The organism is Ralstonia mannitolilytica, assembly GCF_000954135.1.
GTDB lineage: Bacteria > Pseudomonadota > Gammaproteobacteria > Burkholderiales > Burkholderiaceae > Ralstonia > Ralstonia mannitolilytica.
The window spans coordinates 2034856-2148589 of record NZ_CP010799.1 but is presented as its reverse complement, the minus strand read 5'-3'; the positions used below and the strand labels follow the sequence as shown (position 1 = coordinate 2148589).

Here is a 113734-nt window from a genome sequence, read left to right as displayed (position 1 = left end):
GGTCGATATCGAGCAGCGTGCCTTGCGCGCCTTCGAACATCAGGTTCTTGCCGGCGGCGTTGGCAGCGAACAGCTCAGCCGACACGTCAGCCACCATCGGCTTCAGACGTTCCGCGTACGACAGCATTTCGTCCAGCGTCTGCTGGAAGTCCAGTGCCGGATGGTTCAGGTATTGCGTGAGAACGAAGTTGTGGAAGTCCAGGTTCTCGCGCAGGCGCTCGGCAAAATAGCCCGGGTCGAACAGATCCTGCACACGCAGCGCGCGGCGCGCAACCTTGTCCTCGTATGCCGGGCCGATACCGCGGCCGGTCGTGCCGATCTTGCTCGCGCCGCGCTTGAGTTCGCGCGCCTTGTCGATGGCAACGTGGTACGGGAGGATCAGGTTGGTCGCTTCGGAAATGCGCAGGCGGTTCTGCACCTGCACACCGGCCGATTCCAGCTCGTCGATTTCCTTGAACAGCGCCTCGGGCGAGAGCACGACGCCGTTACCGATATAGCACGCAACACCATCGCGCATGATGCCCGATGGAATCAGACGCAGAATCGTCTTCTTGCCGCCGATGATGAGGGTGTGGCCTGCGTTATGTCCGCCCTGGAAACGAACCACGCCTTGCGCATGATCGGTCAGCCAATCGACGATTTTCCCTTTACCTTCGTCACCCCACTGGGTGCCGATGACGACGACGTTGCGTCCTTGGCTCACTGCTGGTGCGGACATGTTGAATTTGCAGATGGGTTAAAAACGTATTCTACCCTTGTTGCCGGGGGCTTCCCCGAAATTGCAGGGTACTTACAGAACGTTATGCAACACCTTCAGGCTGAAGCGTTGCGGGGCTTGACGATCCAGCGGCCACCCTCGTCCACCAGTTGGCGGTCGTAGGCGAACTCATCCAGATCCTCAGGATGACCTGGGAGCGACTGGATGACGATCTCGCCGGCCGCACGCAACGCGGCAATCGCCTCGCGCAGCTTGGCGTCGCCAGACCAGGGTGCGTGGATGGCGGCGGCGCGCGCCTCGACGGGGGAAATTCCGGCGACTTCGCGCAAGTCCAGCGAGAAGCCGGTTGCCGGGCGAGCACGGCCGAATGCCTGGCCCACCTTGTCGTAGCGGCCGCCGCGCGCCACGGCGTTCGGCACACCGGCGACGTAGGCCGTGAACATCACACCGCTGTGGTAGTGGTAACCGCGCAGGTCGGCCAGGTCGATGTTGACCGTAGCTCCGCCGGCGCGCTCGGCCAGCGTCGCCAGATCGTCCAGCGCACGGCTGATCGCCGGGAGGGGCGGCAGCCGCTTACGTGCCAGATCGAGCACATCGAGCCCGCCGTACAGGGACGGCAGCAGGTTGATCGCATCGCGTTGCGCGACCGGCAACTCCGCCGTAACGGCACGCAGCGCCGGCGCGTCCTTGGACGCGAGCGCGGCGAACAGATCATCCCGCATGCTGGACGCCACGGGAGATTGCTCGAGCAAGGCCGCGACCACACCCACATGGCACAGATCCAGACGCACGTCCGCCAAGCCGGCCGCCGACAGCGCGGCCAGCATCAGATCCTGGATTTCCAGGTCGGCTTCCAGACCGGCGTGCCCGTAGATTTCGGCGCCGATCTGCAGCGGCTCGCGCGTGACGTGGAAGCCGCTCGGACGCGTATGGAGCACGGACCCTGCATAGCAGAGGCGCGTCACGCCGGCGCGGTTCAGCAGGTGGGCATCGATACGGGCGACCTGCGGCGTGATGTCGGCGCGCAAGCCAATCGTGCGTCCCGAAAGCTGATCGACGAGCTTGAAGGTCTTCAGATCCAGATCGTGGCCGGTGCCCGAGAGCAGCGACTCGATGTACTCCAGCATCGGTGGCATGACGAGCTCGTAGCCGTAGGTGCGGAACAGGTCGAGCATGCGGCGGCGCAACTCTTCAATCTTGCGCGCCTCGGAAGGCAGCACGTCGGCAATGGATTCAGGCAGCAACCAATTGGTCGGCATGGCGGTCTCGCTCGGGAATCGAGGGTCAGCGGAAATTCGTGAAAAGGCAGGAAGTTGGCTAGCGATGCAGCAGCCGCAGCAGGATCAGCCCCGCCGCCATCGACACCAGGCCAACCACGCGCAGCTTTTCATCGGGCAGCTCGGTCAGCATCTGGAAAGCACGGCGCCAGGCCTGCGGCGCCACGAACGGCAGGATGCCCTCGAACACGAGCACCAGCGCGCAGGCAGCCAGCAAGACGGAGGGGAGTGACTCTTCCATGGGATACAGGGGGCGAACGAACAAAACCCCGGCAAGCCGGGGTCTGTCCGCCTCAATCGATCAACAGCGCATTGTACTAGCGATGGCGCCCCGTCTGGGCAGCCGGCGCCGCCGCGTTGCCGCCGTTGGGGCTGCGCATGTACTTGAAGAAATCGCTGTTCGGCTGCAGCACCATCACGTCCTTACGATCGCGGAACGATGCGCGGTACGCCTCCATGCTCCGCCAGAACGCGGCGAACTGCGGGTCGCGGCCGAAAGCCTCGGCATAGATGTCGGCGGCGCGCGCATCGCCTTCACCCTTGATCTTCTGGGCATCCCGGTACGCATCGGCAAGCACGACCTCGCGCTGGCGATCGGCATCGGCGCGGATCTTCTCGCCTTCGGCGGCGCCCGTGGAGCGCAGCTCGTTGGCCACGCGCTTGCGCTCCGCCTCCATGCGGCGGTAGACGGATTCGGTCACGCTCGCCAGCAGGTCGACGCGCTTGAGCCGCACGTCGATGATGTCCACGCCGACCGACTTTCCATACTCCTGCACGCCCTTGAGGATGCTCTGCATCACGGCTTCGCGGTCTGTGGAGACCACGTCGGACACCGTGCGCCGCGCAAACTCATCGCGCGCGATGGAGTTGATCTTCTGCGTCATGCTGTCCTGCGCGAGGCGGTTGTCGCCCTTGAAGCTGACATAGAACAGCCGCGGATCCGACACTCGCCACTTGACGAACCAATCCACCAGCAGGTTCTTCTTCTCGGCCGTGATGAAGCGGTCGGCCCCGGCCACATCGATGGTCTGCAGGCGCTTGTCCATGAACACCACGTTCTGCAACGGCGGTGGCAGCTTGAAGTGCAGGCCCGGCTCCTTGATGACCTGCTTGATCTCACCAAAGGCGAACACGACGGCGTAGCGCCGTTGATCCACCACGAATACCACCGACGACAATATCGCCAGGGCAATGACCAGCGCCACGAAGGCGGAAATCAGACGGTTCATGTGCCCTCCTCTCAGCGCGAATCGCGGTCACGGTTGCGCAGCGCCTCGCGCGAGCGCGAGTCGGCGTCGGTTGCCGGTGACGGATTGGAAGGCGTCGGCACACTCTGCGCCGAGCCGCTGTCCTGCGGCGAAGCCCCGGGTGTCGTGGGCGGATGCGAGCCACCCTGCGTCTGCGCGATGAGCTTGTCCAGCGGCAGATACAGCAGGCTGCCATTGCTCTGGTCGACCATCACCTTGGTCGCGTTGGCGTAGATGTCCTGCATGGTCTCCAGATAGATGCGGTCGCGCGTCACTTGCGGCGCCTTCGCGTACTCGCGCTGCACTGAGGCAAAGCGCGCGGCATCGCCTTCGGCACGCGCGGTCACACGGGCCTTGTAACCCTGCGCTTCCTCAACGAGCCGCGCAGCCGTACCCTTGGCACGCGGCACGACGTCGTTGGCGTACGCCTGGCCTTCGGAAATCGCGCGCTCGCGATCCTGTCCGGCCTTGGTCACATCGTCGAACGCGGCCTGCACCTGTTCAGGCGGCTGCACGCTCTGCACGTTCACGCTGAGAATGCGGATGCCAGTCTTGTAGGCCGACAGGATGCGCTGGATCGACTCCGCCAGATTGCGGCTCACGGCATCGCGCCCCTCGTACAGCACGGCGTCCATCTTGTTGCGACCGACGATCTCGCGCACGGAGGTTTCGGCGGCCTGCGTCACCAGTTCCTCATCGCCGCCGCGATCGGTGCGGTTGTAGAACAGGTATTCGACCGGATCGGCAATGTTGTACTGCACGGAGAAACGCACGTCGACGATGTTCTCGTCCTGCGTGAGCATCGAGGAATCCTTCAGATTCGTGTCCTTGATCTGCGTGGTGCGGCCGATCTCGAGCGTACGCACGCCCGACAGGTTGACGATCTCGTGCGACTCGATCGGATACGGCAGGCGCCAGTTGATACCCGGCGTCGCCAGGTACTTGAACCGGCCGAACTGCAGGATCACGCCCGTCTGGCCTTCCTGCACGATGAAGAAGCCGCTCGCGAGCCACAGGCCCACGAGCACCGCCACCAGCACACCGACGCCCAGGCCGGAGGTACCGCGCCCGCTACCCGGGCGAAGCGGCGTCGGACCGCCGTTGCCGTTGCCGCCTTCCTTGCGGCCGAACAGGTTGTTCAGCCGGCGGTTGAAGTCGCGCCACAGCTCGTCGAGGTCAGGCGGGCCATCCTGGGGCGGCTTGCTTTGACGCTTCGGTTCGTCCTTGTCTTCGCGCTCGGCATTGTCGTCGCCGCGACCCCAGCGGGGATCATTCAGCGAAAGCAGCACGCGCAAGCGGTGCCACAAGCCTCGCACCGGCTTGGGCGGGACCATGGAAGAAAGCTGGGTCGAAATCTCGGGCATGAGCGGTCGGGCTTGTCCTGATTGTCTGACTGCGAAAGAGTAACGGGGCATTCTATCAGCCCTGTTCGTCACCTTCGGCGGAAGCGCCGTGGCGCCGCAAGCTTTGCGACAGTTCGTCACGCTGCTCCGAAGACGCATCGCGACGGCTGTCGAAGCGCGGATCGAATTCACCACCGTCGGGCGCCGGATGCTCGCGCAGGCGAATGGCGGTTTCCACCAGCGCTTCGCGCAGCAGATCCAGCCCCGCGCCCTCGATGGCAGACACGAACACGCGGCGCACCGCCCCCGCTTCGTTGCGTTCGATGCGTGGGCCCTGGGCGCGCAGTTCCTCGGCGGCGTCGATCTTGTTCATCACCAGGATCTGCGGAATGCCGCTGGCGTCGATTTCTTCGAGCACGCGGTCCACCTGCTCCATCTGCTCATGCTTGACGGCGCTGGCAGCATCCACCACATGCAGCAGCACATCGGCGTGTACGGTTTCTTCCAGCGTGGCGCGGAAGGCCGCGACCAGCTGCGTGGGCAGATCGCGAATGAACCCCACCGTGTCCGACAGCACCACGTTGCCGAGCCCTTCCAGATAGAGCCGCCGGGACGTCGTGTCGAGCGTGGCGAACAACTGGTTGGCGGCATAGGCGCGCGCCTTGGTCAGCGCATTGAAGAGCGTCGACTTTCCCGCGTTGGTATAGCCGACCAGCGAAACCGAAAACGCATCGTTGCGGCTGCGCGCGCGGCGCTGCGTATCGTGTTGGCGTTGCAGCTTGTCGAGCTCCGCCGAGAGCCGCTTGGCACGTTCGTCCAGCATCCGGCGGTCGAGTTCGAGCTGACGCTCGCCGGGGCCGCCACGCATGCCGATCCCGCCCTTCTGGCGCTCCAGGTGGCTCCAAGCCCGCACCAGCCGCGAGGCCTGATAGCGCACGCTCGCGAGCTCCACCTGCACCTTGCCGACGTGGCTCTGGGCGCGCTGGCTGAAGATGTCGAGGATCAGGCCGGTCCGGTCCACGACGTGGCGACCGAAGAAGCGCTCAAGATTGCGCTGCTGGGCCGGGCTCAGGGCATGGTTGAAGATGACGATCTCGGCATCTTCCTCGTCTGCGGCGATCTTGACCTCTTCCGCCTTGCCGGCGCCGATGAACAGTGCGGCATCGGGCCGGGAACGTTTGCCCGTGACCGCGCGCACCGGGTCAGAGCCGGCCGTGGACGCCAGCAGCGCCAGTTCACTCAGACTTTCCTGGAAATCGTGTTTGCCGAAATCGACGGCGACCAGAATGGCGCGTGTCGGCTCCGAGCTGGAGGTGGGATGAGATGCCAAGCGGGGAAATGAAGTACGGGAGAAGCAGGGATGGGAGCGTCCCGCCGCGCGGACGGCGGCGGGAGCGAGGCAGAATCAGGCGTCGGACGCTTCGTCCACGCGGAAATTCACGGCACGAGCCGGCACCACGGTGGAGATCGCATGCTTGTACACCATCTGCGTCACGGTGTTGCGCAGGAGGACGACATACTGGTCGAACGACTCGATATTGCCTTGCAGCTTGATACCGTTGACGAGATAGATCGACACCGGCACATGCTCCTTACGCAGCGCATTCAGAAACGGGTCTTGTAGCAATTGCCCTTTGTTGCTCATGGCACACTCCAGATTTATAGGTTTAGTGATGGGTTATGGGGCTCGGAAGCCCTGGTTCAAGCAGGCGACGCAAAAAAAGTTCGTCAAAAGAGTCGGCCAGACGCGTCCAAACGACGCCGATGGCGCCTGAGGCGCCATGTCTCGAGAATTTAGCCTTAGAAATCAGGGAAAGCAAACGGAAAACCGGCGACTCCGCCATGTGAAATGGCTCAGCCGGTCGGCGGGTCCCCCTTTTGATCGCCCCTTCGTCACACGCTCCTCTTGTCGAGCGCCTCCTGCCCGGTGCTCAATCCTTGGATTGGGCGTAGGGGTTTTTGTTCGTGCGGAATTCAATTCGCAGCGGGGTGCCCTTCAGCTGGAACGCATCGCGGAAGCGGCCCTCGAGGTAGCGTCGATAGGTTTCCGGGATGTTCGACAGCGCATTGCCGTGGATCACCACGATCGGCGGATTGGAGCCGCCCTGGTGCGCATAGCGCAGCTTCGGGCGCGAAACGCCTGCGCGGCGCGGTTGCTGGAACTCGACCGCCTCCTGCAGCACGCGCGTGAGCTTGGGCGTCGGCAGCTTGATCATGGCGGCCGCATAGGCGTCGTCCACCGACTTCATCAACGCGCCGATGCCCGTGCGCTGCTTGGCGGAAATGTAATGGACGTTGGCAAACGACAGGAACTGCAGCTTGCGCTCCAGATCGTGCTTGATGCGGTCACGCGCATGGCCGGACAGGCCGTCCCACTTGTTCACCCCGATCACCAGCGCGCGGCCCGATTCGACGATGAACCCGGCGATGTGCGCGTCCTGGTCGGAGATGTCCTGCTGCGCGTCGAGCAGCAGCACGACTACATTCGCGTCTGCAATGGATTGCAGCGTCTTCACCACCGAGAACTTCTCGATCGCCTCGAAGACCTTGCCGCGCTTTCTCAGCCCTGCCGTGTCGATCAGCGTATAGGGCTTGCCGTTGCGTTCGAACTCGACGTAGATGGCATCGCGCGTGGTGCCGGGCATGTCGAAGGCGATCACCCGCTCTTCGCCGATCAGCGCGTTCACCAATGTCGACTTGCCCACGTTCGGGCGGCCGACGATGGCGATGCGCGTGCCGTGATCGTGCGCGTCCGCTGCCTCGGCAAGCTCGGGGCGCTCCGCGAACGCGAGATCCAACGCTTCGTCCACGAGATCACGCACACCGTCGCCATGCGCCGACGAAATCGCGTGCGGATCGCCCAGGCCCAGCTCATAGAAGTCCGTGGCCACGGCGGTGTACTTCATGCCCTCCGCCTTGTTCACGGCCAGGAGGATGCGGCGGCCGGTCTTGCGCAGGTAGTCGGCAATCACGCGGTCCTGCGGCGCGAGGCCCAATCGGCCGTCGACCAGGAAGATGACCACGTCGGCCTCGACCACGGCCTGGCGCGTCTGCTTGGCCATCTCCGCCACGATGCCTTCCTTGGCGACGGGCTCGAAGCCGCCGGTATCGATGACAATGAACGGACGTTCGCCTACGCGGCCCTCACCGTAGTGGCGGTCGCGCGTCAGGCCCGGCATGTCCGCGACGAGCGCGTCACGCGAACGCGTCAGGCGGTTGAACAGGGTCGATTTGCCGACATTCGGCCGCCCCACGAGGGCAATGACTGGTTTCATGCTTGTGTGCCGCGCGCGAATGGCGCCACGGCAAATTCGGGTTGTTGCAACTGCGGTTGGCACCTGCGCGGCCGACGGCACGGATGGCACAGATGCAAGACGCCCGCGGGACACGCGGGCGCAGATCCGAGGCGGCATCGCCGCCCCATGTGATTCGCTTGCCGCCGCCGCGCCATGCAGCGACGGCCGGCATCACTTCGGCAGGTAACCGTACACGCCGCCGCCGCGCGTCTGCACGACCAGCGTCTGCCCGGCCACCACAGGCGCCGCACTGATGGCGCTGCCATCGGTCTTCACGCGGGCCACAAACTTGCCATCATCGGCCGACAGGAAGTGCAGCCAGCCTTCCGAATCGCCGACGATGACCGTGTGCCCGAAAGCCAGCGGCGCACCCAGATCACGCCACAGCAGCGCGTCGTTCTTCCAGAGGTCTGCGCCATTCTGAGCGTTGAAGCCGTACACGACCGACTTCTCATCGGCCGCGAACAGCCCGCGGTCCGCCTGCGTCACACCGGTCGGCGACGAGAAATCGCGTGCCCACTGCGGTGCCCCGTTGCTGAGATCAAAGCAGGCCACGCGGCCCTGGAAGCTGGCGGCACACACCTGCTGCTGGCCGTTGATGGACGGCGCACCCGTCACGTCGTTCAGGCGCTCGATTTCCGACACACCACGAGGATAGGACACCGCAGCCTCCCAGCGCAGGGCACCGTTGCTTGCGCCCAGCGCACCCAGCTTGCCACCCGGGAAGCCGAGAATGATGCTGTCGCCGGCAAAGACCATGGGCAGGCTGCTGCGCAGGTTCAGCGCAGACGGAGAGCGTTGATAGATCCACTTGCGCTCGCCATTGGCCGGATCCAGCCCCAGGATGCGGCCGTCGGTCGTACGCACGACCACGAGGCCCTGCCCGACCAGCGGTGCGGTGAGGATTTCGCCGTTGACGGCGATCTTCCACTTCTGCGCTCCCTTCTCGTCGAACGCGATCACGGCGCCCTTCTCACCTGCCACGGCGGTCAACGTGCCATCGCTGCCGGGGCCGGAAGTCAGGTCGACGTCGGCCTTGCCCTGCCACAACGTGCGCCCGGTCGCCCCATCCAGCGCCGTCACCGTGCCCCCCGCAGACGACACGTAGACGTTGCCGCCAGCCACCACCGGTTGCATGACATAGCGCCCGCTCTTGCCGACGCTGACGCTCCACACCTGACGCACGGCGAGCACCTGCTGGACTTCCTGCAGCTTGGCAGGCTCATGCTTGTTCTTGCTGCTGAACAGTGAACAGCCGCCAAGGACAGCCGTGGCTGCCAGTGCCAGCACTGCAACGCGCGCCGAATGCGCGACACCGCGCGCGACACCACCCTGCTCAAGTGCGTGAGTCATGAAATCGGAATCCTTGTGTTATGCGTTGAAATGCGCGCTGGTCAGGCCGATCAGGCACCGCCCAGGGCATCGAGCTTGAACTGAACGATCTGGCGCGCAGCCGCGTCGGCCGGACCGAACTTCTCGAGCGCCAGCTTGTATGCCGCGCGCGCGTCTTCGATCTTGTTCTGTGCCGTCAGCAGGTCGCCACGGCGGTCTGCATACAGCCCTGCAAACGCGGGGGCCGCCTCACCCGACACCAACGCGAGGCCCTGATCGTAGGCCTTCTCATCGAGCAGCAGGCCCGCCAGGCGAAGCTTGGCGAGCGCCTTGTACTCGTCGTCGCGCGCATGGTCGACGGCCCACTGCAGCTGGGCCTTGGCTGCGGCGACGTCGTTCGCTTCGTACAGCGCCTTGGCAGCCGCCAGCGCCGTCATCTCGGCATACGCAGTGCCACCGAACTTGTCTTCCATGTCGGCGGCGGCGCGCTTGATCTTCTCGGCGTCCTTGCCTTCGACAGCCTTCTGCACTTGCTCGTACAGCACGGAAGCCTCGCCCGCCTGCTTGCGCTGCCAGTTCTTCCACCCAAACCACGCGGCCACGGCCAGCAGCACCACGATGGCGATCCACGTCACCATGTTGCCGTTGTCGCGCCACCAGTGCTTGAGGCTCTCTAATTGTTCCTGTTCTTCGAGATCGTAGGCCATGCTTCGCAGAGCTTGAGGGATTGTGGGTTAGTCGCTATTCGCCACCATGGCGTCAATCAGGCGGTCGACCAGCTGGTCCGACGGCACGGTCTGCTGGGCATCGGTGGCAGGATCGCCGCGCAGCGGCTTGATCTGTGCCACGCCTTGAGCGACTTCGTCGTCGCCAATGATAACCGCATAGGATGCGCCACTCGCGTCTGCGCGCTTGAACTGCGACTTGAAGCTGCCGTTGCGCCCTTCCGGCGAGGCATGCAGGATGACGTCGAGTCCGGCATCACGCAGCCGCTCGGCCGCCACCAGGGCCTGGACCTGCGCCTCGTCGCCCTGGTGGACGATGTAGACGTCGCAGCCCTGCGCTTCAGGCTCGAGCTTCTCCTCGCGCAGCAGTTCGATGATGCGCTCGACGCCCATGGCCCAGCCGCATGCCGGGGTCGGCTTGCCGCCGATCTGCTCGATCAGCGGATCGTATCGCCCGCCACCTGCGACCGTGCCTTGGGCCCCCAGCTTGTCCGTCGTCCACTCGAAGACGGTCAGGTTGTAGTAATCGAGCCCGCGCACCAGGCGCGGATTGATCGTGAACGGAATGTTGTTGGCCTTGAGCAGTTTCTGCACGCCCTCGAAGTGCGCGCGCGAGGCTTCGCCCAGGTAATCGATCAGCTGGGGAGCACCGGCAGCCATGTCCTGCAGCGCAGGGTTCTTGGTATCGAGCACGCGCAGCGGATTGGTGTACAGACGCCGCTTGCCGTCTTCGTCAAGGATGTCCTGGAAGCCTTCCAGATACTTGATGAGATCGGCGCGGTGCGCGGCGCGCTCTTCCGCCTGACCAAGCGAGTTCAGCTCGAGCTTCAGCCCCACCAGGCCGAGGTCGTCCCACAGACGCTGGCACATGAGGATGACTTCGGCGTCGATGTCCGGACCCGCAAAACCGAGCGCTTCCACACCGACCTGATGGAACTGGCGATAGCGGCCGCGCTGGGGCCGCTCGTGGCGGAACATCGGGCCGGTGTACCACAGGCGCTTGGGGCCGTCGTACAGCAGGTTGTGTTCAATGACCGCGCGCACGGCCGCAGCCGTCCCCTCCGGGCGCAGCGTCAAGTGCTCACCATTGAGCGCATCGGTAAAGGAATACATCTCCTTCTCGACGATATCGGTCACCTCGCCGATCCCGCGCACGAACAATTGCGTGTGCTCGACGATCGGGGTTCGGATCTGTTGATAGCCATAGGCGCGCAGCATGCTGCGCACGGCGTTGTCGAAGTGCTCCCACAGCGGCGCGTCGCTGGGCAGCAGGTCGTTCATGCCCTTGACGCCCGCGATCTTCTGCGCGCGTTGTTGTTTGGTATCGCTCATGATGTCACGTTAAAAGCCGGCGCCTCTGCGGTGCCGGCCAGTCGATTGTGCTGTGGGCGCTTATGCCGCCGTCACAGCCTGCGCCCCGTAATGGGTGCGCACATATTCGTCGACGATGATCTGGAACTCTTCGGCGATGCGTTCGCCGCGCAGCGTCTTCACCTTCACGCCGTCGACGAACACCGGCGCTGCCGGAGACTCGCCCGTGCCCGGCAGTGAAATGCCGATATTGGCGTGCTTGCTCTCGCCCGGGCCATTGACGATGCAGCCCATCACGGCCACGGTCATCTCTTCGACACCGGGGTACTGCACCTTCCACATCGGCATCTGCTCGCGCAGGTACGACTGGATGCGCGCGGCCAGTTCCTGGAACACGGTACTGGTTGTACGGCCGCACCCGGGGCATGCGATGACCATCGGCGTGAAGTTGCGCAGCCCCATGGTCTGCAGGATCTCCTGTGCCACGATGACTTCCTTCTCGCGCGGCGCACCGGGCTCCGGTGTCAGCGAAACCCGGATCGTGTCGCCAATGCCTTCCTGCAGCAGCACCGCCAGCGCCGCGGTCGAAGCGACGATCCCCTTGCTGCCCATCCCGGCCTCCGTCAGACCCAGATGCAGCGCGTAATTGCAACGGCGCGCCAGCTCGCGGTAGACCGCAATCAGATCCTGCACCGCCGAAACCTTGCACGACAGGATGATCTGGTTGCCCGGCAACCCGAGCTCTTCCGCCTTGCGTGCAGACTGGATCGCCGAGGTGATCAGCGCCTCGACCATCACGGCTCGGGCGTCCCAGGGCACGGTGCGCTTGGCGTTCTCGTCCATGATCCGGGCGAGCAGATCCTGATCGAGACTGCCCCAGTTCACGCCGATACGCACCGGCTTTTCATAGCGGCACGCGATCTCGATCATCTGCGCGAACTGTGTATCGCGCTTGGCGCCCTGCCCCACGTTGCCCGGGTTGATGCGGTATTTCGACAGCGCCTGCGCACACTCGGGGAAATCCTGCAGCAGCTTGTGCCCGTTGTAGTGGAAGTCGCCCACCAGCGGCACATCGACGCCCATGCGATCGAGCTGCTCGCGAATGGCCGGCACGGCTGCGGCTGCGGCCGGCGTATCCACCGTGATGCGGACGAGTTCCGACCCCGCGCGCGCGAGCTCCTTCACCTGGATTGCCGTGCCGATGGCATCCGAGGTGTCGGTATTCGTCATGGATTGCACGCAGACCGGCGCATCGCCGCCCACACGCACAATGCGATCACCCCAGCGGATTTCTGCCGGGCGCGAATTCCGGCGCGGCAACGGGCCGGCCAAGGCGGGAGCGCAATCGAGAGGCGTGGAGATTTCCATGGTCAGACAAAGCGCGCCGCCGACTCAGGCGACGCACCGTTCAAACATAAAACGGTTCAGGGCAACGTAGCCCGCGCCACGCGGTTGCGGGCGTACTTCTGGATATCGATCGGCGCGCCGCCAACCGTCAAGGACTCGACCGCCTCGGCATTGCCGAAGACGACCTTGAACGGCGGCGTCCCCGTCAGTTCGCGTGCATCGCCCTCTTTGGAGAGCCCGCTGCCGATCGTCTTGCCGGACTTGTCCTTGATCTCATACCACGACGCGCCCGAAAAGCGGACCGACACCGTGCCATTGCCAGCCGGTTGATCGGCGGCTTTGGCAGCCTCGCTCGCCGGCCCGGACACCGGTGCATCGACATTGACAACTGCCGCCTTGACGACGCCGGCAGCCGCTGCCGGCGCGGCACCATTGTCCGAGCGCGGCAGCGAGGGCGGTGGCGCAAGCGGCGCCGTCACAACACCGGAGGCCGGCGCGGCCGGTGCAGCGGGCGCCAGCGGCGTGGGCATCGAAGCGGTCGGCGTTTCTGGTGCAGCGGCGGGCGCAGGGGCCTCACCCGCCCGCGTCGGTGCAGGCTGGTCGCCGGCCGGCGCTTCCTTTTCGCCGGACTGCGCGCTCTGCGTTGCAGCGGTCTGCGTGGCGAGCCACGCCTTGAGCTTGTCCATGCCGGCCAGCGCGCCGCCAGCTACCAGTACCGCGAGGAGCACGCCAATGAGCCAGCGGCCACCCCCGCGACGTCTGGCGAAGCTCGGCTTGTCGGAAAACGACTCGCCCAGGCCACCCTCCGGTCGCAAGCCGATGTTGGCTACCGACGCCCGCGCATTCAGGCGGGTGAGTTGATCGTCGACGTCGACCTGCAATGCACGCGCGTAGGCGCGGATCAGCCCCTTGGCAAACGTCATGTCCGGCAAGGCTGCAAGATCTGCCGACTCCACCGCGTACAGCTTGGCAGGCGCCACCTTGAGGCGCGTCGCCAGGTCTTCGACCGTCTGGCGCTGGCGCTCGCGGCCAGCGCGCAGCCGCTCGGCAATCTCACGCAATGCCTCGTCACGCTCCGGTGATGCGGCAGGGGGATTCGAGGCAGGCGCCGTACCGTAAGAGAGATCGGCTGCACCTGCCGCGTCGCGTTCAGTCATCCCATGCTCCTCGTTCGAAAGCCGCCTCTTCGGGCGCATTGGGGAAGCGGCGCTGCAACTGCGCGCTCCATGCGTTCTGCTGCGAGATGTCACCGAGGCGGCGGGCGATGCGCGCGCCCAACCACAGGCTCTCGGCCGTCGGGTTGCCGCGGCCGTTGACGCGTTCGATGAACGGCATGGCGCGCGCGTATTCGCGGCGCTTGTAATAGAGCTGTGCCAACGTGAGGTTGGTCAGCGGATTGTTGGCGTCGATATAGGTGGCGCGCGTGAGGCTTTTCTCTGCGCCATCCAGATCGCCCTGTCGCATCTGGCAGACACCGAGGTTGGTCCATGGTTTGGCGGGGCTGCCCGCCGCGGGTGCCTCGATCGCCCGGCGAAGCATCGCCATGCCCTGCTCGGGCTTGCCGCCCTGCGAGCACAGGAACCACCCGTAGTTATTCAGCAAGTCGCCATCCTGGGGTGCGGCCGCCAACGCCCGTCGGAAACTGTCGTCGGCCAGCTCGTGTTGCCCGAGGTTCATGTAAGCCAGCGCCCGGATGTGATACGCGCCTGGCACGTTCGGATCGATGGCGATGGCGTTCTTGATTTCATCAAGTGCCGTCGCCGCCTGGCCCGCCTCGAGATATTGCGTCGCCAACTGCAGCCGGATCGCGGCACGCCGGCTGGTGTTATCGGTCTGATCGGAGAGCGTCTTGACGTCTTGCGTCTGGGCCGGCGGCGGCAATGCGCACCCGGCGGCTGCCAGCGTGAAGACCAGACTGACAGCAGTCGACCAACGCTTCATGCGGTACCCATACGTTGAGTGGAGTCGGCTCCGACCACGGGAACCGGGACGATCTTGCCGAACTTGCCGCGCTCCGCGAGGCGCGTACGGTCCTTAACCTCACCCGCCAGCTGACCGCAGGCGGCATCGATGTCGTCGCCACGTGTCTTGCGAATGGTGGTCACGATGCCGGCATCCAGCAGCACCTGGGCAAAGCGACGGATCTGCTCGTTGTTCGAACGCTTCAACCCGGACTCCGGGAACGGGTTGAACGGAATGAGGTTGAACTTGCACGGCACGTCGGCCACGACGCGCAGCAGTTCGCGGGCGTGCTCGACCGTGTCATTGACGCCGTCGAGCATGCAGTATTCGAAGGTGATGAAGTCGCGCGGCGCGAACTCGAGATAGCGCCGGCAGGCAGCCATCAGTTCGGCCAGCGGATACTTCTTGTTGAGCGGCACGAGCACGTCGCGCAGCGCGTCGTTGGACGCATGCAGCGACACAGCCAGCGCCACCGGCAAATCGCGTGACAGGCGATCCATCATCGGCACCACGCCGGACGTGGACACCGTCACCCGACGGCGCGAAAGGCCGTATGCATTGTCGTCGAGCATCAGCGACAGCGCCGGCACCACCGCGTCATAGTTCAGCAGCGGCTCGCCCATGCCCATCATCACGACGTTGGTGATGACACGGTCATCCTTGGGACCGCGGCCGAGCTGCTTGCGCATGGCAAATTCAGCCATCCAGAGCTGCCCGATGATCTCGCCCGTGGTGAGGTTGCGTGAAAACCCCTGCTTGCCGGTCGAACAGAACCGGCAGTTGACGGCGCACCCGGCCTGAGACGACACGCACAGTGTGCCGCGCGTCTCTTCCGGGATGTAGACCGTCTCGACGGCATTGCCCTGCCCCACGTCGACCAACCACTTGCGGGTGCCGTCCGACGAGAGGTGATCGGAAATGACCGCCGGCGCCTGGATGACGGCCCGGGTTGCCAACTTTTCGCGCAGCGACTTGGCGAGATCGGTCATCTCGGCAAAGTCAGACGCGCCGGACTGGTGAATCCAGCGCTGCAATTGCTTGGCGCGGAACGACTTCTCGCCCAGGCCCTCGCAGTACGCGAGAAGGCCCTGTGCGTCGAAATCGAGGAGATTCACCACATCGCTCATGAGTTGCAACCCAAAACCGCCAATCCAGTCTAGCGTTGACGCTTAGCGGCTGTAAATGTTCAGGCCCGGGAAGAAGAAAGCCACTTCCACGGCAGCCGTTTCAGCAGCGTCCGAGCCGTGCACGGCGTTGGCGTCAATGCTGTCGGCAAAATCGGCGCGGATCGTGCCCTTCTCAGCCTTCTTCGGGTCCGTTGCGCCCATCAGGTCGCGGTTCTTGGCAATGGCGTTTTCGCCTTCCAGCACCTGAACCATCACGGGGCCCGAGATCATGAAGTCGACCAGATCCTTGAAGAACGGACGCTCCTTGTGCACGGCGTAGAACTGCTCGGCTTCAGCGCGCGACAGGTGGACCATCTTGGCCGCGACGATCTTCAGGCCAGCGCCTTCGAAACGGGCATAGATCTGGCCGATGACGTTCTTGGCCACGGCGTCCGGCTTGATAATCGAGAGGGTGCGTTCGATCGCCATCAAAAACTCCAAAAAATGAAGGTGTTACATCAAAGATAAACGTTGGATTCTAGCACGCGAGCGGCAGGGTTGGATGGCAAACGGTGCAACCGTCCCTTGCCAGAGCAGCTTTCGCGAGAGCCTCGTTAATCACTCAAGCCGTCTGCGGTCGGGCGGGAGGGTGCAGGCTTAGCATCGCCTTACCGTGCGCCCAGAAAAGCACCTCCGCCGGCCGTCCTGCGACGTCAGGATCGCCCGAATGCTGGAACCGCGTGGCATGCTCTTTCCTCGAAGTAGGGACGATGCGGCTTGCAAAAGCTCACCTCGGATGCCACATTCGGTGCGTCGTCGCATTGTCTGCAATGTCATTTACCCAAGGAGTTCGCATGGACAACCAACTCAACACGTACGGTTTTGGCGCTTCCGGCACCGCCGGCGCGTTGGCCGTCCGCAACCGCGTGCTGCGCAATACCTATTGGCTGCTCGCACTTTCCATGATTCCCACCATCCTCGGTGCGTGGATCGGCGTCGCCACCGGTTTCAACCTGATGGGGCGTAACCCACTGATCGGCTTCGTCGTCTTCATGGCGGTGGCTTTCGGCTTCTTCTATGCGATCGAGCGCTTCAAGAACAGCGGCGTGGGCGTCGCCCTGCTGCTCGGCTTCACGTTCTTCATGGGGCTGATGCTCTCGCGCCTGATCGGCATGATCCTGGGCTTTTCGAACGGCGCGTCGCTGATCATGACGGCGTTTGGCGGCACGGCGATCATCTTTGGCGTGATGGCGACGGTGGCCACGGTCAGCAAACGCGACTTCTCGGGCCTGGGCAAGTGGCTGTTCATGGGCGTGCTGGTGCTGATCGTCGGTTCGGTGGCCAATATCTGGCTGCAGTTGCCGGCGATGATGCTGACGATCTCGGTGCTGGCCATTGCGATCTTCTCGGCCTACATCCTGTTTGACGTGCAGCGCATCGTGAACGGCGGCGAAACGAACTACGTCACCGCCACCTTGGCGATCTATCTGGACGTCTACAACATCTTCACGAACCTGCTGGCGATCCTCGGCATCTTCGGCGGCAATCGCGACTGAACCTCGTCGCAGTCAATAGCGAAAAAAAACCGGCGCCCGGTGCGCCGGTTTTTCTTTGTCCGTGCCTGGGGGTCAGCCCCGCTCGAATACAGCGATCGACTCCACGTGGGACGTGTGCGGGAACATGTTCACCACGCCCGCCCCCGCAAGCCGATAGCCGGCCTCGTGCACCAGCAAACCCGCATCGCGCGCCAAGGTGGACGGATTGCACGACACATAGACGATCCGCTTCGGCAGGAGGTCGGCCGCATCGGCGCCGCGTTGCGACAACTCGGCCAGCGCCTTGGACACCGCCAGCGCCCCCTCCCGAGGCGGGTCGATCAGCCAGCGATCAAACTTGCCCAGCGCAGCGATATCATCGGCCGTCACTTCGAACAGGTTGCGGCAGGCAAACGAGGTCTTCGCGTCCAAACCGTTGTGTTTGGCGTTGGCCAGAGCGCGGGTGGTCAGGGCTTCGCTGCCTTCGATGCCGATGACCTCGCGGGCGCGCGTGGCCATCGGGAGCGTGAAATTTCCGATCCCGCAGAAGAGGTCGAGCAGCCGATCCCCAGGCTGCGCGTCGAGCAGTTTCAACGCCCGCGACATCAGCACCCGGTTGATCTGGTGATTGACCTGCGTGAAATCCGTCGGCTTGAACGGCATCGTGATACCGAACTCCGGCAGCGTGTACGTCAGCGCGCGCTCCAGCGGATAGAACGGGTAGACCGTGTCAGGGCCCTTCGGCTGCAGCCAGAACTGGACGTTATGCCGGTCGGCAAAGGCACGCAGTTCGGCTTCGTCGGCGGACGTGAGTGGCTCCAGAACGCGCAGCACCAGCGCGGTCACATCCTGCCCGACCGCCAGCTCGATCTGGGGCATGCGCTGGACGATGGACAAGCGCCCCACCAGTTCGCGCAACGGCACCAGCAGCGCCGAGACGTGCGGCGGCAGAATCTCGCACGACGTCATGTCAGCCACATAGCTGCTCTTGCGCTCATGAAACCCCACCAGCACGCCGCCTTTGGCGGCAACGTGGCGCACCGTCAGACGCGCACGATAGCGATAGCCCCAATCCGGTCCGGCAATCGGCCGGAAGACAACGTCCGGACGCAGCTTGGCCAGGTGCCACAGATCGTCCTCAAGCACGCGCTGTTTGATGGCGACCTGCGCGCGCGCGTCCAGATGCTGCATCGAGCAACCGCCGCACACGCCAAAGAACTGGCATTGCGGCGTCACGCGCGTCGCCGATGCGCGCAGAATGCTCACCACGCTCGCCTGCTCGTACGACGGCTTCACGCGATGGCTGCGGTACGTTACCTGCTCGCCCGGCAGCGCGCCCTCTACGAACACGACCTTGCCGGGCGTGCCGTCTTCATTGGCCAGACGTCCGATGCCCCGCGCCTCGTTGTCCAGCGAGACGACGTCCAGCGGGCCAGCCACCGGCATATCGGGCTTCCTTCGGCCACGCGGCGCCTTGGCGGGCGCACCGGTTGCCGGATCAGGAGACGAAGGCGTGACGTTGGGTGCAGCTTGAGACACGGGCGAGCCTGGGCGGATAAAAGGACAAGGGCGGCATTGTAAGACACCGGAGGACACCATGAGCACCGTCATCCTGACGTGGAACATCCAGTGGGGCCGCGGCGTGGACAGGCATGTCGATCTTGCGCGCCAGTTGGACGAGGCTCACCGCATGAGCCGCTTTGACGTCCTATGCCTGCAGGAACTGACATCCGGGTTCACCGCCCTGCCCGGCCAGCCGGGTCCGGATCAATGGGGCGAGCTCACGGATGCGTTGGGCAGGGAGTACAGCGTCATCGGCGGCTTCGCCCTGGAGCGGCACGACGGCCAGCACGTGCAACGCTTCGGCAACGCGATCGCTTCCCGCCTGCCTGTGCTCCACGTCGTCCGGCACGCGCTGCCTTGCCCGCCCGACGCTACGCCGTTCATGCCCCGCATGGCCATCGAGACGATCCTGCTAGCACCTTTCGGTCCGTTGCGCATCGTGACTACGCACCTGGAGTACTACTCCGAGCTTCAGCGCCTGGCACAGGTTGATGCGTTGCGCGCCGTTCACGCCGAGGGCTGCGCGCGCGCAAGCGAGGCGCAGCAGCTCGGCCCCGAGTCGGCCATCGGCCCGTTCCGCCCGCTGGCACAAACCATGTCGACCGTCATCTGCGGCGATTTCAACTGCAAACCGGATTCCACCCCCAAGCGGCTCGCCACCGTGCCGCTCACACAAGCGCCAGCGTTGCATGACGCCTGGGAAATTGCCCATGGCGCGACACCGCAACCGCCCACCTTCGGCGTCTACGATCGCACCGGCTGGACGGAACCGGCCTACGCATGCGATTTCATGCTGATCAGCGACCCGCTGAAGGCGCGCGTGCTGCGCGTTGAGGTCAATAGCGCCACACAGGCATCAGACCACCAGCCGATGCTGCTGGAGCTGCGAAACGATTGAGGGAGAGAGAGAGGCGGTCTTACAGCACCGCGTCCTTGCGCACGCCCTGCGAGGCGAAGTGGCGCTTGAGCTTGACCAGCGCTTCTTGCTGGATCTGGCGCACGCGTTCGCGGGTCAGCCCCATTTCAGCGGCGAGCTCTTCCAGCGTGGCGGGCTCGATATGGTTCAGGCCGAAGCGGCGCTCCACCACATAGCGATGCTTGTCAGAGAGGCGAGCCAGCCACGACTTCATCAGCTGCGACAACTCGCGATGCGCGACTTCCTGGTCCGGCGACGCGCCGTGTTCGTCCGACAGAAAGTCGAGCAGGCTGGTGCCAGGATCGAGGTCAAACGGCGTATCCAGCGAAGTCGTGTGCTCGTTGAGGGACAGCACATCCTGGACTTCTTCCGTCGTCTTGCCGAGCAGGTGGGCGATATCTTCAAGGCTCGCGTCGCGGCCGTCGATCCCGCCCTTCTCAAGATGGCGCTTGGCGCGCAGCACCTGGTTGAGTTCGCGGATCACGTGCACCGGCAAGCGGACGGTGCGCGCCTGGTTCATGATCGCGCGCTCGATGCTCTGGCGGATCCACCATGTCGCGTAGGTCGAAAAGCGGAAACCGCGTTCCGGATCGAACTTCTCGATGGCATGCATCAAGCCGAGGTTGCCCTCTTCGATCAGGTCGAGAAGCGGAACGCCGCGGTTCAGATAACCCTTTGCAATGCTCACGACCAAGCGCAGATTGCGCTCGATCATGACCTGGCGGGCGGTGAACTCGCCAGCCTTGGCCAGCGTCGAGAAATGCAGTTCCTCGGCCGGCGTCAGCAGCGGCTTGATGCTGATGCGATTCAGGTAGTGCTGGACCGTATCAGCAGCCAGCTCTGCCTGCAGCACCTTGCGGAAATCCTCTTCCGGCGCCGCCTCCTCGGCTTCGCCAGACTCTTCCTCGTCTTCCTCGGGCTCGTCGATGCTGTCGGACACATCGGCAAGGTCGGCCGATTCAGCGCCAGGCGCCTCGTCGACCAGCGTCTCGGCGACTTCAATGTCTTCCGTCGGAGGTTGCGCCGCACCGCGAGCACGCCGCCCCCCGCGCCCGTTACGGGTGCTTTGGCCCTCTACAGCATCGACGTTTTCATCGACGGGGGTGGCGGGCGTGGCGGCTTTCTGGCGCGGCATGCATTCCTCTATTGAGGCGGAAGGAAACGCATCGGATCGACCGGCTTGCCGTTGCGGCGCACTTCAAAGTGAAGTTTCACGCGGTCCGCATCGGTACTGCCCATTTCAGCGATCTTCTGCCCTTTCTTGACCGTGGATTGCTCGGTGACCAGAACCTTGTCGTTGTTGCCGTAGGCGGTCAGGAACGTGTCGTTGTGTTTGATGATGACAAGATTCCCGTACCCACGCAAGGGTCCAACGTGGATCACTTTTCCGTCGCCGGCAGCGAGCACCGGATCACCCCGCTTGCCGCCGATGTCGATGCCCTTGTTGGCCTTGTCGTCGAAGCGGTTGACGAGCGAACCGTGCGCCGGCCATACCAATGCGATGGGGCTGTCGCTTGCCCCGGCAGCAGGCGGGCTCGACGTGGCCGGCGGTGGCGTGACCGGGCCCGAGTCGCTCGGTTGCGTGGTCGTGGTACCCGGGCGGACCGGCGTGACCACGGCGCCCGTGCTGCTCACGTCGGCATTGGGCGGCACCACGCGAATCAGCTGATCGACCTCGATCTGGTTGGGATTCGCGATGTTGTTCCATGCGACAAGATCGCGCGGGGCCTGGCCATTGCGCAGGGCGATGCTGTACAGCGTGTCGCCGCGTTTGACGCGGTAGTAGCCGGGAGGCGGCGGCTCCTGCGATGCGGCGCCGCTGGTGCCGGCACGCGAAGTGCGGTCGAGGACAGGGGCTTGATTGCCGGAGGATGCGCAAGCCGCCAGCAGTGCGGCCGACACCATCGCCACAGCGAGCCGGCCGGCGCGTGCGGGGCTTGGACGGTTCATGGAGCTCCGGGAAGTGAACATGCTAAACAGTTCCTGATTTTAACGGGACAAAGAAAACGCCTTCAAGCGCGGTACTGTGAAACTGGAAGCGGCTGCGGCGCTCGATGAGTATGAGTTGCTGCGCGGGGCCGCCATTGCGCTCAGTTGCCACCGGCGCGATCAGGCGGCCGCCGACAGCGAGCTGGTCGAGCAGCGCCTGCGGCACCTCCAACCCCGCCGCGGCCAGGATGATGGCGTCAAACGGCGCGGCCTTCGGCAGCCCCAGCATGCCGTCGCCGTAATGCAGACGGATGTTTGGCACACGGAGTGGTCGCAAGTTCGCTTTGGCTCTTTCGTGCAGCGGTCGGACGCGTTCGATCGAGTAGACCTCGTCGGCCAGTTGCGCGAGCACCGCGGCCTGATAACCGCAGCCGGTTCCGACTTCGAGCACCCGTGCCAGCGGTGCGCCGTCGCGCCGGGGCCGCTCGCGCACCAGCAGCTCAATCATCCGGCCGACCACCGAAGGCTTCGAGATCGTTTGCTGATGCCCGATCGGCAAGGCGGAATCCTCATACGCCTGAGACGCCAGACCGGCATCGACGAACAGGTGCCGGGGCACCGTGCCGATGGCGGCAAGCACGCGTGCGTCGGTCACGCCGCCGGCACGAACGCGGCCGACCAGCGCCTGCCGCGCGCGATCCGACGCCATCCCCCCCGCCGCTGCATTCGCGGCTTGAGTGCGCGCCTGCACCGCACTGGCGGCGACCGCACCGACCACCGCATCCACGCCCGCCACGCGTTGGGGCGCAGGCGACGGTGCCTGCGGCGCCCGCTCGGCCGACACCGCACGTGCCGGCGCCGGTCGCGATCCGGCATTCGACATGGCGCTCACGCCGGAGGAGATCCGCGTCTCGCGCTGACGGCCCGCAGGCTTGCGTTCGACGACGGCGTCGAGCGTCAACGGAAAGCGCCGATCACGCGGGCGTTCAGACATGGGGCTCCGTCTCTCTCAGGGCGTCTGCCAGCGGCGCACGCTGCGCAGCTGCGCCGTATCGGTCAGATCGAGCTGCAGCGGCGTCAACGAAACGAACCCGTGGGCAACGGCATGGAAATCGGTGCCTTCGCTGGCATCCTTGGCGTCGCCGGCGGCGCCCACCCAGTAAATGGGCTCACCGCGCGGGTTGGCTTGCCGGATCACCGGCTGCGACTGGTGCCGCTTGCCCAGGCGCGTCGCGCGCCAGCCTGCCAGCTCGCCGTACGGTACGTTGGGAATGTTGACATTGAGCAGGACCGATCCCTCCAGCGGGTCGGAGAGATATCGCTCGACGACTTCACGCGCGACGCGCTCGGCGGCATCGAGATGTGTCCATCCCTTGTCGACCTGCGAAAACGCGATCGACGGGATGCCAAACAGATAACCCTCGATGGCGGCCGCGACGGTGCCGGAGTACAGCACGTCTTCGCCCATGTTCTGGCCCTGGTTGATGCCGGACACCACCAGGTCGGGCTTCTCTTCGATCATGCCGGTGAGCGCGATGTGCACGCAGTCCGTCGGCGTGCCGTTGACGAAGCGGAAGCCCTTCTGCGCGCCTTCGGTCGCTTCAAACACCGAGAGCGGCCGCTGCAGCGTGAGCGAGTTGGATGCGCCGCTATGGTTCTGTTCCGGCGCCACCACGGTCACGCGGCCCAGCGGACGAAGCGCGCGGGCGAGCGCCGCGAGACCAGGCGCGAGGTAACCGTCGTCATTGGCAATGAGAATATGCATGGCGCGGATTGTAACCGAGCGGCGTGCGTGGTTCGCGCTCCGGGAACGTTGTACACATCCGCAAAAATGCATCTGCACGCCGAGTCGGCAGGCGCCCCGATCAAATCGAACGATCGTGCTTTTATTCGGTTACACTGCCAGACGGAATCGCGTGCGATGCATGCGAGATGGCGAACAATCCAACGCAAGACTGTCGAGGAGACACTCATGAAAGCCGTCGTCTGCAAGACCTGGGGCCCGCCCGAATCGCTGGTCATTGAAACCCTGCCCGATCTCACGCCGGGCGCCGGAGAGGTCGTCATCGATGTGAAGGCCGCGGGAGTGAATTTTCCCGACGTGCTGATCATCCAGAACAAGTACCAGTTCAAGCCCGAACTGCCCTTCACGCCGGGCTCTGAGGTCGCGGGCGTGGTGCATTCGGTGGGCGAAGGCGTGTCGCATGTGAAGGCCGGCGACCATGTGATCGCCTTCCTGGGCCAGGGCGCGTTTGCTTCGCAGGTGAAGGCGTCGGCCAAGGTCGTCATGCCGATGCCGCCCGGCATGGCGTTCGACACCGCTGCCGCCTTCACCCTGACCTATGGCACGTCGCACCACGCCGTGGTGGACCGCGGGCAGTTGAAGGCCGGCGAAACGATGCTGGTGCTGGGCGCCGCCGGCGGCGTCGGACTGGCCGCCATCGAGATCGGCAAGGCCATCGGCGCACGCGTGATCGCCGCGGCATCGAGCGACGAAAAGCTCGCCGTGTGCAAAGAGCACGGCGCCGATGAACTCATCAACTATTCGACAGAAGACCTGCGCGAGCGCATCAAGGCACTGACCGACGGCAAGGGCCCCGACGTGATCTACGACCCGGTCGGCGGCATCTATGCGGAGCCGGCGTTCCGCTCCATCGCCTGGCGCGGCCGCTATCTCGTGGTCGGCTTTGCGAACGGCGAGATTCCGAAGATGCCGCTGAACCTGGCGTTGCTCAAGGGCGCATCGCTGGTGGGCGTGTTCTGGGGTGAATTCGCGCGCCGCGAGCCGAAGGCGAATCTGGCCAACATGACGCAGATGCTCGGGTGGATGGGCGAAGGCAAGATCCGCCCGCACATCTCGGCGCGCTACCCGCTGGAGCAGACCACGCAGGCGCTGCTCGACATGGCGGCGCGCAAGGTGACGGGCAAGGTCGTGATCCAACCCTGAGCGTTCGCACCGCAGACGGAACAAGAGCCGCGCTGGGTTCGTTGCCCAGCGCGGTTTTGTCTTTGCGGCGATACCGGATCAGGCGGCGGCTTCCAGCGTGGGGTAATCGGTGTAGCCCTTTTCCCGACCGCCGTAGAAGGTCGAGCGGTCCGGCTTGTTGAGCTCCGCACCGGCGCGGAAGCGTGCGACCAGATCGGGGTTGGCGATGAACGGCCGGCCAAATGCCACCGCATCGGCCAGGCCGGAAGCGATCATCTGCTCGCCCTCTTGCGCGGTGTAGTTGCCGCAAACGATGAGCGTGCCCTTGAACGCATCGCGCAACTGGCGACGGAAGTCGGTGGACAGCTCGGGGCCGCCTGCCCAGTCGGGCTCGGCGATGTGCAGATAAGCGATGCCGCGCTTGGTAAGTTCGCGCGCGAGATACAGGGCGCTGGCCTCGGCTTGCGCATCGGCGATGTCATGCGCGACAAAGTGCGGCGACAGGCGAATGCCCACGCGATCGGCGCCGATTTCCGCGATGGCGGTGTCGACCACTTCGAGGATCAGCCGCGCGCGGTTCTCGAGTGAGCCGCCGTACTGATCGGTGCGCTGGTTGCTGTTGGTCGACAGGAACTGGTGAAGCAGGTAGCCGTTGGCGGCATGGATTTCGACGAAATCGAAACCCACGCGCCGCGCGCGCAGCACAGCCTGACGGTACTGGGCAATGATGCCCGGGATCTCTTCCGTGGCCAGGGCGCGGGGCTCGCTGGTCTGCACGTTGGCGGCTGTGCCGTCGGGCTGCACAACGAAGCTCTGAGCGCCTTTGGCGACAATGGCCGACGGCGCGACCGGCGCCTGCCCGTTCTCCTGCAGCAGCGTGTGCGAAATGCGGCCCACGTGCCAAAGCTGCTGCGAAATGCGGCCGCCCTTGGCGTGCACGGCGTCCACCACCGCCTTCCAGCCGGCTTCCTGCGCGTCGGTGTACATGCCGGGCGTCCAGGCATAGCCCTGGCCCTGGCGGGAAATCTGCGTCGCTTCCGTTACGATGAGGCCGGCCGTGGCGCGCTGCGCGTAGTACGTCACGTTCAACTCGGTGGGCACATCGCCAGGCTGGCCTGCGCGGGACCGCGTGAGCGGCGCCATCACGACGCGATTGGCCAGGGTCGTGCGACCGACCTGGATGGGGGACAGCAATTGTTGAGGCATCTCGGCTCCTACAAAAAGGACAGCAGGGTTTGACTATTCGACCGGTCATCTAGAACCGGACGTTTAAAAAAGCGAGGAACGTGCCTCGCGATCAATGCGTCGGGGGCGCCAGCAGTGCTTCGGTCTGCGCCAGGCAACTCCTGAAGGGGGACGTGGACCGGTGAGCCTTTGCCTGAAGCGCGCCGCCCATCCACATGCCGTACAGGCTCTCGGCCAGTGCATGCGCATCGGCCACGGGCGGGAGCGAGCCATCGGCCACACCGGCGCAGATGACCGCCTCGATCCGCGCGACCATGCGCTTCATGCCCGCGGAGAGCACCTTGCGCATCGGCTCCGACAGATCCGACACCTCACCGGAAAGCTTGACGGCCAGGCAGGTGAGTTCACACGCACTGCGCTCGTGCAAGTCGATCCAGGCGGTGAAGTAGCGCAGGAGGCGTTCGCGTGCAGTCAGCCGCGTGTCGTTGAAGAGGCTGACGACACCCGCGTCGTAATCCTGGAAGTAACGCTCGAGCATCGCCGCGCCAAAGTCTTCCTTCGACGCGAAGTAGTAATAGAACGAGCCCTTGGGCACCTGGGCACGCCCGAGGATCTCCGCCAGCCCGACCGCCGAGAACCCGCGGCCGAGGATCAGCTCGGCGCCGGCGGCCAGAATGCGGTCGCGCGTGTCGTGCCGGGCTTCGGCGCCTTCTGCGGTGGCGGGTCCAGGGTGCTTGCTCATGATGGGTTGGATTATAGTAGACCGACCGTCTAGCTGCATGACCCTGCTTTCTGCAGGGTCGATGGGATGTGCGGACGGTCAGAGTTTTTCGGTCTCGCCCGTCTTCGGCTGCCAGCGCATCAGGCGTTTTTCCACCAGGCCCACCAGCCAGTCGAGCACGAGCGCAAATACGGTCAGCACGACGATGCCCGCAAATACGGTGTTGATGTCGAACGTGCCCTCGGCCTGAAGAATGAGATAGCCCACGCCGCGCGCCGAGCCGAGGTACTCGCCCACCACCGCACCCACAAACGCGAGGCCCACCGACGTATGCAGGGACGAGAACACCCAGCTCGTGGCACTCGGCAGATAGACGAAACGCAGCAGCTGCCGCTGCGACGCTCCGAGCATGCGTGCGTTGGCCAGCACCACCGGGCTCACCTCCTTCACGCCCTGGTAGACGTTGAAGAAGACGATGAAGAACACCAGCGTCACCGCCAGCGCCACCTTTGACCAGATGCCCAAGCCGAACCACACGCCAAAGATCGGCGCCAGGATCACGCGCGGCATCGAATTGGCAGCCTTGATGTACGGGTCCAGCACGGCAGACGCCGCCGGGCTCAGCGCCAGCCAGAGCCCTGCGCCGAGGCCTGTCGCCGTGCCGATGGCGAAGGCCAGCACCGTCTCGGCCAGCGTCACGCCGAGGTGCAGGTAGATATCGCCCTCGGTCACGAACCACGCCCAGATGCGCTGAGCCACGATGATCGGCTCGCCAAAGAAGAACGCGACCTGTTGCGAACGCGTAGCGAAATGCCAGACAGCCAGCGTGGCGACCAGCAGGCCAAGCTGCCACGCACGCAGCGAGAAAGAGGAAAGCGGACGATTTGCCATGAGTACGATCGATCGGATTCGGTTCACGCCACGCGGCGATGCTGCGCGTAGCCCTTGAGCACTTCTTCACGCAGCACATCCCAGATGCGCGCGTGCAGGTCGACAAAACCCGCCTGGTCGCGAATCTCTGCCACGTCGCGCGGGCGCGGCAGATCGATCACGAATTCGCCAATCGGATGCGTACCAGGCCCTGCGGCCAGCACGACGACGCGGTCGCTCATCGCAATCGCCTCGTCCAGATCGTGCGTGATGAACAGCACCGCCTTGCGCTTGGCGGCCCAGAGGTCCAGCACCTCGTTCTCCATCAATTGGCGCGTCTGGATGTCGAGCGCGGAGAACGGCTCGTCCATGAGGATGATGTCGGGGTCGAGTACGAGCGTCTGCGCCAGGCTCACGCGCTTGCGCATGCCCCCCGACAGTTGATGCGGATAACGGTCTTCAAACCCGCCCAGGCCGACGCGTGCCAGCCATGACATCGCCAGATCGCGTGCTTCCTTGTCCGGGGTGCCGCGAAATTCCAGCCCCGCCAGCACGTTGTCGAGCGCGCTGCGCCAAGGCATCAGGGCTTCGGACTGGAACATGTAGCCCGCGCTGCGGTTGATACCGACCAGCGGCTCGCCAAACACGCGCACCTGCCCGGACGACGGCTGCAGCAGCCCCGCCGCGAGATTCAGCAACGTGGATTTGCCGCAACCGGTGGGCCCGACGACGGAGACGAACTCGCCGGCCTGCACATCGAGCGTGGTGTCCTTGACGGCGGTGTAGCGCTGGCCCGGTTCGTCGGGTGAGATGAAGGTGCAGGTGATCCGATCGAACGAAAGCGCTGGATGGGACATGATGTGTGGTCCAAAAACAATGCGCCCGGCAGAAACCGGGCGCGTTGCCGAAAGCCTGTGAGGCTTACTTGTACTTGGCGTTGGCCTTCTGCACGAAGGCGTTGGTGAAGGTCTGGTCAAGTTTGATCGCCTTGCCCTTCACCTCTGCATCGAATTCGGACAACGTGCGCAGCGCCGTCGCGGGGCCGTCGGCAGGCATCGTGCCGTCGGGCGAGATGGCCTCGCGCACCTTGTCCCACGCTGCCAGATACAGCGCGCGGTCACCCAGCAGGTACGACTCCGGTACGGTCTTGACGATGTCCGACGGGCCCGCCTTCTGCAGCCACTTGAGCGCCCGCACCATGGCGTTGGTCAGCGCCTGCGTGGTGTTGGGGTTTTTCTGGATGAACGCGGTGGACGCATACAGGCAGCCTGCCGGCATGTTGCCGCCGAACACCGCCTTGGTGTCCGCCAGCGTGCGGGTATCGGACACCACGCGCACCTCGTTCTTCTGCGTGAGCATCGACATGACCGGGTCCAGGTTCGCCAGCGCGTCGATCTGGCCGGCGCGCACGGCGGCGATGGCGCCGTTGCTTGCCCCCACGCCGATGATCGACACCTCGTTCGGCTTGATGCCGGCGCGCGCCAGCACGTAATTCACCATGATGTTGGTCGACGAGCCCGGTGCCGTCACGCCGATCTTCTTGCCCTTCAGGTCACCAATCGACTTGTAGTTGGGCATCGTCTTGTTGTTGACCGCCAGCACGATCTGCGGGGCGCGACCCTGCAGCACGAATTCCTGGTACGCCTGGCCCTTGGCCTGCAGCACCAGCGTGTGCTCATACGCGCCGCTCACCACATCGGCGCTGCCGCCAACCACCGCCTGCAACGCCTTCGCGCCGCCGGCAAAGTCGACGATCTCCACGTCCAGGCCTTCATCCTTGAAGTAGCCGAGGCGTTCGGCGATCGTCAGCGGCAGGTAGTAGAACAACGCCTTGCCGCCCACCGCGATGGTGACCTTGCTCCTTTCAGGCTTGCCCTGCGCCAGGACGGCGGGGCTGGCTGCCAGCAGGCTCGCTGCGCACCACGCCGCGCCAATCCACTTCGCCCAACGGCCGATGCCTCGTGTCCCCATGCTCGTCTCCTGTTCTGCGGCGTTCACTGCCCTGGCGGCGATATTACCGTAATGGCTTGCAACCCAATATGCGGGATCGTCCTAGCTGTTTAACCGTTCGCCTCAGCCACGATGCCTTGCGAGACCAGCGCGTCGATCTGCGCGTCGGTCAGGCCGTGGCCGCGCAGCACGTCGCGCGTGTGCTGGCCCAGGCGCGGAGCGCTGGCCTGCACGACCCCTGGCGTCGCCGAGAGCTTCGGGACGACCCCAGGCATTTCGACGTCGATGCCGGACTGCGTGCGCACAGTCTCGATCACGCCACGTGCGCGGTAATGCGGGTCGGCGGCAATGTCGGCGACGGTGTAGATCGGGCCACTCGGCACCTCGGCCTCATGCAGCGCGGCGAGGACGTCGCCGATGGCCAATGTGGCCGTCCAGGCGTTGATGGCGGCATCGATCTCCTCGGCGCGCGCGGCACGGCCGTCGTTGCGGGCAAGGGAAGGATCGTCAGCGAGATCAGGCCGCCCCATCTTGAGCATCAGGCGGCGGAAGATGTTGTCGCCATTGGCGGCGATCAGCACGTACTCCCCGCCGGCACAGCGATACGCGTTGGACGGCGCAATGCCCGGCAGCGCGCCGCCTGCGGGCTGGCGGATGGCGCCGAAGACCGAATACTCGGGCAGCAGGCTCTCGGTCAGATTGAAGACCGACTCGTACAGGGCCACGTCGATCATCTGCCCCTTGCCGCCGCGCGCGTCACGCTCGTACAGGGCCAGCAGCACCCCCAGCGCACCATGCAGGCCGGCGATCGTGTCGCCCAATGACAGGCCGGCACGTGAGGGCGGGCGGCCCGGCTCGCCGGTCAGGTAGCGCAGGCCTGCCATGGCCTCGGCAATCGCGGCAAACCCGGGCTCGTCGCGCTTCGGTCCGGTCTGGCCGTAGCCCGACACGCGCAGCATGATGAGCTTCGGGTTGATGGCGGACAGCGCTTCGTACGACAGCCCCCACTTCTCCATCGTGCCGGGGCGGAAGTTCTCGATGAGCACGTCGGCCTCTGCGGCGAGCTTGCGCACCACGTCCTGCCCCTGCGGCACGCGCAGGTCCACGCAGACGGACTGCTTGTTGCGCGACTGCGCTTCCCACCAGACCGAGGTGCCCTCATGCAGCATCCGCCATTTTCGCAGCGGATCGCCCTGCCCCGGCGGCTCGATCTTGATGACCTGCGCGCCAAAATCGGCGAGCGTCTTGGCGGCGAACGGCCCGGCGATGAGTTGCCCGAGTTCCAGCACGCGGATGTTCTGCAAAACCTGAGTCGACATGGATCGGTATGGAAAGCGTTGAATTCAGAGCGCAGCAGGGTTGCCGAGCAGATGCGTCATCAGAAGACGCGCGGAACTGGTCAGCGCATCGGGGTCGCGCACGCCCACGAGCAGACGGCGATGCGCCCATTCGTCCTGCAGCGGCACCAGCGCGAGGCCCGCGCCCGGCAGGCTCGACACATGCCCCTGCGCGGCAATGCGCGGCAGCACGCCCACGCCCAGCCCGGAGGCGACCATGCGGCAGACGGCCTCAAAGCTGCGCACCTGGATGCGCAGGCGCAGCGGCTTGCCCATGCGCTGGCTTTCCTCCAGCAATTGCGCCGCGAGCGACGTGCCGGGCGGCAGGCTGACGAAATCGAAGTCCACCGCATCGGCAAAATGCACGTGCTTGCGGCCGGCCAGCGGATGGTTGCGCGGCGTCACGAGGGCGAGGTCGTCCTCGCGGTAGTCGAACCATTGCAGCCCCTCGCATGGCGTGCCGGCCGCGAAGATGCCAAGGTCTGCGCGGTTCTCGCGCAGCGCCGCGACGATATCGCCGCTGTCCTGCTCCTCCAGCGCGATGCGAATGGCGGGGTTGGCCAGCATGAAGGCAGCCAGGTCGTCGGCCAGGAACTGCGTGATCGAGGAGGTATTGGCCCACACGCGCACCAGCCCGCGCGTGCCAGCCGCAAAGTCCGACAGCGCGCCCGCCATGCGCTCGACGTCCTGGAGGATGCCCACGGCATGGCGGAAGCACGCCTGGCCGGCCTCGGTCAGCTCCACGCCCGCTGCGTGGCGATACAGCAGCGGCGCGCCCACGGCCGCTTCGAGGTCGGAAATCCGCTTGCTGGCCGCCGCTACCGCCAGATGCGACTGCCGTGCGCCGGCCGAGATACTGCCCAGCCGAGCCACCGCCACAAACAGGCCGAGGGTGACGAGATCAAAGCGGGCGAGGTTCATCGTGGGAGCTGGAGGTGGAAAAGATGCAACATCAGACGTCAGATCGCGGCACGTTCCATGCTGTTTCATGCGGCCGTCACCCGCCCGTGGTTAACATGGCGGACTTTGGCCGTTCACAGACCGTCTGATTGCAGAAGGATTCTAACGGCGTTCTCACCGCTTCCTGCCATGCTGCTGTTCCCATCACGCCTGCTTTGCCTGACCGCCCTGCCCACCTTGATGCTCTGCGCCAGCCCGGCCTTTGCGGACGACGACGCAACGCATTGGGCGATCAGCGATCCGGACCGTTTCGCCGTGCATGGCCAGGCCACGTACGTGTGGCAGCACGACCTGTCGTTCCATTCGCCGTACAGCGGCCCCAACAGCCTGTCGGGCCGATCGACTGCCAGCTATTCGGTCACGACCACGCTCGACCTCGGCATGCGCCTGTGGAAGGGCGCGGAAGTCCACATCAACCCGGAAATCGCGTTCGGGCAGCCTTTCTCCGGCCTGCACGGGCTGGCCGGCTTCAGCAACGGCGAGCTGGCCAAGACGGCCGGGCCCGACCCGACCGTGTATCGGGCACGCGCGTTCTTCCGCCAGACCGTGGGCCTGGGCGGCGGCAGCGAAGACCAGGAGCCCGACATGAACCAGTTTGCCGGCCCCGTCGACAAGCGGCGGCTCGTCTTCACGGCAGGCAATTTCTCGGTGCTCGATGTATTCGACAGCGTGACGTACGCCCATGACCCGCGCACGCAGTTCCTGAACTGGTCGTTCCTTACGCATGGCGCGTTCGACTATGCCGCAGACGCCCGTGGCTACACCTGGGGCGCCGCGCTGGAGTATTACGACGGCGACTGGGCCTACCGCCTGGGCCGCTTCATCCAGCCGGCCGAATCGAACGGCCTGGCGCTCGATACGCGTATCGGCCGGCACTACGGCGACGTCTTCGAAGTGGAACGCAGCCACACGCTGGCCGGGCAGCCGGGCAAGCTGCGCGTCATGCTCTTCCGCAACAAGGCCGACATGGCGCGCTATGACGACGCCATCGCCCTTGGCCAATCGACCGGCAGCGCACCGGACGTCAACCTCGTGCGGCGCGGGCACGCCAAGGTCGGCATCGGCGTCGGCGCCGAACAGCAGATCAACGACGACATCGGCGTATTCGCACGTGCGTCGTGGGCGGATGGCAAAACGGAAACCTATGCGTTTACCGAAATCGACCGCTCGGTGTCATTCGGCACACTGGTCAAAGGCAGCAAGTGGGGCCGCACGGACGATACGGTCGGCGTAGCGGCCGCAATCAACATGCTGTCGCCGGATCATCGCCGCTACCTGCAGCGAGGCGGCATGGGCGTCTTTCTGGGCGATGGCAAGCTGAACTACGCGCCCGAGCAGATCGTCGAGGCGTTCTACAGCTTCCAGGCGGCCAAGCACCTGTGGATCAGCGCCGACGTGCAGTGGATCCGCAACCCCGGCTACAACGCGGACCGCGGCCCGGCGGTCTTCTTCGGCACGCGCCTGCATACCGAATTCTGACGGCCGGGCGTCAGCCTAGAGCTGGCGCCGATCGAGCACCGCGCGGGCGATGGTGCCCGCATCCACATATTCGAGTTCACCACCGACAGGCACGCCGCGCGCCAGCCGCGTCGCCCTGATGCCGCGCGCCTTGAGCATTTCGCCGATGTAGTGCGCGGTGGCCTCGCCCTCGCTGGTGAAGTTCGTCGCGAGAATGACCTCGGAGCACGGACCGCCCAGCGCCGGGTCGGTCGCGCGGGCGAGCAGGCGTTCGAGATGGATTTCCTTGGGGCCGATGTTGTCCAGCGGCGAGAGCCGCCCCATCAGCACGAAATACTGTCCGCGATAGGTCAGTGTCTGCTCGATCATCATCTGGTCGGCAGGCGTTTCGACCACGCAGAGCAACGATGCATCGCGGCGCGGATCGAGGCAGGTCTCGCAGACTTCCTGCTCGGTAAAGGTGTTGCAGCGGCTGCAGTGGTGAATGGCCTCCGTTGCCTCGGCCAACGCCTGCGCCAGCCGCGAAGCCCCTTCGCGGTCATGCTGCAGGAGGTGGTAGGCCATGCGCTGCGCCGACTTCGGGCCCACGCCCGGCAGCACGCGCAAGGCTTCCACCAGCATCTGCAACGCCGAGGGCGTACCCGGACCCGCGCGCATCACGGATGCTCCGTCACGGCCGTGTAGTGCAGCACTTCCGGCATCGGCTCATAGAAGTGATGCAGCAGCGCGCGCCAGCGCTGGTACTCGGCGGACTGCCGGAAACCGACGGTGTGGTCTTCCAGTGTCTGCCACTGCACGAGCAACAGGTAGTCGCCCGGCTTTTCCAGGCAGCGCGACAGCGTGAGCGAAACAAAGCCCCGCATCGCGCCGATGATGTGGCGCGCCTCGTCAAAGGCCGCCTCGAAGGCAGCCTCCTGACCCGGTTTGACGTGCAGCAGCGCAGACTCCAGCACCATGGCGCAGCGGCTTAGAACGGCAGCTTGAAGCCCGGCGGCAGCATGCCCGCCATGCCGCCCAGGCCCGACGTGACGGAGCCCATTTTCTCCTGCGTGGTGGCCTCGGCCTTGCGCACGGCATCGTTGAAGGCGGCGGCAATCAGGTCTTCCAGCAGGTCCTTGTCTTCGCCCTCGGCCAGCAGGCTCGGGTCGATGGACACGCGCTTCACGTCGTTCTTGCAGGTCATCACCACCTTCACGAGGCCGGCGCCGGACACGCCTTCCACCTCGATCTGGCCGAGCTGTTCCTGCATCTTCTTCATGTTTTCCTGCATCTGCTGGGCCTGCTTCATCAGCCCGGCGATCTGGCCTTTCATCATGGTCGTTGCTCCTTGGAATGGGTCATGCAGGGCGTGCCGCTCGTGCAGGCGCGCCGGTGTTGGGTGTGGAATCCTGAATGCGGGTCAGTGCGCGTGCGGTTGAATCGAACCGGGGATCACCTGAGCGGCAAAATCCCGGACGAGCGCCTGCACGAACGGGTTGGCGGCAATCGCCTCTTCTGCGTCCCGCTGACGCTGGGCACGCTGCTCGGCGTCCACAGCGGCGGCGGTCGCGCGTGCGGCACCGATGTCGCACGCCACGCGCACGGGCGTACCGAAATGCTCGCTCAGCGCAGCCTCGAGCCGTTCGACGACACCGGCCTCGGTCAACGCAGGCAGGGGTACGCGCAGGCGCATCGTCGCGCCCTCCACGGCCACGAGTTCGCTTTGATACGCCAGCTGTTGGGCCAGGCCGCGCATCGGCAGGCGCGCGGCCAGCGCGGGCCAATTGCCATCGAATGCGGGCAGCCCGCTTGCGCTCAGATCCGGGGGCGTCGCCTCCGCCACGGGCTCCGCAACCTTGGCCCGGGCAGGAGCCGATACAACCGCCGGCGCCTGAATCTGCGCCGGACGTGCAGGCTCGGGCGTGCCGGGCCGCGCGCTGGAGGCCGCGTCCCAACCTGCAAAGGCCGCGTCGATGTCCTCCAGAGACGGCGACGCGAATTCGCCCGGCATCTCATCCCACGGCGGTGGGCCATCGTCGGCGGCTGGGGCCGCCGGGGCGGCCGGCGCGCGGGACTCACGGCGCGGTGGCGGCGATGCCGGTGCCGCGACGGGGTTCGGGCGCGGGCCTGCGGTCGCCGGTCGCGCCACGGGTGTCGGGGCCGCGGCGGCGGCCGGCGCGGACGCACCGCCACGGCCGCGGCTCGACGCCTGACGCGCCGCAGCCAATGCCTCCATGGCCGGCGAGCGGCGGACCGGTGCAGCCGGGGCTGCCGCGGGCGCCTCGACAACGGCCGGGGCCGACGCAGAAACCGATGCGGTTGGCTGATACGCCGCACGCGGCGCCTCGACCACCGGCGCCGGGCGCGTCGCAGCAGGCGCTGCCTGAGCAGCCGCCACCGGAGCAGACGATGCCACCGCCGCCGCACGCTCAGACGCGGCCGAGGCCGCAGCCGATGGCACTGCCCGCTGCTTCGCGCCGCCGCCCGAAGGCGGGGGCGCATCGCCCCCGGATTGACCGGGCTGGAACGCCAGCATGCGCAGCAGCGTCATCGTGAAGCCGGCGTACTCGTCCGGCGCGAGGGCAAGCTCATTACGGCCGAGATTGGCAAATTGATAGAACAGCTGCACCGACTGCGCGTCGAAACGCTCTGCGAGGCGGCGCACATCATCTGCCTCCGGCCAGTCGTCCTGCACGGCAGCGGGCACGACCTGCGCCAGCGCGATCTTCTGCAGCAGCGATGCCAGGTCCTGCAGCGCACCCGAGAAGCTCAGGCTGCGGCCCGCCATCTCGTCGGCGATGTCAATGAGTGCAGCGCCGTTCTCGTCGGCAAGCGCATCGAGCAGGCGCACCAGATAGCTTTGGTCGATGGCGCCAAGCATGCCTCGCACCGCAGCCTCGCTCACTTCGCCTGCGCTGTACGCGATGGCCTGGTCCGTGAGCGACAGTGCATCTCGCATCGAGCCCTGGGCGGCGGCGGCCAGCAGGCGCAGCGCATTCGGCTCGTGAGCGATCCCCTCTTCACCGAGAATGCGGTCGAGGTGCGACACGATGTGCCCCGGCGGCATCTGCTTGAGGTTGAACTGGAGGCAGCGCGACAGCACCGTCACCGGGATCTTCTGCGGGTCGGTGGTCGCGAGGATGAACTTGACGTGCTCGGGCGGCTCCTCCAGCGTCTTCAGCATCGCGTTGAAGGCGTGGTTGGTGAGCATGTGCACTTCGTCGATCATGTAGACCTTGAAGCGGCCCGCCGTCGGGGCGTAGACCGCACGGTCCAGCAGTTGCGCCATCTCGTCGACGCCGCGGTTGGAGGCGGCGTCCATCTCGATGTAATCGACGAAGCGCCCGGCGTCGATTTCCGTGCATGCACGGCACACGCCGCAGGGCTGTGCGGTAATGCCGCCGTGCCCGTCGGCGCCCACGCAGTTCAGCGATTTGGCAAGAATGCGCGACAGCGTGGTCTTGCCAACACCGCGCGTGCCCGTGAACAGGTAAGCATGGTGCAGACGCTGCTGTTCGAGCGCATGCGTGAGCGCTTTCACCACGTGTTCCTGACCGACCAGCGTGGTGAAATCGCGAGGGCGCCACTTGCGGGCGAGCACTTGATAACTCATGCGGGGGATTGTAGCAAAGCGGGTTGAATTTCCGACGCGCTGATCGACGGTGAAACATCATGCGCACCGAGCGGATTGCAAGGATATTCGGGTGCGGCCATGCGAGTCGGTTACAATGGCGGTCGGACGGGCCTCCTCGCATGGCGGCGCGGTCAACCTGGTCAGGTCGGGAACGAAGCAGCCACAGCCGTTTTCCGCCAGTGCCGAGGGTCAGGCTCGTCCCCCTTCCCTTTTCCCTTCTGCATTGCCCCTCCCCTTCTTTGGTAGTCCTGTTCGCTTCAGAACAGCGCCCGCTGCGTGCCGTCATCGGCCGACTGCGCAGGCTTGGGCAACGATTCCAGATCGATCCATTCGCCCGCAGCGGTTGCCACGCCGGCGCGTACCGTGCAGCCTGGGTACATCGGCGTGACCGCGGCCACGTACCCACGCAGCTGTTCGGCGTACGCTGCGCGCTCAACGGGCAGCAGGCGCAGCTTGTAATCGACGACGAGGACCTCGTTACCGCGCTGGACCAGGCGGTCGATCCGCAACAGTGCGCCGTCGGGGCCGAACAGCTCGATCTCGTTATGTGCGGCGTCAAAGCGCGCGGGATCGAACACATGGGCCAACGCGTCGGCCGACAGCATGCGGCTCACGGCGTCGGCGGCGCGTGCGGCATCGGTTTGCGTCACGCCGCTCGCACCGAACCAGCGCGCGATGGTGGCGGCGTCCGGGGCACGTTCGGGCCGTCCGTGCCGCGTGAGGCGCTCCAGCACGGCGTGCAGCAATTCACCTTGCGCCACGGCGCCCTGGTCGAAGACAGCGTCCGCGCCTTCGGCCTGCATGCCTGCGCCACCCACGCGCACGGTCACCGTAAGCGGCGCGCGGAAATCGTGGTACGAGACGACTTCACCTTGCGCGGCAGCGGCGGTCTCTGCGACAGCAGCATCCATCATCGGCGCCGGCGATGCCACGCCGGCCGTGGCGAGCAGCGTGTACCAGCTTGCGCTGCCGTCGATGTCGGGCACCTCGCCTTCGTCGACCGACTGCGCGGCGGCGGCATCGCGCTTGTTGGCCACGCCGGAGACGATCAGCCCCTGCCGCGCACGCGTCATGGCCACGTAGAGCAGGTTCCAGTTTTCTCGTGCGGCAAGCGCCTGCTCCGCGGCAAACAGCGGATCACGCGCACGACCCCGCTCGGCGGCCTTGCCGAATGCGGAGAAGTGCGTCGGCGCATCGGCACCAGGGGGCCAGTCGATGAGGATGCCGGTGGTGTCTGCGCGGGTGTCGCTGTGATGGCTGTCGAGCAGCACGACAAACGGCGCCTCCAGCCCCTTCGAGGCATGGACGGTCAGGATCTGCACGGCATCCAGCCCTTCGCTGGCGACTTCGGCGTCGATCGCGTCGGGCGCTTCCGCGGCATCGCCTTGCACGCCTTCATCGGGGCTCTCTTCGTCATCACCCTGGCGGATGGCGCGCAACTCCGCCATGAACTTCGGCAGGCTGGGGTAACGGCCGCCATCCAGGTCCAGGGCGAGCTTCAGGAACGCATCGAGGTTGGCCAGCACCTGGTCGCGGTTGGCGGCTGGGGCGCGCTCGGCATAGCGGCGCTTGAGTTCGCCGGTGTAGACGATGTGATCGAGCAGGTCATGCACGGGCAGCGTGGGCGCGACGGCCAGCCAGCGCGCCAGCATGCGCTGCGCGTGAACCAGCGCAGATGCGGTATCGGGGCGGCCTGCCAGTGTGGTCAGGCGGTCCCACCAGGTCGTGCCCCCCCCGCCTTCACCGGACCCGGCGAGCGCGATGAGGTCATCGTTGGTGACGGCGAAGATGGGGCTGCGCAGGACGTGTGCGAGCGACAGATCCGCCTGCGGCGTCATCAGGAAATCGAGCAGCGCACACAGATCCAGCGCCTCGAGCGTCGCCAGCAAGCCGCCGCGGCGCGGGCTCAGATACGGCACGCCGGCATCGCGGAGCGCGCGTTCGTAATCGGCGAGGTAGCGCTTGCGGCGCACGAGCAACTGGAAATCGCGCCAGCAGACGGCGCGCTCGGTGCCGTTTTCGCGGATACGCTCGCCCGCGTGCAGCGCGCGCAGGCATGCTGCCACCTGGCGGCCCTCTTCATACCGCTGCGAATCGCCGGCCTCTTCGCGCGGTTCGCTCAGGGTGTCGCGCGGTGTGGTGTCGTCGGCCTGCGCGGCCTCGGGTACGGGCACGAGCGGCAGCAACAGCGCCTGGCCGACGGGTGCATCCACGGCGGTGCTTTGCTCGGCGTAGATCGGATAATCGCCGCGCGCGCGCGCCTGCAGAAAGACGGCGTTGACCCACTCGAGCACGGCCGGCGCATTGCGGCGCGTGCGGTTCGTACGCAGAACGGTGGCGCCGAACTCGGCGACGAGCATCTCGCGCGCCGCATCGAACAAGCGCGCATCGGCGCGGCGGAAACGGTAGATGGACTGCTTCGGATCGCCGACCAGGAAGACGCTCGGCCGCATGCCCGTGCCTTCATAACCGCGCAGCCACCCCTGGAGGATGCGCCACTGCATCGGGTTCGTATCCTGAAATTCGTCAAGCAGCAGATGCTTGTAGCGCGCATCGAGCCGCACCTGCAGATAGGCAGCCGTGTCTTCCTGCTGCATCAGGCGAGCGGCTTCCCATTCGAGGTCGGTGAAGTCCATGGCGCGCGCCTGTCGCTTGTAGGCCTGATAGCGGTCGATGAGCGCATCGCCGAGCGTGAACAACGCCGCGTTGACGGCGCGCACGCGGGCCTCCTGCCGGCGCGCCTGCACCACGGCCAGCGCTTCGCACAGCGCGGTGTGCAGCGTGACCAGCGTTTGTGCATGTTCGTCCCCGACGGCCTTGATGAGTGCCTTCGTCGGCTTGCAGGCCCGCGCCTTGCCGGCCTGCGTGTGAAACGCCGCGAACAGCGTATCGAACGCCTGCGCACGAGCCGCTTCATCGGACACGTCGATGCCGCGCGCCGCCGTGACGGCCGACTCGATCGCCACCGCGCGCTTGCCTTCCGCCGCGCCACCCTGCCCCAGCCAGCGCGACACGCGCAGCATGTCGGCCAGCAGCGTTGCGTCCTGCAGCGCTTCGATCAACGGATCGGTCGTCGCATCTTCGCCAAGCAGGTCTTCCAGCGCATCGAGCGGCTGTGCGCCTGCTTGCGTCTTGTAGGCCCACCAATCGCTGCGCTGATGGAACATCGCGTCGAGCAGGCGGCCGGCCTGGAAATCGCCGACGAGGTCGGCAAGCGCCTCATATGCAGCGCGCAGCTCGGCCTGATCTTCTGCGAGGAGGCCGCGCCAGAACGGTGCCCAAGCCTCGCGGCGCAGCCGCCCGGCATCTTCCCGCAGCGACGCGCCCTGCGGCACGCCGGACGATAGCGGTGCACCGCGCAGCAGCGAGCCGAACCAGCCATGGAACGTGTCGATCGCCATGCGCGAAGGCGACTCGAGCACGCGCGCATACAAACAGCGCGCCGTGTCGATCAGCGCCGGTGCCTCGCGCTCGTCGACCGTGCGGGCGATCAGTTCGCGCACCACGCCCGCGTCATCGGCACTGGCGAGTTGGGCGAGGATGTCCAACAGACGCTGGCGCATCTCTTCAGCGGCCTTGCGCGTGAACGTGATGGCCAGAATGTCGGACGGCGCGGCGCCAGCCAGCAGCAGGCGCAGCATGCGTGTGACCAGCAGCCACGTCTTGCCGCTGCCCGCGCATGCTTCGACCACGACGGAGCGCCGCGGGTCGCATGCCGCGCGCGAGAAGTCTTCCGGCGAGACCGGCGACCCGTCGCGTTCGTACGCGTGGTCGCTCATGCCTGCGCCTCCGGTTCACGTGGTGCGCCATCGGTCCAATACCCCTTGCGGCACAACCCTCGCGCCGCACAGTAGCGGCACGCGGATTCATCGCCAAACGCCGGCAGCGGTGCACCAGCCGCCAGCGCAGCCATGTCTTTTTGCATTTGTTCGATCAGCCAGTCGACGATCTGCGTGAAATCCGGCAGCGCAACGTCGCGTTGATCACCACGCGCCTCGCCATCGAGCGAGACCCAGCCGCCTGCCCCGGCGCGGGGCTCGAGCACACCGTAGAACGGCAGCTGGCAATCCTCGAACGGGGCCTTGGCGCGCCGTGTGAGCGCCATGGGCGACTGCGTCTTGTAGTCGAGCACCGCGATGCCATGCTCGTCGTGTACATCGACGCGGTCGATGCGGCCGCGCAGGCGCAGGACACGTTCGCCGGGCAGCGTGGTCGATGTCTCGGCGTCGATCTCGCCCGCCTCAAAGCGCCAGCCGTCGGCTTCGCGCGCAGCCTGCCACGCAAGGTATGACGGCATCACCGCCTGCCAGCGCCGATAGAAGCGCAGCGCGTTGCCGTCTTCGGCCAGCAACGGGCCGAAATGCGCGTCGGTGAGCGCCTGCAGCAGGGCTTGCCGCTCTACGGGGTCGTGCTTCGGCGTCTCGCGCAACTGCTGGTGGAAACGATGGAGGATCGCGTGGAGGATCTCGCCGATATCGCGCTTCTCGAGCTCATCGGACACCTCCTCCAGCTCGCCCAGCCGCAGCATGCGGCCGACGAAGAACTGGTACGGACACCGGCGCAGGCTGTTGTAGGCGGCGGCGCTCAACGTCGATGGCACGAGCGCGGGCGCCGCGGGTGCGGGCATATCGGTCGGCCGGCTCGACGTCTGCAGGTTGGGCAGGACGACCGGCGTCTCGATCCGTACGCCCGCCACGGCCAGCCGGCGCTGCAGCCGCTCGAGCCAGCCTGACAACCGATTGGGCTCGCCCCGGCTGCCGTGACGCTGCCAGGTCAGCACGACTTCCTCTTGGTTGAGCAGCACCTCGGCCAAATCGCGCGCTTGCTGCGCAAAACGCTGTGCGCGGTCAGGCAGGCCAAGTTCGCGGCGCACGTCGTTGGAGAAGAACAGCCACTCGGGCTGCGCAGACGGCAACTGGGCGTCGTCACAGCCGACCACGACCACGCCGTCGAAGCGCCGCATCCGCGCGCCGTTGAGCGGCAGGATGACCACGCGGCGATCGGCCGGCGGCGCCGGCTCGCTGAAGACGGCCGATTCCAGCAGCATCGACAGCAGCGAGCGCCACTCGGCGAGCGAGAAGCGCGCCCCCGCATCGGGACTGCCATGCACCGACATGCGCAGACGGTCCACCCAGTCGAGCAGCTGACGGCCCGCGTCGTCGTTCTGCAGGCCGATGCGCATGTGCAGGCGGTCGAGCGTACCGGCCAGCAACGTTACCCAGGCGTCGAGCGTGGCGTTGCCGGCCCGGCGCCACAGCGCCGCCTCGTCCGCCAACAGGCCGAGGCGGTCAGCGAGGCGGCTCGGCTGCGCGGCGCCAGAAGCGGCGTCGGCATCCTGAGCGTCGCGATCTGCCACCAGCCGACGCAAGCGCCCCCAGCCGCCCGTGACGTTGTGGCGGCGGACGCGGCGCTCCAGTTCCGCCACCCATGCCGGCGTACCGGTGCCGGCCTGCGTATCGCGCAGGCAGAACGGACTCTTGACGAAATCGAGCAACGCTGCGGTATCGCCATCGCCCTGCACCACATCGATCCAGCGCATCAGCGCGGCGGCCGCACGCGTGGTGGAGAGCTTCCAGCCGGTCTCATCCCGCACCGGCACGTTCACGCGAGCGAGCAGCGCCCGCACGCGCCGCGCGACGATGCGGTCCTGCGCCACCAGCGCGAGCGAGCGTCGTCCGGCATTCAGCCACGCGACGAGCGTATGCGCCGCAAAGGCGGCCTCGTCTTCAAACCGTGCGGCCCCTGCGATGTGCACGGCGGGTGCGCCAAGCGCGTCATCGGCGTCGTCATCCTCGTGGTGGCCCGGTGTGGCGCATTCGGGCCAGGCATGGAGCAGCAGATGGCGGAAATCGGCATGCGTGGCGGGCGCGGAGGCAGACTGCGCCTGCCCTGCATGCCAGTCATAGCCGACGACCAGCACCGGCACGCGTTCAGCGGCACGCTGCAGAAAATCGAACTCGACGGTGTCCGGGTCGGTCGGGCTCATCCACACGATCGGGCCGCGCAACTCGGCAAGCAGGCGCCGCATGGCGCGCAGCCGCATGGGGATCGGATCGGCGGCGCTGGAAAGCAGCCGCCAGAACGTCAGGACGATGCGCGATTCGGTGCCAAGAAACCGCTCCGACAACTGCGCATAGGTACGCTCCAGCGCCTGGGCCAGCACGGCTTCGAGTTCATCGGAGCGGCCCTGCGCGTCGCCATGCGTGGCATCGAGGTTCAGCCAGCGCTGTGAGAGTTCATCGGAGACGGTCACCAGCACCTGCGCCACGCCCCAAAGTGCCGCATCGTCCTGCGCACCGAGCGCTTCGCGCAGCCACGCCTGGGTCTTCAGTGCCTGCTGCACCGCCAGCAGCCGCGAGAGCGGCGCACGTGCGGCGGGCGCATCGGGCTCGGGCGGCAAATCGAGCAGCCAATGCCCCAGCGTCACAATGCGCGGCAGCAGCCGCGGCGTGCCCGAAGCCTGGGCGCTCGCGTGCAGCGCATTGCGCACGCCAGGAATCTGCGCTGCCGTCGGCACGACAACGGTGGCCTGCCCCGACGGCGCCGCAGAAGACTGCGCATGCGCATCCAGGAAGCGCCATGCCGCGTCGGCGGCACGCGAAAGGAATGCTGGGCCTGGCGCGAAAGCAAGCGTCTGCATGCGGCGTCGATCAAGTGGCGAGAAAGGAAACGCAGCCCGTGGCCTTCAACCTGCGGCTATTGGCGCGATAGACACAATCAACGATTGAAAATGGGCGCGCCGGTACTATATCAGCAGCATCCGCGCGGGCAGTGGCGCCAATGCACGCCGGCTCGCGTAATCGTGTAATGTATGGGTTCGGCGCACGTCGCCAGCTTTTACGAAATAACAGAGGTTCCCGCCATGAGCGAACAGATCAAGTATGTGAGCGACGCGTCTTTCGAGGCCGACGTGCTCAAGTCCGATAAACCCGTGCTGGTCGACTTCTGGGCCGAATGGTGCGGCCCCTGCAAGATGATCGCCCCGATCCTCGACGAAGTCGCCAAGGACTACGGCGACAAGATCCAGATCGCCAAGATCAACGTCGACGACAACCAGCAGGTTCCGGCCAAGTTCGGCATTCGCGGTATCCCGACGCTGATCCTGTTCAAGAACGGCGCCGTGGCCGCCCAGAAGGTGGGCGCGCTGTCGAAGTCGCAGTTGACCGCTTTCCTGGACAGCCACGTCTAAGCCTTCGGGCTCCGAGGCGGCGCGCAGTCTCTGAGCCGCCTCCGCACACGCTGGCGCGCTTTCGCCTGGAAGCCCGCCAGCGTTGTGCTAAGATTGCAGCCAATCTGTTTCCCCGAGCGTTCGCTCGACCTTTTTCCCCCTCCCCGCGTTTTCCCGTTTCGCCGCCCGTTCGGGCCATTCCCATTCTTTCGTCTATGCATCTGACAGAACTGAAATCCCTGCACGTGTCCCAATTGCTGGAAATGGCGGGACAGCTGGAGATCGACAACGCGCAGCGCATGCGCAAACAGGAATTGATGTTTGCCATCCTGAAGAAGAAGGCGAAACAGGGCGAAACGATCTTCGGCGACGGCACGCTCGAGGTGCTGCCCGACGGCTTCGGTTTTCTGCGTTCGCCCGAGACTTCGTACCTGGCCAGCACGGACGACATCTACATCAGCCCGTCGCAGATCCGCCGCTTCAACCTGCACACCGGCGACACGATCGAAGGCGAAGTCCGCACCCCGAAGGATGGCGAGCGCTACTTCGCGCTGGTGAAGGTCGACAAGGTCAACGGCCAGCCGCCGGAAGCGGTGAAGAACCGCATCATGTTCGAGAACCTGACGCCGCTGCACCCGAACAAGCCGCTCACGCTCGAACGCGACATCAAGGCCGAAGAGAACATCACCGGCCGCATCATCGATATGATTGCCCCGATCGGCCGGGGCCAGCGCGCGCTGCTGGTCGCCAGCCCGAAGTCGGGCAAGACCGTGATGCTGCAGCACATTGCGCACGCCATTACGGCCAACCATCCGGAAGCCGAACTGTTCGTGCTGCTGATCGACGAACGTCCGGAAGAAGTGACCGAAATGCAGCGCACCGTGCGCGGCGAGGTGGTGGCCTCTACGTTCGACGAGCCGGCCGTGCGTCACGTGCAGGTGGCCGAAATGGTCATCGAAAAAGCCAAGCGCCTGGTGGAGCTGAAGAAGGACGTGGTGATCGTGCTGGACTCGATCACGCGCCTGGCCCGCGCCTACAACACCGTGGTGCCCACCTCGGGCAAGGTGCTGACCGGTGGTGTGGATGCCAACGCGCTGCAGCGCCCGAAGCGTTTCTTCGGTGCCGCACGCAACCTGGAAGAAGGCGGTTCGCTGACCATCATCGGTACGGCGCTCATCGAAACCGGCAGCCGCATGGACGACGTGATCTATGAAGAGTTCAAGGGCACCGGCAACATGGAAGTGCACCTGGAGCGCCGCCTGGCCGAGAAGCGTGTCTACCCGGCCATCAACCTGAACAAGTCCGGCACGCGCCGCGAGGAACTGCTCATCAAGCCGGACATCCTCCAGAAGGTGTGGATCCTGCGCAAGTTCATCCACGACATGGATGAAGTCGAGGCGATGGAATTCCTGCTTGACAAGCTCAAGTCGACCAAGAACAACGCCGAGTTCTTCGACATGATGCGACGCGGCGGCTGATCCTCCGCCCGCATGACGAAAAAACGCACCTCCCGGGGTGCGTTTTTTTTTGGCGGCGTCACCCGTGCTCGCCTCCTGGGGGAACCCTTCCGGGCCATTTGCGCACGCTGATAGTTCATTCGCATTATGAGACGCGGGCGCAAGCGTTTGCGTTCATCGTCCTTAAACGTCATCGCCAAAGCGAAACCCCGCAACCATACTGCAAGCCTGGCCCGGCCGAGCCGCCGGTCAGGATGAAGTCACCACCAAAAATCGAACGGGGGAAACCATGCGCAATGAGTCGCTGGAATGTACTGCTGCGTGCCGAACCGTCGTGGTGGCGTCACGCGCAGGGTTGGGGGAGATTGACGAGACGATCCTGGGCGCCGACTGGCGTGTGCGGCGCGTCACGTCGGTGCGCGAACTGGGCTGTGCGATCCGCGATGGCGGCCCCAAGGCCGGACTGGTCGATTTTGGCAGCAGCTTCTCGGCCGCCGAGCTGGACCTGCTGGAGCGCTGCATGCAGGTGCCGCAAGTCGGCTGGGTCGCGGCCCTGCCCCAGGCCATGCTGAGCCATGAACGCGTGCGCAGGCTGGTGCGCGACTATTGCGTCGACTACGTGCAGATGCCGTTGCGCACGGACGAGGTTGCGTACTCGTTGCGTCATGCGTGGGGCATGGCGGCGCTGGCTCAGGACGTCGCGCCGGCACCGAAACCGACTCACGCGCGCATGCTCGGAGAGTGTCCTGCCATGCATAACTTGTTCCGCGCCATCCGCAAGGTTGCGCAGAACAGTGCGCCGGCCTTCATCGCGGGCGAGTCGGGCACCGGCAAGGAACTGACCGCACAGGCCATTCATGAAGCGTCGGCGCGTGCCAGCCGACCGTTCATCGCCATCAATTGCGGCGCGATCCCACCGCACCTCATCCAGTCCGAGCTGTTCGGCTACGAGAAAGGCGCGTTCACGGGCGCGCACCAGCGCCACATCGGCTGGGTCGAGCATGCCAATGGCGGCACGCTGTTCCTCGATGAAATCGGCGACCTGCCGCTGGAGAGCCAGGTCAGCCTGCTTCGCTTCCTGCAGCAAGGCACTATTACGCGGCTGGGCGGACATCAGGCCATTCCGCTGGATATCCGCATCATCTCGGCTACGCACGTGGACCTGGAGGCCGCACAGCACCACGGTGGCTTTCGCACCGACCTGTTCCATCGGCTGTGCGTGCTGACGCTGTCGGTCCCGCCGCTGCGCGAGCGCGGCAGCGACATCGTCCTGCTTGCCGAGCACATCCTTGCCCAGCACGCGAGCGAGGCTTCGCATCGCATCCGCGGGTTCACCCCGTGCGCGCTGCACGCGATGATGCACTACCCGTGGCCCGGCAACGTGCGCGAACTGATCAACCGTGTCCGGCGCGCACTGGTGATGACCGATAACCGCAAGATCTCGGCCGCCGATCTTCACCTGGAGGGCTACGCCTCGGTGTCGGGCCAGACGCTGGAAGAGGCACGCGAAGGCGCCGAATCGGATGCCATCCGTACCGCCATCGCCCGCAACGGCTTTCACATGGGCATGACGGCGCGCGAATTGGCGGTCTCGCGCGTGACGCTGTATCGGCTGATGCAGAAGCACGGCATCCGCGCCGAACATCCGCTTCATCCGGCCTGAGCGGCTCCGCCCACGAAGCGGCGGCGACGCCTGCGCCGGGGGGAATCCGGTTGTTGGCCGAGTGCATCCTCCTTCCAGAATCGCCATGAAAAAAAAAGTGCCCGCCGGGGGACGGAGCACGAAACGGTTGCGTGGCCCGCCCACGCACCGGCGGGCTCCACGTTGCGGCAGTGTCACATGGACGACACGACGCGGCAGCAGGCCGGGCCGCGGCATGCCGCGGAGCCTTGTATGGGCGCGGGCGGCGCCCATACCCCACTTCCGAGGGGGTTGCGCCCGATTCCCTGGCGTTGGATTGTTAAGCCACGCATGCGAGGTACTCGGTTCGCCGTCCGGCAGCACAGGCACGACAGAACCGGGGGATGGATCGAATGCGCGGGTGGGAAGAAGATCGATGGCGGCTTGCACCGGCAACGTATCGGTGAAAACGCCTCGCCAGGCGACCAGCAGCGCGGCGGTAGGCTGCACCAAGGCGCCTTCTACTACGAGCGCACGCGTCACGGCGACCACGGCCGCAAGATTTGCGACCACTCCGGTCTCCTCGGTCATCCACCTGAACGGCAAACGCCGAGCACTGCGCTGCGCGATTGCTGGCATGGCTCGCTCCTCCCCGGAGAACAGAGAGCGACATCCGTGCCATGACGTTTAACGCCTTGTTTTTACGGGATATTCAGCACGCGGAAGATCGCTTGCCCCATCGCCCCTGCGGGATGTTGTGTCATGGCTGAAACCGCCACCGCAGCAAGAGTGCCGCGACGGGCCGTTCTCCACGTCGAACGGATTGCGCGCCCTGGCAAATACCCCACAACCGTTGCCAGGGCACGCTCACGAGGGTCCCGAGACATGGCCGTGGCAACTGTCATTTTTGACATACGCCACTAAAATGATTCGGAACGGGGGTCTGCTCTGGTCTGTTTCTCGCCTGGAGCGACAAGGATGTTCGCAAGATCGGTAACAGGTCGAGAACAACGATGAACACTGTTTTGATCGAAGCCCATCCGTTGGTGCGTACGGGCATTGCGCACCTGCTGCGGACGCTCAAGGGCGTCACTGGCGTCACCATCGTCGAACCCGACGAAGGGATGTTTGACGCCATCGAAGCCAATGCCGACGCGGGTCTTCTGGTCATCGGGCTGCCGCTTCCACAGCTGGACGAACTCTCCGCCATCGGCGAGATCATGCACCGGCCCCATGCGCGCCACGTGGTCGTGCTGGCGGAATCCGAATCCCCCGACATCATCCGCACGCTCATGCAGATGGGCCTGTCGGGCTACACGCTCAAGCACTCGCCGGGCGAAGTCATCGCGGCTTCGCTCGAACTGGTGCTCGTGGGCGGGCAATACATCCGGGCCAGCGCCCTGCTGCCGGAGTCCCGCCTCGACGGCGCACCCAACCCGGCGCTGGCGGGTGATCCCCAGACCGACCCCAAGCTGCTTGGCATCACACCGCGCCAGTATGAAATCCTGGTGCTGCTCTCGCGCGGGCATCCGGTCAAGACGATCAGCCGCATGCTGAACATCTCCGAAGCCACCGCCAAGGCGCATATCAGCACGCTGTACCGGCGCCTGAAGGTGCGCAGCCGTACCGAAGCCGTGTACGTCGCAAACCAGCGCGGCGCGCGGCTGCTGTCGGTAGCCTGATCCTTCCAGAAACACGAAAGCTCGCGCCGATATACTGGTCGCATGCTTTCGTCGGTCTTACGCTGGTTTTCTAGCCGCACACGCTCGCGGCGCCTGGCGCGTTATGCCATTTCAGACGCGCTGTGGTCGCGCACGCTCGCGGGGCTCCCATTCCTGCTGAACTGGCCGCAGGCCGACCTCCTCCGCCTGCGCGAGACCGCCACGCTGTTCATCGCCGAGAAGGAATTCACGACCACGCACGGCTTGCCGCTCACCGACGAGATGGTCATCAGCATTGCCGTGCAGGCCAGCGTGCCGGTACTGGAACTCGGCATCGCGTGGTACCGCGGGTGGCACGGCATCGTCATCTACCCAGGTGAATTCGTCATCCGCAAAGAGGTTATGGATGAAGACGGCGTCGTGCACGACGTACGCGAGGAGGCTTCCGGAGAGGCATGGGAGCACGGGCCCGTCATCCTGTCGTGGGAGGACATCGAACTCGGCGGCGCGTCCCCCGAGCCCGGTGCCCAGCCGTACAACGTGGTCGTGCACGAATTCGCGCACAAGCTCGATATGCTCAATGGCGAATCCGATGGCATCCCCGCGTTCTCATCGCGCCTGCATGCCGACGTCGATCGCGAGCCATGGGCCGACGCACTCTACGCCGAGTACGATGCGTTCGCCGATCGGTGCGGGCAGGTTCCGCAGCGCCGGTGGGATACCGATCCGATCCTCTCGCTGCTCGATCCGTACGGCGCGCAGCATCCCGCGGAGTTCTTTGCGGTGGCGTCCGAAGTGTTCTTCGTCGAACCGGTGGCCTTGCTCGAGACACTGCCATCGCTGTATGCGCTGCTGCAGGCGTTCTACCTGCAGGATCCGGCACGGCGCGTGCTGCATGCCGGACAACGCCAGGAGGGGTTCTTGCCATGACGATCCGCCAAGCGCTTCACACGCTTCTGCTCGGTTGCTGCTTCATTGCAGTCCCGAGCTGGGGGCAAGGAACGGCTCCCGTCGTTCTTGGCGTGACCGCGCAGCTGGACGGACAGTCGGAAACGCAGCGCGTCACGCTGCCTGCGGATACGTCCACCGGGCAGCACGTCGCACTTCTCGAGCACACCCAATCGTTCGACGTGGGCGGCTCCATGCCGCGTACCCAGTGGGAGGAGCGCTTCGCGGCCGGCCTGCCCGATGACACCATTACGCTCGGCTGCGACGCCACGGTCTGCCAGTTCATGCGCCATCGCTGGGCCAAGACCGGCGTCGACGTGAGCCTGCGGCCCATGGCCGCGTCGGGCGACTTCCAGCCCCTGTCGATCGGCGTGACGCTGCATCGCTTCCGCCCGTCGCCCGATGCGGAATCCCCCGCCCAGGTGGACACCTGGACGCGCAACCTCGACACCTCGTTGCGTGTGGGCGACATGCGGACCATCGATCTGGACGGCCGCGGCGTCCTGACCATCGAGCGCCTGGCCGCGCCCTGACGGCGCCCGCGCGGAAATATGCGCATAACGTCACTGCAAGGCGTCGGGAAACGGCGGATTTTATGGCCGGCGCGTTGCCCAAGCCTTTGTTTCTCTGGCATAATCGCCGTTTCTCCACCCGGCAAGTGATTCGACGGCTGGCCGCTCGACGCTCCTCGCAATTGAGCGCCTGAAGCGCGCCGCGAATTGGCTACCTCAACCCCAGGGCCCATCATGAAAGAAGGCATTCACCCGAATTACCGCGAAGTCGTGTTCCAGGACATGTCCAGCGACTTCAAGTTCATCACGCGCTCGACCATCCAGACCAAGGAAACGATCACGCTGGACGGCAAGGAATACCCGCTGGCCAAGATCGAAGTCTCGTCCGAATCGCACCCGTTCTACACGGGCCAGCAAAAAGTTCTGGACACGGCCGGCCGCGTCGAAAAGTTCCGCCAGAAGTTCGGCAGCAAGGCAGGCAAGGCCGCCAAGTAATGCCGGTGCCGGAGACGGCTCACTGCATGACTCGTCTCCCTGGTCCGAAAAAGGCAGCTCCGGCTGCCTTTTTTGTTTCTTGGCACAATGTCGGGTTTTTGCGCCCGACCCTCTCTCGATCGGCACGCTGTTGTGCAACCGCGGCCGGGTCCGCCCGGTCTGACACCCGATGAACACCACCCGCGTCTCGCGCATCCGCCTGACTGCCGCCGCCACCCGCGAACTGCCGCGCTGGCTGCTGCTCGCCATCTGCGTGATCTACGGTTTGTCCGGACTTTTCTCGCGCGACCCGTGGAAGAACGAAGACGCCGCGGGCTTCGGCGCGATGTGGACACTGGCCACCGGCAACGCCCAGGACTGGCTGATGCCGAACATCGTCGGGCGCCCGGTCGTGCAGGCCGGACCACTGGTGTTCTGGATCGGCGGCGCGTTCATCCGCCTGTTCGGGCAATGGCTGGGCCCAGCCGATGCCTCGCGCCTGGCCACCGCGCTTTTCTTTTTCGTCACCTGCGCCTGCATCTGGTATGGCGCCTATCTGCTGGGCCGCCGCGCAGAAGTCCAACCGTTCGAATTCGTGTTCGGTGGTCAGCCCAACACCCGGGACTACGGCCGGACGCTGGCCGACGGTGCACTACTGATCTTCCTGGCCTGCGTCGGTCTGGCGCAGCGGGGCCATGAAACCACCCCGCTGGTCGGCGCGCTGTGCTTCGTGGCGGTTGCCATCTACGGGCTGATCCGCGCGCTGGACAAGCCGCTGTACGGCAGCGTGCTGTACGGCATTGGCGTCGGCTGCCTGTCGCTCGCGGGCGGGCCCATCCTGCCGCTGACCATCACGATCGCCGTGCTGATCACCGCGCATGCCACACGGGCGCTGCCGCTGAGGCCGCTGCTGACCGTGGCGCTTCCCATTTCCATGGTGCTTGGGCTGTCGTGGCCAGCATTGGCCTACCTGCTGGCAAGCAACCCGAATGACGCCGTCAGCTTCGTCCGCGACTGGGCGCGCTTTGACCGCCATCAGTATGCGGGGCCGACCGGCCACTCGCTCGGCTTTATCGCGCGCAACCTGCCGCTGTTCGCGTGGCCGGTGTGGCCACTGGCCGCGTGGGCGTGGAAGAGCTGGGGCGGCATGCGGACCGCGCCGCATATCGCCCTGCCGCTGGCCGTCCTGGCGCCGCAGATCGTGCTGCTGCTCATGCAGCCGCAACCCGGCGACGACGCCTTTCTGCTGCTGATTCCGCCCATGGCGATCATGGCCACGTTTGCGCTCCCCACGCTCAAGCGCGCCGCGATCAGCGCCATCGACTGGTTTGCCCTGCTCGCCTTCACCATCCTGGGCGGCACCGTATGGCTGCTGTGGATCGCCAAGATGACGGGCTTCCCGCCGCAGCTTGCGCGCAACGTGTACCGCATCGTGCCGGGCTACCGCCCCGAGTTCAGCTGGACGGCCCTGGCGTGCGCACTGCTGGTGACCGCCGCGTGGGTACTCATCGTCGTCTGGCGGACCTCGCGCGCGCCCAAGGCCATCTGGCGCGCGGTCGTGATCTCGGCGGCCGGCACCACGCTGATGTGGGTGCTGATGATGACGCTGTGGCTGCCCACCATCAATTACGCCAAGACTTACCGCGACGTTGCACAGTCGGCCGCGCTGGCGCTGCCGCAAACCTACACATGCGTGCAACCGATCCGCATGGGCGACGCACAGCTCGCCTCGTTCGCCTACTTTGGCCATATCCGCTTTGGCAACCCCGAGGACAACTGCGACATCCTCCTGCGCCATGATCCGTACGACTACGGCGCGCCGGCGAGCATCTCCAATTACGAATGGCGGCTCATCTGGGAAGGCCGCCGCCCGGCCGACCGCGACGAGCACTTCCGCATGTACCGTCTGACCGAGGCCGCGGCCGCCACACATCCGCCACCCGCGCCGGCCACGCGCCGTCGCAAGCTGCGCCAATAACGTTCCGATGTTCTTTGCCGATGTCCGTCGCATCGTCGCGCTCGCCTGGCCGGTGCTGATCGGCCAACTGGCCGTGATCGCCTTCGGCGTGCTCGACACGGCCATGGCCGGGCGCGCATCGGCCGCGGACCTTGCGGCGATCGGGCTGGGCGGGTCGATCTACGTCACGGTCTACATCAGCCTGATGGGCGTGCTGCAAGCCCTGTCCCCCATCGCGGGGCAACTGTATGGCGCCCGCAAGCACGGAGAGATCGGCGAGGAAGTCCGCCAGGCCGCCTGGCTCGGGCTGGCCCTCTCAGCCGTCGGCATGCTGATCCTCTGGTTTCCCGCCCCGCTGCTGCATCTGGCGGACGCAACACCGGAGCTGGCCGAGAAAGCGACCGCCTACCTCCGCTACGAGGCGCTGGCGCTGCCGGCGGCGCTCGGCTTTCGCATTTACTCGGCGCTGAACAATGCCCTGTCGCGGCCGGTCATGGTGACGGTGCTGCAGTTGGCGGGGCTTGTGCTCAAGTTTCCGCTCAATGCGGTGTTCCTCTACGGTGGCCTCGGGCTACCGGCGATGGGCGGCCCCGGTTGCGCGCTCGCCTCGATGATCATCAGCTGGTTGTGGTTCATCGCCGCAGCGGTCATCCTGATACGCAATCCAGCGTACGCGCCGTTCTCGATCTTCACGCAGTACTCGCCGCCAAACCGCGCGCGGCTGTGGGCGCTGATCCGACTCGGTGTGCCGATGGGGCTCACCTACCTGATCGAGATCACGTCGTTCACCCTGATGGCGATCTTCATTGCACGGCTGGGTACCGTAGTCCTGGCCGGACACCAGATCGCGGCCAACCTCGGCGCGGTGGCATACATGGTGCCGCTGTCCCTGTCGATCGCCACATCGACGCTGGCCGCGCAATCGATTGGCGCACGGGATCGAGGGGTAGCGCGACGCATCTCATTGAACGGCATCAAGCTGGCCGTGCTCTGTGCAGCCCTCGTTGGTGTGGCGGTGCTCGTCCTGCGCCGGGAGCTCGTCGGGCTCTACACGCGCGACGCAGCCGTCCTCGCGATCGCGGTGCCGCTACTGCCCTTCATTGCGTTCTATCAGATGTTCGACGCGCTGCAGGTGATGGCCGCGTTCATCCTGCGCGCCTACAAGATCGCGCTGATCCCGACACTGATCTATGCGCTCTCGCTGTGGGGCGTCGGCCTGGGCGGCGGGTACGTGCTGGGCTTCGGGCTGCTGGGCGATGCGGCTGCTCAGTTGCAGGGCGCTGCGGGCTTCTGGGCTGCCAACGGATTGAGCTTGATGGTTGCCGGCGCCCTGCTTGTCGGCTATTTCAACCACGTCAGCCGCATCCACGATTAATGCGGCGCCTTTAATCGCGCTTTAAAACTCCAGGGACACTTCTGGGACATTGCGCGGAAGTGAAGCGCAAAAGAAAAAACCCGCTGCAAGCAGCGGGTTTTGATTTGGCGGAGTGGACGGGACTCGAACCCGCGACCCCCGGCGTGACAGGCCGGTATTCTAACCGACTGAACTACCACTCCTTGTCGGCTTGCTCGACCAGCTAGAGACTGGCTTTGCGATTGAGCTTCTGGTTAAGCTCTTGTTTTGGCGTCCCCTAGGGGATTCGAACCCCTGTACTCACCGTGAAAGGGTGATGTCCTAGGCCTCTAGACGAAGGGGACAGAAACTGTTTTGCAACGTTTTCTGTCTTACGCTGCGAAGTCCGCTACTATAACGAACTTTTTAGCGTTTTGGAAGCTTCTTTTCAAATTTATTTTTGAATCGAATCTTTCGGCATTTTGGTGGAGCTAAGCGGGATCGAACCGCTGACCTCTTGCATGCCATGCAAGCGCTCTCCCAGCTGAGCTATAGCCCCAAGTTACTGCTTTTTACCGCGTTTTCGCTTCGTGTTGCAGCGAAAACAAGAGTATAGGGGAAGTGTTCAGCGCTTGGCAATACCCTTTCGAAAAATTTTTTGCGCGGCCGGCATCACGCGGCCAGGCGGCGCAGAACGACATCGCGACCGAACAGTTCGAGCACGGCGTCGATGGACGGCGTCTGCAGTTGCCCCGCCACCAGCAGGCGCACCGGCATGGCCAGCTTGGGCATCTTCCAGCCGTGTGCGGCAAGGACGTCCTTGAAGGCCGCCCCGATCGCCTCGCGCTTCCACTCAGGCAACGCACCGAGCTTCTCTGCAAGGGCGGCAATGCCCGGGCGGACGTCGCCAGTGAGGTGCTGCGCAGCGAGTTCCGGATCGACGCTCAGGTTGGTGCGGTAGAACAGCAGCGCGGTCTGCGCAACTTCGCGCAGCGTGTTGGCGCGATCCTTCACCAAGGCAATGACGTCGGCCAACACCGGACCACCGTCGACCTTGCCACCGAGCTCTTCGATGAACGGCTTCACGAGGCCGGCCAGGCGCGCGTTGTCGGCCTGCTTGATGTAGTGGTTGTTCAGCCAGGCGAGCTTTTCGGGATTGTATTGAGCGGGCGATTTGCCGAGGTGCTCCAGGTCGAACCATTCGACGAACTGCTCGCGCGAGAAGATCTCGGCGTCGCCGTGGGCCCAGCCGAGACGGGCGAGGTAGTTGACGATGGCTTCCGGCAGGTAGCCCGCATCGCGGTAGCCGGTGACGCTCATGGCGCCATGGCGCTTGCTCATCTTCTCGCCCTGCTCGTTCAGCACGGTCGGCAGGTGCGCGTAGACGGGCGGCGTACCGCCCAGCGCACGCAGGATATTGATCTGGCGCGGGGTGTTGTTGACGTGGTCGTCGCCGCGGATGACGTGCGTGATCTGCATGTCCATGTCGTCCACGACCACGCAGAAGTTGTACGTGGGCGTGCCATCGGGGCGCGCGATGACGAGGTCGTCCAGCTCGTCGTTGGAGATCTCGATGCGGCCCTTGACGGCGTCATCCCAGACCACGCTGCCGCCGATCGGGTTCTTGAAGCGGATCACCGGCTGCACACCTGCGGGCGGCGTCGGCAGAACCTTGCCGGGTTCCGGGCGCCACGTGCCGTCGTAGCGCGGCTTCTCACCGCGCGCGCGCTGCGCCTCGCGCAGGGCGTCGAGCTCTTCGGTGCTCATGTAGCACGGATAGGCCATGTCCTGCTCGACCATCTGCGCAATGACCTCGCGGTAGCGATCCATGCGCTGCATCTGGTAGAACGGGCCCTCGTCGATGTCCAGGCCGAGCCAGTCCATCGCTTCGAGGATCACGTCGACGGCTTCCTGCGTGGAGCGTTCCACGTCGGTATCTTCGATGCGGAGGATGAAATCGCCGCGCATCTTGCGGGCAAACGCCCACGGATACAGTGCCGAGCGGATGTTGCCGAGGTGAATGAAACCGGTGGGGCTGGGAGCGAAACGAGTGCGGACGCGCTGGGTCATAGGAATGGCTGAACGAAGAGGGCCACGCAGTCGGATGACAGGCGGCCCTGTAAAACAGAAATTATAGCAACCGCGCCCCGCGCAGCTGCCCGGCCCGCCGCCGAACTTTGGCACAATGGCGGCCGGCTGCAGCGCCCCTGACGCGACTGCGCCGATCTCTCACCGCCCTGACCGTCCCCATGCAACGCCGCTTATTTCTGGGCGCCACCGGCGCCTCCATGCTGTCCGCGTGCACCGTCACCGGCTTTTCCTCGGGCAAGACCGAAACACCGGTCACACCGCCGACGGCCGTGCTGCCGCCCACGGCACAACCCGCAACCCTGCCCGTACGCATCGGGCTGGCACTGGGCGGCGGCGCCGCGCGCGGCTTCGCGCACATCGGCGTCATCAAGATGCTCGAAGCGCAGGGCATCCAGATCGATTTTGTGACCGGCACCAGCGCCGGCAGCGTGGTCGCGGCGCTCTATGCGTCGGGCATGTCGGGGCTTGAGATGAACCGCATGGCGCTCAAGATGGACGAGGCCCTGATCGCCGACTGGGCGCTGCCGTTCGGCACCCGCTTCGGCGGATGGCTCAAGGGAGAAGCGCTGGAGAAGTACGTCAACCGCCTGGTCAAGCAGAAGGCCATCGAACAGATGCGCACGCCGCTGGGCATCGTTGCGACGGATCTGGCCAGCGGCAAGCCGATCCTCTTTCGGCGCGGCAATACCGGCCAGGCCGTACGCGCGTCGTGCAGCATCCCGGGCGTGTTTCAGCCCGTGACCATCGGCGGACGGCAATACGTGGACGGCGGGCTCGTCGCCCCGGTGCCCGTGACGTACGTCAAGCAGATGGGCGCAACGTTCGTGATTGCGGTGAACATCTCGGCGGACCCGTCCAGCCAGGCTGTATCCGGCCAGGCCAGCATGCTGCTGCAGACCACCGCCATCATGGGCCAGAGCATCAACAAGGCCGAACTCGCACAGGCGGATGTGGTGATCACTCCATCGCTGCCGTTCGTGAAAGGCAGCGACTTTGCCGCACGCAACGAGGCCATCCTCGCGGGCGAGCAAGCCGCGCAGGCCGCCATGCCGCTGCTGCGCGAAAAGCTGCACCTCACGCAGACGACCGCGGCCTCTCCGTCGTCGCCGCATTGAGCCCACCCGCGGCGGGCAACAAAAAAGACCGCCTCGGCGGTCTTTTTTCTTCGACACCTGCCAGATCAGCCACCGTACATGGCCAGCGGCTTGCCAGCGGCGTTCGGATCGATGCGCTTGAGCTGCTCGACAAAGTTGTCCGCACCATCCTTGATGGAGCTCGCGTTGCCATCGATACGGCGCGCACCGTTGTAGCGCGTCACCCAGTACGAGGCCGTCATGTCATCAACGCGGATCTTGCTGCCGGTGGACGGCGCATGCACGAACTTGTTGTCACCGATGTAGATGCCGACGTGCGAGAAGGTGTGGCGCATGGTGTTGAAGAACACCAGATCGCCGGGGCGCAACTCGGCCATGTCGACACTGGTGCCGACGCGGCTCATCTCAACAGCGCGGCGTGGCAGCAGGAAACCGAAGGTGTCGTTGAAGACGTAGCGGACAAAGCCGCTGCAGTCGAGGCCCGATTCAGGCGTGTTGCCGCCGAAGCGATAACGCAGGCCGATCATGCCCAGCGCGTTCATGACGACGTCGCCGGTTTTGCTCATCACGTTGGAGATGAGGCCGGGCTTGGCATCGGACTTGGCGTCGGCGTGAACTTCCGTGTCCTTGAAGACCGTATCAGCCTGTACTGCATTCGACACGATCACGCCGCAGCCGATCACAACCCCTACCGCCAGGCGCGCCATGGAATGAAGTACGAAGTGCTGCATTGGTTCTCCCTCGGAAACTCGTTATGGTCGGCCACACATACGCCAACCGAAATGAGAACAGTCCGAATCCTGTTAAAAACAATCTCGCAGGATGATAAAAGTGACACTTTGACTTGTCAAAGGTCGTTACAAATTTCCCTGAATCCATAGACGAATCAGGTACTTACACATGACTTTCGATGCGCATTCTTACAAATAGGACGCCCCAAAACTGCACCGCTTTTGGGAGCGGACGGCCGTCCTTACGGGTTATCCCGTGCAGGAATGAGTGAAGCGGCGGCCATGAGTTTGCAGGTATACGGATGCGAAGGTGACGCCAGAACCGCCTCCGTGTCGCCCTCTTCGACCACTTTTCCGTCCTTCATCACGATCACGCGATGTGACATCGCCCGGATCACGGCCAGGTCATGGCTGATGAAGAGATACGACAAGTTGTACTTTTTCTGAAGGGCGGACAGCAGCGAAAGCACCTGCTGCTGGATGGAGACATCGAGTGCGGAAGTCGGCTCATCGAGCACCAGTACCTGCGGCTTGAGGATCAGCACACGCGCGATAGCAATGCGCTGGCGCTGGCCGCCCGAGAATTCGTGTGGATACCGCCCGAGCGCCGTGCGGTCCAGGCCGACTTCCCGCAGGGCTTCGATCACGCGATGCCGACGGTCGGCGGCGTTGATATGCGGCTGATGCAGCGCGAGGCCCTCCCCCACGATCTCCTCGATCGTCATGCGCGGCGACAGCGAGCCATACGGATCCTGGAACACGACCTGCATGCGTGCACGGACGGCGCGGCGTTCATCGCGCGAAATGCGCAGCACCGAGTTGCCGAGGAAACGCAGATCGCCGCCCTTCGGCGCCTGCAGCCCGAGCAGCGTCTGGGCAAGCGTGGTCTTGCCCGAGCCGGATTCGCCCACGATGCCAAGCGTCTCGCCTTCGCGCAGCTGCAGCGACACCGCATCGACCGCGGTAAATGGGTCGGAGCGGAACCACCCCGCAAAGCCCGGTCGATGGCGTTCGTACGTGACCGTGAGCCTGTCGGCTTCGAGCAGGACCGGGGCTAGCGGCACCAGGGGCAGCACGTCGCGTTGCGGGCGGCTCTCGAGCAGGCGCACCGTGTAGGGATGCTGGGGCGCGCTGAACACGTCGGCCGTATTGCCGCTCTCGACGAGCACGCCGCGCTCCATCACCCCGACGCGCTCGGCAAAGGCGCGCACCATGTTGAGGTCGTGCGTGATCAGCATGATCGCCATGCCGAACTCGGCTTGCAGTTCGCGCAGCAATTGCAGGATCTGCATGCGCACAGTGACGTCCAGCGCGGTGGTCGGTTCGTCGGCCAGCAGCAGCTTGGGCGAGCATGCCAGCGCCATGGCGATCATCGCGCGCTGGCGCTGCCCGCCCGAGAGCTGGTGCGGAAACGCGTCGAAGCGGCGTGGCGCCTCGGTAATCCCGGTGCGCTCGAGCAGCGCAATCGCGCGGGCCTTGGCAGCGCGCTTGTCCAGGCCTTCGTGCAGTTCCAGCGTTTCGACGATCTGGTTGCCGATCGTGTACAGGGGGTTGAGCGCCGTCATGGGCTCCTGGAAGACCATGGCGACGTCGGCGCCGCGCAGGCCGCGCATCTCGCGCTCGCTGGCGGCGAGCAGGTCTCGACCCTCGAACAGGATGCGCCCGCTGTAGTGCGCATCGGCCAGCAGCCGCATGATCGACAGGGCGGTAACGGACTTGCCCGAGCCGGATTCCCCAACCAAGGCAAACCGCTCGCCCGCCTGCAGGTCGAGCGAAACGTGCTTGACGGCCTCAGTCGTCTCGCCGTGCTCGGATTCGAAGCGCACGCACAGATCGTCCAGCCGCAGCAGCGGGCCGTCGTACCGCGGCGCGGGGGAGCGCAGATCAACGCGGCTCATTTCACCCCCGCCGGCTTTTGGCGCGCACGCAGGTGCGCGAATGACAGGCGCGTGTCGAACGCATCGCGCAGCGCGTCGCCCATGAACGTCAGCAGCACGAGGGTTAGCACGAGCACCACGAAGGTCGACAGCGAGATCCACCATGCATCGAGGTTGGCCTTGCCTTGGGCGAGCAGTTCGCCGAGGCTCGGCGTCGACGGCGGCACGCCCAGGCCGAGAAAATCAAGGCTCGTGAGGGCGAGGATGGCCGCGCTCATGCGGAACGGCAGAAAGGTGATCACCGGCGTGAGGCTGTTGGGCATGATGTGGCGCCACATGATCTGCCAGTTGGACAGGCCCATGGCCCGCGCCGCCTTCACATAGTCCAGCGAGCGGTTGCGATAGAACTCGGCGCGCACGTAGTCCGACAAGCTCATCCAGCCGAACAACGACAGCAGGATGATCAGCAGGCCGAGGCTCGGTGTGAAGATCGACGCGAAGATGATCAAGAGGTACAGCTCTGGCATCGAGCTCCAGATCTCGATCAGACGTTGCGACACCAGATCGAAGCGCCCACCGAAAAAGCCCATGAGGGCGCCGGTGAGCGTGCCGATCAGCACCCCGAGCAGCGTGAGCGCCAGCCCGAACAGCACCGAGACGCGAAAGCCATAGAGCAGCCGCGCAAACACGTCGCGCCCCCGGTCATCGGTGCCGAGCCAGTTTTCGGCCGACGGCGGCGCCGGATTGGGCTCCTTCGAGAAGTAGTTCAGCGTCTCGTACGAATACGGATTGGGCGGATAGATCGCGAAGCTGCCGGGCTCCTTGAACTTCTCGCGGATGTAAGGATCGAGGTAATCCGTGGGCGTGGGGAAATCTCCGCCGAACGCCGTTTCGGGGTACGTCTTCACGATCGGGAAGTACCACTTGCCGTGGTACCGCACGACCAGGGGCCGGTCATTCGAAATGGCCTCGGCCGCCAGGCTGAGCACGAAGAGCACGACAAAGATGACGAGGCTCCAGTAGCCCAGCCGATGCTGCTTGAAGCGCCGCCATGCACGCTTGAGCGGCGACGGCGAATGGCGCACCGCATGCGGCGCGGCGACGTTGGACGGATGTGCGGAGGTACGCGAATACTGGGTCATGATGCTCTGTCCGCCTAGCGCCCCACCGAGCCGAAATGGATGCGCGGATCGACAAGCACGTAGCAAACGTCCGAGATCAACCGCGCTGCCAGCCCGATCAGCGTAAACAGGTACAGCGTGCCGAGCACCACCGGATAGTCGCGCCGGACCACGGCCTCGTACGACAACAAGCCCATACCGTCGAGCGAGAACAGCTGTTCGATCAGCAGCGACCCCGTGAAGAACGCGCCGATGAACGCGGTCGGAAACCCGGTCACCAACGGCAGCAGTGCGTTGCGGAAAATGTGCTTCCACAGCACACGCCGCTCCGACAGGCCCTTGCTGCGCGCCGTCAGCACGTACTGCTTGCGGATCTCTTCGAGAAATGCGTTCTTCGTCAGCATGGTGATGACGGCAAAGCTGCCCACTACCGACGCCGTCACCGGCAGCGCGATGTGCCACAGGTAGTCCGTCACCTTGCCGAGCAGGCTCAGCTGATCCCAGTTGTCAGACGTGATGCCGCGGATCGGAAACCACTGGAAGAACGTGCCGCCGCCAAACAGCACCAGCAGCAGCACACCGAGCACGAACCCGGGGATGGCATAGCCGACCAGCACGACGATGCTGGTCACGAGGTCAAACCGGCTGCCTGCCCGGACCGCCTTCGCAATGCCGAGCGGCACCGCGATCAGGTAGGTGAGAAAGAAGGTCCACAGGCCGATCGATATCGATACCGGCAGCTTGGATTTGATCAACTCCCACACGCTGCGGTGCTGGAAGTAGCTCTCGCCCAGGTCGAATCGCGCAAAGCGCCCGAGCATCAGGAAGTAACGCTCCACGGGGCTCTTGTCGAAGCCGTACAGCGCCCGGATTTCCTTGATCTTCTCGGCGTCCACGCCACGCCGGCCGCGATAATCGAACGCGCCGCCGCCGCTGGCCTCGCTGCCGCCGCCGCGCCCTTTCATCTCCATCATCATCTGCTCGACGGGGCCGCCGGGCACGAACTGGATCACCACGAATGTGAGCGTGATCACCCCGATCAACGTCGGGATCAAAAGCAGCAGCCGTTTGATCAGGTAGGCAAACATGGCGTCACCGATGGGGTGATTGGGAGGCTTCCGGCTTGCGCCACCAGGCCGTCAGCACCCAAGTTTCCGCCGAGTAGTAGTACGGCAGGCGCTCCGGATACATCAGGTTCTTGTTGTAGGCCACGCGGTGCGATGCCGAATACCAGTGCGGAATCACATAAGACCCATGCATCAGCACACGGTCGAGCGCGCGCGAGGCGATGACGAGTTCGTCGCGAGTCTGTGCGCGCAGCACGTCGTCGATCAAGGCATCCACCGCCGGCGATTTGAGGCCGATCACGTTGTCGGAGCCTTGCTCGTCCGCCGCCGCGGAACCGAACCGGTCCTTCAGCTCATTGCCCGGGCTCTGTGAGTCGGGAAAGCGCAGCGAGATCATGTCGAAATCGAACTCTTCGAGCCGCTTCTGGTAGAGGGCAAAGTCGGTCATGCGCTGGTTGACCTGGATGCCGAGCTTTTCGAGATTGCGCGCGTAGGCTGCCATCACGCGGCTCATGGCGCCACCGTCGTCCAGCATCTCGAAGACGAAGGGCTCGCCCTTGGCGTTGCGCAACGCGCCGTCGGTATATGTCCAGCCCGCCTGGGCCAGCAGGCGGCGCGCCTGGCGCAGGTTGTCGCGCAATGAGCTTGGGGGGTCGGTGGAGGGCGGCGGCGAGAGCACGCCAAACACCTCGGGTTCGAGCTTGCTGCGCAGCGGTTCCAGCAGTGCGAGCTCGCCCTTGCCGGGCATGCCCGTGATCGAATCCGAGGCCGCGAGCTCGCTGTTGGCGAAGTAGCTGTCCAGCCGTCGATATGCGCCGTAGAACAGCTGCCGGTTGAGCCACTCGAAGTCGAGCGCAAGCCCCAGCGCCTGGCGCACCCGCAGATCCTGGAATAGCGGCCGACGCAGGTTCATCACGAACCCCTGCATGCCGGCGCCATTGCGGTGCGGGAACTCGCTCTTGATCAGCTCGCCGTTGCGGAACTTCACGCCGACGTAGCTCTTGGCCCAGTTCTTGGCACGGTATTCGACCATGGCGTCGTATTCACCGGCCTTGAACGCTTCGAGGCGGGCGGTCTCGTCCTTGTACAGCTTGTACTGGATGCGCTCGAAGTTGAACGAGCCGCGACGTACGTTCAGGTCGCGGCCCCAGTAGTTCGGGTTGCGCCGGAATGTGATGCCGCGCGACGGATCGAATCGCTCGATCACGTACGGCCCGCTTGCAATGGGGTCCTGGAAGGTCAGCTTGTCGAACGGGACATCCTTGCCGCCATCCGGGTCCTCCGCCTTGCCGCTGCCCTTGCCCCATTTGGGCGAGAACACCGGCAAGCCACCTACGATGAGCGGCAGCTCCTTGTTCTTGCGCTTGAACTCATAGCGGATGGTGGCGGCATCGACGACCGTCACCTTCGATACGTCGGCCGTCATGCTGCGGTAGGCGGGGCTCGCGCCCTTGCCCATCAACATGTCGTAGGAGTACTTGACGTCGGACGCGCGTACCGGGTCGCCGTTGGAGAACCGCGCCTTCGGGTTGAGATGGAACGTCACCGACAGCTCGTCCGGCGCGACGTTGACGTCGTCGGCGAGCAGGCCATAGCCGCTGGCCGTCTCGTCCCAGCTTGAAATGAGCAGGCTTTCGAACACCAGCTGGTTCAGGCCCGGCGCGGACGTCCCCTTGATCGTGAACGGATTGAACTTGTCAAAACTCGTGCGCCGGTCGGGGTTGCCCAGCAGCAGCATCCCGCCAATGGGCGCCTTCGGATTCAGATAGGCGAAGTTCGAAAAGCCGGCCGGATATTTCAGGTCGCCGTATTCCGCATAACCGTGTGCCGCCCAGGCTGGCGCCGCGCATGTGGCCGCCAGCAGGCAAGCCAGTGCCATCCATCGTGTGTGTGCCGCAGCGCGCACGCTCATTGCGCCCCTTGCCCCCGTTGTCCTTGCATGCGTTGATCCGATTGATCGGTGTGTAAAACAGTGTTTTGGACGATTCTAACGCCCTGCCGAGGCAATCCCGTCAAATCGGCCGGCAGGATCGTCCCGCATTGACAAGGCGGGCACAGCGTATGCACTGCCGCGCAAAAGCGCAGCGGTACGGAGCTTTCCGGTATGATCGCGCCGACCCAATCACGTCGCGCCCGCAATCACGCCCGCTCCATGCCGCCGTGGCGTATCGGCGCGACGTTGCCCCACATCTGCACGGAGAAACCATGGGATTCCTCGCTGGCAAGCGCATTCTGATCACCGGCCTTCTGTCCAACCGCTCGATCGCCTACGGCATCGCCAACGCCTGCAAGCGCGAAGGCGCCGAACTGGCCTTCACGTACGTCGGTGAGCGCTTCAAAGACCGCATTACCGAATTCGCCAACGAGTTCGGCAGCAAACTGGTGTACGACTGCGACGTCGGTAGCGACGAGCAGATCGCCAAGGTGTTCGAAGACCTCGGCAAGCACTGGGGCCACTTTGACGGCCTCGTACATTCGATCGGCTTTGCGCCGCGCGAAGCGATTGCCGGCGACTTCCTCGACGGCCTGTCGCGTGAGTCGTTCCGTATCGCGCACGACATCTCGGCGTACAGCTTTCCGGCGCTGGCCAAGGCCGCACTGCCGATGCTGTCGCCCAATGCGTCTCTGCTCGCCCTGACCTACCTGGGCGCCGAGCGCGTGGTCCCGAACTACAACACGATGGGGCTGGCAAAGGCATCGCTGGAGGCCGGCGTGCGCTATCTGGCCAATTCGCTGGGGCCGAAGGGCATCCGCGCCAACGGCATTTCGGCCGGCCCGATCAAGACGCTCGCGGCGTCTGGCATCAAGGATTTCGGCAAGCTGCTCAAGTACATGGAAGACGTCGCACCGCTGCGCCGCAACGTCACCATTGAAGAAGTCGGCAACGTGGCCGCTTTCCTGCTCTCCGATCTGTCCAGCGGCGTGACGGGCGAGATCACCTACGTCGACTGCGGCTTCAACGTGACCGCCGGTGTGCCGGAGAGCGTCGGCCAGGGCTGACGCTGAACGGGCGTGCGGCCCACCTCCGTGTCACCGCACGTGAACGCACGAGCCAACGGGACCCAATCGGGTCCCGTTTTTCGTGGATGGCGACAGCCCTCTCCCGTACATAGCCGCACGTCCTCCGGGGCCAAGCCCCTCTCCCCTCTGCCATCCGCGCAACGTCACCACGTCTCCCAACCGCGCAAATCGCTCTTGATACCGGAGGCGCTCGGCATGACCCATCGCACTGCGCTGCCGCCAGGCTCCGTTGCTCACGTATCGCGGTGGGTATGGGCAACGCTGAACGCGGCTGTCACCCGCCCGTGCAAACGTCGCCCACTGCATGCAGCCCCGGCGTCATGCCCTGCCTCGTGCCAAGCAGGAAACGGCCGGCGAATATGGTGGCTTGCTCGTAGGGCGCGCGCCAAAAAGAAAACCCCGGAAGACCGCGATCTTCCGGGGTTGTTCCGCCATTGCTGGCGGAGACGGAGGGATTCGAACCCTCGATCCAGGTTTTGGCCCGGATGCTCCCTTAGCAGGGGAGTGCCTTCGACCTCTCGGCCACGTCTCCCAAACTGTCCGTCGCACGAAGGAGCCCGCGCGACGAAGCGCGTATTCTAGCCACTTCACCCCACCCGGTCAACGACAACTGCATGACAGCGGTGGGGAGCAGCAGCTCCGGGGCGCCACCCGGCAATGCTCAGGCGATTACGCCTGGTCCAGCTCGAACGCCTTGTGCAGCGCGCGCACGGCCAACTCCATGTACTTCTCGTCGATCAGCACCGAGATCTTGATCTCCGAAGTCGAGATCATCTGGATGTTGATGCCCTCTTCCGACAGCGTGCGGAACATCTTGCTGGCGATGCCCACGTGCGAGCGCATGCCCACGCCCACCACCGACACCTTCGACACCTTCGGGTCGCCGGACACGCTCGCCGCGCCAATGTGGCCTTTCACGCTGTCGTTCAGGATCGCCAGGGCGCGCTGGTATTCGCCGCGCGGCACGGTGAAGGTGAAGTCCGTCTTGCCTTCCACCGACTGGTTCTGGATGATCATGTCGACGTCGATGTTGGCGTCGGCGACCGGACCCAGGATTTGATAAGCGATGCCGGGCTTGTCCGGCACACCGATCACGGTGATCTTGGCTTCGTCGCGGGCAAAGGCGATGCCGGAAATGGCGGCGGCTTCCATGTTCGAATCTTCCTCAAAAGTAATCAGCGTGCCCGAGTTCATCTCGACGTCGAGCGGCATCAGCGGGTCGGTCAGCGACGACAGCACGCGCGTCTTCACGCGGTACTTGCCGGCAAACTCCACCGAGCGAATCTGCAGCACCTTCGAGCCCAGGCTGGCCATTTCCAGCATCTCCTCGAAGGTGATCTTGTCCAGCCGGCGAGCGTCGTCCACCACGCGCGGATCGGTGGTGTAGACACCGTCGACGTCGGTGTAGATCAGGCATTCCTCGGCTTCGAGCGCGGCGGCGACCGCCACGGCGGAGGTGTCCGAGCCACCGCGGCCGAGGGTGGTGATGTGGCCTTCGCTGTCGATGCCCTGGAAGCCGGTGATGACGACCACGCGGCCGGCATCGAGATCGGCGCGCACGCGCTGGTCGTCGATCGACTGGATGCGGGCCTTGGTGTAGGCCGAGTCGGTCCTGACCGGCACTTGCCAGCCGGTATAGCTGCGGGCGTCAATGCCTTCGGCATGCAGCGCGATGGCCAGCAGGCCCACGCTCACCTGCTCGCCCGTGGAGGCAATCATGTCCAGTTCACGCGGGTCGGGCTGGGCCGAAATCTCTTTGGCCAGACCCAGCAGGCGGTTGGTTTCGCCGGACATGGCCGACGGAACGACCACGATCTGGTGACCGGCACGATGCCATTTGGCAACGCGCTTGGCGACGTTCTTGATGCGTTCAACTGAACCCATCGACGTGCCGCCGTATTTGTGAACGATGAGAGCCATCTTGGGAAGATCGAGAGGAGGCGGTGCGGTGCAAAAGCTTTTGAAAATACAGCAAACTGCATTGATCGGCAAGCAAATCGCGCGAAGCGATGTGCCCTATCCCCCACGTAGGCCTGCCGGCAGCCAGGCAATGTCCCACGCGGCACCCCGCTTCACGAGCGAGCGGTCGATGCCCAGACCCGCGGCGAAGACCAGCGTGTCGCCCGCGTACAGCAGCGGCAGCTTCGCCCGCTGCCAGGCGGGGATTCCCGCTTCCTGATAGGCCTGCTTCAGGGCGCGCGTAGGGCCGCCTGTGCGCAGCACGATGCGCTCGCCCCCTCGGCGCGGCACGAGTGAGAGCGGTCCCCGCAACGCGTGCGTCGGAATGCCGTTCGACACGGGCGAGAAAACGAGCACCCCCTTCCACGCCGCCACATCGACACGCTGCTCGGTACGCCGCGTCCCATCAAAGGGGATGACCTCGCCGGCAGCCTGTCGCGCGGGATCGACCTCGGCGCGTTCCATCCATGCCATCCCGCGGTAGCGCCTGACGCAGCGCCCGGCCGGCAGGTTGACGCACAGCGCGCCATCCTGGCGGGCCTCGACCAGTTGTGTGCGCAGATCGTCCAGCCGGCGCGCGGACAGAGCCCGCATGCCTTCCGACCCGAGCCACAGCCGCAGGGCCGCACGCTGGCGCGCGCGCGACAGCGCGGCCAGTCCTGCGATGCTGAGACCGTTCGCGGAAACGATCTGCGCGAGATCCGCCCGTGCGACTTCATCGACGAGCTCAGCCGCATGCGCGAGGTGCGCCGCGCTGCGCGCCAGTGCTTCGCGATACCCGGGAAAATGCGCGGCCATTCCCTTGAGCAGCGGCCGCAATGCATTGCGCGCGTAGCGCGTGTCATCGTTCGAGGGGTCGTCAACCCAAGTCAGCGAACGCGCGTGTGCATAGCGCTCGATCTCGCTGCGCGGCACATCGATCCAGGGGCGCAACAGCGGGAATGCGCCGGGGCGCACCATCGGCATGGCGGCGAGCCCGTCCAGGCCCGCACCGCGCATCAGCTGCAGCAGGACGGTTTCCGCCTGATCGTCCAGGTGGTGCGCCGTCAACAGAAGCGACGCGCCGGTCTCGGTGCAAAGCGTTTCCAATGCGGCATAGCGGGCCTCGCGCGCGGCTTCCTCGACGCCCTGTCCTGCACTGGCGCAGACATGGACGCGGCGCGCGTGGAACTCGACGGCGACGGCTTCGGCCATGCGGGAACAGGCGCGCTCCCAGGCGTGGGCATCGGCCTGCAGGCCGTGATTGACATGCAGCGCAACGAGCCGTACGTGCGCCCCTGCATCGCGCCACGCCGCGCACGCGTGCAGCAGCGCGGCGGAATCGCGCCCGCCCGACAGCGCAATGGCCACGGTCGGCACGCCGCCAGAAACGACAAAGGCCGCACACGCGGCAACGCGTTGTGCGACCTTGTCGACCAGCAGCGCAGACGAATCAGCGACCGTCGGTTTCCTTGAACTTGCCATAGGCCATCAGCCGTTCGTGGCGACGCGCCTGCAGTTCCGACGTCTTCATGCCCTGGAACTGGCGCAGCGACTCGGCCAGCGCGCGCTTGAGCATGGCGGCCATGGCCTTCGGATCGCGGTGGGCGCCACCCAGCGGCTCGTTGACGATCTTGTCGATCAGGCCCAGCGCCTTCAGGCGGTGCGCGGTCAGGCCCAGTGCCTCGGCGGCTTCGGGCGCCTTCTCGGCCGTCTTCCACAAGATCGACGCGCAGCCTTCCGGCGAGATCACGGCGTACGTCGCGAACTGCAGCATCAGGACCGCGTCGCCCATGGCGATGGCCAGCGCCCCGCCCGAGCCGCCCTCGCCGATGATGGTGGCGATCAGCGGCACCTTCAGGCCGGCCATCACGAACAGGTTGTGACCGATGGCTTCGGATTGGCCGCGCTCTTCTGCATCGATACCCGGGAAGGCGCCCGGCGTATCGACGAAGGTGAAGATCGGCAGGCCGAACTTGTCGGCCAGTTCCATCAGGCGCTTGGCCTTGCGATAGCCCTCGGGCTTGGACATGCCGAAGTTGCGCAGCGCGCGCTCCTTCGTGTCGCGGCCCTTCTGGTGGCCGATGACCATGCAAGCCTGGCCGTTGAAGCGCGCCAGACCGCCCACGATGGACAGGTCGTCCGCAAACGTGCGGTCACCGTGCAACTCGTGGAAGTCGGTGAAGATCTCGCGGACGTAGTCCAGCGTGTAAGGACGCTGCGGGTGCCGGGCGATCTGTGCGACCTGCCAGGGCGTCAGGTTGGCGTACAGATCCTTGGTGAGCTGCTGGCTCTTTGCGGCCAGGCGGGAGATTTCTTCAGAAATATCGACAGCGGAATCGTCTTGAACGAAACGAAGTTCTTCGATCTTCGCCTCAAGTTCTGCGATCGGCTGCTCGAACTCCAGGAAGGTTGTTTTCATGGATCTTCTGAAAGGCTCTTGAAGGCGCGCATTCTACCGGATTTTGGCCGCCCGGCGATGCGCGCCGTTTCATTGAAGTTGACAGCTCAATACGTGGTGGCCGTATCGAGGCTGCGCCACATGTACCACGTCGCCACGGTGCGCCACGGCTCCCAGTTGGCGGCCACTTCGCGCGCCTCACTGCGAGTGACGGGTTCGCCACTGAAATAGTTCTGTGAGATCGCGTTGATCAGCCCGATGTCGTCCAGCGGGAGCACGTTCGGGCGCATCAGGTTGAACATGAGGAACATCTCGGCTGTCCAGCGGCCGATGCCGCGAATCTGGGTCAGCTCGGCGATGACGTCCTCGTCGTCCATCTCCGCCCACTTGGCCACGTGCACCGTACCGTTGCGGAAGTGCTCGGCCAGATCGAGGATGTACTCGGCCTTGCGCTTGGACAAGCCGCAGGCCGCGAGTTTCTCCTGCCCGGCCCGCAGGAACTGTGCAGGCACGAGTTTCGGGCACGCCATCACCACGCGCTCCCACACCGATTGCGCCGCCTTGACTGAAATCTGCTGGCCCACGATCGATCGGGCAAGCGTGACGAATGGATCGCCGCGCGATGCGAGGTGCGCCGGCCCGTACGTCGGGATGATCTTGCGCAGGATGCGGTCGCGCTTCATCAGGTCGGCGCACGCCTCTTGCCAGTACGCGGGTGGGCCCGACAGCACGACCTCGGCCGGCACGGGCACGGTTTCGTTGGTCGCGAGGGTTTCCGGCAGCGGCACCTTGGTTGCAGCGCGCTTGGCAGGACCGGCCTGCGTCACCTTGCCGGCCTTGATGGTCGTGCTTTTGGCGGCAACCGTCTTGCTCGGCGCGCCGTCGATCTTCTTGGCGGAGGCCTTCCGGGGGGCCGCCGTTTTCACGGCAGGCGCCTTCCTGGCGGCCGTGCCGCGCCCTGCGCTGGCTTTCTTGGCCACCGCGTTCATGCGCGTCTCCACTCGGTCACGCCGCCCGGCTTGTCTTCCAGGACGATGCCCGCGGCCAGCAGATCGGCGCGGATCGCGTCGGCGCGGGCAAAGTCTCGTGCGGCCTTGGCGGCGCGGCGCTCTTCGATGCGGGCTTCGACTTCAGCCGCATCCAGGCCATCGGCCGACACGCCGCCTTGCAGGAACGCGTGCGGATCGCGCCCCAGCAAACCCATCACGCCGGCCAGCGCCGCCAACTGAGTGGCCAGCTCAGGGGAGCGCGTCTTGTTGACTTCGCTCGCCAGCTCAAACAGCACCGACACCGCGACCGGCGTGTTGAAGTCATCGTTCATGGCCTCGCGGAAACGCTTGCCGTGCGGCTCGTTCCAGTCGGGCTGCGCATTGGCCGATGCGGGCACGTCCTTGAGCGCTGTATACAAGCGCGTCAATGCGTGACGGGCGTCGTCAAGGTGTGCATCGCTGTAGTTCAGATCGCTGCGATAGTGCGAGCGCAGGATGAAGAAGCGCACCACTTCCGCGTCGTACACCTTCAGCACATCGCGGATGGTGAAGAAGTTGCCCAGCGATTTCGACATCTTCTCGTCATTCACGCGCACGAAGCCGTTGTGCATCCACGTGTTGACGAAGGGCTTGCCGGTCGCGCCCTCGGACTGGGCGATCTCGTTTTCGTGGTGGGGAAACTGCAAGTCGGCGCCGCCACCGTGCAGGTCGAAATGTTCCCCGAGCAGCTCGCAGCTCATCGCCGAGCACTCGATATGCCAGCCGGGGCGGCCCTCGCCCCATGGCGAAGCCCAGCGCGATTCGGCCGGCTCGTCGGCCTTGGCGGACTTCCACAGGACGAAGTCGAGCGGATCCTGCTTGGCATCGTTGGCCGCAACCCGTTCGCCGGCGCGCAGGTCTTCGAGCGACTTGCCCGACAGCTTGCCGTAGCCGGGGAACTTGCGCACGGCGTAGTTCACGTCGCCGTCGGCGGCCTGGTAGGCAAGGCCATTCTGCTGCAGCTTGCCGATCATGCTCAGCATCTGCGGCACGTATTGCGTCGCGCGCGGCTCATGATCGGGGCGCTGCACGCCCAGCGCATCGGCGTCTTCGTGCATCGCCTCGATGAAGCGCGTGGTGAGCGCGCGCATCGTCTCGCCGTTTTCCACCGCGCGCCTGATGATCTTGTCGTCGATGTCGGTGATGTTGCGCACGTAGGTCACCTCGTAACCCGATGCACGCAACCACCGCTGCACCATGTCGAACACCACCATGACCCGCGCATGCCCGACGTGACAGTAGTCGTACACCGTCATCCCGCACACGTACATGCGCACGCGGCCAGGCTCGATGGGGACGAACGTCTGTTTCTCACGCGCAAGCGTGTTGTAGATCTTGAGTGATTCCATGAAGCGGTGTCGGGAGATTCAGCGCGCCGCGCATGCGAGATGCGCCGATGCAGGCGGACCAAATTGGAGGCAGTCGGCGCCGGTACAGCGCCCGAAAAACTAGCGGCATATCTTACCGGAACTGCGCCGACGAGTCGGGCGGCCGGCGCGCCGGCTTGCTCCCCGTCAAGCACCTTTCCCGATGCGCATGGCCGCTGCTGCGCACAAAGACGGTTTGTTAGAATGCGGCGGAGTATAACGGAACCGATTCTCATGAACAGTACGCTGCGTCTGCACGGTGCAACCCTGTGCGCTGCAACCCTGGCCTGCCTGCTTGCCGTGTCAGCCACGCCGGCCATCGCCCAGACCGCCGGCATTGCACTGCCGGCAGACCTGACGCCGAGCAACCAGCAACCGCCGCAGGTCGCACGCCAGAAGCGCATCGATGATGAACTCGCCGGCAAGCGATACGCCGAGGCGCTGGCCGAGTTGGACAAGGATGTCGCGGCGCAACCGCGCAACGCGCAGGCCCGTTTCCAGCGTGGCGTGGCGCTTGCCGGCCTGGGCCGCAGCGACGATGCCATCGTGGCATTCAGCCAGATGACGCAGGACTTCCCTGAACTGCCCGAGCCATACATCAACCTGGCGGCGCTGTATGCCGAACGCGGCGAGCTGCTGCGTGCGCGGGACAGCCTCATCATGGCGAGCCGCGTGGCGCCCGAGAATGCGCTGGCGCAATCGAACCTCGGCGATATTTACGTCCGTCTGGCCGCCCAGTCATACCAGAACGCGATCAAGCTGAACCCGAAGAACGCCAACGCACGTGCACGCCTGGATGCGCTGCCCGACCTCCCGGGCGTGCATCCCGCTGCAGAGCCCGCTGCCGCACTGCCCGCCGCAAGCGGCGTCACCGGCAAACCGGCCAAGCGTCATTGAGGCGCGCGGCCATTCTCCTTTCCGATCCTTCCCTCTCGATCATGCTTCGTATTCGCTCTCTCTTTGCCGGGCTGGTGTGTGCGCTGGCCGTGTCCGCGGCTGCGGCAGCCGCGCCCGCGCCGCGCGTCCAGTTCAAGACGTCGATGGGCAACTTCACCGTGGAGGTCTATCCGGACAAAGCCCCCAAGACGGTCGCCAACTTCCTGCAGTACGTGAAGGATGGTTTCTACAAGGGCACGATCTTCCATCGCGTGATGGACGGTTTCATGATCCAGGGCGGCGGCTTCACGCCCGACATGAAGCAGAAGGACACCCGCCCGCCCGTCGAGATCGAATCGAAGAACGGCCTGAAGAACGACAAGTACACGATCGCCATGGCCCGCACCATGGATCCGAACTCCGCCACCGCTCAGTTCTACGTGAACGTGGTCGACAACAACATGCTGAACTACCCTGGTCAGGACGGTTACGGCTATACCGTCTTCGGCAAGGTGGTCGAGGGCACCGACACCATCGACAAGATCAAGGCCGTGGAAACCACGACCCGGTTCCCCCACCAGAATGTGCCCGTGAAGCCGATCGTCATCGAATCGGCCACCGTCGTCTCCAAGTAACGCTTTGCTCACCGAAGGAAACATCATGACCACTGTCAAGCTGCACACCAACCACGGCGACATCACGCTCGCCCTGGACGCCGAAAAGGCGCCCAAGACCGTCGCCAACTTCGTGAGCTACGTCAAGGACGGCCACTACAACAACACGGTGTTCCACCGCGTCATCAAGGGCTTCATGATCCAGGGCGGCGGCTTCGAACCGGGCAACGACATGAAACAGAAGCCGACCAAGGCCCCGATCGAGAACGAAGCCAACAACGGCCTGAAGAACGAGCGCGGCGCCATTGCCATGGCACGCACCAATGATCCGCACTCGGCCACGGCCCAGTTCTTCATCAACACGGTCGACAACGACTTCCTGAACCACACCTCGCCGACGCCGCAAGGCTGGGGCTACGCCGTCTTCGGCAAGGTGACCGAAGGCATGGACGTGGTCGACAAGATTCGTGCCGTGCGCACCGGCAACCGCGGCTTCCACCAGGACGTGCCGATGGAAGACGTGATCATCGAAAGCGCCGAAGTCATCGAATGATCGACGCAGCGCACGCCTCCACGGCATCCGCGCTGAAGACACCGGTCCGGGTTTCCGGGCCGGTGTTTTTTATTTCGGATCTGCACCTGACGGCCAGCATGCCCGCCACCGCCGCCGCGTTCGAGCGCTTCATGCGCACGCGCGCACGCGAAGCACGCACGCTGGTCATACTGGGCGATTTCTTCGAGTACTGGGTCGGCGATGAAGAACTCGTCGACCCGTTCCACCAGCACATCGCCAGCCTGCTCGCCGAGCTGGCGAACGCCGGCACGCGCGTGCTGTTCATGCACGGCAATCGCGATTTCCTGCTCGGCGAGCGCTTCCTGGCGGCCGCACATGCCACGCTGCTGGGCGACCCGAGCGTTCTGGAAGTCGATGGCGAGCGCATCGCACTCGCCCATGGCGATGCGCTGTGCACCCGTGACGCGGCCTACATGCGCTTTCGCCGCTGGACGCGCAGGCGCTGGGTGCAACGGATCTTCCTGGCGATGCCGCTGCGCTGGCGGCTGAGGATCGCGCAGAAGATGCGCGCGGAGAGCGAAGCCGGCCGTGCCATGTCCGCCAACGTGGCAGGCGAACCACGCGCCGCCGCAATGATGGGCGACGTCGCGCCCGAAGCCGTCGATACGCTGTTCAAGGCCGCCGGCACCGCCACGCTGATCCACGGCCACACGCACCGCCCGCAGCTGCATCATGAACCGGCCGGCAGGCGCTGGGTGCTCTCCGATTGGGATTTCGATGCGCCGCAGCCGCGCGGCAGCTTCCTCAAATTCGACAAAGGCGCATGGACCGTCGAGCCGGTGACGGCGTCATGACCGTCACCGCCCGGCCCTACTTCAGCATCCGCTTCAGCTCGCTCGCATCGAACGGATCGTTCGGCGAGTTCTCGAGGTGCGCGCCCAGGCGGTCGAGTGCAGACAGGATCGACTCGATGCGCTCCTGCTGGAGCGCGCTGTGGTCGATCAACCGCTTGAGCGCCAGCGACACCGGATCATCGGCGTCCGGCGTGATCCCGTAGGCCGAGAACTCCTGCTTGAGCGCCGGCTGGGCCTCCTTGGGCGTATCGCGCTCGACGATGCGTGCCGGAATGCCCACGGCCGTGGCGCCCGGCGGCACCGGCTTGAGCACCACCGCATTGGAGCCAACCCGCGCGCCGTCCCCGATGACGAAGCCGCCGAGCACCTTGGCGCCCGCGCTCACCACCACGCCCTTGCCGAGCGTCGGATGCCGCTTGGCGCCCTTGTACAGGGAGGTGCCGCCCAGCGTGACGCCCTGGTAGATCGTGCAATCGTCGCCAATGTCGGCCGTCTCGCCGATCACCACGCCCATGCCGTGATCGATGAACACGCGCCGGCCGATCGTCGCGCCAGGGTGAATCTCGATGCCGGTCAGAAAACGCCCGAGGTGCGAAAGCCACCGCCCCAGCCACTTGAAACCGCCGTTCCAACACGCATGCGCGACCCGATGGACGATGACGGCGTGCAGACCCGGATAGCAGGTCAGCACTTCCCAGCGACTGCGCGCGGCCGGGTCTCGCTCCATGATGGCGCGGATATCTTCGCGAATGCGTGTGAACATCTTGGTCGTGTGTGGATCGTTATGAAACTGCCGCGCATCGGTGTGCGCTGGGGGCAGTGTAAGGCATCCCTTACCGCGCGATGGCAAGGGTTTTAGCCCGACGGACAGACGCAGCGCGCCGCCGTGCAGGCGGCGATCAGGACGATCAGCGACAGTCGTCGGCTGCGCCCGTGGGCGGCGTGGCCGCATCGCCGCGGCGGCCCAGCATGCGCTTGGCGATCCCGCGCAGGATGTTGACCTCCTCGGTCTCCAGCTGGGTGCGGGCAAACAGACGCCGCAGGCGCGGCATCAGCTTCTTCGGCTGTGCGGGGTCGAGAAAGCCGATCTCGACGAGGCCGCGCTCGAGGTGCTCGAACATGCCGTCGATCTGCTCGGCGGTAGCCGGCTCGCCGACAAAGCCGACGCCCTCGACGCGCGTGTCGCCCGTGCCGGTGTCGGCCAGCAGCGCCATGCGCACCTCGTACGCGATCAACTGCACCGCCTGCGACAGGTTCAGCGAGGCATAGGCCGGGTTGGCAGGAATGTGCGTGACGACATGGCAGCGCTCCACCACCTCGTTTGGCAGGCCGAAGCGCTCGTTGCCAAAGACGAAGGCAACCGTCGTGTCCGGCGCGGCCAGCAAGGCGGCCACCTCGTCCGCGGCAGCGCGCGGGCCGATGCGGCGCGGGCCGAATTCACGCGGGCGCGCGGTCAGGGCGATGGTGAGCGAAGCCCCGGCCAGCGCTTCACCAATGTCCTCGACGACGCGCGCATTAGCAAGCACGTCGTCGGCGCCGCTTGCCATGGCAACGGCATCGGCATGCGAGGTGGCGTCGGCTTGGCGCGGGCGCACGAGCACGAAGCTGCCCGCATCGGCGAATCCCATCGTCTTGAGCGCACGTGCCGTCGAGCCGACATTGCCGGGGTGGCTCGTCTCCACCAGCACGAAACGGCAGCGGGCTGCGCGCTGGCGCAACGTTTCCGGGTCGGCGAGTGTGGGGTTCGGTGCTGTTTCCGGGGCGACGGAGGCGGGGTTCATATACAATACGGCCACTCTTTTGACGGCGGGCAGGATCGCGAGATTGGCCCGCCGCTCGTTCTTCTACAATTCGCTGTGTTGTTTCGCCTGCCGCCAAGGCGCGCCAGGCGCGGAGATCCGTCATGCATCCGATGCTCAATATCGCCGTCCGGGCTGCCCGCAAGGCCGGCACCATCATCAACCGCGCGTCCTTCGACGTCGATAGCCTGCGCGCCGAGCGCAAACAGCACAACGATTTCGTCACCGAAGTCGATCGCGCGGCCGAAGCCGCGATCATCGAAGTCATCAAGACAGCCTACCCCGATCACGCGATTCTAGCGGAAGAGTCCGGCCAGTCCTGGGCCGACGGCGAGACCGCCAGCGAAAACGTCTGGGTGATCGACCCGCTGGACGGCACCACCAACTTCATCCACGGCTTTCCGCAATACGGCGTGTCGATCGCGTTGATGCAGCGCGGCGTGGTCACGCAGGCCGTGGTGTATGACCCGACGCGCGACGAACTCTTCACCGCGTCCAAGGGCGCCGGCGCGTTCCTGAACAACCGCCGGATCCGCGTCACGCGCCGCGACAAGCTGGCCGACTGCCTGATCGGCACCGGCTTCCCGTATCGCGACATGGAGGGCCTGTACGACTACACGCGCCTGTTCGCCACCATGACGGAAAGCTGCAAGGGCCTGCGCCGCCCCGGCGCCGCCGCCCTGGACCTCGCATACGTGGCCTGCGGCCGCCTCGACGGCTTCTTCGAGCAGGGCCTGAGCAAGTGGGACATGGCCGCCGGCTCGCTGCTGGTCACGGAATCGGGCGGGCTGGTCGGCAACTACAGCGGTGAATCGGGCTACCTCGACCAGGGCGAAATCCTGGCCGGCAACCCGAAGGCCTTTGTGCAGATGATCAAGATCACGGCGCCGTTCTCGCGGGCGAAGGCTGAGGCCTGATCGCACGGCCATCCCTGCAGGCAGAAAAAACCCGCCCTCGCGCGGGTTTTTTCTTTCCGGCTGGAGACCGTGCGCGGCACACCGCCGGCCGAGCTTGACGATGACAAACCCACAGCGTGTGCGCGGGTTTTGCGCTGCTCGACCGTCGTTCACAATGAGCGTCCTCTTTGTGCGACGCCTTGCCATGAACACTGTCCTCGACCTGCGCCACGTTCCGTCGGAGCCCATCGGCCTATTGCAGCCACATCGACGAAAGCCGGGCCACGCCCACACTGGGGCAACCCGTGCCTCGCAACACACCGGCAAAGCGATGACCTGCCGGGCCGACCGCGCGGAGGCCGCATGACGCTGCCCCGCCCCATCCGCATCGAGACCCTCCTCATCGGCCGCGCCGTCGACTACACCCGCCCCGGCTCGCGCAGCGCCATCGACAAACGCCCGGTAGCCGATGCCGTGCAGATAGGCATCAACGGCATCACCGGCGATGAGCAAGGCGACCTGCGCGTGCACGGTGGCCCGGACAAGGCGATCCACCATTACCCATTCGATCATTACGCGGCTTGGCAGGCAGACCTGGGGGCCCGGCCGCTGCTGGCGCAAGCCGGCGCCTTTGGCGAAAACTTCAGCACGATGGGTGTGACCGAGGCCGACGTCTGCGTGGGAGACCGGCTGCGCGCCGGCAACGTGGTGCTGGAGGTCTCGCAGCTGCGCCAGCCGTGCTGGAAGCTCAACGACCGTTTCGACACGCGCGACATGGCGCGCCGCGTGCAGCACACCGGCCGCACCGGCTGGTACTACCGCGTGCTGGAAGGCGGCACGCTGCGCGCGGGCGACACCCTGGAATGGCTCGAGCGCCCGTGGCCGCAGTGGCCGCTGGCGCGGGTGCTGGACGTGCTCTATCGCAACATGCTCGACCATGCTGCGTTGACCGACATGCTGGCGCTACCGCTCACGCCATCGTGGCGCAAGCTGGTGGAAGGCCGACTCGCGCGCGGCGAAGTCGAGAGCTGGGCCAAGCGGATCGATGGCCCAGCGGCCGGTTAGAACGTTTCCCAGTCGGAATCGTCTCCGGCGGCGACCAGGGGCTTCGCCTTGGTGAGACTGGCCGGCACCACCGGCGGCGCCGGTTTGTCTGCCGACGCGGCGACCGGCTTGTCGGCTGCCTTGCGCAGCACGGGCGCCTTGCGCGGAGTGAGCCGGGCCTTGGCAGCCTCGGCGCTCGGTTTGGCCGGTTCGCGTTGCGTCTTCGACCCATCCTGAACGGCCGGTGCCGCTGCGGGCGCGACGGCCATCGGTTCGGCCTTCGCTGGCGCCAGCGGTGCCGCACGCAGGGCGTCTGCATTCAGGCGGAACTGCGCGACGATCTGCGTGAGGCTCGCCGCCTGTTCTTCGAGCGACTGCGCGGCCGCCGCGGCCTGCTCGACCAATGCTGCGTTCTGTTGCGTGGCGTCATCGAGCTGCGTGACCGCGTGGCTGACTTCTTCAATGCCGGAGCGCTGCTCCTGGCTCGCGGCCGTGATCTCGCCCACGATATCGGTCACGCGCTTCACGCTCGCAACGATTTCACGCATGGTCGTGCCGGCTTCTTCCACCAGCGCGCTGCCAGCCTCCACGTTGCCGACCGAATCGTCGATGAGCGCCTTGATCTCCTTGGCCGCTGCCGCGCTGCGCTGGGCGAAGCTGCGCACCTCGCCGGCCACCACGGCAAAGCCGCGGCCCTGCTCGCCCGCGCGCGCCGCTTCCACAGCGGCGTTCAATGCGAGGATGTTGGTCTGGAACGCAATGCCATCGATCACCCCGATGATGTCGACGATCTTGCGCGACGAGGCGTTGATCGAGCCCATCGTCTCCACCACGCGCGTCACCACCTCGCCACCGCGCAACGCCACGTCGGAGGCCGACGCGGCGAGCTGGTTGGCTTGCTGCGCGTTGTCGGCGTTCTGTTGCACGGTCGACATCAGCTCTTCCATGGCCGACGCGGTTTCTTCGAGCGAACTGGCCTGCTGCTCGGTGCGCGAAGACAGATCCAGGTTGCCGCTGGCAATCTCGCGCGTGGCCGTGCCGATGGTTTCCGACGCGCCCTTGATGCGCCCGATGGTCTGCACCAGCGCGCCGCGCATGCGGCTCATGGCGTAAAGGAGGCTGTGCTGGTCATCCGGGCGCGTGGCGATTTCCACGGTCAGGTCGCCCGCTGCAATGCGGTTGGCCACGTCTGCGGCATAAGCGGGATCGCCGCCCAGGGTGCGCTGCAGGCTGCGGTTGGCCACGCCCGCCAGCAGCACCAGCACCACGGCCACCGCCGCCAGCAGGCCGCCGGTCTGATACAGCGAGAGCATGAAGGCCGCATTGATGTCGTCGATGTACGCGCCGGTCGAAACGATCCAGTCCCACGGTTCATACCGCAGCACGTAGGCGAGCTTCGGCACCGGTTCCGTGCCGCCCACGCGCGGCCACACGTAACGCGTGAAGCCGCCATCCGGCTGCTTGGCCGCGTTGGTCATGTCGACGTAGATCGCGTTGCCCTGCGAATCCTTGAAATCGCTGCGCTTCTGCCCGATCAGGTTGGCCGCCACCGGGTGCATGACCACCACTTCCTGCGAGTTCGTGATCGTGAAGTAGCCGTCCTTGTCATAGCGCAGCGCCTTGAAGCGCTCCAGCGCCTGCTTCTGTGCCTCGTCCTTGGTCAGGGTGCCGGCACGTGCCAGGTCGTCGTACTGCTTGACGAGGTTGACGGCCTGCGTGGTGACGCTCACCAGGTTGTTCTTGCGCTCTTCCATGCGGATCGCGCGTGCCTGCCAGGCGTTGAATACCGAGATCAGCGTCAGCGCGATCAGGCTGAATACCAGCGGCAGCCAAAGCTTTTGGCGGAAGCTGAGCTTGTTCATTCCAGACTCTCCGGATACGGAGCACGCGCGGCATGTGCGGGCGGGCTCTTCCATGGGTTGAGGGTTCCAAAAGGACTAACGGCACGGCTGGCGCAGTTCTTGAGCGATTCCGGCGCGAGCGGCCCCACCCGCAGGTGGGCGATGACGCGTCCGGCACGCTGCAAAAGCCCGTCGCCCACCTGTGCAACAATTGCGCGATTCCAGATTCAACCCCCGGCGCGCGACCGCCCGATCGCACGCCGCGCCTCCGTCTTTATTTGCACCGCATGGCTGAACACTCCGCTCCGGCTCTGGAGATCGACCCGAAATACGGCCCCTTCGACAAGCACACGCCGATGATGCAGCAGTACCTGCGTCTGAAGGCTGGGCACCCGAACACGCTGGTCTTCTACCGCATGGGCGACTTCTACGAGCTCTTCTTTGAAGACGCCGAAAAAGCCGCCCGCCTGCTCGATATCACGCTCACCGCGCGCGGCAGCTCCAACGGCATGCCGATCCGCATGGCCGGCGTGCCGTTCCACGCTGTCGAGCAGTACCTGGCCAAGCTGGTCAAGCTCGGCGAGTCGGTTGCCATCTGCGAACAGATCGGCGACCCGGCCACCACCAAGGGCCCGGTCGAGCGCAAGGTCGTACGCGTCGTCACGCCCGGCACACTGACGGATGCGGCGTTGCTCTCCGACAAGGTCAACAACCACCTGCTCGCCATTGCGCACGTGCCGGGCAAGCGCGGTGCCGCGCCGCTGATAGGCCTGGCATGGCTGAACCTCGTCGGCGGCGAGCTGCGCGTGATGGAGTGCAGCCCCGACCAGCTCGAACGCGAGCTCGAACGCATCCGCCCCGCTGAAGTGCTGGCCGATGACGCCACGCTCAACACCATCCAGTACGACGCCGCCCGCACGCGCCTGCCCGACTGGCACTTCGACGTGGACGCCGGCGCGCGCCGCCTGCGCGAGCAGCTGGGCGTGACCAGCCTCGTCGCGTTCGGTGCGGAAACGTTGACCGCCGCGCTCGCCGCCGCCGGTGCGCTGCTGAACTACGCGGCGTCCACGCAGGGCCAGTCGCTGCGCCATGTCATCGGCCTGACGGTCGAGCACGAAAGCGAGTTCATCGGCCTGGACACCGCCACGCGCCGCAACCTGGAGCTGACGGAGACGTTGCGTGGGCAGGAGTCACCCACGCTGTTCTCACTGCTCGATACCTGCTCGACCAGCATGGGCAGCCGCCTGCTGCGGCACTGGCTGCATCACCCGCTGCGCGAACGGGCGGTGCCGCAGGCGCGCCAGCAGGCCATCGAGGTGCTGCTCGGCAGCGACTGGCGGACGCTGCGTGCGACGCTGCGCACGCTGTCGGACGTGGAGCGCATCACCGGGCGGCTGGCGCTGCTCTCTGCGCGCCCGCGCGACCTGTCTTCGCTGCGCGATACGCTTGCCCGCCTGCCCGAGATTCGCGAAGCACTGCCGCAAAGCGATGCCGCCCCGCTGCTAGCGGAATTGCGCGCCGCCCTGGCCGTGCCCGAAGACGCCCATGCGCTGCTCCAGCGCGCCGTGATGGCCGAACCGGCCGCGATGGTGCGCGACGGTGGCGTCATCGCACGCGGCTACGACGCCGACCTGGACGAGTTGCGCGACATCTCCGAAAACTGCGGCCAGTTCCTCGTCGACTTGGAAGCCCGCGAGCGCGAGCGCACCGGCATCGCGAACCTGCGTGTCGAATACAACCGCGTGCACGGCTTCTACATCGAAGTCACCAACGGCCAGGCCGACAAGGTGCCCGACGACTACCGCCGCCGCCAGACGCTCAAGAATGCCGAGCGCTACATCACGCCCGAGCTGAAGGCGTTTGAAGACAAGGCCCTCTCCGCGCAGGACCGCGCGCTCTCGCGTGAGAAGCTGCTCTACGAAGAGCTGCTCCAGAAGCTGCTGCCGCACCTGGCCGAGTTCAAGCGCATTGCCGCGGCGCTGGCGCAGGCCGACGTGCTGGCCACGCTGGCCGAACGGGCGCACGCGTTGTCGTGGTCCCGTCCGACGCTCACGGATGTTCCGGGCATCGAACTCACGCGCGCCCGCCATCCCGTGGTCGAGCAGCAGGTCGAACAGTTCGTCGCAAACGACTGTGTGCTGCAGGACACGCGCAAGCTGCTGCTGATTACCGGCCCGAACATGGGCGGTAAATCGACCTTCATGCGGCAAACCGCGCTGGTCGTGCTGCTCGCCTACGTGGGCGCCTTCGTGCCGGCCGAAGCGGCCACCATCGGCCCGATCGACCGCATCTTCACGCGCATCGGCGCCGCAGACGACCTCGCCGGGGGGCGCTCGACCTTCATGGTGGAGATGACCGAAGCGGCCGCCATCCTGCACCGCGCGACGCCCAACAGCCTGGTGCTGATGGACGAGATCGGCCGCGGCACCAGCACGTTCGACGGCCTGGCGCTCGCATGGGCGATTGCGCGACATCTGCTGTCGCACAATCGCAGTCACACGCTGTTCGCGACGCACTACTTCGAGCTGACGCAACTGCCGCAGGAGTTTGCCCAGGCGGCCAACGTCCACCTGTCGGCGGTGGAACATGGCGATGGCATCGTCTTCCTGCATGCGGTGCAGGAAGGGCCGGCCAGCCAGAGCTACGGTCTGCAGGTTGCGCAGTTGGCTGGCGTGCCGCAGGCGGTCATCCGCGCGGCGCGCAAGCGGCTGGCCTGGCTCGAGCAGCATTCGGCCGACACGGGCGCCACCCCGCAACTGGATCTGTTCGCCCTCGCCGAGTGCCCGGACGATGAAGACGACGCGGCATCCACCGAGGCGCCCGACACTGCCCTGGCCGAAGCACTCGCCGGCCTCGACCCTGACGACATGACGCCGCGCGAGGCGCTCGATGCGCTGTACCGGCTGAAGGCGCTCGCCGGATCTGGGGCCGGATGATGCAGCCCCGCCCGGCTCTTCGTCGCTGCATCGGCGCTGCCCTGGCGGCAGTCATGCTGCTTTGGGCGCCGGTTCAGGCCGCGCCCGGCAGGCAAGCAAAAGCGCCGGGCGGGTTCAGCTTTGCCGTCATCGGCAACGTGCCGGAACGCCCGGAAGACGTTGCGCCCGCGCGCGCCTTGCTTGACGCCATCGATGCCGAGCACCCGGCCTTCGTCGTGCACCTGGGCAACCTCAAGGGCCGTGATGAATCATGCGCGGACGAGCTCCTCGAAGCGCGCCACGAGCTGCTCGACAGCCTGATTTCGCCCGTCGTCTATATTCCGGGCGACCACGATTGGAGCGATTGCCAGCGCGCTGCCGCCGGCCGCTTTGACCCGCTCGAACGTCTGCTGCGCCTGCGCGAGCTGTTCTACCCCGACGACAACGCGCTCGGCCAGCGCACGATGGCCGTCATGCGCCAGTCCGATCAGGCCAAGTTTCGCAGCTACCGCGAGAACGCCCGATGGATCGTCGACCGTGTGCTGTTCGTCACCCTCAACGTGCCGGGCGACAACAACAACTACAAGACGGCCGGCGGCCGGAACGGCGAATACGAAGACCGGCTCGAAGCGAATCGGCAATGGCTGGCCCGTGCGTTCTCGCTGGCGCACCAGCGCAAGATGGAAGGCATCGTGATCATGATGCAAGCCGATCCGCTGTTCGAAGACGGCTGGGAACATCGCCGTGCTCCGAACCTGCTGGATGGCCTGCTGCGGCGCTCGCACGACGGGTATCTCGCGCTCAAGCGCCAACTGCGCACGCTCACGCGCGACTATGACGGCGCGGTACTCATCATCCATGGGGCCAGCCAGACGCTGCTGCTCGATCGCCCACTCAAGGACGATGAAGGCCGGCCCGATCCGCACGTCATGCGCGCGCGGACTTACGGCTCCCCGGTGCTTGACCAGTGGCTGGAGGTGTCCGTCACGCCGGGCCGGACACCGCTCTTCCACGTGCGCGGACGCCGCGTCGAGGGCGCGCCGCCGTCGCAGACCGCGCAATAGAAAACGGGAGCCGAAGCTCCCGTTCTCGTATCGGACCGATGACGATCAGTGCAGCGTGTGCGGCTTGTCGTCGTCTTCGTCTTCGTCGACGACTTCCAGGCCGTGGTCACCGTGCACGTGGCCGTGCTCGATCTCTTCCGCCGTGGCCTCGCGCACATCGGTCACCTTCAGCTCGAAGCGCAGCGCCATGCCTGCGAGCGGATGATTACCGTCGAGCACGACCTTGTCTTCCGCCACATCGGTGACGGTGTAGACAATGGCGTCTTCCTCGTCTCCGTCTTCGGGCACGCCCTCGAACTGCATGCCAACCTCGAGGGGCTCGGGAAAACGGTCACGCGGCTCGATCTTGATCAGCTCCTGATCGTATTCGCCGAACGCATCGTCCGGCTCGAGCTGCAGCTTGGTCTCGAAGCCTTGCTCATGGCCGTCCAGCGCTTCCTCGATCTTGGGGAACGTGCCATCATAGCCGCCGTGCAAATACACCATCGGCTCATCGGATTCCTCGATGACGTTGCCCTGCGCGTCGGACAGTTTGTAAGCCACCGACACCACCGTATTCTTCGCGATTTTCAATTGCGCACTCCATGAACGAAGTCCCATTATACGCTGCGGATGGCGGCGTCCAACCTGCCCTGGCCGCAGCGCACCCGGCACGGCTGCTCGGCGGCCTGTCGCCACGCGATTTCATGCGCACGCACTGGCAGAAAAAGCCACTGCTGATCCGCCAGGCGCTCTCCGCCGAAGAGATGCGCTCACTGCACTTTCCGCTCTCGCCCGAGCGGCTGCTGGCCCTGGCGCAGCGCCCGGATGTGGAATCCCGGCTGATCGCGCAATCCCGCGGGCGGTGGTCGTTCAATCACGGCCCATTCGACGAGCGCCCGCTGCCCTCACGCAAGACGCGCAACTGGTCGGTGCTGGTGCAAGGCGTGAACCTCGTGGAGCCCGCGGTCGAAGCACTGATGCGGCGCTTTCGTTTCATCCCGGATGCGCGGCTCGACGATGTGATGATCAGCTTTGCCACCGACGGCGGCGGCGTCGGCCCGCATTTCGATTCGTACGATGTGTTCCTGCTGCAGGCGCATGGCAAGCGCCGCTGGCGCATTTCGGCCCAGGACGACCTGTCCCTCGTGCCCGATCTGCCGCTGAAGATCCTCGCGAACTTCCAGCCGGAGGAAGAGTTCGTGCTCGAGCCGGGCGACATGCTGTACCTGCCTCCGCACTACGCCCACGACGGCGTGGCAGAAGGCGACTGCATGACGTACTCGATCGGCTTCCGCTCGCCGTCGTATCGCGAGCTGGCGGGCCACTTCCTGGGCTTCCTCTCGCAGACGCTCGAGGACGATCCGAAATTCGACGGCCGCTACGCCGATCCGGACCAGAAGCCCACGGACCGCCCGGGCGAGCTGCCCGCCGCCATGGTCAAGGCGCTCGCGCAAAAGCTCAATGCGCTGCGCTGGACGCCCGAGCTGGTCGGCGAGTTCCTGGGGGCGTATCTCACCGAGCCGAAGGATCACGTGGAGTTCGTCACGCAACCCCGCTTGCCGCTTGCCCGCTTTGCCGCCCGCGCGCGCAAGGAAGGCATCGTCCTCGACGCTCGCACGCAGGCGTTGTACGACAGCCAGCGGTTCTGGATCAACGGCGATACGTTCGAGCCTCCGGGTACGCTGCTTGCGTGGCTTGCCGCGTTGGCAGATGCCCGCGGTGCAAGCGCTGCGTCGGTGGATGCGGCGGCTGATCTGCCGGACCTCATGGACACCCTGCACGCGTGGTACGAGGAAGGCTGGCTCAGACTTGCAGACCCAGCCCGGCGTTCATTCCGCAGCTGAAACACATCGTTACAAAAGTGGCGGAATCGAGCGTGCGTCCCGCCCCACTCAGCTACACAGGGTAGGTAAAGGCCGCTATAATCCGACGCTAGCTTGCAGCCAAGCAGCTCTTGTGCACTCTGGCTGCCAGCGCAGAAGAAGGTGTCGTACCAGAGCGATAATTACCGGTAATTATTCATCGCCCTTTCTGTTGTTCGCTTTCCATATTCAGTTTAAGGATCGAAAAAATGAAAAAGTCTCTCCTGATCGCCTCGCTGATGGCTGCTGTGGCTCTGGCTGCTTGCGGTAAGAAGGAAGAAGCTGCTGCTCCGGCAGCTGCTCCGGAAGCTTCGGCTCCGGCCGCCGCTGCTCCGGAAGCCTCGGCTCCCGCCGCTGCTGCTCCGGCTGCTTCGGATGCCGCAGCTGCTCCGGCCGCTTCGGACGCTGCTGCCTCGGCTCCGGCTGCCGACGCTTCGGCCCCGGCCGCCAAGCAATAATCGCGTTTCTCGCGAGACAAAAAAGCCGACCTCGGGTCGGCTTTTTTCATGGGCGCATGACCGGGCAAACACCGCCCTGCCCGACCGCCAATCAAAGTTGTTTCTGATTCTTACAAGGCTGCCGGCGACGCGCTCATCAAACGCTGTGCCATGGCAAGCCCTCTTCCTGGTCCGCAATAGGCACCGCCTCCACCCCGATACCCAACGGGACCGCTATGGCCTCGGCGGCGAGCTGCGGCGTGTTGTTCTGCCTGGACAGATGTGCCGCCACAACCGTATGCAGCGCGGCATGGTGTACGCGGGTCAGGATCGCCGCGGCAATGTCGTTCGCCAGGTGACCGAAATCCCCACCGATACGGCGCTTCAGTGACCACGGGTAGGGCGAGTTCTCGAGCATCTCACGATCATGATTGCATTCGAGCACAAGTGCGTGCATGCCTTCCAGATGCGAACACAGGTACTCGGTCGACATGCCAGCATCGGTCAGCACGCCCAGACGCCGCGCACCATCGCTGAAGACGAACTGCAGTGGCTCGCGCGCATCGTGCGGCACCGTGTACGGCAGGATCTGCAGATCGCCGATGCTGAAGACGTCGTCGGCACGACAGAACCGCACGGCTGCACGATCGGCACCGCGCAGTTTCTCGGTCGCGCGATACGTACCGTGGCTGGTCCAGACAGGGATATCGAACTTGGCGGCGAACGCATACGCGCTGCCGACGTGGTCGCTATGCTCGTGGGTGACGAGAATGGCATTGAGGGATTCCGCCGTGCAACCGAGCCGTTCGAGCCGGCGCACGGTTTCGCGGATACCAAAGCCGCAGTCGAGCAGGATGCGCGTGCAGGTCGTGCCATCGCTGGATTCGACCAGCAGCGCATTCCCCTCGCTGCCGCTGCCGAGGCTGGCGAATCTCAGTGTCATCGCCCACCCAGGCAGCTGTACTGCATGATGCCGATCAGCGCAGTTGTTCGTCGAGCAGCGACAGGATGCGCTTGCCGATGTCGCCCGTCTGCGCCGAGCCGTCGTCGTTCTGCACGGTCACGGTCGACGAATTGCCGCCGTCCTTGACCACCACGCGATAGCGCTTGGCACGCTTGAGGTCTTCGATCTTCGTGCCCGAGAACAGGCGCGAGAAGAAGCCCGGCGCATTCGCTTCCGCCTTGGTGTCGGCGTAGCGGACGAAGTACACGCCTTGCGAGCGGTCGCGGTCATCCACGGTGAAGTTCACGCGGTCGAGCGCCAAGCCCACGGTGCGCCAGGCGCGGTCGAAGGGTTCCGGCACCTGCAGAGCGGGCTGGCCATTCGATTGCGTCAGCAGCGACGGGCCTGCGGTGCGCGCAGCCTGGACGCCCTCGGTCGCCTTCGCACCCTGTTCCACCGGATGCGCGGCCTGCGTCTGCGCGAGCTTCTGCTGCGCGGCTTCCTTGCTTGCGCCCAGTCGCTGCATCAGGCGCGAGAGGAATTCGGCCTCCAGCTCGGGATCGGCCGGACGCGGCGTCCACACGGTCTGGTCCTTGGCCGAGCCGACCAGCTGTTCTTGCGCGCCGCGGTGCGAGATGTAGACCTCGACCGTGCCGTTCGGGCCTTTCTCGATGCGGGTGCGGAACTTGTCGCGCTCGCCCGTCGAGTACAGGCCGTCGAACACCTTGCCAACGGTGCGACGGATGATGTCCTGCGGAATCTTCGCGCGGTTCTCGGCCCAGTCGGTTTCCATGATGCCGGTCTCGGGCGAATCAATCACCAGCAGAAAACCGAGTTCTTGCCAGAACGTGCGCAGCTGCGGCCAGAGGGCGTCGGGCGTGGTCTTCACGACGAGCCAGCGCTGGTTGCCGTCGCGCTCGATGCGCATGTCGGACACGGAGGGGAGCACGTTGTCGGCACCCGAGCCCGGCGCCGTCACCTTCGGTGCCGTCGACGTGTAGGCCGACAGCGTAGTCGTGCCCGTGTCCGGTGCGGCGTAGCGGCGATCTGCCTGGATGCTGGTCAGGTCGGGCGGGACTTCGAGCGTCGGCCCCTTCTTGGCCTGCGATTTGTAGTCGATGCGGTCCGGCTGCATCACCTCATTGACGGTATCGCAACCGGAAATCATGGCAACCGACAGCGCGGCCAGCAACAGGTGAGCAGACGTCGCCACAGCCCCGCGACGGGTTTGGTGCAGTTTCATTGACTTGCGATCCTTCGGATGAGAACGATGGCCTTAAGTGCCCAGACTGGGCCTTGAAACATCAGGAGAGCAGTCCTGCATCCTTGAGGGATGCGCGTACCACCTCGTGATACTGGGGTGCCAGCGGCGTCAACGGCAGGCGGATGCCACCTTCCATCTTGCCCATGGCCTGGAGCGCCCACTTGACAGGAATCGGGTTCGATTCGACAAACAGGTTCTTGTGCACCGACAGCAGCTGCATGTGAATGCGGCGAGCCGTTTCCACGTCGCCGCGCATGGCAGCGGCGCACAGTTCGTGCATGGCGCGCGGCGCCACATTGGCCGTCACCGAAATGTTGCCGTGACCGCCCAGCAGCATCAGCGCGATGGCGGTCGGATCATCCCCGCTGTAAATCTTGAACGAGGTCGGCGCGCCCTTGATGAGTTGCGCGGCGCGGTCGATGTTGCCGGTCGCTTCCTTCACGCCGATGATGCCCGGCACTTCGGCCAGGCGCAGCATCGTTTCGACCGTCATATCGGCCACGGTGCGGCCCGGCACGTTGTACAGAATGACCGGCAGATCGACCGACTCGGCCACCTTGCGGAAGTGCAAATACATGCCTTCCTGCGTCGGCTTGTTGTAGTACGGCACGACCTGCAGGGAGGCATCGGCGCCCACCTGCTTCGCGTAGGCCGTCAGCTCGACGGCCTCGGTGGTGGAGTTGCCGCCGGTGCCGGCAATGATCGGGATACGCTTGTTCGCCTGCTCGACCGCCACCCGGATCAGCTCACGGTGCTCTTCCACCGACACGGTCGGCGATTCACCACTCGTGCCGACGATCACGATGCCGTCGGTGCCCTCGGCGATGTGCCAGTCGATCAACTTGCGCAACGACGGGAAATCAAGGCTGCCGTCCTCGTGCATGGGCGTGACGATGGCGACGAGACTGCCGGAAATCTGGGTCATGGTTTCGAAAGCAGACAAAAGCGTGAACGTAAACAGTCGGATTGTACCGGATCGTCAGAACGGATTCGCCACATCTGAGACCCGTCAGGAGACGGGTAAGGCCCTGCCCTCAGCAAGTTCAAAGTGCGTAGCGCACGGCCGTCACGCCGCCAGGCTCGCGCACCGCGCAAATGCGCTGTACATAAGCGTTTTTTGGCGACGCGACAAACCCGTCTTCGTAGGCAATCACGCGCAGCCGGCCCCGTACGGCGTCGAGCAGCTCCCCCGGCGCCAGCAGGAATGCCGGATTGGACGGCTTGCCCACGGTTTCGTTTCCGACGGCGAACGTTTCATAGATAAGGCGTCCGCCCGGGGCGACGGCCGCGAGCAGTTGCGGCCACAACGGCCGGTGCAGATAGTTCGTGACGACGACGGCGTCGAACACCGCACCGGCTGACAGCGGCCAGGGGCCACCCTCGATATCGGCAACGAGCGTCGTGGCGACGCCGGAAAGCCCGGAGAGCGCCGTTGCATCCCGGTCGATGCCCGTCACGCGCAGAGCGCGGGCGGCCAGCCACCGGACATGCCGGCCGCTGCCGCAGGCAACATCCAGCACCGATGCGCCGGCCGGCAACCCGGCCGCCCATCGCACCACCCAGGGCGACGGCGCGGCAAGCGTGTGCAGGTCGGTCACGACTGGCAGCATCTGCGGCGTATCAGCTGTAGGCCAGGCCCATCGCCTCGCGCACCTCGCGCATGGTCTCCTGCGTGACCTTGCGCGCGTTGTCGCAGCCGTCAGCGATGATGGCGCGCAGCAACGACGGGTCGTCCATGTACTTCTGGGCACGCTCGAGCATCGGCTGCTGCTCGCGCAGGATGCCTTCGATCACCGGCTGCTTGCACTCCAGACAACCGATGCCGGCGCTGCGGCAGCCCTTCTGCACCCATTCCTTGGTGTCCGCATCGGAATAGACCTGGTGCAACTGCCACACGGGGCACTTGTCCGGGTCGCCCGGGTCGGTGCGGCGCACGCGGGCCGGATCGGTCGGCATGGTGCGGACCTTCTTCTCGACGGATTCCTTGTCCTCGCGCATGCGGATCGTGTTGCCGTACGACTTCGACATCTTCTGGCCATCAAGACCGGGCATGCGCGAGGCCTCGGTCAGCAGCACCTGCGGCTCGGGCAGGATGATCTTGCGGGCGCCTTCCAGGTAGCCGAACAGGCGTTCGCGGTCGCCCATCGAGAGGCTCTGGGATTCAGCCAGCAATGCGCGGGCCTGCTCCAGGGCTTCGTCTTCGCCGCGCTCCTGGTAGGCGGTGCGCAGTTCCAGATACAGCTTCGCGCGCTTGCCGCCGAGTTTCTTGGCGGCTTCGAGCGCCTTCTCTTCGAAGCCGGGTTCGCGGCCGTACAGGTAGTTGAAGCGGCGGGCGACTTCGCGTGTCATCTCGACGTGCGGCACCTGGTCTTCGCCCACCGGCACGAAGCCGGCGCGGTAGATCAGGATGTCGGCTGCCTGCAGCAGCGGGTAGCCGAGGAAGCCGTACGTGGAGAGGTCCTTCTCCTTGAGCTTCTCGATCTGATCCTTGTACGTCGGCACGCGTTCGAGCCAGCCCAGCGGCGTGCCCATCGAGAGCAGCAGGAACAGTTCGGCGTGCTCGGGCACACGGCTCTGGATGAACAGCGTGGCCTGCGTGGGATCGACGCCGGCGGCCAGCCAGTCGATCAGCATTTCCCACACAGATTCCTCGATCACCTCGGGCGACTCGTAGTGCGTGGTCAGCGCATGCCAGTCGGCGACGAAGAAGAAGCACGGGTATTCGGCCTGCAGCCGGACCCAGTTTTTCAGCACGCCGTGGTAGTGGCCCAGGTGCAGGGCACCGGTCGGACGCATGCCAGAGAGAACGCGTTCAGGAAACATGTGGGGAATGGAGTTGAAGACTCAGGAAAACAGCATCTGCAGCGGGCTCAGAATCCACTGCAGCAATTGAAGCAGCAGCGCCATGATCGGGCGCATCCAGACATTGGTGATGACGTTCGACAGGATCAGCGCCATCACGATAAAAAAGCCGAACGGCTCGATGCGGGCCAGCACCATCGCCGCACGCGGCGGCAGCAGCGCAGCGAGCACGCGCCCGCCGTCGAGCGGCGGCAGCGGAAACATGTTGAACGCCGCCATCACCATGTTGACCAGGATACCGGCGCGGGCCATGCCAGTCAGGAACGGCTCGGTGACGCCACCTACGACGAGCGCCACCGCCAGCACGCCCCAGAGAATCGCCTGGACGAAGTTGGTGGCGGGCCCGGCCAACGCCACCCACATGCCGTTCCAGCGCGGATCACGCAGGCGATCGAAACGCACCGGCACAGGCTTCGCATAACCGAACACGAACGCGCCGCTCGTGGCGAAATACAGCAGCAGCGGCATCGCAACGGTGCCGATCGGGTCGACATGCCGCAGCGGGTTGAGACTGATGCGGCCCATGACAAAGGCGGTGTCGTCGCCGAAATGCTTGGCAACGTAACCATGCGCGGCCTCATGCAGCGTGATGGCAAGCAGGACGGGGATCGCGTAAACCGCGATGTTCTGGATCAGCGTGGGGTCCATAAGCCGGCTATTGTAGCAAGCGCGCGCCACAGCACGCCGGCCAGGTATGGCATCGACTACAGGCCAACGCGGGCCGCATCGCCGCGGCCCTTGCGAACGAGTTCCGGCTCGCCGCTGGTCAGGTCGATGACGGTGGTGGGCTCCGCCGGAGCCGGCCCGCCATCGATGACGAGTTCCAACTGCTTCTCCAGCCGCGCGCGAATGGCTTCCGCTTCGTTCAGCGGCACGTCGTCACCAGGCAGCTGCAGCGTGGCCGAGAGCAGCGGCTCGCCCAGCTCGGTCATCAATGCCAGCGGAATCGGGTGCTCCGGCACACGCAGGCCGATTGTCTTGCGCGACGGATGCGATAGCCGGCGCGGCACTTCCTTGGTCGCTTCGAGCAGGAACACGAACGGCCCCGGCGTGGCCGCCTTCAGCACGCGGTATTGCTTGTTGTCGACGCGCGCAAACGTGGCCAGCTCGGAGAGGTCGCGGCACATCAGCGTCAGGTGGTGCTTTTCGTCGATGCCGCGCACGCGGCGCAGGCGCTCCACCGCGGCCTTGTCGTCCAGGTGGCAGGCGAGCGCGTAGCATGAATCGGTCGGCAGAGCGACCAGGCCGCCGGCGCGGATGATCTCGGCTGCCTGGCGGATGAGCCGGCCCTGCGGCGTGACGGGGTGAATCTGGAAAAACTGGGACATGCTCGGCCGGCGCTCAACTCATCCACCGGTGCCAGACCGGCGTGAGGTTGTCGGGCAGCGGCGGCAGCCCGCCGAGCTCGACACGCCCCTCTCCCGGGCCGTGGAAGTCCGAGCCTCGCGAGGCCAGCAGCCCGTAGCGGCGTGCGACGTCTGCGTACAGCGCGTATTGGTCAGGCGTGTGGCTGCCGGTCACCACCTCGACGCCCTCGCCGCCCAGTTCCTTGAACTCATCGAACAGCGCGTTGTGTTCGACGAGCGACAGACTGTAGCGCCCCGGGTGCGCCATCACCGCGACGCCACCGGCGCCCTTGATCCAGCCGATGGCTTCTGCCAGACGCGCCCACCGGTGAGGCACATAGCCCGGCTTGCCATCGCCGAGGTAGCGCTCGAACACCTCGGAAATGTCGCGGCAATGGCCTTGCTCGACCAGGAAGCGTGCGAAGTGCGTGCGCGAGACCATGTCCGGATTGCCGGCATGGCGCAGCGCGCCTTCGTAGGCCCCCTCGATACCAAGCTTGGCGAGCGCCGCAGCGATGTCTTCGGCGCGCGCGCAGCGGCCCGAGCGCGTGCGTTCCAGGCCTTGCACCAGTGCGGCGTTCTCCGGGTCGATGCCCAGACCAACGATATGCAGCGTGCGCCCCGCCCACGTGACGGAGATCTCCACACCGGCCAGATACGCCATGCCGAGCGACGTCGCGGCTTCACGCGCGGCGGCCTGGCCTCCCACCTCATCGTGGTCGGTCAGCGCCCAAAGCGTCACACCGTGGGCGGCGGCGCGCGCGGCCACTTCGTGCGGCAAAAGCGCGCCGTCGGACACTGTGGAATGACAGTGCAGGTCGGCGTTGCGGGCGGAGGCGGCGGAGAGATTCGACATTCCGCCATTTTACTGCTGCGGCGCGAGATCGGGGCGGGTACCCTGCCGCCGCGCGCGCTTGGGAAGACCCGACTGCCCGTGCCGGTGTTCGCGGCGCGCCGCTGGCTGCGCGCTATAGTGGCCGCATCGCTTTATCCACGTGCTTGCCATGACTTCCGCCGCCCGCCCCACCGACTCGACCTCCCCAGTGGAACAGCGTATCGACGTGCTCGTCGTCGGCGCGGGCCCCGCGGGCCTGTTCGCAGCATTCCAGGCGGGTGTGCTCGGGTTGTCGTGCGTGCTGGTGGACGCCCTGGACCGCCCTGGCGGTCAGTGCACCGAGCTCTACCCTGAAAAACCCATCTACGACATCCCCGCGCTGGTGTCGTGCACCGCGCAGGAACTTGTCGACCGCCTCATGGCGCAGTGCGCGCCGTTCAACTATCCGATCCTGTGCGGCCGCCGCGCCGAAGCCGTCGAAACACTCGAAGACGAGCACGGACGGCGCTTTCGCGTCACCACGAGCGCCGGTGATGTGTTCCTCTGCGCGGCCGTGCTCATCACCGCAGGCAACGGCGCTTTTACCCCGCAGCGCGTGGCCTTGCCCGAGGCCGCCGCCCTGGAAGGCCGCCACCTGCACTACGCCGTGCGCGACACGGCACGCTTCGCGGGCAAGCGCGTCGTCATTGCGGGCGGCGGAGACTCGGCGCTGGACTGGGCGCTGGCATTGCGCAAGGTCGCGGCGCGCGTGACGCTCGTGCACCGGCGCGAAGGCTTTCGCGCGGCAGATGCCACCGTGGCCGAGATGCGCGCTGCCGTGGCCGCCGGCGAGATGGATTTCGTGCTCGGCATGCTTTCCCGCCTGGACAGCACCCCCGACGGCACGCTCACCGGCGTGGCCATCCGCGGACGCGACGGCGAGACCGTCCTGCCGTGCGATGAACTGGTCGCCCTGTACGGCCTGGTGTCTGAGCCGGGGCCGATCGTCAACTGGGGCGTGGAAATGCGCGCAGGGCGCATCGTCGTGGAAACCACCGCGTACGAAACCTCGCGGCCCGGGGTATTTGCAGCCGGCGATATCGCCCTGTATCCGAACAAGCAGAAGCTGATCCTCTCCGGCTTTCATGAAGTCGCGATGGCGCTGCGCCGGGCCTACCGCTATGCGTATCCCGATAAGACGCTCGTACATACGCACTCGAGCAACGACGCCGGGCTGCAAACGAAGCTGCATGTGGCGACGGCAGGATGACCACCTCGCTTTACGAAACCGTGCTGGGCACGCAGTACGCGCAGCTGGCGCCGGCGGTCCAGTCGTTCCACCGCATGGCGGGCCGAGTGCGCCTGCACGGAGAAGTTGAAACCGAACCGCCCGACTCCCGTGCCGCGCGCTGGCTCGCGTGGTGCATCCGCACGCCACGCATGCCGACGCAGGGCCCGATCCACTTCGCGCTCCACGCTACCGCCCGTGAGGAAACCTGGACGCGTCATTTTCCGCGGCACACGATGCGCTCGACGTTGACGCTGCATCGAGGGCGCATTATGGAGCGGCTCGGCGCGGTGCACCTGTTCTTTGCGCTGGAAGCGCAGGACGGTCTCTTGCGGATGCGCCTGGAAGCCTTGCGCTTTCTCGGTATCCCGTGCCCCGCATGGCTGCGGCCCACCGTGCTTGCCGAGGAAACGGGCAACGGCGAGCGCTTGCACTTCCACGTGCGCGCCAGCGTGCCGCTGCTCGGCCTCGTTGCGGCGTATCGCGGCTACCTGGACCTGACGACGCTGGAGCTGGCATGATCGTCGTCTATGACGCGCACTGTGGCTATGCAGCGGGGCAATCCATGCGGCATGATCGACGCCGCCTGCTGCGCTTCGCGTCCATGCAAGGCGATACGCGCCGGCAACTGCTCGCACAGGCCGGCGTGAAGGCGGACGACGTCGATACGATGCTGTTCGTGCGAGAGGGCCGTGCGTGGCGTGACAGTGCCGCGGTACTGCGTATCGCACATGTGCTCGGTTGGCCATGGCGCCTGGCATGGATGGGCTGGTTCATTCCGGTGACCCTGCGCGACGCGCTTTACCGCTGGGCCGCACGCAACCGCTATCGGTGGTTTGGACGTTCGGCTACCTGCATCCTGCCGCCACCGGACGCGGCCCACCGGTTTCTCGCTTGAACCGCGCCCTCAGGGCTGCCGGCAGAATTCCTCGATCAGCGCGGCCACCTGCTCGGGCTGGTCGTGATGCAGCATGTGCCCCGCATCGGCGATCAGTACCTCACGAAAATCGGGAAATGCGGCAAAGCGCGCCTTGAACTCGGGCAGCGGCACGTCGCCCGCAATGGCCTTGAGCGTGGGCGAGTCGACGGCTTCGACATGCAGCACGGGCGCGGTCACGCGTCGCCAGACTTCCATCACTTCATCCAGCCGATACAGCTGCGGGTTGACGATCTTGTGCGCCGGATCGCCGAGGATTTCCCAGCGGCCGTCGGCGTTCTGGCGCGACCAGTGCCGCGCCAGGAACGCTGCCTTGTCGGCCGGCAGGCGCGGATTGGTTTTCTGCAGGCGCGCGGCGACATCGCCCTCGGTGGCGTAAGTGCTCAGGCTCGGTTTGTCCTTGAGCTCGTCGAGCCAGCGCGCATAGCGGCGCGGTGCCTGGGACGGCTTTGACGCGGCCATGCCGAAACCCTCGAGATCGACCACGCGCCGCACGCGCTCCGGCCGGATGCCCGCATACAGGCAGACCACGTTGGCGCCCATGCTGTGCCCCACCAGAGTCAATTGGCCTTCGGGCTGGTAGTGGTCGGCGATGGCCTCGAGATCGGCCAGGTAGTCGGCAAACCAGTAGCACTCCACGCCAGGCGCCTCGGTCGGCCGCGCCGTCAGCCCGTAGCCGCGCCAATCGGGCGCCACGATGTGCCAGCGCTCGCGCAAGGCATCCACGAGAAACTGGAACGATGCCGACACGTCCATCCACCCGTGGAAGAGAAACAGGATCGGCGCGCCCGGCTCACCCCACTCGCGAATGTGGTAGCGCAGGCCGCGAACCGGCAGGTAAGTGGAGCGGGAGGCCTGGCGCACTGCCGGCTGCGTGGAGGAGTCCATGGTTTCCGTCACCGAATAGAAATCGAACGATCGTTCTTTTTCCGGCGATTATAGCGGCGGGCCGCTCCGCCCGTGACGCTTAGAACGACGCTTCGAGCGCCGCGATTTCGTCGTCGTCGAAACCGGCCTGACGGCGGGCGTCGAGGTTGAACGGCCCGCGCAGGCGCGGTGCCCCGTATTGCTCGGCCAGTTGGCGATAGGTCGACACGGGGTCGAGCCCCGCCCGCTCGCACAGCCAGCGGTACCAGCGGTTACCAACGGCCACGTGGCCGATTTCGTCGCGCAGGATGATGTCGAGGATGCCGGCTGCAGCCATGTCCCCCACGGCTGCAAGCTTGGCGCGAATGGGCGGCGAGGCATCGAGGCCCCGCGCCTCCAGCGTGCGCGGCACCAGCGCCATGCGCGCGAGCGGGTCGGCGGCAGTCTTCTCGGTCATCTGCCACAGCCCGTCGTGGGCGGGATGGTCGCCATAGCGGCAATCGAGCGTGGCCAAATGTGCCGACAACAGCGAAAAGTGCGTCGCCTCCTCAGCGGCCACGCGCGTCCAATCCTGGTAGAACGCAACCGGCATGCCGGCAAAACGCCACACGGCGTCGAGCGCGAGATTGATCGCGTTGAATTCGATATGGGCGAGCGCGTGCAGCAGCACGGCTCGGCCATGCGGCGTATCGATCGCACGGCGACGCGGCACTTCAGCGGGCGGCACCAGGACCGGCGCGCACGGCCGACCGGGCACGCTTCCCGCAGGCGCCGTAATGACGGCATCGATGCGCCAACTGGCGTCGTCCGCGCTCTTCGCGCGCTCGCCGAGGCGCAACGTGGCGTCGACCTTGCTGACAGGATCGGTGAGGCACAGGGCGGCCAGAGCGGCGTGGCGCAACGAATCGGCGGGCGTCTGGAGGGCGGTCATCAGCGTACAATTCGGACTTTCCGCCATTTTAAGTCGACGTGTCGCGGCGGCCACGGGGCCGGCTTGAAGACGCGCGCCATTCCCCCATCTACGCAGATTCTGGAGACCGATCGCATGGCCCTCTACCAACTCGGCGACATTGCCCCGACCATCGACGACAACGCCTACGTGGCCCCCGAAGCGACCGTGATCGGCCGCGTGGAGCTCAAGGCGCGCGCCAGCGTGTGGCCGGGCGCGGTCATCCGTGGCGACAACGAGCCGATCACCGTAGGCGAGGCCAGCAACGTGCAGGAAGGCGCCGTGCTGCACACCGACCCGGGCTGCCCGCTGAACATCGGCGACCGCGTGACGATCGGCCATCAGGCCATGCTGCACGGCTGCACGATCGGCGAAGGCTCGCTGATCGGCATCCAGGCGGTGGTGCTCAATCGGGCGGTGATCGGCAAGAACTGCCTGGTGGGCGCCGGCGCGATCGTCACCGAAGGCAAGGTCTTCGAAGACGGCACGCTGATCCTGGGCGCGCCCGCGAAGGCCGTGCGCAAACTGACGGAAGACGACATCGCGAAGATGCACCTGAATACGGAAACGTACGCGGTGCGCCAGGCGATGTACAAGCAGCAACTGAAACGGATCGATGGATGACTGACGAGCTCAAGAAATTTGTATTCGACGCCGCGCCCGTGCGCGGTGAACTGGTGCGCCTGGAAGCGACCTGGCAAGAGGTGCTGCGCCGCCGCCGCTATCCCGCTGCGGTGCAGACGCTGCTGGGCGAAATGATGGCCGCCGCCGCGCTGCTGTCAGCCAACCTGAAGTTCAATGGCGCGCTGGTCATGCAGCTGCACGGCGATGGCCCAGTGCGCATGCTCGTCGTGGAGTGCAACTCCGACCTGTCGATGCGCGCTACCGCCAAGATCGTCGAAGGCGCCGAGATCGCCGAGGACGCCACGCTGGCCTCGATGGTGAACGTGCAGGGTCATGGCCGCTTCGCCATCACGCTCGATCCGCAAGACAAGCTGCCGGGCCAGCAGCCGTACCAGGGCATCGTACCGCTGTCGGATGAGAACGGGGTGCTCGCCAGCATGACCGAGGTGCTCGAGCACTACATGCAGACGTCTGAGCAGCTCGACACGCGCCTGTGGCTTGCCGCCGACGAGAAGGTGGCCTCCGGCATGCTGCTGCAGCGCCTGCCCTCGTACGGAGGCGCCATGGAGGGTCGCCCCGATCGCGAACCCGCGCAGGTGGGCGAGACCGGCCAGCCGCTCCATGAAAACGCGCCCGAGCAGGACCTCGACACGTGGGAGCGCGTCTGCCAGCTCGGCAAGACGCTGCGCCGCGAAGAGCTGCTCGAGCAGCCGATCGACACGCTGATCAAGCGCCTGTACTGGGAAGAGCTCGAGGCCGCCGGCATCCGCATGTTCGAGCCGCAGGCACCGCACTTCCGTTGCTCGTGCTCGCGTCTGCGCGTGGGTGCGATGCTGCGCACGCTGGGCCAGCCCGAAATCGACAGCATCCTGCAAGAGCGCGGCAAGGTCGAGATCGACTGTGAATTCTGCGGTCAGCACTACAGCTTCGATGCGGTGGATTGTGCACAGCTCTTCGCGCAGGACACTGTCGCACAAGGTATTCAGGGCGCGCCGGACCAGCGCCACTGAGCGCGGCGACATAGTATGAAGATGCGTGAATAGCGGCACTTCCGCACGCCGCCCACACTCCAAGCCGCCAGTTCCATCATCCGCCCGTTGCGGGGTCCACCATGCCAGAGCTCATCAACCGGTCATCCAACGTTCGTCGTACCGCGAGGCTCGCGCTGCCGATGGCGGTGGCCTTGCTGGCGTCCGCCTGCGTCGCCGTGCCGCGCGGGCCCGGCGGCACGCCTTATACGGCACGTTTGCCGGCCGATACACAGCCTGCCGAACCCGCACCGCTGTCGCCGGAAGATCGCAAGAAGCTTGATGAACTGAACGCCAAGGCGCTGCGCGAATCCGACCAGGCCGTTCAGCGCGAAGCCCAGGCGCGGGCCTATGCAGCCACGCCTTACTATGCGCCGTATCCGTACTATGGCAGCTACTCGGTCTACTACGGCAGTGGATGGCGCCACCGGGGTGGCTGGGGTTTCCGCTATGGCGCGCCCGTCTGGGGCTATCCGTACTACTGGTAAAGCGGGACGATGCCGGGGGGCATCCACCCGGCGTTGTCAGTGCCGACTCTGCTGGCCCGCCGGGGGCGGAGGCGGCGGGGGAGTCTGGCTGGACTTGGGCGCCGGCGCCACGAATTGGACGAAACCCTCGTCGTCCTTGACCATGCCAAGCTCGTAGCGCGCGCGCTCTTCAATGGCGCCCGTGCCGTCCTTCAGGTCTTTCACTTCGCCCTCGAGCTTGGTGTTGCGCTGCTTCAGTTCGCCATTGCGCTGATTCTGCGCGCTCACCTGCTTCTGCATGTCCCACACACGCAGCCAGCCGCCCTTGCCGAGCCAGAGCGGGTACTGGATGGCAAGCAACAACAGCAGCAGGAACAGCGTGATCAGGCGCATGCGAACGTCGGGCGTGGAAGGTGCAGCCCCAGATACCACGCGACCGCCACATCGGCGGTCGCACGGTCATGCGGGGCGAAACTGCGAAGGATTATCGCAGGTTATAGAACGCCGACTTGCCGGGGTAGCTGGCGATATCACCGAGGTCTTCTTCGATGCGCAGCAGCTGGTTGTACTTGGCCATGCGGTCCGAGCGCGACAGCGAGCCCGTCTTGATCTGGCCAGCGTTCGTCCCGACAGCGATGTCGGCGATCGTGCTGTCCTCGGTTTCGCCCGAGCGGTGCGAGATCACGGCGGTGTAACCGGCGCGCTTGGCCATCTCGATGGCCGCGAACGTCTCGGTCAGCGTACCGATCTGGTTGATCTTGATGAGGATCGAGTTGGCGATGCCCTTCTCGATGCCTTCCTTCAGGATGCGCGTGTTGGTGACGAACAGGTCGTCGCCCACAAGCTGCACCTTCTTGCCGAGCTTCTCGGTCAGAATCTTCCAGCCGGCCCAGTCGCTCTCGTGCATGCCGTCTTCGATCGACACGATCGGGAACTTGTCGGCGAGGTTGGCCAGGTAGTTGGCGAACTCTTCCGAGGACAGTTGCAGGCCTTCGCCTTCCAGGTGGTACTTGCCGTCCTTGTAGAACTCCGAAGCGGCGCAGTCGAGTGCCAGCAGCACGTCTTCACCGGCCTTGTAGCCAGCCTGGTCGATGGCCGACAGGATGGTGTTCAGGCACTCTTCGTTGCTGGCGAAGTTCGGTGCGAAACCGCCTTCGTCGCCCACGGCGGTGCTCATGCCCTTGTCGGCCAGGATCTTCTTCAGCGCGTGGAAGATCTCGGCGCCGCAGCGCAGGGCTTCACGGAAGCTCGACTGGCCGACCGGCATCACCATGAATTCCTGGATGTCGAGGCTGTTGTTGGCGTGCGCGCCGCCGTTGACGATGTTCATCATCGGCACCGGCATCTGCATCGCGCCCGAACCGCCGAAATAGCGATACAGCGGCAGGCCGGCCTCTTCGGCGGCAGCCTTCGCCACGGCCATCGACACGGCCAGCATGGCATTGGCACCCAGGCGGCTCTTGTTCTCGGTGCCGTCCAGGTCGATCAGGGTGCGGTCCAGGAACGCCTGTTCCGACGCGTCCAGGCCCATGATGGCCTCGGAGATTTCGGTGTTGATGTGCTCGACGGCCTTCAGCACGCCCTTGCCCAGGTAGCGCGACTTGTCACCGTCGCGCAGTTCGATGGCTTCGCGCGAGCCCGTCGAGGCGCCCGACGGCACCGCGGCGCGACCCATCACGCCCGATTCCAGCAGCACGTCGCATTCGACGGTGGGGTTGCCGCGCGAGTCCAGCACTTCGCGACCGATGATATCTACGATGGCACTCATGAAAATCCCTCTTGGTGTCTTAAAGCAGGTAACGCTACGAAGTCGACCGGCGCCGGTTAAACGCCTTCGACCACGATCATGTTCATCTTGGCAGCCTTGGCGCGCGCGTCGCGGGCGGCGCGATATTCCTCGCTGTCATAGAAGACCTTGGCTGCGTCATAGCTCGGGAACTTGAGCAGGACGACGCGCGTGGGAGCCCACTCCCCTTCCAATTGCTCGGTCTTGCCACCGCGCACCAGGACTTCGGCGCCGTGGGCCTGCATGGCCTTGGTCGACAGCACCTTGTATTGCTCGTATTGCACCGTGTCGGTCACGTCCACGTACGCGAGGATGTAGCCAGCGGCCATGTGTCTCTCTCCGGAAGCAGCAACAAACGACGACGGCGGCTAACAGCGCCGCCGGTCGGGTGGGGTCAAGCGTTCAATCGAACTGATTTTCCAGGAAACCGCTGCGCTTCGTGAGCGCATCCAGTTCTTTCAGTACTGACAGCAAGTCTTTCATGCGGCGCAGCGGCACGGCATTCGGGCCGTCGGACTTGGCGCATGCGGGGTCCGGATGCGTTTCCATGAACACGCCCGCCACACCCGTCGCAATGGCTGCGCGGGCCAGCACCGGCACGAATTCGCGCTGGCCGCCCGAGCTGGTGCCCTGGCCGCCCGGCAATTGCACCGAATGCGTCGCGTCGAACACGACCGGTGCGCCCGTCTCGCGCATGATCGCGAGCGAGCGCATGTCCGACACGAGATTGTTGTAGCCAAACGAAGCGCCACGCTCGCAGGCCATGAAGTTGTCTTCCGGCAGGCCGGCATCGCGAGCCGCATGCCGCGCCTTGTCGATGACGTTCTTCATGTCGTGCGGCGCGAGGAACTGACCCTTCTTGATGTTGACGGGCTTGCCGCTCTGCGCACAGGCGCGGATGAAATCCGTCTGGCGGCACAGGAAGGCCGGGGTCTGCAGGACGTCCACGACTTCGGCCACAGGCTTGATCTCGTCGATCTCGTGCACGTCGGTCAGCACGGGCACGCCCACCTGGCGACGGACTTCCGCCAGGATGCGCAGCCCCTCTTCCATACCGAGCCCGCGGAACGAGGCATCCGAGGAACGATTCGCCTTGTCGAACGACGACTTGTAGATGAACGGAATGCCAAGCGCGCCCGTGATCTCCTTGAGCGTACCGGCGGTGTCGATCGCCATCTGCTCCGATTCGATCACGCAGGTGCCGGCAATCAGGAAGAACGGTTTGTCGAGGCCGACTTCGAAATCGCAGAGTTTCATGATGTTCCTGTGCGCCGACGCCCTAGGCGACAGCGCGTTGCGCGTTCTGCTGGTGGTGCGCAAGCGCAGCTTCCACGTAAGCCTTGAACAGCGGATGGCCGTCACGCGGCGTCGAGGTGAATTCCGGGTGGAACTGCACGCCGACGAACCAGGGGTGCATCGAGCTCGGCAGCTCCATCATTTCCGGCAGGTTCTCCGACGGCGTGCGCGCCGAGATGATCATCCCGGCCTTCTCGAGCTGGGGCACGTAGTGGTTGTTCACCTCATAGCGGTGACGATGGCGCTCATTGACTTCCGTGCCATAGATCTGCGCGGCCTTGGTGCCCGGCTGCACCGGCACGCGTTGCGAACCGAGGCGCATCGTACCGCCCATGTCGGAATCGGCGGAGCGCTTCTCCACACGGCCATCGCGGTCCAGCCACTCGGTGATGAGGGCGACCACCGGATGCTCGGTCTCGTCATTGAATTCCGTGCTGTTGGCGTCGGTCATGCCGGCCAGATGGCGCGCGAACTCGATCACGGCCAGCTGCATCCCCAGGCAGATGCCGAGGTACGGCACGCCGTTCTCGCGGGCGTACTGGATCGCACGGATCTTGCCTTCCGTACCGCGCTTGCCGAAGCCGCCCGGCACCAGGATGGCGTCCAGCGACTTGAGCACATCCATGTGGCCCGACTCCAGTTCTTCGGAGTCGATGTACTCGATGTTGACGCGCGTCGAGGTATGCAGGCCGGCGTGGCGCAGCGCTTCGATCAGCGATTTGTACGATTCCGTCAGGTCGACATACTTGCCGACCATGCCGATGGTGATCTCGTGCTGCGGGTTTTCCAGCGTGTGCACCATGCGCGCCCACACGGACAGGTCCGCGGGCGGCGCCTCGATGCGCAGCTCTTCGCAAATGATGCGATCCAGCCCCTGCTCGTTGAGCATCTGCGGGATCTTGTAGATGGTGTCGACATCCCACACCGAGATGACGGCGTCCTGCGGCATGTTGGCGAAGAGCGAAATCTTCGCGCGCTCGTCATCGGGAATGGGGCGGTCGGCACGGCACAGCAGCGCGGTGGGCTGCACGCCGATCTCGCGCAACTTCTGCACCGAGTGCTGGGTCGGCTTCGTTTTGAGTTCGCCGGCGCTGGCAATGAACGGCACCAGCGTCAGGTGCACGAACGCCGCCTGGTTGCGGCCCAGGCGCAGGCTCATCTGACGCGCCGCTTCCAGGAACGGCAACGATTCAATGTCACCCACCGTACCGCCGATTTCGACGATCGCCACATCCGCCTTGCCGTCGTGCGACGCCTTGGCGCCGCGTTCGATGAAAGCCTGGATTTCGTTGGTGATGTGCGGAATGACCTGCACCGTCTTGCCGAGATACTCGCCGCGACGCTCCTTGCGGATCACGGATTCGTAAATCTGGCCGGTGGTGAAGTTGTTGGCCTTTCGCATCTTGGCCGAGACGAAGCGCTCGTAGTGACCAAGATCGAGGTCGGTTTCTGCGCCGTCCTCCGTCACGAACACCTCGCCGTGCTGGAACGGGCTCATCGTGCCCGGGTCGACGTTGATGTAGGGATCGAGTTTGAGGAGGGTGACTTTGAGGCCGCGCGACTCAAGAATGGCCGCGAGCGAGGCGGCGGCGATGCCCTTGCCGAGTGAGGACACTACGCCACCGGTAACGAATACGAACTTGGTCATGACCTAGCTTGCCGGGGAAAGCCGGATTATACCAAAGGTGCCCTCCACGATCCGTGACAGAACGGAGGATTTCGTCGGCTCAGGCGGCGTGCCGCATGGCGCCTGCTTCAGCACGCATGTCGTTGATCAGCTGGCGCACCAGCGCGGCCGTTTCGAGCGGTTTTTCCATCGGATACAGGTGGCTGCCTTCGATCCACCGCAGCCGGCTGCCCACGATGCGCCGCGTGGCCCCGAGGCCGACCTGCCGGATTTCGCGCGAACGCGTGCCCGCCACGAAGCTGACCGGGAACGGCGTACCGCCAGCCACCTTGCGGCCCATGTTGGTCGGCAGTGTCCGGTAGATCTGGTATTCAACCTCGCGCGAAAAGCGCAGGGTGCGCTCCGTGTCACGCCCAGTGGGTTCGGTGCCATGTTCGACGTAGTCGCGCAGCACGTCTTCGTCCCAGCGGTCGAATTTCTTCTTGGCCTTGAAGTGACTCCAGACCGAATCGAGGTCGGGCCACACATTGCGCCGGTTCTTGGTGGCAGCGGCCGGCGACTGGCGCTCGTCGATGTCCAGCCACTGCGCCACGCGCAACAGCTTGGCGCGCCACCCGGCAATGATCGGGGAATCCAGCATCACGACACCGCGCACCCGCTCCGGCCGGCGCAGAGCCGCCATCAGACTGAGGAAGCCACCCAGCGAATGGCCCACGAGCCACACGGGCTCGGGCTGCGCATCGATCTCGGCCAGCAGCTCTTTCACGAGCCCCGGCCACGACCGCGTGACGGGAAAGCGCGGGTCATGCCCGAAACGCTCGACTGCCCGGATGTCGAATTCATCAGCCAGCACGCCCAACATCTTCCGGTAGGTGCCCACCGGAAATCCGTTGGCATGCGAAAAGAGCATCACGTCGCGCATATGCCGCTCCCGGCGCCTCAGTGAGGTTTCTGCGATCCGCCGGCCACGCGCTGGATCGTGGACACCTGCTCCAGCGTCGGCTCCGGCGCGCGTTTCGGCGCGGGCGGCGCATCGGCGGCCGGGGGCGCAATGCGCACCGGCTCCACGGCGATGGACGGGTGCCCTTCGCGGCGCAGCGGATGCGCCGCCTCGGGATGGGCCTCCCAGTCCGGATCGTCGATTTCGGCAAAGACCTGACGCAGCCGCTTGCCCCATGTGCTGCGGATCATCGCGAAATACGGGTTCTCCTCATCGATGGCGACAAACCGCGTCACCCGCAGCGAGTCCGCCTCGTAAACCAGCAGATCCAGCGGCAAGCCCACGGAGATATTCGACTTCAGGGTGGAGTCCATCGAGATCAGCGCGCATTTGGCGGCCTCGTCGAGCGGCAGGCTCGGGGTCACCACGCGATCGATGATCGGCTTGCCGTACTTGGCCTCGCCGATCTGGAAATAGCAGTTCTCGGGCGTGGCCTCGATGAAGTTGCCGGCCGCGTAGACGTTGAACAGGCGCGGGCGTTCGGCACCGATCTGCCCGCCAAAGATGATGCTCACATTGAAATCGATGTGGGCCTTGGCCAGCGCGGCGGCGTCACGGTCATAGACCTCGCGCACGGCTTCGCCGACGATGGTGGCCGCTTCGAACATGTCGCGCGCCGTCCACAGCGAACGTGGGTTGTCGCGCGCCTCGGTCAGCACCTGGCGCACGGCCTGGCTGATGGCGAGGTTGCCGGCAGTGAGCAGCACCATGACGCGATCGCCTTCCCGCTCGAAGACGGTCATCTTGCGGAAGGTGGAAATGGCGTCCACCCCAGCGTTCGTGCGGGAATCAGACAGGAAGACAAGGCCAGCGTCCAGGCGCATGGCAACGCAATAAGTCATCGGCGAAGCACGTACGGAAACAGTCGATCGAACGCATTCTAGCGCGCCAGCGGCAACGTGCCGGCACGCTTGGAAGGGATGCTCGATTCACCCGGGCTCAGGAAGGATCGGCCGGCAGCGGTTCGATGGAAATGCTGACGTCCATGGTCTCGGCGCCACCGCCCTGACGTACGCCGCGGATAGGCGCGGCTGACTGGTAGTCGCGCCCGACGGCCAGCCGGACATGGCGCTCGTCGGTAAAGCACTGGTGCGTCACGTCGATGCTGCACCACGTATGCGATTCGGCATCGAGGCACACGTCTGCCCAGGCATGGCTGGCGAGTTCCTCTTCGCCAATCGCGTGGAAATAGCCGCTGACATACCGCGCCGGCACGCCGAGCGCGCGGCAGCACGCCACCATCACCTGCGCCTGGTCCTGGCACACGCCGGTGCCGAGGCCGAACGCTTCGGCGGCGGTGGTGCCGACATGCGTCGTGTTCGACTTGTAGCGCACACGCTGGGCAATGGCCTGCGCAAGACGCAATGCGGATTCGGCATTGCCTGGCACGAGCCCGTGCTGCCGCGCGAAGGCGGTCATGTCGGCCGGCGCTGAAGTCAGCGGCGTGGTGCTGAGAAAGTACAGTGGCGACACGCGATAGCGCCCTTCCCCCGGCGCATCGGTAAAGTGCCGGCTGCCCGGCGCGGCGGCAGGAAAGGCCTCGACGATGCCGCGCGCGTCGATGGTGACGTCGTCCGTGCGCGCCCCGAGCGTGAAGTGGTGCACGACGTTGCCGAAACCGTCCGTGGCGCGCGTGAGGTTGCCGGGCGCATGAATCTGCCAGCTGTCCACCTGCTGGAGCGTGCCGCTGCGAGGCGTGAGCCGCAGCTCATGCACGCTGTGGCGCAGCGGCTCGGCATAACGGTAGACCGTCGTATGTCGAATTTGGTATTTCACGATAACGCGGGCGCCGCACATGAGCGACGGCCCGATAGGTACGGAAGGCCCCGCGCGTTACGCCACATCGAGCGGCACCAGGAAGTCTTGGCTGATCCCGTTGCCCAGATCGTTGATGCGCTCCAGGAAGTTGGTCAGCCATGCGTGCAAGCCCACGGCAAAAATGTCTTCGATGCGCGCGTACCGCAGGTCGGCGTGCAGTTTACCAGCGCGTCGTTCGGTTTCCGCCGACTGGCTGTTGCGCACGACCGAAAGAATCGCCACGACCTCGTCCATGCTGGCGAGCAGCGAGCGCGGCATATCGCTGCGCAGGATCAGCAGCTCGGCCACGCGCGTCGGCGTGATGACGTTGCGGTAGATCTTGCGGTAGACCTCGAAGCCGGAAACCGAGCGCAGCGTGGCCGCCCAGTGATAGAAGTCACCCTGCTCGGCCGCAGCTTCGTCGCGCGTGGGCGTGGACTGGAATTTCACGTCGAGCAGCCGCGCGGTGTTGTCGGCGCGCTCGAGGAACGTGCCGAGACGCATGAAGTGGAATGCGTCGTCGGTGAGCATGGTGCCAAGCTGCACGCCGCGCGAGAGGTGCGAGCGGAACTTGACCCACTCGAAAAACTGCGACGGATCATCGCGCAGCATGCCTTCGGCAATGAGGCGCTGCACATCGAGCCACGTCGTGTTGATGGTTTCCCACACCTCGGTCGTGATGGAGCCGCGCACGGCCCGGGCGTTCTCGCGGGCCCCGCGCAGGCAGCTCATGATCGACGACGGATTGGTCATGTCGCGCACCATGAAGTCGATCACGTCATCGCGCGAGAGCAGCCCGTAGCGCTCGTCAAACACCTGTGTGAGTTCCGAGATGTCGAGCATCGCCCACCAGCCCTGCTCGGCCACTTCCGCCGACTGCGGCAACAGCGAGGTCTGGTAGTTCACGTCGAGCATGCGGGCGGTGTTTTCGGCGCGTTCGGTGTAGCGCGCCATCCAGAAAAGGTGGTCTGCGGTGCGGCTGAGCATGGCGTTCCCTGTCGTGTCCGGTTATGTCGATGGTCGCGGCGGTGCTTCAGCGCTCCAGCACCCACGTATCTTTCGTGCCGCCGCCCTGCGACGAGTTGACCACCAGCGAGCCCGCCCGCAGCGCCACGCGCGTCAGGCCGCCAGGCACCATGCGCACATCCTGGCCCGACAGCACGAACGGCCGCAGATCGATGTGGCGCGGCGCGATGCCGGCCTCCACATAGGTCGGACACGTAGACAGCGCCAGCGTCGGCTGGGCGATGTACTGGTCGGGGCGCGCCTTCACCACCTCGCGGAATGCGGCGATCTCTTCCTGCGTGGCAGCGGGGCCCACGAGCATGCCGTAGCCGCCGGCGCCGTGCGTTTCCTTCACGACCAGCTCGCCCATGTGATCGAGCACGTATTGCAGATCGTCCGGCCGGCGGCACATGTAGGTGGGAACGTTGTTGAGGATCGGCTCCGCGCCCAGGTAGAAGCGGATCATGTCGGGCACGTACGGATAGATCGACTTGTCGTCCGCAACCCCCGTGCCGATGGCATTGCAGATGGTGACGTTGCCCGCGCGGTAGACCGACAGCAAGCCGGCCGCGCCCAGCGTGGAGTCCGGCCGGAACACCAGCGGGTCGAGGAAGTCGTCGTCGACCCGGCGGTAGATCACGTCGATACGCTGCGGCCCTTGCGTCGTGCGCATGTACAGGTGGTCGTCCTGCACGAACAGGTCTTTGCCTTCTACGAGTTCCACGCCCATCTGTTGCGCGAGGAAGGCGTGCTCGAAGTACGCCGAGTTGTACATGCCGGGCGTGAGCACGACCACCGTCGGCTCGGCAATGTTCTGCGGCGACACACTGCGCAGCGTGTCGAGCAGCAGGTCGGGGTAATGCGCCACCGGCGCGACCCGATTGCGCGCAAAGAGCTCAGGAAACAGCCGCATCATCATCTTGCGGTTTTCCAGCATGTACGACACACCCGAGGGCACGCGCAGGTTGTCTTCGAGCACGTAGAACTCGCCCTCGCCGGCACGGACGATGTCGATGCCGGCCACGTGCGCATAGATGTCGCGCGGCACGTTCACACCGAGCATGTCGGGGCGGTACTGGGCGTTGTTGTAGATCTGGTCCGGCGGAATGACGCCGGCGCGCAGGATGTTCTGCTCGTGATAGATGTCGTGCAGGAAGCGGTTCAGTGCATCCACGCGCTGGCGCAGGCCGCGCTCCAGCGTGGCCCACTCGCTTGCCGGAAAGATGCGCGGGATGATGTCGAACGGGATCGTGCGCTCGGTGCCGCTGTTGGTTTCATCCTTGTCGCCGTACACGGCAAAGGTGATCCCGACGCGGCGGAAGATGAGGTCGGCTTCGGCACGCTTGTTCTGTAGCGTGGTGGCGGATTGCGCGCCCAGCCATTCGGCGAAACGTCCGTAGTGGCTGCGGACCTCGCCCTGCTGGACGAGCGCTGCCGGGGCCGGTTCGGCGGCATGGGGGCTGCGGTCGCCATCATGCCAGTTGAGCATTTCATCGTAGAACCGGACTGCCATGCTTTTCTCCCCTGACGGCGCCGCGCGATGTACGCGGCACGTGGTTTTTATAGCACGGCGGTTTTGCGCGCCACAATGGGGCGAACCCGCCGTGCAACCGAGTTTTACGGCAGCGCATCATTTGCGTCCGTGGCCGTCGCCAGGGTCTGCACCTCGTGTGCGGAAGACCAGTACCGCGGCCGCATCGAGCGCGCGGTCCGGATATCGAGCCCATCACCGTCGGTCTGGATGACCACGGCGCCGGTCCGGTCGGTGCGCAAGCCTTCGATGCCGCGCGTCTCGTAGCGCTGCCACACCCGGGGGTGCGGGTGCCCATACCGGTTACGGTAGCCGACCTGGAAAATCGCCACTTGCGCGGACACCGCGTCCAAGAACGCGCCGCTGGAGCTTGTCTTGCTGCCGTGATGCGGTACAAGCAAGATGTCTGCCATCAGGCGCTCGGGCGCCTCGGCTTTCACCAGGGCCGCTTCCTGCTCGGCTTCGATGTCGCCCGCCAGCAGCGCTGCGTGGCGGCCGTTGCCGATGCGCAGAACACAGCTGCGGCCGTTGCTGGACACGCGCGCATCGTCGGCCGGCACGCGCAGGGGATGCAGGATTTCGAAGTCCACGCCGTCCCAGGCCCAGGCCTGCCCCGCCACGCAATCAGCAAACGCAGCACCGTGGGCCCGCGCCACGTCACGCAGCCGGTGCGTTTGCGGCAAAGACGCCAACATGGTGCGCACAGGCACCGCGTTGATCACCGTTTCGGTGCCCCCGGCGTGGTCGCTGTCTGCATGGCTGACGACGAGCGTGTCGAGCGCCTCCACCCCGTGCGCGCGCAGGTACGGCGTGATGACCCGGGCGGCGGCATCGGCGTTGTCCCCATACCGGGGGCCGGTGTCGAACAACACTTGGTGCCGGGCCGTCTCAACCAGCACGGCGGCACCCTGGCCGATATCGAAAGCCACCAGGCGGAACTCGCCCACCGCCGGCACGGGATTGCGCGCCAGCACCATCGGCAGGAGCAGCATCGTGCCCTGTGCCCGCCATGCCCACGCGCGGTGCGCGCCTGGCACGAGCATCAGCGCCACGCCACCTGCCGCCAGCGACAGCGCCCAGGCAGGCGCCACCGGTGCCACCCAGACGGCCCAGCGCGGTTGCGCCACCCATTCGAGCCACGCCGCCAGCCACCGGAAGGTCGCTTCAGACGAGGCCAGCACGGGCTGGGCAAGCGGATCGGGCAGCGCGGTGCCGATCAGCGCCAGCGGCGTGGTCACGAAGCTGACCAATGGTATCGCGAGGCCGTTGGCCGCGGCAGAGACCACCGATGCCTGCTGAAACAGCAGCAAGGTCGCCGGCAACAGCCCGAACGTGACGGCAAGCTGGACACGCGTGGCACCGGCAACGCTGCGCAGCATGCGCGCGCCCCACCCTTCCGGCTCGGCATGGCGCGGGTGGCGCAGTGCGATCTGCGCCGCGATGAAGATGACCGCCACCGCGCCGAATGACAGCCAGAACCCCGCTGACATCACCGCCCACGGATCCACCACCGCCACCACGGCGGCTGCCCAGCATAGCGACAGGCTCGCCGGCACGCTGCGATCGGTCAGCCGGGCGACGGCGACGGTGGACAGCATCAGCAGCGTGCGCTGTGCCGGCACGCCCATGCCGGCAAGCAGGCAGTAACCGAGGGCCGCGAGCATGGCGGCGATGGCGCCCGCACGCGGGGTCGGCATGCGCAACGGCAGCGGCGTGCGCAGCCAGCGAGCGAGCCCGAACGAGCGGCGCCACAGCGCCATCCAGAGCGCAGCAAAGAGCCCGGCAATCATGGTGATGTGCAGGCCCGAAATACTGACCAGATGACTGATGCCGGTGCGGCGGAACAGCTCCCAGTCTTCGCGGGCGATGCCGCTCTGATCGCCCACCACCAGCGCGACGATCACCGGTGCGTAGCGCGCCTCCGGCAACGCGTCGAGGATGTGGCGCCGCACTGCGGCCCGCCAGCGCTCGACGCGCATTCCGAAGCCGCCATCCGCCTCGCCCAGCGCAACGTTCTGCGTGCGCTTGCCGGTGCGCACGTAGCCGGTGGCGCGCACGTTGTCGGCCAGCATTGCGTATTCACCGTCGAAGCCTCCCGGGTTCATCAGCGTGTGCGGGCGCTTGAGACGCAGGGTCAACTTCCAGCGCTGGCCGGGTTGCAGGTCTGGAATACCGGCGCGCCGGTCGACCTCGGCGGTGTCCTCGCCGGCGGCAGGCCAGCTGCGCATGCCGTACCACGACAGGCGCACGCGCGGCGGCACGGCGTCCGCTGCATTACTGGATTCGATCTGGAACAGGAACCGCGTGGCGTCCTCGCCGATCTGCGGCAACTCGGCCACGATCCCCGTGGCGATGATGTCCTTGCCTTCCCACGCGGGGCTCAACACCACTGAGAGTCGCTGCTGTGCCCGCCAGTCGCTCCAGCCGAAACCGGCCGCGACGGCGCTGGCCGTCAAGAACACGCACGCCCACACCGGCCGCCGCTGCACGCGCGCACAGAGCAGCAAGCACAGCATCAGCACCGCGAGCGGTTGCCACAACGGCGCGAGCGCCGGCTGCATCTGCAATGCCATGCAGCCGGCCACGAACCCGATCAACACGAAGCGCATCGCGCGCGTCAGGCTTGCAGCAGTGTCGCCAGGCGGGGAATGGCCTCGATGCTGTTGCGCCGCGCCTGCTCGGCGAGCACGTCGATGGCGATGCCGCGCAGCTGCGCCATCGCCTCGGCAATGCGCGCGACTTGCGCGGGCACGTTACGCACGCCGCCCTGCTCGCCGAACTGGTCGTCAGACAGCCAGGACGGGGCCAGGTCCGGCGCATCGGTTTCGAGCACGATCGATTCGATCGGCATTTCGTCCGCCAGCCGGCGTACACGGTTCGCACGCGAGAAGGTGAAAACGCCGCCAAAGCCGAGTTTGAAGCCCGCATCGACGAAACGCCGCGCTTGCTCGGGGCTCCCGTTGAAGGCATGCGCAATGCCGCGCACGCCGGCCTTGATTGCCGCGCTGCCGACCTGATCCTGCGATTTGCGCACGTGCATCAGCACCGGCAGATCGAACTCGCGCGCGATGCGCAGTTGTGCGCGGAAGACGGCGTTCTGCCGTTCGACATCGGGGTTCGGAATGAAGAAATCGAGCCCGATCTCGCCAATGGCGACAAAGCGTGGGTCGCCCATGGACGCCGCCACCTGACGGCGCAGTTCGACGAGGTCGTCATCGCTGGCCTGCGCGGCGTGGATGGGATGGATGCCGAGCGCATAGCTGCAGCCGCCGTGACGGTGTGCCAGTGCGCGCACGGTGTCGAAATTCCAGCGCGCCACGGCCGGCACGACGATGTGGCCAACCCCCGCCGCACGTGCCTGCGCAACGACGCCGTCACGATCGGCGTCGAAGTCTCGGGCATCCAGATGGCAATGGGTGTCGATCCACATGGTCGGTTCTGCGTTGGCAAAAGCACGCAACGTACCCGAAACGGCGGTGCGCTGGAATCCGCCGTTTCCGATAATGCCGCGCGCTCAGCGCTCCTGGTGCAGATGGCCCTCGCGCAGCCGGAAGATGCGGTTGCAGCGGCCCGCCAGCTCGATATCGTGCGTGACGATGACAAAGCTGGTGCCGAGCGTGCGCGTGAGTTCCAGCATCAGCTCGAAGACTTCTCCGGCGGTGTGGTCGTCGAGGTTGCCGGTGGGCTCGTCGGCGAGCACGCAGGCCGGCGAGCCCACCAGCGCGCGGGCGATCGCCACACGCTGCCGCTCACCGCCGGACAGCTCGCCCGGGCGATGCGCGGTGCGGGGCCCCAGGCCTACGCGCTCGAGCATCGCCTGTGCGGTATGGCGCGCCTGCGCCTCTTCCACGCCGCGAATGCGCAGCGGCATCGCCACGTTGTCCAGCGCGGTGAATTCGGGCAGCAGGTGGTGAAACTGGTAGACGAAACCGAGCGCCTGGTTGCGCAGCGTGTTGCGCTCGCGCTCCTTCATGGCGGTAAACGGCTTGCCGAGCAGCGACACGCGGCCGGACGTCGGCTCGTCGAGCCCGCCGAGCACATGCAGCAGCGTGCTCTTGCCGGAGCCCGACGCGCCCACGATGGCGACCTTCTCGCCAACCCCGATGCGCAG

General features: G+C 65.6%; 103 protein-coding genes, 4 tRNA genes and 1 other RNA gene (2 of these 108 running past the window's edge). 32 read left to right on the top strand and 76 right to left on the bottom strand.

Annotated elements, in window-relative coordinates; genetic code table 11:
- The 16 genes from TK49_RS10235 to ndk all read right to left on the bottom strand — a co-directional run.
- Positions 1 to 718 carry the 5' portion of an adenylosuccinate synthase gene (locus tag TK49_RS10235; RefSeq protein WP_045786592.1) on the bottom strand. It extends 623 nt beyond the left edge of the window, so 718 of the gene's 1341 nt are visible here — the first part of the coding sequence; its start codon is at positions 716 to 718; the stop codon falls past the left edge of the window.
- Positions 719 to 813: 95 nt separating this feature from the next.
- The gene (locus TK49_RS10230; protein ID WP_045786591.1) at positions 814 to 1977 is read right to left on the bottom strand and encodes an ATP phosphoribosyltransferase regulatory subunit; all 1164 of its coding nucleotides are present in this window, start codon (positions 1975 to 1977) and stop codon (positions 814 to 816) included.
- Between the two features lie 58 nt (positions 1978 to 2035).
- Positions 2036 to 2236, bottom strand: coding sequence for a DUF2065 domain-containing protein (locus TK49_RS10225; RefSeq protein WP_045786590.1), 201 nt, complete (start codon positions 2234 to 2236; stop codon positions 2036 to 2038).
- Positions 2237 to 2312: 76 nt separating this feature from the next.
- Positions 2313 to 3224, bottom strand: a complete 912-nt coding sequence (gene hflC, locus TK49_RS10220) for a protease modulator HflC (RefSeq protein ID WP_045786589.1) — start codon at positions 3222 to 3224, stop codon at positions 2313 to 2315.
- 11 nt (positions 3225 to 3235) lie between these two features.
- The gene (gene hflK, locus TK49_RS10215; protein ID WP_045786588.1) at positions 3236 to 4606 is read right to left on the bottom strand and encodes an FtsH protease activity modulator HflK; all 1371 of its coding nucleotides are present in this window, start codon (positions 4604 to 4606) and stop codon (positions 3236 to 3238) included.
- 55 nt (positions 4607 to 4661) lie between these two features.
- Positions 4662 to 5915, bottom strand: coding sequence for a GTPase HflX (hflX, locus tag TK49_RS10210; RefSeq protein WP_045786587.1), 1254 nt, complete (start codon positions 5913 to 5915; stop codon positions 4662 to 4664).
- Positions 5916 to 5990: 75 nt separating this feature from the next.
- Positions 5991 to 6230: an RNA chaperone Hfq gene (hfq, locus tag TK49_RS10205; protein ID WP_003263868.1), complete on the bottom strand. Its 240-nt coding sequence runs from the start codon at positions 6228 to 6230 to the stop codon at positions 5991 to 5993.
- A gap of 286 nt (positions 6231 to 6516) precedes the next feature.
- Positions 6517 to 7860: a ribosome biogenesis GTPase Der gene (der, locus tag TK49_RS10200; RefSeq protein WP_045786586.1), complete on the bottom strand. Its 1344-nt coding sequence runs from the start codon at positions 7858 to 7860 to the stop codon at positions 6517 to 6519.
- A gap of 192 nt (positions 7861 to 8052) precedes the next feature.
- Positions 8053 to 9234 carry an outer membrane protein assembly factor BamB gene (bamB, locus tag TK49_RS10195; protein WP_045786585.1) on the bottom strand — a complete coding sequence of 394 codons (1182 nt, stop codon included), beginning with the start codon at positions 9232 to 9234 and terminating at the stop codon, positions 8053 to 8055.
- Positions 9235 to 9284: 50 nt separating this feature from the next.
- On the bottom strand, positions 9285 to 9920 hold the full coding sequence (locus tag TK49_RS10190) for a YfgM family protein (protein ID WP_045786584.1): 636 nt from the start codon (positions 9918 to 9920) through the stop codon (positions 9285 to 9287).
- A gap of 27 nt (positions 9921 to 9947) precedes the next feature.
- On the bottom strand, positions 9948 to 11270 hold the full coding sequence (gene hisS / locus TK49_RS10185) for a histidine--tRNA ligase (protein WP_045786583.1): 1323 nt from the start codon (positions 11268 to 11270) through the stop codon (positions 9948 to 9950).
- Between the two features lie 60 nt (positions 11271 to 11330).
- Positions 11331 to 12617 carry a flavodoxin-dependent (E)-4-hydroxy-3-methylbut-2-enyl-diphosphate synthase gene (ispG, locus tag TK49_RS10180; RefSeq protein WP_045786582.1) on the bottom strand — a complete coding sequence of 429 codons (1287 nt, stop codon included), beginning with the start codon at positions 12615 to 12617 and terminating at the stop codon, positions 11331 to 11333.
- A 56-nt stretch (positions 12618 to 12673) separates the two neighbouring features.
- Complete coding sequence (locus tag TK49_RS10175) at positions 12674 to 13753, bottom strand: helix-turn-helix domain-containing protein (RefSeq protein ID WP_045786581.1); 1080 nt, start codon at positions 13751 to 13753, stop codon at positions 12674 to 12676.
- Positions 13746 to 14537 (bottom strand): type IV pilus biogenesis/stability protein PilW, encoded by a 792-nt coding sequence (gene pilW, locus TK49_RS10170; protein WP_045786580.1) that lies wholly within the window; start codon positions 14535 to 14537, stop codon positions 13746 to 13748. The genes TK49_RS10175 and pilW overlap by 8 nt, the downstream gene beginning before the upstream one ends.
- The gene (rlmN, locus tag TK49_RS10165) at positions 14534 to 15685 is read right to left on the bottom strand and encodes a dual-specificity RNA methyltransferase RlmN (protein WP_045786579.1); all 1152 of its coding nucleotides are present in this window, start codon (positions 15683 to 15685) and stop codon (positions 14534 to 14536) included. Before rlmN ends, pilW begins: the two co-directional genes overlap by 4 nt.
- 42 nt (positions 15686 to 15727) lie before the next feature.
- Positions 15728 to 16153, bottom strand: a complete 426-nt coding sequence (gene ndk / locus TK49_RS10160) for a nucleoside-diphosphate kinase (RefSeq protein WP_045786578.1) — start codon at positions 16151 to 16153, stop codon at positions 15728 to 15730.
- Positions 16154 to 16518: 365 nt separating this feature from the next.
- Here ndk and TK49_RS10155 point away from each other — a divergent pair, with 365 nt between their 5' ends.
- A complete protein-coding gene (locus TK49_RS10155; protein ID WP_045786577.1) occupies positions 16519 to 17220 on the top strand; it encodes a Bax inhibitor-1/YccA family protein in 702 nt (233 codons plus the stop codon).
- Between the two features lie 72 nt (positions 17221 to 17292).
- On the opposite strand, the gene rlmD is transcribed toward TK49_RS10155, so the two are convergent.
- On the bottom strand, positions 17293 to 18645 hold the full coding sequence (rlmD, locus tag TK49_RS10150) for a 23S rRNA (uracil(1939)-C(5))-methyltransferase RlmD (RefSeq protein WP_045786576.1): 1353 nt from the start codon (positions 18643 to 18645) through the stop codon (positions 17293 to 17295).
- A gap of 151 nt (positions 18646 to 18796) precedes the next feature.
- Between rlmD and TK49_RS10145 the strand changes: the two genes are divergently transcribed.
- Positions 18797 to 19660 (top strand): endonuclease/exonuclease/phosphatase family protein, encoded by an 864-nt coding sequence (locus tag TK49_RS10145; protein WP_045786575.1) that lies wholly within the window; start codon positions 18797 to 18799, stop codon positions 19658 to 19660.
- 19 nt (positions 19661 to 19679) lie between these two features.
- Here TK49_RS10145 and rpoS read toward each other — a convergent pair whose 3' ends face one another.
- Genes rpoS through surE form a run of 4 tightly spaced genes read right to left on the bottom strand, consistent with a single transcriptional unit; the run spans position 19680 to position 23372 of the window.
- Positions 19680 to 20813, bottom strand: a complete 1134-nt coding sequence (gene rpoS, locus TK49_RS10140) for an RNA polymerase sigma factor RpoS (protein WP_045786574.1) — start codon at positions 20811 to 20813, stop codon at positions 19680 to 19682.
- Between the two features lie 8 nt (positions 20814 to 20821).
- Positions 20822 to 21649, bottom strand: coding sequence for a peptidoglycan DD-metalloendopeptidase family protein (locus tag TK49_RS10135; protein WP_045786573.1), 828 nt, complete (start codon positions 21647 to 21649; stop codon positions 20822 to 20824).
- Position 21650: 1 nt separating this feature from the next.
- Entirely contained in the window at positions 21651 to 22601 is a 951-nt protein-coding gene (locus TK49_RS10130; RefSeq protein ID WP_045786572.1) for a protein-L-isoaspartate(D-aspartate) O-methyltransferase, read from the bottom strand.
- Positions 22602 to 22616: 15 nt separating this feature from the next.
- Positions 22617 to 23372, bottom strand: a complete 756-nt coding sequence (gene surE, locus TK49_RS10125; RefSeq protein WP_045786571.1) for a 5'/3'-nucleotidase SurE — start codon at positions 23370 to 23372, stop codon at positions 22617 to 22619.
- Positions 23373 to 23579: 207 nt separating this feature from the next.
- Between surE and TK49_RS10120 the strand changes: the two genes are divergently transcribed.
- A complete protein-coding gene (locus TK49_RS10120; protein ID WP_045786570.1) occupies positions 23580 to 24554 on the top strand; it encodes an NADPH:quinone oxidoreductase family protein in 975 nt (324 codons plus the stop codon).
- A gap of 78 nt (positions 24555 to 24632) precedes the next feature.
- Here TK49_RS10120 and TK49_RS10115 read toward each other — a convergent pair whose 3' ends face one another.
- From TK49_RS10115 to TK49_RS10085, 7 genes are all read right to left on the bottom strand, one after another.
- Positions 24633 to 25739, bottom strand: coding sequence for an alkene reductase (locus TK49_RS10115; protein ID WP_045786569.1), 1107 nt, complete (start codon positions 25737 to 25739; stop codon positions 24633 to 24635).
- A 91-nt stretch (positions 25740 to 25830) separates the two neighbouring features.
- The gene (locus TK49_RS10110) at positions 25831 to 26460 is read right to left on the bottom strand and encodes a TetR/AcrR family transcriptional regulator (RefSeq protein ID WP_045786568.1); all 630 of its coding nucleotides are present in this window, start codon (positions 26458 to 26460) and stop codon (positions 25831 to 25833) included.
- Between the two features lie 78 nt (positions 26461 to 26538).
- Complete coding sequence (locus tag TK49_RS10105) at positions 26539 to 27330, bottom strand: ABC transporter permease (protein WP_045786567.1); 792 nt, start codon at positions 27328 to 27330, stop codon at positions 26539 to 26541.
- A 23-nt stretch (positions 27331 to 27353) separates the two neighbouring features.
- On the bottom strand, positions 27354 to 28166 hold the full coding sequence (locus TK49_RS10100) for an ABC transporter ATP-binding protein (RefSeq protein WP_045786566.1): 813 nt from the start codon (positions 28164 to 28166) through the stop codon (positions 27354 to 27356).
- Between the two features lie 64 nt (positions 28167 to 28230).
- Positions 28231 to 29280 carry an ABC transporter substrate-binding protein gene (locus TK49_RS10095; RefSeq protein WP_045786565.1) on the bottom strand — a complete coding sequence of 350 codons (1050 nt, stop codon included), beginning with the start codon at positions 29278 to 29280 and terminating at the stop codon, positions 28231 to 28233.
- A gap of 89 nt (positions 29281 to 29369) precedes the next feature.
- Positions 29370 to 30578 (bottom strand): CaiB/BaiF CoA transferase family protein, encoded by a 1209-nt coding sequence (locus TK49_RS10090; RefSeq protein WP_045786564.1) that lies wholly within the window; start codon positions 30576 to 30578, stop codon positions 29370 to 29372.
- 24 nt (positions 30579 to 30602) lie between these two features.
- Entirely contained in the window at positions 30603 to 31517 is a 915-nt protein-coding gene (locus tag TK49_RS10085) for a LysR substrate-binding domain-containing protein (protein ID WP_045786563.1), read from the bottom strand.
- A gap of 168 nt (positions 31518 to 31685) precedes the next feature.
- Between TK49_RS10085 and TK49_RS10080 the strand changes: the two genes are divergently transcribed.
- Positions 31686 to 33035 (top strand): carbohydrate porin, encoded by a 1350-nt coding sequence (locus TK49_RS10080; RefSeq protein WP_045786562.1) that lies wholly within the window; start codon positions 31686 to 31688, stop codon positions 33033 to 33035.
- Positions 33036 to 33050: 15 nt separating this feature from the next.
- Here the strand turns inward: TK49_RS10080 and recR are convergent, their stop codons facing one another.
- From recR to TK49_RS10060, 4 genes are all read right to left on the bottom strand, one after another.
- Positions 33051 to 33671 carry a recombination mediator RecR gene (gene recR / locus TK49_RS10075; RefSeq protein WP_045786561.1) on the bottom strand — a complete coding sequence of 207 codons (621 nt, stop codon included), beginning with the start codon at positions 33669 to 33671 and terminating at the stop codon, positions 33051 to 33053.
- Positions 33671 to 33970, bottom strand: coding sequence for an antibiotic biosynthesis monooxygenase family protein (locus TK49_RS10070; protein ID WP_045786560.1), 300 nt, complete (start codon positions 33968 to 33970; stop codon positions 33671 to 33673). The genes recR and TK49_RS10070 overlap by 1 nt, the downstream gene beginning before the upstream one ends.
- A gap of 11 nt (positions 33971 to 33981) precedes the next feature.
- Positions 33982 to 34329: a YbaB/EbfC family nucleoid-associated protein gene (locus tag TK49_RS10065; RefSeq protein ID WP_045786559.1), complete on the bottom strand. Its 348-nt coding sequence runs from the start codon at positions 34327 to 34329 to the stop codon at positions 33982 to 33984.
- Positions 34330 to 34413: 84 nt separating this feature from the next.
- On the bottom strand, positions 34414 to 36606 hold the full coding sequence (locus TK49_RS10060; RefSeq protein WP_045786558.1) for a DNA polymerase III subunit gamma/tau: 2193 nt from the start codon (positions 36604 to 36606) through the stop codon (positions 34414 to 34416).
- Positions 36607 to 36731: 125 nt separating this feature from the next.
- Here TK49_RS10060 and ffs point away from each other — a divergent pair.
- An RNA gene (ffs, locus tag TK49_RS24135) (signal recognition particle sRNA small type) lies at positions 36732 to 36830 on the top strand.
- Positions 36831 to 36884: 54 nt separating this feature from the next.
- Here the strand turns inward: ffs and TK49_RS10055 are convergent.
- Together TK49_RS10055 and TK49_RS10050 are read right to left on the bottom strand one after the other, a co-directional pair.
- On the bottom strand, positions 36885 to 40406 hold the full coding sequence (locus TK49_RS10055; protein WP_045786557.1) for a UvrD-helicase domain-containing protein: 3522 nt from the start codon (positions 40404 to 40406) through the stop codon (positions 36885 to 36887).
- The gene (locus TK49_RS10050) at positions 40403 to 43267 is read right to left on the bottom strand and encodes a PD-(D/E)XK nuclease family protein (RefSeq protein ID WP_045786556.1); all 2865 of its coding nucleotides are present in this window, start codon (positions 43265 to 43267) and stop codon (positions 40403 to 40405) included. The genes TK49_RS10055 and TK49_RS10050 overlap by 4 nt, the downstream gene beginning before the upstream one ends.
- A gap of 222 nt (positions 43268 to 43489) precedes the next feature.
- Between TK49_RS10050 and trxA the strand changes: the two genes are divergently transcribed.
- From trxA to TK49_RS10005, 9 genes are all read left to right on the top strand, one after another.
- On the top strand, positions 43490 to 43816 hold the full coding sequence (trxA, locus tag TK49_RS10045; RefSeq protein WP_045786555.1) for a thioredoxin TrxA: 327 nt from the start codon (positions 43490 to 43492) through the stop codon (positions 43814 to 43816).
- Positions 43817 to 44010: 194 nt separating this feature from the next.
- Positions 44011 to 45273: a transcription termination factor Rho gene (rho, locus tag TK49_RS10040; protein ID WP_045786554.1), complete on the top strand. Its 1263-nt coding sequence runs from the start codon at positions 44011 to 44013 to the stop codon at positions 45271 to 45273.
- A gap of 268 nt (positions 45274 to 45541) precedes the next feature.
- Entirely contained in the window at positions 45542 to 46915 is a 1374-nt protein-coding gene (locus tag TK49_RS10035) for a sigma-54 dependent transcriptional regulator (protein ID WP_045786553.1), read from the top strand.
- Positions 46916 to 47886: 971 nt separating this feature from the next.
- Complete coding sequence (locus tag TK49_RS10030; RefSeq protein ID WP_045786552.1) at positions 47887 to 48555, top strand: LuxR C-terminal-related transcriptional regulator; 669 nt, start codon at positions 47887 to 47889, stop codon at positions 48553 to 48555.
- 42 nt (positions 48556 to 48597) lie between these two features.
- On the top strand, positions 48598 to 49464 hold the full coding sequence (locus TK49_RS10025) for a M90 family metallopeptidase (protein WP_045786551.1): 867 nt from the start codon (positions 48598 to 48600) through the stop codon (positions 49462 to 49464).
- On the top strand, positions 49461 to 50015 hold the full coding sequence (locus TK49_RS10020) for a hypothetical protein (RefSeq protein ID WP_045786550.1): 555 nt from the start codon (positions 49461 to 49463) through the stop codon (positions 50013 to 50015). The genes TK49_RS10025 and TK49_RS10020 overlap by 4 nt, the downstream gene beginning before the upstream one ends.
- A 213-nt stretch (positions 50016 to 50228) precedes the next feature.
- Positions 50229 to 50489 (top strand): type B 50S ribosomal protein L31, encoded by a 261-nt coding sequence (locus TK49_RS10015; RefSeq protein ID WP_045786549.1) that lies wholly within the window; start codon positions 50229 to 50231, stop codon positions 50487 to 50489.
- Between the two features lie 169 nt (positions 50490 to 50658).
- Positions 50659 to 52446 carry an ArnT family glycosyltransferase gene (locus TK49_RS10010; protein ID WP_045786548.1) on the top strand — a complete coding sequence of 596 codons (1788 nt, stop codon included), beginning with the start codon at positions 50659 to 50661 and terminating at the stop codon, positions 52444 to 52446.
- Positions 52447 to 52453: 7 nt separating this feature from the next.
- On the top strand, positions 52454 to 53800 hold the full coding sequence (locus TK49_RS10005) for an MATE family efflux transporter (protein ID WP_045786547.1): 1347 nt from the start codon (positions 52454 to 52456) through the stop codon (positions 53798 to 53800).
- Between the two features lie 105 nt (positions 53801 to 53905).
- Here the strand turns inward: TK49_RS10005 and TK49_RS10000 are convergent.
- The 4 genes from TK49_RS10000 to gltX form a co-directional block, all read right to left on the bottom strand.
- A tRNA-Asp gene (locus tag TK49_RS10000) sits at positions 53906 to 53982 on the bottom strand.
- A 65-nt stretch (positions 53983 to 54047) separates the two neighbouring features.
- Positions 54048 to 54123 (bottom strand) — tRNA-Glu (locus tag TK49_RS09995).
- Positions 54124 to 54241: 118 nt separating this feature from the next.
- Positions 54242 to 54317 (bottom strand) — tRNA-Ala (locus tag TK49_RS09990).
- Between the two features lie 113 nt (positions 54318 to 54430).
- Complete coding sequence (gene gltX, locus TK49_RS09985; RefSeq protein ID WP_045786546.1) at positions 54431 to 55828, bottom strand: glutamate--tRNA ligase; 1398 nt, start codon at positions 55826 to 55828, stop codon at positions 54431 to 54433.
- 179 nt (positions 55829 to 56007) lie between these two features.
- On the opposite strand from gltX, the gene TK49_RS09980 reads away from it, so the two are divergent.
- Positions 56008 to 56964 carry a patatin-like phospholipase family protein gene (locus TK49_RS09980; RefSeq protein WP_045786545.1) on the top strand — a complete coding sequence of 319 codons (957 nt, stop codon included), beginning with the start codon at positions 56008 to 56010 and terminating at the stop codon, positions 56962 to 56964.
- 65 nt (positions 56965 to 57029) lie between these two features.
- Here the strand turns inward: TK49_RS09980 and TK49_RS09975 are convergent, their stop codons facing one another.
- The 5 genes from TK49_RS09975 to TK49_RS09955 all read right to left on the bottom strand — a co-directional run bounded on the left by TK49_RS09975 (position 57030) and on the right by TK49_RS09955 (position 63651).
- On the bottom strand, positions 57030 to 57674 hold the full coding sequence (locus TK49_RS09975) for a C40 family peptidase (protein ID WP_045786544.1): 645 nt from the start codon (positions 57672 to 57674) through the stop codon (positions 57030 to 57032).
- A 242-nt stretch (positions 57675 to 57916) separates the two neighbouring features.
- Entirely contained in the window at positions 57917 to 59572 is a 1656-nt protein-coding gene (locus TK49_RS09970; protein WP_045786543.1) for an ABC transporter ATP-binding protein, read from the bottom strand.
- The gene (locus TK49_RS09965; RefSeq protein ID WP_045786542.1) at positions 59569 to 60693 is read right to left on the bottom strand and encodes an ABC transporter permease; all 1125 of its coding nucleotides are present in this window, start codon (positions 60691 to 60693) and stop codon (positions 59569 to 59571) included. Before TK49_RS09965 ends, TK49_RS09970 begins: the two co-directional genes overlap by 4 nt.
- 14 nt (positions 60694 to 60707) lie before the next feature.
- A complete protein-coding gene (locus TK49_RS09960; protein WP_045786541.1) occupies positions 60708 to 61760 on the bottom strand; it encodes a microcin C ABC transporter permease YejB in 1053 nt (350 codons plus the stop codon).
- Between the two features lie 4 nt (positions 61761 to 61764).
- On the bottom strand, positions 61765 to 63651 hold the full coding sequence (locus TK49_RS09955; RefSeq protein ID WP_045786540.1) for an extracellular solute-binding protein: 1887 nt from the start codon (positions 63649 to 63651) through the stop codon (positions 61765 to 61767).
- 293 nt (positions 63652 to 63944) lie between these two features.
- On the opposite strand from TK49_RS09955, the gene fabI reads away from it, so the two are divergent.
- Positions 63945 to 64739: an enoyl-ACP reductase FabI gene (gene fabI / locus TK49_RS09950; RefSeq protein WP_045786539.1), complete on the top strand. Its 795-nt coding sequence runs from the start codon at positions 63945 to 63947 to the stop codon at positions 64737 to 64739.
- 459 nt (positions 64740 to 65198) lie between these two features.
- Here fabI and TK49_RS09945 read toward each other — a convergent pair.
- The 6 genes from TK49_RS09945 to cysS form a co-directional block, all read right to left on the bottom strand.
- A tRNA-Ser gene (locus tag TK49_RS09945) sits at positions 65199 to 65292 on the bottom strand.
- A gap of 137 nt (positions 65293 to 65429) precedes the next feature.
- Positions 65430 to 66680 carry an aspartate kinase gene (locus tag TK49_RS09940; RefSeq protein ID WP_045786538.1) on the bottom strand — a complete coding sequence of 417 codons (1251 nt, stop codon included), beginning with the start codon at positions 66678 to 66680 and terminating at the stop codon, positions 65430 to 65432.
- Between the two features lie 96 nt (positions 66681 to 66776).
- Positions 66777 to 68183 carry a tRNA lysidine(34) synthetase TilS gene (gene tilS / locus TK49_RS09935; RefSeq protein ID WP_045786537.1) on the bottom strand — a complete coding sequence of 469 codons (1407 nt, stop codon included), beginning with the start codon at positions 68181 to 68183 and terminating at the stop codon, positions 66777 to 66779.
- The gene (locus tag TK49_RS09930) at positions 68152 to 69120 is read right to left on the bottom strand and encodes an acetyl-CoA carboxylase carboxyltransferase subunit alpha (RefSeq protein ID WP_045786536.1); all 969 of its coding nucleotides are present in this window, start codon (positions 69118 to 69120) and stop codon (positions 68152 to 68154) included. Before TK49_RS09930 ends, tilS begins: the two co-directional genes overlap by 32 nt.
- An 86-nt stretch (positions 69121 to 69206) precedes the next feature.
- The gene (locus TK49_RS09925; RefSeq protein ID WP_045786535.1) at positions 69207 to 70088 is read right to left on the bottom strand and encodes a DNA-3-methyladenine glycosylase family protein; all 882 of its coding nucleotides are present in this window, start codon (positions 70086 to 70088) and stop codon (positions 69207 to 69209) included.
- On the bottom strand, positions 70085 to 71476 hold the full coding sequence (gene cysS / locus TK49_RS09920; RefSeq protein WP_045786534.1) for a cysteine--tRNA ligase: 1392 nt from the start codon (positions 71474 to 71476) through the stop codon (positions 70085 to 70087). The genes TK49_RS09925 and cysS overlap by 4 nt, the downstream gene beginning before the upstream one ends.
- A gap of 252 nt (positions 71477 to 71728) precedes the next feature.
- On the opposite strand from cysS, the gene TK49_RS09915 reads away from it, so the two are divergent.
- From TK49_RS09915 to TK49_RS09900, 4 genes are read left to right on the top strand one after another with little or no spacing between them, the layout of a single operon-like run.
- Entirely contained in the window at positions 71729 to 72391 is a 663-nt protein-coding gene (locus tag TK49_RS09915) for a tetratricopeptide repeat protein (RefSeq protein ID WP_045786533.1), read from the top strand.
- A 41-nt stretch (positions 72392 to 72432) separates the two neighbouring features.
- Positions 72433 to 73005: a peptidylprolyl isomerase gene (locus TK49_RS09910; RefSeq protein WP_045786532.1), complete on the top strand. Its 573-nt coding sequence runs from the start codon at positions 72433 to 72435 to the stop codon at positions 73003 to 73005.
- A 25-nt stretch (positions 73006 to 73030) separates the two neighbouring features.
- On the top strand, positions 73031 to 73537 hold the full coding sequence (locus TK49_RS09905; protein ID WP_045786531.1) for a peptidylprolyl isomerase: 507 nt from the start codon (positions 73031 to 73033) through the stop codon (positions 73535 to 73537).
- Entirely contained in the window at positions 73534 to 74352 is an 819-nt protein-coding gene (locus TK49_RS09900) for a UDP-2,3-diacylglucosamine diphosphatase (protein ID WP_045786530.1), read from the top strand. The genes TK49_RS09905 and TK49_RS09900 overlap by 4 nt, the downstream gene beginning before the upstream one ends.
- A 16-nt stretch (positions 74353 to 74368) precedes the next feature.
- Here TK49_RS09900 and cysE read toward each other — a convergent pair whose 3' ends face one another.
- Both cysE and TK49_RS09890 read right to left on the bottom strand, forming a co-directional pair.
- Positions 74369 to 75115 carry a serine O-acetyltransferase gene (gene cysE / locus TK49_RS09895; protein ID WP_045786529.1) on the bottom strand — a complete coding sequence of 249 codons (747 nt, stop codon included), beginning with the start codon at positions 75113 to 75115 and terminating at the stop codon, positions 74369 to 74371.
- 145 nt (positions 75116 to 75260) lie between these two features.
- The gene (locus TK49_RS09890; RefSeq protein WP_045786528.1) at positions 75261 to 76133 is read right to left on the bottom strand and encodes an RNA methyltransferase; all 873 of its coding nucleotides are present in this window, start codon (positions 76131 to 76133) and stop codon (positions 75261 to 75263) included.
- A 122-nt stretch (positions 76134 to 76255) separates the two neighbouring features.
- On the opposite strand from TK49_RS09890, the gene TK49_RS09885 reads away from it, so the two are divergent.
- Together TK49_RS09885 and TK49_RS09880 are read left to right on the top strand one after the other, a co-directional pair.
- Positions 76256 to 77068 carry an inositol monophosphatase family protein gene (locus tag TK49_RS09885; RefSeq protein ID WP_045786527.1) on the top strand — a complete coding sequence of 271 codons (813 nt, stop codon included), beginning with the start codon at positions 76256 to 76258 and terminating at the stop codon, positions 77066 to 77068.
- Between the two features lie 342 nt (positions 77069 to 77410).
- Positions 77411 to 78112 (top strand): MOSC domain-containing protein, encoded by a 702-nt coding sequence (locus tag TK49_RS09880; protein ID WP_045786526.1) that lies wholly within the window; start codon positions 77411 to 77413, stop codon positions 78110 to 78112.
- On the opposite strand, the gene TK49_RS09875 is transcribed toward TK49_RS09880, so the two are convergent.
- Complete coding sequence (locus TK49_RS09875; RefSeq protein ID WP_045786525.1) at positions 78109 to 79953, bottom strand: methyl-accepting chemotaxis protein; 1845 nt, start codon at positions 79951 to 79953, stop codon at positions 78109 to 78111. The two genes, TK49_RS09880 and TK49_RS09875, sit on opposite strands and share 4 nt — an antisense overlap.
- A 266-nt stretch (positions 79954 to 80219) precedes the next feature.
- On the opposite strand from TK49_RS09875, the gene mutS reads away from it, so the two are divergent.
- Positions 80220 to 82868: a DNA mismatch repair protein MutS gene (gene mutS, locus TK49_RS09870; RefSeq protein ID WP_045786524.1), complete on the top strand. Its 2649-nt coding sequence runs from the start codon at positions 80220 to 80222 to the stop codon at positions 82866 to 82868.
- Positions 82869 to 82921: 53 nt separating this feature from the next.
- A complete protein-coding gene (locus TK49_RS09865; RefSeq protein ID WP_233902537.1) occupies positions 82922 to 83911 on the top strand; it encodes a metallophosphoesterase in 990 nt (329 codons plus the stop codon).
- 45 nt (positions 83912 to 83956) lie between these two features.
- Here the strand turns inward: TK49_RS09865 and TK49_RS09860 are convergent, their stop codons facing one another.
- On the bottom strand, positions 83957 to 84484 hold the full coding sequence (locus TK49_RS09860) for an FKBP-type peptidyl-prolyl cis-trans isomerase (protein ID WP_045786522.1): 528 nt from the start codon (positions 84482 to 84484) through the stop codon (positions 83957 to 83959).
- 11 nt (positions 84485 to 84495) lie between these two features.
- On the opposite strand from TK49_RS09860, the gene TK49_RS09855 reads away from it, so the two are divergent.
- Both TK49_RS09855 and TK49_RS24940 read left to right on the top strand, forming a co-directional pair.
- A complete protein-coding gene (locus tag TK49_RS09855) occupies positions 84496 to 85737 on the top strand; it encodes a ribosomal protein uL16 3-hydroxylase (protein ID WP_045786521.1) in 1242 nt (413 codons plus the stop codon).
- Between the two features lie 227 nt (positions 85738 to 85964).
- Positions 85965 to 86213 carry a hypothetical protein gene (locus TK49_RS24940; RefSeq protein WP_045786520.1) on the top strand — a complete coding sequence of 83 codons (249 nt, stop codon included), beginning with the start codon at positions 85965 to 85967 and terminating at the stop codon, positions 86211 to 86213.
- Between the two features lie 136 nt (positions 86214 to 86349).
- Here the strand turns inward: TK49_RS24940 and TK49_RS09845 are convergent, their stop codons facing one another.
- The 8 genes from TK49_RS09845 to TK49_RS09810 all read right to left on the bottom strand — a co-directional run bounded on the left by TK49_RS09845 (position 86350) and on the right by TK49_RS09810 (position 93463).
- Entirely contained in the window at positions 86350 to 87135 is a 786-nt protein-coding gene (locus tag TK49_RS09845; protein WP_045786519.1) for an MBL fold metallo-hydrolase, read from the bottom strand.
- Positions 87136 to 87169: 34 nt separating this feature from the next.
- Positions 87170 to 88378 (bottom strand): outer membrane protein assembly factor BamC, encoded by a 1209-nt coding sequence (bamC, locus tag TK49_RS09840; protein WP_045786518.1) that lies wholly within the window; start codon positions 88376 to 88378, stop codon positions 87170 to 87172.
- A 61-nt stretch (positions 88379 to 88439) separates the two neighbouring features.
- Complete coding sequence (gene dapA, locus TK49_RS09835; protein ID WP_045786517.1) at positions 88440 to 89324, bottom strand: 4-hydroxy-tetrahydrodipicolinate synthase; 885 nt, start codon at positions 89322 to 89324, stop codon at positions 88440 to 88442.
- A 118-nt stretch (positions 89325 to 89442) separates the two neighbouring features.
- Positions 89443 to 90009 carry a class I SAM-dependent methyltransferase gene (locus TK49_RS09830; RefSeq protein ID WP_045786516.1) on the bottom strand — a complete coding sequence of 189 codons (567 nt, stop codon included), beginning with the start codon at positions 90007 to 90009 and terminating at the stop codon, positions 89443 to 89445.
- A 10-nt stretch (positions 90010 to 90019) separates the two neighbouring features.
- Positions 90020 to 91222 carry a tryptophan--tRNA ligase gene (locus tag TK49_RS09825; protein WP_045786515.1) on the bottom strand — a complete coding sequence of 401 codons (1203 nt, stop codon included), beginning with the start codon at positions 91220 to 91222 and terminating at the stop codon, positions 90020 to 90022.
- A gap of 21 nt (positions 91223 to 91243) precedes the next feature.
- On the bottom strand, positions 91244 to 91909 hold the full coding sequence (locus TK49_RS09820) for a site-2 protease family protein (RefSeq protein ID WP_045786514.1): 666 nt from the start codon (positions 91907 to 91909) through the stop codon (positions 91244 to 91246).
- 56 nt (positions 91910 to 91965) lie between these two features.
- Positions 91966 to 92589 carry an L-threonylcarbamoyladenylate synthase gene (locus TK49_RS09815; RefSeq protein WP_045786513.1) on the bottom strand — a complete coding sequence of 208 codons (624 nt, stop codon included), beginning with the start codon at positions 92587 to 92589 and terminating at the stop codon, positions 91966 to 91968.
- Between the two features lie 13 nt (positions 92590 to 92602).
- Positions 92603 to 93463, bottom strand: a complete 861-nt coding sequence (locus TK49_RS09810) for a 3',5'-nucleoside bisphosphate phosphatase (RefSeq protein ID WP_045786512.1) — start codon at positions 93461 to 93463, stop codon at positions 92603 to 92605.
- Between the two features lie 148 nt (positions 93464 to 93611).
- Between TK49_RS09810 and TK49_RS09805 the strand changes: the two genes are divergently transcribed.
- The 3 genes from TK49_RS09805 to TK49_RS09795 are packed head-to-tail and all read left to right on the top strand — an operon-like array spanning position 93612 to position 95607.
- On the top strand, positions 93612 to 94691 hold the full coding sequence (locus TK49_RS09805) for an NAD(P)/FAD-dependent oxidoreductase (protein WP_045786511.1): 1080 nt from the start codon (positions 93612 to 93614) through the stop codon (positions 94689 to 94691).
- Positions 94688 to 95230: a DUF4166 domain-containing protein gene (locus tag TK49_RS09800; RefSeq protein WP_045786510.1), complete on the top strand. Its 543-nt coding sequence runs from the start codon at positions 94688 to 94690 to the stop codon at positions 95228 to 95230. Before TK49_RS09805 ends, TK49_RS09800 begins: the two co-directional genes overlap by 4 nt.
- The gene (locus TK49_RS09795; protein ID WP_045786509.1) at positions 95227 to 95607 is read left to right on the top strand and encodes a thiol-disulfide oxidoreductase DCC family protein; all 381 of its coding nucleotides are present in this window, start codon (positions 95227 to 95229) and stop codon (positions 95605 to 95607) included. Before TK49_RS09800 ends, TK49_RS09795 begins: the two co-directional genes overlap by 4 nt.
- Before the next feature lie 9 nt (positions 95608 to 95616).
- Here the strand turns inward: TK49_RS09795 and TK49_RS09790 are convergent, their stop codons facing one another.
- Positions 95617 to 96534, bottom strand: coding sequence for an alpha/beta fold hydrolase (locus TK49_RS09790; RefSeq protein ID WP_045786508.1), 918 nt, complete (start codon positions 96532 to 96534; stop codon positions 95617 to 95619).
- A gap of 79 nt (positions 96535 to 96613) precedes the next feature.
- Complete coding sequence (locus tag TK49_RS09785; protein WP_045786507.1) at positions 96614 to 97444, bottom strand: ferritin-like domain-containing protein; 831 nt, start codon at positions 97442 to 97444, stop codon at positions 96614 to 96616.
- Positions 97445 to 97558: 114 nt separating this feature from the next.
- Between TK49_RS09785 and TK49_RS09780 the strand changes: the two genes are divergently transcribed.
- From TK49_RS09780 to TK49_RS09770, 3 genes are all read left to right on the top strand, one after another.
- Positions 97559 to 98086, top strand: coding sequence for a gamma carbonic anhydrase family protein (locus tag TK49_RS09780; protein ID WP_045786506.1), 528 nt, complete (start codon positions 97559 to 97561; stop codon positions 98084 to 98086).
- Entirely contained in the window at positions 98083 to 99096 is a 1014-nt protein-coding gene (hslO, locus tag TK49_RS09775) for an Hsp33 family molecular chaperone HslO (RefSeq protein WP_045786505.1), read from the top strand. The genes TK49_RS09780 and hslO overlap by 4 nt, the downstream gene beginning before the upstream one ends.
- A 101-nt stretch (positions 99097 to 99197) precedes the next feature.
- Positions 99198 to 99602, top strand: coding sequence for a hypothetical protein (locus TK49_RS09770; protein ID WP_045786504.1), 405 nt, complete (start codon positions 99198 to 99200; stop codon positions 99600 to 99602).
- 36 nt (positions 99603 to 99638) lie between these two features.
- Here the strand turns inward: TK49_RS09770 and ftsB are convergent, their stop codons facing one another.
- The 13 genes from ftsB to lolD all read right to left on the bottom strand — a co-directional run.
- Positions 99639 to 99974, bottom strand: a complete 336-nt coding sequence (gene ftsB, locus TK49_RS09765) for a cell division protein FtsB (RefSeq protein ID WP_045786503.1) — start codon at positions 99972 to 99974, stop codon at positions 99639 to 99641.
- A 91-nt stretch (positions 99975 to 100065) separates the two neighbouring features.
- On the bottom strand, positions 100066 to 101349 hold the full coding sequence (eno, locus tag TK49_RS09760; RefSeq protein ID WP_045786502.1) for a phosphopyruvate hydratase: 1284 nt from the start codon (positions 101347 to 101349) through the stop codon (positions 100066 to 100068).
- A 56-nt stretch (positions 101350 to 101405) separates the two neighbouring features.
- Entirely contained in the window at positions 101406 to 101696 is a 291-nt protein-coding gene (locus tag TK49_RS09755) for a DUF1330 domain-containing protein (RefSeq protein ID WP_045786501.1), read from the bottom strand.
- A gap of 73 nt (positions 101697 to 101769) precedes the next feature.
- Complete coding sequence (gene kdsA / locus TK49_RS09750; protein WP_045786500.1) at positions 101770 to 102624, bottom strand: 3-deoxy-8-phosphooctulonate synthase; 855 nt, start codon at positions 102622 to 102624, stop codon at positions 101770 to 101772.
- 22 nt (positions 102625 to 102646) lie between these two features.
- Complete coding sequence (locus tag TK49_RS09745; protein WP_045786499.1) at positions 102647 to 104311, bottom strand: CTP synthase; 1665 nt, start codon at positions 104309 to 104311, stop codon at positions 102647 to 102649.
- A 79-nt stretch (positions 104312 to 104390) separates the two neighbouring features.
- The gene (locus TK49_RS09740) at positions 104391 to 105212 is read right to left on the bottom strand and encodes an alpha/beta fold hydrolase (protein ID WP_045786498.1); all 822 of its coding nucleotides are present in this window, start codon (positions 105210 to 105212) and stop codon (positions 104391 to 104393) included.
- Positions 105213 to 105229: 17 nt separating this feature from the next.
- Complete coding sequence (locus TK49_RS09735) at positions 105230 to 106132, bottom strand: proteasome-type protease (protein ID WP_045786497.1); 903 nt, start codon at positions 106130 to 106132, stop codon at positions 105230 to 105232.
- A 97-nt stretch (positions 106133 to 106229) separates the two neighbouring features.
- Positions 106230 to 107066 carry a transglutaminase family protein gene (locus TK49_RS09730; protein ID WP_045787834.1) on the bottom strand — a complete coding sequence of 279 codons (837 nt, stop codon included), beginning with the start codon at positions 107064 to 107066 and terminating at the stop codon, positions 106230 to 106232.
- Between the two features lie 57 nt (positions 107067 to 107123).
- Entirely contained in the window at positions 107124 to 108074 is a 951-nt protein-coding gene (locus TK49_RS09725) for an alpha-E domain-containing protein (RefSeq protein ID WP_045786496.1), read from the bottom strand.
- Between the two features lie 46 nt (positions 108075 to 108120).
- Positions 108121 to 109605 (bottom strand): circularly permuted type 2 ATP-grasp protein, encoded by a 1485-nt coding sequence (locus TK49_RS09720; protein WP_045786495.1) that lies wholly within the window; start codon positions 109603 to 109605, stop codon positions 108121 to 108123.
- A gap of 104 nt (positions 109606 to 109709) precedes the next feature.
- Entirely contained in the window at positions 109710 to 112232 is a 2523-nt protein-coding gene (locus TK49_RS09715; protein ID WP_045786494.1) for a DNA internalization-related competence protein ComEC/Rec2, read from the bottom strand.
- A gap of 8 nt (positions 112233 to 112240) precedes the next feature.
- Positions 112241 to 113053, bottom strand: a complete 813-nt coding sequence (locus tag TK49_RS09710) for a TatD family hydrolase (RefSeq protein WP_045787833.1) — start codon at positions 113051 to 113053, stop codon at positions 112241 to 112243.
- An 84-nt stretch (positions 113054 to 113137) separates the two neighbouring features.
- A protein-coding gene (gene lolD / locus TK49_RS09705) for a lipoprotein-releasing ABC transporter ATP-binding protein LolD (protein WP_045786493.1) crosses the window boundary here: on the bottom strand, positions 113138 to 113734 show its 3' portion. Its footprint extends 132 nt past the window's final position; only the last 597 of its 729 coding nucleotides appear in the window; its start codon lies beyond the right edge, outside the window — the gene reads right to left on this strand; it ends in the stop codon at positions 113138 to 113140.

Bases quoted from the DNA above. Each gene is read 5' to 3' on its own strand.
- TK49_RS10230 (WP_045786591.1), bottom strand. From the start codon at position 1,977: ATGCCGACCAATTGGTTGCTGCCTGAATCCATTGCCGACGTGCTGCCT.
- TK49_RS10225 (WP_045786590.1), bottom strand. From the start codon at position 2,236: ATGGAAGAGTCACTCCCCTCCGTCTTGCTGGCTGCCTGCGCGCTGGTG.
- hflC (WP_045786589.1), bottom strand. From the start codon at position 3,224: ATGAACCGTCTGATTTCCGCCTTCGTGGCGCTGGTCATTGCCCTGGCG.
- hflK (WP_045786588.1), bottom strand. From the start codon at position 4,606: ATGCCCGAGATTTCGACCCAGCTTTCTTCCATGGTCCCGCCCAAGCCG.
- hfq (WP_003263868.1), bottom strand. From the start codon at position 6,230: ATGAGCAACAAAGGGCAATTGCTACAAGACCCGTTTCTGAATGCGCTG.
- der (WP_045786586.1), bottom strand. From the start codon at position 7,860: ATGAAACCAGTCATTGCCCTCGTGGGGCGGCCGAATGTCGGCAAATCG.
- bamB (WP_045786585.1), bottom strand. From the start codon at position 9,234: ATGACTCACGCACTTGAGCAGGGTGGTGTCGCGCGCGGTGTCGCGCAT.
- TK49_RS10190 (WP_045786584.1), bottom strand. From the start codon at position 9,920: ATGGCCTACGATCTCGAAGAACAGGAACAATTAGAGAGCCTCAAGCAC.
- hisS (WP_045786583.1), bottom strand. From the start codon at position 11,270: ATGAGCGATACCAAACAACAACGCGCGCAGAAGATCGCGGGCGTCAAG.
- ispG (WP_045786582.1), bottom strand. From the start codon at position 12,617: ATGGAAATCTCCACGCCTCTCGATTGCGCTCCCGCCTTGGCCGGCCCG.
- TK49_RS10175 (WP_045786581.1), bottom strand. From the start codon at position 13,753: ATGACTGAACGCGACGCGGCAGGTGCAGCCGATCTCTCTTACGGTACG.
- pilW (WP_045786580.1), bottom strand. From the start codon at position 14,537: ATGAAGCGTTGGTCGACTGCTGTCAGTCTGGTCTTCACGCTGGCAGCC.
- rlmN (WP_045786579.1), bottom strand. From the start codon at position 15,685: ATGAGCGATGTGGTGAATCTCCTCGATTTCGACGCACAGGGCCTTCTC.
- ndk (WP_045786578.1), bottom strand. From the start codon at position 16,153: ATGGCGATCGAACGCACCCTCTCGATTATCAAGCCGGACGCCGTGGCC.
- TK49_RS10155 (WP_045786577.1), top strand. From the start codon at position 16,519: ATGGACAACCAACTCAACACGTACGGTTTTGGCGCTTCCGGCACCGCC.
- rlmD (WP_045786576.1), bottom strand. From the start codon at position 18,645: ATGCCGGTGGCTGGCCCGCTGGACGTCGTCTCGCTGGACAACGAGGCG.
- TK49_RS10145 (WP_045786575.1), top strand. From the start codon at position 18,797: ATGAGCACCGTCATCCTGACGTGGAACATCCAGTGGGGCCGCGGCGTG.
- rpoS (WP_045786574.1), bottom strand. From the start codon at position 20,813: ATGCCGCGCCAGAAAGCCGCCACGCCCGCCACCCCCGTCGATGAAAAC.
- TK49_RS10135 (WP_045786573.1), bottom strand. From the start codon at position 21,649: ATGTTCACTTCCCGGAGCTCCATGAACCGTCCAAGCCCCGCACGCGCC.
- TK49_RS10130 (WP_045786572.1), bottom strand. From the start codon at position 22,601: ATGTCTGAACGCCCGCGTGATCGGCGCTTTCCGTTGACGCTCGACGCC.
- surE (WP_045786571.1), bottom strand. From the start codon at position 23,372: ATGCATATTCTCATTGCCAATGACGACGGTTACCTCGCGCCTGGTCTC.
- TK49_RS10120 (WP_045786570.1), top strand. From the start codon at position 23,580: ATGAAAGCCGTCGTCTGCAAGACCTGGGGCCCGCCCGAATCGCTGGTC.
- TK49_RS10115 (WP_045786569.1), bottom strand. From the start codon at position 25,739: ATGCCTCAACAATTGCTGTCCCCCATCCAGGTCGGTCGCACGACCCTG.
- TK49_RS10110 (WP_045786568.1), bottom strand. From the start codon at position 26,460: ATGAGCAAGCACCCTGGACCCGCCACCGCAGAAGGCGCCGAAGCCCGG.
- TK49_RS10105 (WP_045786567.1), bottom strand. From the start codon at position 27,330: ATGGCAAATCGTCCGCTTTCCTCTTTCTCGCTGCGTGCGTGGCAGCTT.
- TK49_RS10100 (WP_045786566.1), bottom strand. From the start codon at position 28,166: ATGTCCCATCCAGCGCTTTCGTTCGATCGGATCACCTGCACCTTCATC.
- TK49_RS10095 (WP_045786565.1), bottom strand. From the start codon at position 29,280: ATGGGGACACGAGGCATCGGCCGTTGGGCGAAGTGGATTGGCGCGGCG.
- TK49_RS10090 (WP_045786564.1), bottom strand. From the start codon at position 30,578: ATGTCGACTCAGGTTTTGCAGAACATCCGCGTGCTGGAACTCGGGCAA.
- TK49_RS10085 (WP_045786563.1), bottom strand. From the start codon at position 31,517: ATGAACCTCGCCCGCTTTGATCTCGTCACCCTCGGCCTGTTTGTGGCG.
- TK49_RS10080 (WP_045786562.1), top strand. From the start codon at position 31,686: ATGCTGCTGTTCCCATCACGCCTGCTTTGCCTGACCGCCCTGCCCACC.
- recR (WP_045786561.1), bottom strand. From the start codon at position 33,671: ATGCGCGCGGGTCCGGGTACGCCCTCGGCGTTGCAGATGCTGGTGGAA.
- TK49_RS10070 (WP_045786560.1), bottom strand. From the start codon at position 33,970: ATGGTGCTGGAGTCTGCGCTGCTGCACGTCAAACCGGGTCAGGAGGCT.
- TK49_RS10065 (WP_045786559.1), bottom strand. From the start codon at position 34,329: ATGATGAAAGGCCAGATCGCCGGGCTGATGAAGCAGGCCCAGCAGATG.
- TK49_RS10060 (WP_045786558.1), bottom strand. From the start codon at position 36,606: ATGAGTTATCAAGTGCTCGCCCGCAAGTGGCGCCCTCGCGATTTCACC.
- TK49_RS10055 (WP_045786557.1), bottom strand. From the start codon at position 40,406: ATGAGCGACCACGCGTACGAACGCGACGGGTCGCCGGTCTCGCCGGAA.
- TK49_RS10050 (WP_045786556.1), bottom strand. From the start codon at position 43,267: ATGCAGACGCTTGCTTTCGCGCCAGGCCCAGCATTCCTTTCGCGTGCC.
- trxA (WP_045786555.1), top strand. From the start codon at position 43,490: ATGAGCGAACAGATCAAGTATGTGAGCGACGCGTCTTTCGAGGCCGAC.
- rho (WP_045786554.1), top strand. From the start codon at position 44,011: ATGCATCTGACAGAACTGAAATCCCTGCACGTGTCCCAATTGCTGGAA.
- TK49_RS10035 (WP_045786553.1), top strand. From the start codon at position 45,542: ATGCGCAATGAGTCGCTGGAATGTACTGCTGCGTGCCGAACCGTCGTG.
- TK49_RS10030 (WP_045786552.1), top strand. From the start codon at position 47,887: ATGAACACTGTTTTGATCGAAGCCCATCCGTTGGTGCGTACGGGCATT.
- TK49_RS10025 (WP_045786551.1), top strand. From the start codon at position 48,598: ATGCTTTCGTCGGTCTTACGCTGGTTTTCTAGCCGCACACGCTCGCGG.
- TK49_RS10020 (WP_045786550.1), top strand. From the start codon at position 49,461: ATGACGATCCGCCAAGCGCTTCACACGCTTCTGCTCGGTTGCTGCTTC.
- TK49_RS10015 (WP_045786549.1), top strand. From the start codon at position 50,229: ATGAAAGAAGGCATTCACCCGAATTACCGCGAAGTCGTGTTCCAGGAC.
- TK49_RS10010 (WP_045786548.1), top strand. From the start codon at position 50,659: ATGAACACCACCCGCGTCTCGCGCATCCGCCTGACTGCCGCCGCCACC.
- TK49_RS10005 (WP_045786547.1), top strand. From the start codon at position 52,454: ATGTTCTTTGCCGATGTCCGTCGCATCGTCGCGCTCGCCTGGCCGGTG.
- gltX (WP_045786546.1), bottom strand. From the start codon at position 55,828: ATGACCCAGCGCGTCCGCACTCGTTTCGCTCCCAGCCCCACCGGTTTC.
- TK49_RS09980 (WP_045786545.1), top strand. From the start codon at position 56,008: ATGCAACGCCGCTTATTTCTGGGCGCCACCGGCGCCTCCATGCTGTCC.
- TK49_RS09975 (WP_045786544.1), bottom strand. From the start codon at position 57,674: ATGCAGCACTTCGTACTTCATTCCATGGCGCGCCTGGCGGTAGGGGTT.
- TK49_RS09970 (WP_045786543.1), bottom strand. From the start codon at position 59,572: ATGAGCCGCGTTGATCTGCGCTCCCCCGCGCCGCGGTACGACGGCCCG.
- TK49_RS09965 (WP_045786542.1), bottom strand. From the start codon at position 60,693: ATGACCCAGTATTCGCGTACCTCCGCACATCCGTCCAACGTCGCCGCG.
- TK49_RS09960 (WP_045786541.1), bottom strand. From the start codon at position 61,760: ATGTTTGCCTACCTGATCAAACGGCTGCTGCTTTTGATCCCGACGTTG.
- TK49_RS09955 (WP_045786540.1), bottom strand. From the start codon at position 63,651: ATGAGCGTGCGCGCTGCGGCACACACACGATGGATGGCACTGGCTTGC.
- fabI (WP_045786539.1), top strand. From the start codon at position 63,945: ATGGGATTCCTCGCTGGCAAGCGCATTCTGATCACCGGCCTTCTGTCC.
- TK49_RS09940 (WP_045786538.1), bottom strand. From the start codon at position 66,680: ATGGCTCTCATCGTTCACAAATACGGCGGCACGTCGATGGGTTCAGTT.
- tilS (WP_045786537.1), bottom strand. From the start codon at position 68,183: ATGGCAAGTTCAAGGAAACCGACGGTCGCTGATTCGTCTGCGCTGCTG.
- TK49_RS09930 (WP_045786536.1), bottom strand. From the start codon at position 69,120: ATGAAAACAACCTTCCTGGAGTTCGAGCAGCCGATCGCAGAACTTGAG.
- TK49_RS09925 (WP_045786535.1), bottom strand. From the start codon at position 70,088: ATGAACGCGGTGGCCAAGAAAGCCAGCGCAGGGCGCGGCACGGCCGCC.
- cysS (WP_045786534.1), bottom strand. From the start codon at position 71,476: ATGGAATCACTCAAGATCTACAACACGCTTGCGCGTGAGAAACAGACG.
- TK49_RS09915 (WP_045786533.1), top strand. From the start codon at position 71,729: ATGAACAGTACGCTGCGTCTGCACGGTGCAACCCTGTGCGCTGCAACC.
- TK49_RS09910 (WP_045786532.1), top strand. From the start codon at position 72,433: ATGCTTCGTATTCGCTCTCTCTTTGCCGGGCTGGTGTGTGCGCTGGCC.
- TK49_RS09905 (WP_045786531.1), top strand. From the start codon at position 73,031: ATGACCACTGTCAAGCTGCACACCAACCACGGCGACATCACGCTCGCC.
- TK49_RS09900 (WP_045786530.1), top strand. From the start codon at position 73,534: ATGATCGACGCAGCGCACGCCTCCACGGCATCCGCGCTGAAGACACCG.
- cysE (WP_045786529.1), bottom strand. From the start codon at position 75,115: ATGTTCACACGCATTCGCGAAGATATCCGCGCCATCATGGAGCGAGAC.
- TK49_RS09890 (WP_045786528.1), bottom strand. From the start codon at position 76,133: ATGAACCCCGCCTCCGTCGCCCCGGAAACAGCACCGAACCCCACACTC.
- TK49_RS09885 (WP_045786527.1), top strand. From the start codon at position 76,256: ATGCATCCGATGCTCAATATCGCCGTCCGGGCTGCCCGCAAGGCCGGC.
- TK49_RS09880 (WP_045786526.1), top strand. From the start codon at position 77,411: ATGACGCTGCCCCGCCCCATCCGCATCGAGACCCTCCTCATCGGCCGC.
- TK49_RS09875 (WP_045786525.1), bottom strand. From the start codon at position 79,953: ATGAACAAGCTCAGCTTCCGCCAAAAGCTTTGGCTGCCGCTGGTATTC.
- mutS (WP_045786524.1), top strand. From the start codon at position 80,220: ATGGCTGAACACTCCGCTCCGGCTCTGGAGATCGACCCGAAATACGGC.
- TK49_RS09865 (WP_233902537.1), top strand. From the start codon at position 82,922: ATGCTGCTTTGGGCGCCGGTTCAGGCCGCGCCCGGCAGGCAAGCAAAA.
- TK49_RS09855 (WP_045786521.1), top strand. From the start codon at position 84,496: ATGAACGAAGTCCCATTATACGCTGCGGATGGCGGCGTCCAACCTGCC.
- TK49_RS24940 (WP_045786520.1), top strand. From the start codon at position 85,965: ATGAAAAAGTCTCTCCTGATCGCCTCGCTGATGGCTGCTGTGGCTCTG.
- TK49_RS09845 (WP_045786519.1), bottom strand. From the start codon at position 87,135: ATGACACTGAGATTCGCCAGCCTCGGCAGCGGCAGCGAGGGGAATGCG.
- bamC (WP_045786518.1), bottom strand. From the start codon at position 88,378: ATGAAACTGCACCAAACCCGTCGCGGGGCTGTGGCGACGTCTGCTCAC.
- dapA (WP_045786517.1), bottom strand. From the start codon at position 89,324: ATGACCCAGATTTCCGGCAGTCTCGTCGCCATCGTCACGCCCATGCAC.
- TK49_RS09830 (WP_045786516.1), bottom strand. From the start codon at position 90,009: ATGCTGCCAGTCGTGACCGACCTGCACACGCTTGCCGCGCCGTCGCCC.
- TK49_RS09825 (WP_045786515.1), bottom strand. From the start codon at position 91,222: ATGTTTCCTGAACGCGTTCTCTCTGGCATGCGTCCGACCGGTGCCCTG.
- TK49_RS09820 (WP_045786514.1), bottom strand. From the start codon at position 91,909: ATGGACCCCACGCTGATCCAGAACATCGCGGTTTACGCGATCCCCGTC.
- TK49_RS09815 (WP_045786513.1), bottom strand. From the start codon at position 92,589: ATGTCCCAGTTTTTCCAGATTCACCCCGTCACGCCGCAGGGCCGGCTC.
- TK49_RS09810 (WP_045786512.1), bottom strand. From the start codon at position 93,463: ATGTCGAATCTCTCCGCCGCCTCCGCCCGCAACGCCGACCTGCACTGT.
- TK49_RS09805 (WP_045786511.1), top strand. From the start codon at position 93,612: ATGACTTCCGCCGCCCGCCCCACCGACTCGACCTCCCCAGTGGAACAG.
- TK49_RS09800 (WP_045786510.1), top strand. From the start codon at position 94,688: ATGACCACCTCGCTTTACGAAACCGTGCTGGGCACGCAGTACGCGCAG.
- TK49_RS09795 (WP_045786509.1), top strand. From the start codon at position 95,227: ATGATCGTCGTCTATGACGCGCACTGTGGCTATGCAGCGGGGCAATCC.
- TK49_RS09790 (WP_045786508.1), bottom strand. From the start codon at position 96,534: ATGGACTCCTCCACGCAGCCGGCAGTGCGCCAGGCCTCCCGCTCCACT.
- TK49_RS09785 (WP_045786507.1), bottom strand. From the start codon at position 97,444: ATGACCGCCCTCCAGACGCCCGCCGATTCGTTGCGCCACGCCGCTCTG.
- TK49_RS09780 (WP_045786506.1), top strand. From the start codon at position 97,559: ATGGCCCTCTACCAACTCGGCGACATTGCCCCGACCATCGACGACAAC.
- hslO (WP_045786505.1), top strand. From the start codon at position 98,083: ATGACTGACGAGCTCAAGAAATTTGTATTCGACGCCGCGCCCGTGCGC.
- TK49_RS09770 (WP_045786504.1), top strand. From the start codon at position 99,198: ATGCCAGAGCTCATCAACCGGTCATCCAACGTTCGTCGTACCGCGAGG.
- ftsB (WP_045786503.1), bottom strand. From the start codon at position 99,974: ATGCGCCTGATCACGCTGTTCCTGCTGCTGTTGTTGCTTGCCATCCAG.
- eno (WP_045786502.1), bottom strand. From the start codon at position 101,349: ATGAGTGCCATCGTAGATATCATCGGTCGCGAAGTGCTGGACTCGCGC.
- TK49_RS09755 (WP_045786501.1), bottom strand. From the start codon at position 101,696: ATGGCCGCTGGCTACATCCTCGCGTACGTGGACGTGACCGACACGGTG.
- kdsA (WP_045786500.1), bottom strand. From the start codon at position 102,624: ATGAAACTCTGCGATTTCGAAGTCGGCCTCGACAAACCGTTCTTCCTG.
- TK49_RS09745 (WP_045786499.1), bottom strand. From the start codon at position 104,311: ATGACCAAGTTCGTATTCGTTACCGGTGGCGTAGTGTCCTCACTCGGC.
- TK49_RS09740 (WP_045786498.1), bottom strand. From the start codon at position 105,212: ATGCGCGACGTGATGCTCTTTTCGCATGCCAACGGATTTCCGGTGGGC.
- TK49_RS09735 (WP_045786497.1), bottom strand. From the start codon at position 106,132: ATGACTTATTGCGTTGCCATGCGCCTGGACGCTGGCCTTGTCTTCCTG.
- TK49_RS09725 (WP_045786496.1), bottom strand. From the start codon at position 108,074: ATGCTCAGCCGCACCGCAGACCACCTTTTCTGGATGGCGCGCTACACC.
- TK49_RS09720 (WP_045786495.1), bottom strand. From the start codon at position 109,605: ATGGCAGTCCGGTTCTACGATGAAATGCTCAACTGGCATGATGGCGAC.
- TK49_RS09715 (WP_045786494.1), bottom strand. From the start codon at position 112,232: ATGCGCTTCGTGTTGATCGGGTTCGTGGCCGGCTGCATGGCATTGCAG.
- TK49_RS09710 (WP_045787833.1), bottom strand. From the start codon at position 113,053: ATGTGGATCGACACCCATTGCCATCTGGATGCCCGAGACTTCGACGCC.